The organism is Bacillus sp. 2D03 (assembly GCF_003946765.1).
Lineage (GTDB): Bacteria > Bacillota > Bacilli > Bacillales > Bacillaceae_G > Bacillus_A > Bacillus_A cereus.
The window spans coordinates 115,343-230,685 of the sequence record NZ_RPSJ01000008.1 but is presented as its reverse complement, the minus strand read 5'-3'; the positions used below and the strand labels follow the sequence as shown (position 1 = coordinate 230,685).

Genomic DNA, 115,343 nt, shown 5'->3' with positions numbered 1-115,343 from the left:
GGAAAGATAATCAAGTAAAAATACGTGGGTATCGAATTGAGCTTGATGAAATCGAAGGAACATTATTTAAACATCCAGAGGTGAGAGATGCTGTAGTATTCACTTATCAAAACGACAAAATCGTTAGTTTTTATTTATCAAAAGACAATACAGAACTAAAACAAGAGGCATTAAAAACATTCTTAAGTGAAAGTTTACCAGATTTTATGATGCCAAATTATGTATTCCACCTTGAAAGTTTTCCTGTATCACCAAGCGGGAAACTAGATAGAAAAAAATTAGAATTACAAATCCCATCTTTACTTGAAAACATGCAGAAGCAATATGTACCACCGATAAGTGAAACGGAAAAAAGATTGGCAAAAACATGGGCAGAGATTTTAAATTTAGGGAAATATAGAATCGGCAGAGATGATGACTTTTTTAAACTTGGGGGACATTCATTAATTGCTGTGCAAGTGTTAAATCAAATTCAAAAAGAGTTTCATCTAAAAATTGAAATTAGAGATATTTTTGAGCATACAACGATTGCTAGTCTATCAGCTTACATCGATAAATTAATGATAGTAAATCAAGATAGGGCAGAACAGGAGATGCAAGTATTAAAAGTTGCAGATAAGGAAAGTTATCAGTTATCAAGTGCTCAAAAAAGAATCTGGTTTTTAAATAAGTATAACGCCATTAATAGAGTATATGATACACCACTTCACATATATATTGAGCCGAGTTTGAAAAAAGATATCTTACAAGACACCATAAGATTTTTAGTTGAACGACACGAGATGCTACGAACAGTCTTTATTGAAAGAAATGGGGAGCCTAGACAGGTCATCTTAAACTCAATAGCGATTGACCTGATTCACGATGAGATTGAACACATGTCTAAAAAAGAACAACAAGAATATATACGTACAACAATAAATCAAACGGATCATACACCATTTGATTTAGAAAATGGCCCTCTTTTTAGGATTAGAATTTTTAATCTGAATAAGAAAAAGTCTTATTTATATATTAATTTACATCATATTATTACAGATGAATGGAGTGTAAGGAATTTATTAGATGAATTAATAAAGGTATATAGTGCCTTTGCTAAACGTAGAAATCCTGAGTTGCCAACTATATCTAATCGATATGTAGATTATGCAGAGTGGGAACAGGCGCAGTTAAATTTAGGTCGATGGAATACAGAAAAATCTTATTGGATGGACGAACTTGCAGCACCTCTTCCTATATTAAATCTTCCTTTAGATTTTAGTAGGAATCGTCAAAGTACAAATAAAGGTACAGTATTTGAAATGAAGTCAGATAATGAAATGAAAGAGTCTTTGAAACAAGTATGTGAGCAAGAGAATGTTTCTATGTATATGCTTTTTTTAGCAGCGTATATTCAATTGTTACATTATCTAACGGATCAAAAAGATATTATTGTAGGTACACCGGTTGTTGGAAGGAATCATCAAGAATTTGAACAAATACAAGGATTCTTTGTAAATACCCTAGCAATTAGAACACAATTAAATGATGTGAAAAATTTAACACAGCTATTACAAGTAGTGAGAGAGAAATGTTTGAATTCATTCCAAAACCAATCGTATCCATTTGATAAAGTAATTGAGCAAATAAATCCTGATAGAAGCTTTGGGAATAACCCGATTTTTTCTACTATGTTTAGTTATCAGAAAGATATTCTGCAGCAACATGATGCATACAAGCTTCAGTTGTTACCTAATAAACAAGATATTAGTAAGTTTGACATTTCTTTAGCTGTTGAAGAGGGATTGGATTATGTAGGCATTTCATTTGAGTATGATATTAATCTTTTCAAGGAAGAGTCAATTAAAAGGTTTACTCAAAATTTATTTACTATACTGGACGCATTTATTCATCAACGAACAGTAGCATATGAAAATCTTTCATTCCTATCACAGGAAGAAGAATCTTTATATAAAAAGGTAAATCATACAGAAAGACCCTATCCTTATTTTCAAAATATACAAGAGCAATTCTATATGCAAGTAGATAGACAATCCAATCGGATTGCTATAGCGACTGAAACGGAATCTTTAACATATGGACAATTAAATATGAGCTCTAATCAAGTAGCTCAACATTTACTCGAAAAAGGTATAAAAAGAGGTGATAAGGTAGCCATATTTTTAGATAGAAGTATGAATAGTATCATTTCTATGCTTGGAATATTAAAAGCCGGTGCTGCCTATATACCAATCGATGTAAAATACCCTGAGGATAGAATAAATTATATAGTTCGTGATAGTGAGGCATGTAGAATTATAACGAATATTAAATACAAAAGTCATTTGAATGTAAGTGATTATAAGGTTTCAATAATAGAGGATATATATCGTACGACTATAAATGATGATGTGAAAATTTTAAATAAATCAGATGACTTGGCATATGTAATTTATACTTCAGGATCAACAGGAAAACCAAAAGGTACATTATTAACGCATAAAGGAGTATTAAATTTAGTTGAATGGAGAAATGAAGTATTTCAGATTTCTCCAAATGATAAAGTAACACAGTTTTATTCCCATAGTTTTGATTCTTCTGTATCGGAAATTTTTTCTACCTTGTTAAATGGGGCAGAACTATATTTATTAAGTGATGAACAGCGCTATTCAACTGTCGCATATGCTCAAGCCATTCAAGAAACACAAGCAACTATTTCTGACTTACCAACAGTATTTTTCAATGAATTATCAACGTCATTAACGAAACTGGATAGCGAAAAGATATGTTCTTTAAGATTTATAATAATGGGAGGAGAAGCTGCATCAACAAATGCCATTAGAAGTTGGCAAAATACTTTTAAAAACCAAGTACAGCTGGTAAATGAGTATGGTCCTACTGAAGCAACTGTCTCAGCAATGTATTATTTCATACCAGTCTTAGAAGATGAAAATAATCTTTTAGGAAGCATACCGATAGGTATTCCAATTTCTAATACAAAGGTTCATATATTGAATTCATATATGCAACATTGTCCGGTAGGGGGCATTGGTGAATTATATATTGAAAGTTTAGGATTGGCCCAAGGGTATTGGAAGCAGGAAGAGAAAACAAAACAGGCATTTATTTCAAACCCATTTTCAGAAGACAATAGCAAAAGATTATACCGAACTGGTGATTTAGCAAGATGGTTACCAAATGGAAATATAGAATTTATGGGAAGAAAAGATAAGCAGGTTAAAATTAGAGGGCATAGAATTGAGTTAGGGGAAATAGAAGATGCAATGTTACAACTTGATGGGATAAGTCAGGCTGTGGTAACACAAACGAAAGATGGAATGTTACTGCAAGCTTATTATAAAACAGTGGACGGTATAGGGATAGAGAAAAATAAGTTAGCTTTACATTTATCAAATGTATTGCCAGAATATATGATCCCTAAATATTACTCTCATGTGCTAGAAATACCAATAACGGCGAATGGGAAAATTGATTTTGAAAAACTACCAGAAATAGAGTTTGATCATGAGCAAAAGGATGAGTGTATACTTAAGCCTCAAACTAAAGTACAAAAAAACATTGCAAAGGTATGGTCTGAAGTTCTAAACGTAAAATCTATAGGTTTAAAAGATGATTTCTTTAATTTGGGTGGACATTCTTTAAAAGTTATGCCGGCATTAGTCAAATTAAAACCGTTATATCCTAACTTGAAAATTCAAGATTTCTTTAAGTATAGAACTATAGAAAAATTAGCCTCTCATATTGAAGAGATGGAAGATATGTCGTTCAAGAAAGAGAAAAATATGAATGTAGCATGTAGGGAAAATGAAACGAAAACGACTCCTGTTTATGAAACAACTAAATTAGAAGAATGTGAGTTAGATATGGTGAATTATCCAAAAGCAGTTTTCCTTACAGGGGCAACAGGATATTTAGGAGCACATATTTTAGAACGATTATTACAGTTACCATCTACGACTATTTACTGTTTAGTAAGAAAAAATGAAGATCAAGTAATTGGTGCAAAGTTAAAAGAAAGAATGGAGTTTTATTTCGGTAAAGAAATTCTCCAAAAGTTGAAGGTGAGAGTAGAGTTAATTGAAGGAGATTTATCTCAGATGAATCTAGGTCTAGATTTAAAGCAGCTGGACCATTTAAAGAATAAGGTAGAGTCAATCATACATTGTGGTGGAGAAGTTAGACACTATGGAGAACGTGAGCATTTTCAAAAGGTAAATGTTCAGTCTACAAAATACTTATTGGAATTAGCTAAGAACACAAATGCACGTTTTCATTATATATCGACTTTAAGTGTAGTAGGTCAGGCTGAAAGCGATCCAAAAGAATTTGAATTTTTTGAGTCTAATTTTGATAGAGGACAAAATTTAGATAATCTGTACCTAGAAAGTAAGTTTCAAGGCGAGAAAATGGTCAGAGAAGCAATGGAAAAAGAAGTTCGTGCCACAATATACCGTGTAGGGAATTTAGTGGGTAACTCTAAAACAGGTAAATTTCAATACAATATTAATGAAAACGCATTTTATAGATTATTAAAAGGGATATGCCTATCTAGCATAGCTCCTGACGTCAATACGTATGTAGATTTAACGCCTGTAGACTATGGAAGTTTAGCTATTACTGAATTATCTTATAAGGCCAATACAGTAAATAAAACCATGCATATTTGTAATCCAATTCAGCTAAAATGGGAACAATTTATTAATAGTTTACAAGCTTTTGGATACGATATCCTGTTAATGAAACAAGAAAAATATATAGAGAAGTTTTTTAATACGAATTTAACTACTGATGAACAGAAAGCTTTAGAGCTCATAATGCCTTTATTAGAATCTGTAGAAGAGCTATCAGTAGCTATACCATCTTGTTTATACACGCAAGGATATTTGAAGAACATACATTGTTTAGAGCCAAATCAAGAGTATATTAATTTGTTATTAAATTATGCTATGAGTATAGAGTATTTACCATTAATTAAAGAACCAATACTGTTGTAGTATAATTTATCGATTTTGAACAAAAAAGAACCTGTTTTCCATTGAGAACAGGTTCTTTTTCTGGAAAGAGATCTACTTAGTGGTACGGAATAGATTTCTTTTCAATAGGGTTGGGAACGCACTATTGAAAATATGAATATACAATTATGCGTTTTTAAAGTAATAAATTTGATATTTAATTGAAAAGTTTTTGATAGATAGTTTTAAATTATTTTTAGAAATTTATTTATTAATATTAAAAATCGAAGGTGAAAGCTTGAAGTTAAATGACATTTAAAACATTGCTTAATTTATGCATTCTAGAAGGGGGAGTTAAGTTGATGGAAAATGAAAACATATCAATGAAAGAAAAGATTATGAATACAATATTGGAGTTAATTAAAGATGAACGTTTGTAAAAGGTATTCATTGAAAAAACGTTTATAAAATAAACTTAATCACCTTTATAAACTGGATATTTCAATGTTTCGTATATAAACCCTTTTTGTTTGTAAAGATATACCTTTATAAACAGATAGGTTGTAATAAAATTTTGGTGTATTAGAGTAGTACCACACATCCATCAACTTAAGATCTCATAATACCCTCAGAACGATAAAAATGAGCTGAATTCTTATAAATAACTGCAAAATAATAAAATTTTTGTTTTGGGGACACTTCAAATTACTAGATTGATGATAACGTGGCGGGACTCCTAAAATAGGATTATAATTAGCATTGCTTTTAACAATGTGACAATGATTATTGTCACACTTCCATTTCGGTTACGATATATTTTGTTATTTAAGGCGTTAAAAGAAAACTTCAGAATAAATAGGTAATTTATGTTAAAATATAAAGAAAAATGATAAATATTATTAATTATGAAAAGGGAAATATTATAAAATTAGAATTTAATTCGGAAGGATTGAGTTTATTTATATATTCTTAGGAGTGATGGAATGGATAATCCTTATAAAATAGCTGTAATTGGTGGCACTGGTAAGGTAGGTCGTTATATAGCTTCAGAATCGTTAAAAAATGGCTACCAAATTCGTATGCTTGTTCGGAATCCTAAAAAATTAAAGTATAACGATGATAAAATTGAGATTGTAACAGGTACTGCGGAGAATGTAGATGCAATAAGACAACTACTTGAAGGTTGTCATATTGTTATAAATTGCTTTGGTCAACCTATGAGAGATACACCTATATATAGCAAAGTTACCAGAGATATACTTGAAGTAATGAAAGAAAAGGATATTAAGAGATATATTGGCGTTACAGGAGGTTCTCTCAACATTATAGGAGATAAAAAAGGTCTTTTAAATAAGATTGGAGCAAAAATGTTTGAAGTGCTCTTTTCTAAAATGATGAAAGATAAAAGAGAAGAGCTGAATATTCTTTTGAAAAATAAAGACCTTGATTGGACACTAATAAGACTGCCTTTTGTAAAGGAGGGTGTTGAAGTAAGAGCAGTCAAAGAAAGTCTTATCGATATGCCTGGGGCAATGATTTCAAATAAAGAAATAGCAAATTTTATAATTAGCCAGATTGATAATAAAGAGTATATTCATAAAACACCTTTTATTGCGATTTAATATAAGGGTAGCGTCACATCGCCATCAAGCTAGAAAATTGTATCCATAAAACGAAAAAAACGCTATTCTTTTTGTAGAAATATACAGAAAGGGGGCGTTTTTGTTATGAATTTATCGATTTTAGATGAACTAGAATTGTTCTCTAAAGAACTACAACGATATATGTCACCGTATGCTTTGGAACAGTTAGCTAGAGAGATAGGATTTGTTCAACGAAAAAGTAAATATCGTGCACAAGACTTAGTGGCTTTATGTGTTTGGTTAAGCAAAAATATAGCTCATACTTCATTGACACAATTATGTAGTCGATTAGAAGCTAACACAGGCATTTCCATGAGTCCGGAAGGACTCAATCAACGCTTTAATTCTCGGGCTGTACAGTTTTTACAACAAATATTATCGTATTTACTTAACCAACAATTTCATTCCTCCAACTCAAACAAGATTCCAACTTTGTATACAAACTATTTTCGTAGTATTCGTGTATTGGATTCTACACATTTTCAGGTTCCAGATAAATTTGCTTCTACATATCAAGGTTCAGGAGGTAGTGGTCATAGCGCTGGTGTGAAAATTCAATTAGAGTACGATTTGCTTAGTGGTCAATTTTTACATGTTCATGTAGGTTCGGGAAAGCAAAATGATAAAATTTATGGTTCTACTTGCTTAACGTCTCTTCAACCGCACGATGTATGTATACGTGATCTAGGATATTTCGATTTAAGAGATCTACATACGATAGACGAGTGTGGTGCTTATTTTATTTCACGATTAAAGCTCAATACTCGTATATATCAGAAGAATAGAGAACCTGAATACTTTCAAAATGGAACAATAAAAAAGCAATCTGAATACATCCAACTAGATATGGAGCAATTCATTGACCAATTACAGTCAGGTGAAACATATGAAATTCCTGAGATTTATATTGGAATGTATCAAAAACTTCCTGCAAGACTAATTCTGTACAAATTAACTGAAACGCAAATGAAACGTAGACAAAAGGATTTAGCATCTAAAGAACATAAGAAGCAAATTACCTATAAAGAACGCAGTAAGCGACTTAGTGCAATTAACTTTTACATTACAAATATTCCTTTGGAATATCTACCAAAGGAACAAGTATACGATTTTTACTCCTTACGATGGCAAGTTGAACTTATCTTTAAAACATGGAAATCATTCTTTCGTATTCATCATTGTAATTCTGTAAAATTAGAACGACTAGAATGTCACTTATACGGACAATTAATTAGCATCTTTCTTTGTTCCTCCACTATGTTTCAAATGCGCCAATTACTCCTCAGCAAGAAGAAACGAGAATTAAGCGAATATAAAGCGATTTATATGATAAAAGATTATTTTCCACTTATTTATCACTCTCTACAAAAAGACACCCAAGAATTAACAAAGATATTGTCTCGGCTGTTTAATCTCTTACAGAAAAACGGACGAAAATCCCATAGGTATGAGAAGAAAACAGTCTTTGATATCATAGGCGTCGTATATAACTTTTCTATGTCTCACAATCATGTATCGTAATCAAAAAAATTGAAACCCGATAGGGTTTATTTGGTATGCAAATCTTTAAAGAACTTACACTAGATCTTTAGAAAAAAGAAAAAATCTCACATGAAATTAAACTTATATAAGCTTAGCTTGATGGGCATGGGGTACTTCAAAACCTTAGCTTGATGGCGATGTGGTCACCATATCAAAAAAAGAAAATTGTGCGTATAGTGTAGCCTTGGAATAAAGTTGGATTAAATTAACTTAATAAACCCTGATAAAAGATGCAAATAGAAAAAGTTTGATAATTTTTGCGATCCTTACTCAATTAATGCGCCCTTTGGCTGAAGAAGGGCACATCAGTTTATCACTGATTTTTCTTTTCTAATTTTAATTGATTAACAATGTAAGATACTAATGTAATTAACGGATTAATAATAGTCTTAGATGTTTTATACTCAACTTGCTGAGATGCATCAACCATAGATAATTGAGCAACGGAGATAACTTTCTTTGTATCTTTAATGATTTGATTTAAGAACTTTGCAATTTCTTGGTCGTATTCTTCTTTTAGTCCTTGCATTATCAATTCAAAAGTACTATTTATAACAATAACCTCTAAATCTAAAGATTTTTGATGATTATTAGCATGATGTTTAAGGCGTTCTACCGTACCTTCAACAGTTGCAGGATTTGTAAAAAGAATGGTCTGAGGCTGCTGTATATTGCAGAGGTAATCAAAGAATGGTTCATCAATTTTAATAATTGGCACTGAAATTGAGAGTTGGTCTTCCTGTAAAATTGCAATATAGTTTGTGCAAGTAATAAGGATAGCATCAACATTACATTGGGCAATCCATTCTATTTGCTCTTTAACTTTAAATTGAGCATCTGATTCTTGAAAATTTTCATTTAATGTAACTCGATACATTAAAGCTGGGTCAACAAAATGTATTAATTCAATGTTAAATAGGGAAAATGCGTTTTCTATATATTCTATATTTGAATAATGGGCGTGTAAGCACCCTAATCTTTTTCTCAATTCCATTCCACCTCTATTATATTTCTGCTTATTCTATCAGTATGCGCATCCAAATGTCTATCAAAATTGAGATTGAGACCTTTCCTCTTATTCCACAATATAGTCCTTTAGTGCAGGAACTTTATTGCTATTCAACGATTCCTTAATCCGCCTTTCAGTACAGATCTTCTATTCACTATAAAAACATCACAATTTTTTTATAAACGTCGCGATTTTATTCAAAACATCGCATCTTTTTTAAAAACATCGTGACTTTATTTACAAGCGACATATAGACATATTTTTCAACCGCTTCCTGTACGTTAAGGGACTCGTTATTCTTTTTACAGTTTTTTATTATGAAATTCTAAATAACTAATTATAATAGGTGAAAAAACGATCAATAGTTGGGTTACGGAAAGGATTCGAAATTACATTCTTTCTCAATACATATTATGGATAAATAAAGTAAAATATGGGTTGGGGTTATGTCTCATGTTGTGTTAATCCTAACAATAACTAAGGGTACATAATATGCTTTCATACCTTTGAATAATTTTGTTATAGGAGGGATGGAGATTTAAATGGCTCAAATTGTTGGTATTGATAGATACCTTTGTACTGGGGCTTTATCTATATGCGTGAGGGCCTTTCCCTAAGTCTTGTCAGGAAGTAAGGAACAGTAGGCAAACACTTATACAATATGAATAGAGGAGAGGAATGCCTTATGAAAATACGTAGTCAAATTACATGTGCAAGTCTGGCCCTTTTAATAGCTGGAAGTTCCCTGTTATATACAACACCAACCTCAATTGTAAAAGCAGAGCCCACGCAAAATGTATCTAGTTCGTTACAAACAAATACTCAACGAGATCGTAATTCCGTCAAGCAAGCAATGCGGGATACATTGCAACTTGGATACCCGGGGATACTTGCTAAAACTTCTGAGGGTGGAAAAACGTGGGGGTATGCCGCTGGAATAGCGGATCTGAGAACCAAGAAACCGATGAAAACAGATTTTCGCTTTCGCATTGGGAGTGTGACGAAGACGTTCACTGCAACAGTTGTACTTCAATTAGCTGGAGAGAATCGCCTGAATCTAAACGACTACATCGAAGACTGGTTGCCTGGTGTCATTCAAGGAAATGGATATGATGGTAACAAGATTACTATCCGGCATATATTGAACCATACAAGTGGTATCGCTGAATACTCAAGGTCAAAAGACGCTGATTTTACGGATACAAAAAAATCGTATACGGCTGAAGAGTTAGTGAAGATGGGGATTTCTCTACCCCCAGACTTTGAACCAGGAAAGGGCTGGTCTTATTCAAACACAGGATACGTATTACTGGGTATGCTTATTGAAAAAGTAACCAAAAACAGCTATGCGGAAGAGATTGAAAATCGGATTATTGAGCCACTTGAATTGTCGAATACATTCCTACCTGGGAATTCAAGTGTTATTCCAGGCACCAACCATGCCCGTGGATATGACCAACCAGACAGAGCAAGTGAGCTAAAAGACGTTACTTATTATAACCCAAGTGCAGGTAGCTCTGCTGGAGATATGATTTCTACTGCTGACGACTTAAACAAATTCTTCACTTACTTGCTCGGTGGCAAATTACTGAAAGAACAACAACTAAAACAAATGCTTACTACAGTTCCTACAGGAAGAGAAGGAATCGATGGATATGGTCTTGGAATCTATGAAACTAAGCTTCCGAACGGTGTCTCGATATGGGGACACACAGGTGGCATTCTAGGGTTTACTACTCTTGTTGGAGGTACACTTGGAGGCAAGCATACGTTGGTCGTCAATTGGAACAGTTTGGGTAGAGCTGACAGTCCTAATCCTTTTAAAAATATTTTACTTGCTGAATTTAGTAAGTAGGAAAAAGGAAAAATTTACCGTAGTTTTCATAGTTAAAAATATACTTTTCTGGTTCAAAAGCCCCACCTTATTTTCGAGAAAAATTTGGGGCTTTTTTGTTTTGGTGGCGTTTATTCTTCTTAAGTTGGTGGATGTGGGGTAGCACCACATCACCATCAAGCTAAGGTTTTGAAGTACACACTAAATGAAAATTCTCTTTCTCTTCAATTAGTTATTTTGAGAATTCAACTCATTTTTTCTTTTTGGGGGTATTTACCTTTCTTAAGTTGATGGGCATGTGGCGGACCCCCTTTTAAAACTTTATTTTTTCGCAACCAAAGGACAAATAAAAAAAGTCCTTAACAATTTGTTAAGGATTACGGAATAAAACCGCAATTTGGGTTAAAACCCAATCAGTTTGTAGAAAATAAATTGCAAGTATAGTAGCAATTGTATTCCCAAAAGCAATGTTTCAAATGAATTTTAACACACCTGTAACTGTAATAGTATCAACAAAATGTGGATTGAATTACAAATAGTGGTTGCGAATATTGGAAAAGTTCAAAAATTAATTACATCTCATGAAGAAAAAGCATTAAGAAGAACTTGTAGCGATAAATTTTTAGAGGAAGCACCGATAGCGGGCGCTTTTTTCTTTGCTATATAAAATTTATATAATAATTGAGAAATTTACTAAGCAAACAATTGAACACTGTAACTCATCATCCATATCTCACATATAGATTCATAACTAAAATATTTAAAACAAACGTTTGTTTAATTCTCCTACACCAAATTTCTTCATCACATAAATAAAAAAATAAGAATACTCCATTTACATATATTCAAGAATTACAGTTAGTTATAACGTAAAACTCATTTTCTTATAGTTAATTAATCTTGAATATTTTTATACATGTTTCTGTAAGAATCCTACATTCTTCTCTATTTACCTATACTTACATTTTTTATAATTTATTATGGTATAGATATTGATTCAAAACATTTTATACAAAATGCATAAGTGGTATTTTTAGGGATTAATAGCTCGCTATAACATCTCATTTATTTAATTCACAAAATTTTCAAAAATAAAATCTTAAAGAATTGCAATTTGCTGTATAATGGAATCAAACCATATATAAGATAGTTTCCCCGATATGAATAACCAGATATTTTATGTGTCCTGTGTATTGGCTGTAACCGCAAAAAGAACTTGTAGGATTCCTACAAGTTCTTTTTGCTTTTCTTATTGTATTTAGAGTAGGAACTTTTCAATATACCAGAAAAAATAATGAAGTATTTATCTCTAGTTTGCTAACTCAAGTTTGTATGTTTGAATTTTAATAGGTTTCATTAATAAAAATAGTTTAGACTATAGAATAAAACATTAGACTGTTAAAAAAATAAGCAAAAAGGGAAGAACCACCAATATTCTTCCCTTTTCGCCTTTAATTAGGGTTTCTATATTAATGAATATAGAAGATTATAAAATGTTGGATGCAACATTTTACTCTTGAAATTATAGCAAAATTGACAGGTGTTTTTTATGCAATATTGCATAAAAAGATTATTGTTTATCAAAGATACTGTCTCATGATAGACGATTCTGATGCAAAAACTTAAGGACCAGAATCTGGAGAAGTATTACAAAGGGAAAATAAATAAGCGGTATACTGCGATGCAAAAATTTCTAGGGTAAATCGTATTTTTGATAATTAGCATAAGTAATCCCTTAAATAAAAAAATTCAGGTATGAGGGGGTATTTTTTGAGCCTTTGCCATATCTCAATAGGAAAGTATCAGTATATCGAGTTTACATTAATTCACAAACAAACCATGTATTGATACTAAAGTGAACATTGCTTATTATAAAATACAAAAGGGGGCTACTATTATGTACAACTCAAAAAAAAGAATCGCCATTATTGGAGCTGGTCCAGGTGGATTAACTCTTGCACGTATTTTGCAGCAAGCAGGATTTGAACCTTTGATTTACGAACGTGAACCTTCGTCAACTGAACGATCTCAAGGAGGAACGCTTGACTTGGAATTTCATACAGGTCAAAAAGCTCTACGAGTGGCTGGACTGATGAAAGAATTTGAAAAAGTTTGCCGTTATGAAGGGCAGGAATTAAGGATTATGAATAAGAATGGTCACCTTCGCTATAAGAATGATTTCCAGGATAAAGAGGAAAATTCCAGACCCGAGATTGACCGAATGGATCTAAGAAATTTGCTATTAAATTCTCTACACCCCAATTCCGTTCAATGGGGCTATAAGTTAATTCAGGCTGTCCCTGTGGCAAATCATCAATATGAACTTCAATTCGAACATGGAGAAAAAGTTACTGTGGATCTTGTCATTGCAGCTGATGGTGCTTTCTCACGAATTAGACCTCTGGTAAGCAAGGCCAGTGCCAAATACTCTGGTATTAGCATGATTGAATTAAGTATAATGAATGTCGCTGACCAGCATCCAGACATTTTAAAATTTAATGGCAGTGGCTCTATGTTTGCAATGGGGGACAATAAAACACTTGTGGCTCAAGTAAACGGTGACGGTAGAATTCGCATCTATTTAGGGTTCCGAACGAGTTACAATTTTTTAGATGAATGTGGCATTCCCTTTCATGAACCAGAGAAGGCTAAAAAAGAATTGTTGGAATATTTCGATGATTGGTCGGGCGATTTAAAAAAATATATTTTATGTGCGAATGGAGAAATAATCCCTAGAAGAATCTATATGCTCCCTGTGCATCACCGATGGGAAAATAGATTTGGAGTTACGCTTATCGGTGATGCCGCTCATTTAATGTCTCCTTTTGCTGGTGCTGGAGCAAATTTGGCCATGCTGGATGGCGCAGAACTAGCGCTGTCCATCATTAATCATTCTAATTTGAATGATGCAATTAAAATCTATGAAGACAAAATGTTTGCATACGCTGGAGAAATGGCAGCCATTACTCAAGTTAACTTAGATATGTTTTTCTCAGACCGTGCAGATGAAAAATTGAAGGAGGTTTTTCGTGATATCCAGCATTGATACATTAAAATTTGCGCAGAAGAATTAGTAAAAATATTTTGTTAGTTGTAGAAAGTAGTATTTAGTAGAGAGACATAGCGTTTTATGTCACTCTACTTTTTTTAACATCTTTTGTAGATTTGAAATAAAGTTATGAAATTTCGTATATAAACGTAAAATTACCTTGTGATAAAGCAAAATAAAAAATACAAGGAAACCATCGTATTTTTTATTACGATGGTTTTCTAAACGGATGAAAGCCCTAGTTAATTAAGGATGAAGAGGATATTGTAAGATACATTTTGTATTACATAAAATATGCAAGTTTGATTAATAAAAATGGATGAGTTGATACTATTCAAATTGCCTTCTTTTTAAACGTTCAATCGCCTCACGTTTCTTCTCATTATTGATGTTCGTATAGATACTGGTCACCTCGACAGAAGTATGACCAAGTTGATCATGTAACAATACCAGATCCTTATTTTCTTTATAGTGATTTATAGCATAGGTATGGCGCATTTGATGAGGGCTATGCTTCTCATCAAATGCACTTAAATATTTATCACTTAACTTCTGTATAGCTCTAACAGTTAACTGCGTATATTTCCTTTTATAATTTGTTACGAAAAGTAAGTCTTCATCTTGAGGGCAGTTATATTGATTCTGGTGCAAAAACTTAAGGACCATTGCAATGAATCTATAAACCTTGGACATACTGATACTATTACTTTAGAAAGGGTGTGTGATTGGTGTGGAAAAGGAAAATGTATTCAAATGAAAGCATTCTCAGTCTTATTTTGTTAACGGTAAGATGGTACCTACGGTACAACCTCAGTTTTCGTGATTCAGTGGAAATAATGGAGGAACGGGGCTTATCTATTTCTTATATAACGATTATCCGTTGGATTCATCAGTACAGTTCTGAATTGGACAAACGAATCCGATATCACCTAAAAAAAATAAATGACTCCTGGAGAGTCGATGAAACCTATATCGAAGTAAAAGGTCAATGGAAGTATCTGTATTGTGCTGTTGATTTTAAAGAAAATACAATCGATTTTTACCTAAGCAAAACAAGAGACCTGAAGACTGCAAAGTGCTTTTAATCAAAATCAGATAATATTTAACAAACTTTGCAACAGAACCAAATTGTTTATTTATATAAAAAAATAGGAAATAATGATTCTAAATCATTGTTTCCATTTAAGAAGATTATTTGGCACTTTAAAATATGAATAGACAACATGTCAGCAACATAAAAAAACGATATAACAATACATGTAGTGGCCGACTTTTATTTCTTAGAAAGATTTTATAACGGTTTGGATAGATCCTGTTTCATGATTAAAACAAAATGAAATTTTAATACTAAATTATGTTTATAACAAGAAAGTGAGGGGATTTTTACTATGGCGGAGCAAAAAAGCAGAAGTAGACATTTGATTGATCCAGAAATTATCAGGGCAGTTGATTTAATACCAACAAACGCACTTACCCAATCTACGCTAATGGAATCACGTAAGAATCAATCACAAATGATGCCACAAATAGATATAACACAGATGTTCCCTGTCACATTTGAAGAAAAGGTTGTGCCAAGTTATTTTGGTGGTCCGGATATTCGAATAGAAATCATTAAACCAACTCAATCAAAGTATTATAGGATGCCCTTATTTTATTCGATCCATGGTGGCGGAATGGTTTTAGGAAGCCCAGCCGTTGACCGTTCAAGCAATGCATCATTGGCTGTACAGCATGGTTTTTGTTGTGTATCTGTGTATTATCGCCTGGCACCTGAGCATATTCAGCCAAGTCAACTCGAGGATTGCTATTCAGGGCTAAAATGGTGTATTGAACATGCGGAGGAATTAGGAATAGATACGCAGAAAGTTGCTCTTGCGGGTAGCAGCGCTGGCGGCGGATTGGCAGCTGGATTAGCCCTATACATTCGTGATCAGAAGGAATTCGAAATCCATCATCTAAGACTAATAAGGCCAATGCTAGATGACCGTACGAGTATTGCACCAGAGCATCCCTATGCAGGGGAATTTATTTGGACAAAACAAAGTAATTATTTTGGCTGGAAATCCGTATTAGGGCATGAACTAGGTCTGGAGGAAGTAAGTGAATATTACGTACCTGCACGTGCAAAGTCATTGGCTGGGTTACCACCGACTTATATGAATATAGGTACCATTGATTTATTTATAGACGAAGCCTTAATATTTGCGAAACAACTGATTTTTGATGGTGTTTTAGTGGAATTACATGTCTACCCTGGGTACCATCATTTGTCTTCTATGTTTCCAGAGGCACATTTTTCAAAAGAAGATGCCAAGTCAAGAGAACACGCCTTACTGAAAGCACTGAAGTTAATTTGATATTAATGGTGAAAGTGGGTGCGGTTAGAGGAAGTTTAACAACATAGTTATTAAAATAGTAAATGAAAAGAGCACACAGATAATTATGCTCTTTAAAAAATAAATTTTTATGAGGGAAGAGTGTAAATTAAATAATAGAAATTATTCATTGTTTTTATAAAGAGAAGAGTTCATAGCAAACTCTTCTCTTTATTACGTTTCAAAAGGTACACCCTTTGGTTCGCTTTTTATTATTACGTGTTCAAAGATATAGAGAGCATTTGATATGCCTATAAAAGTGTACCTTTATAAACAGTTTTGAGTTGTAGGTTAGTAACTAGAAACGAAATCAATTTTCTATTGACTTACAATTTGAATTTTCTTAAGGAATAAAAAGAGCCTATACTTCACTGAAGTATAGGGGGAGAGACAGAAATTAATCAGTTATTAATTTCGAATAGATACTTAAATCGATGAATTTTCCATTTGATTTTTCACTTTTTCTTAGCGTTCCTTCTAATGTAAATTTTAATTTTTTTAAAACACTTATGGAATTTAGATTTTCAGGTTCAACTTTTGCTTCAATGCGGTTTAGCTTTAAATTAGTAAATGCATAGTCTAATAAAGCGGAGATTGCTTCAGGTGCATATCCTTTGCCCCAAAATGCTTTTGAAATATCATAACCAATCTCAGTTTTAGAGTTTTCGAAATCTAAGAAATTATAACCACATGAACCAATGATTTGATTAGATTTTGCTTCGATAATAGTAAATCGGAGCGCTTTATTGCTTTGAGCCAGCTCGTTTAGAAATTTAATCATGTCTTTTGCTTGATCCTCAGTAGTGAAATTAATAATATTCATGAATTTCGTAACATCTGGATCAGACCATATTTTAAATAAGCTTAATGAATCGGATTCTTCTGTTTTTCTTAAATGTAATCTTTGTGTGTATAATTCTGTAATCAATACTTTTACCTCCATTATATTGGTGATGGGTAGATTAAAAATATTGATATCTGCGCATAATTCAGCCCTTTCTACTCTTAGTTATTTTTTATTATACATGAGAGAAATAGAGAGAGGGAATTATTTGATTTTTTATATCTACTTTGTTTCTTAATTGTTTTTTCCATTTAATAGCACAAGTGATTTCATTAAAATGAAAGGAGAAAATCTTTACCTTTACTTCAAATATCAGTACGTGATTGATATTAGTAATAATAGAATAGTTATTTAAACTTTAGGGGAGGAACAATAATATGGCAAAAGTTCTAATGTTTAATTTTCCAGGAGAAGGACATATTAATCCGACAATTGCACTTGTCGAAGAACTAATAAAAAGAGGCGAGGAAGTTATTTACTATTGCGTAGAAAAGTATAGAAGTAAAATAGAGAATACAGGAGCTTTGTTTCGACCATATGAAAATTTCATATCACAAATAGACATGGTAAAAAGAATGAGTGGGCAAATAGATTCTCAAGAACTATTATTACACATGGTAAAATCCATGGATAAAATAATAGAGATAATTTTAGAAGAAGTAAAAGAAGAAGAATACGATTATGTTATATATGATAATAATTTCGCTGTTGGATGGATCATAGCAGAAGTATTACAATTACCTAAAATTTCTTCATGTACAACATTTGCCATTACTAAAAAGATAGCTTCTACTCTTATGAAAAATCATGGAGAAGAAAATAAAAAATCCCCTTTATATCAGGAAGTCATGTGTATTTTGAAAAAATGGGAAGATATTTATGGAATTACTCTTAATGAAAAACAGAATGTGATGACATGCCCAGGGGATATTACAATTGTATATACATCAAAATTGTATCAACCAAATGTCGAAGAATTTGATGATTCTTATATATTTGTCGGGCCCTCTATTGCACAGCATAAATATGTAGATTCTTTTTCCTTAGAACAGGCAAAGGGAAACAAGCTGATTTTTATTTCTATGGGAACAGTATTTAACCAGCAACCCGATTTTTATTACACATGTTTTGAAGCATTTCGAGATAGCTCGGTTACTGTCATATTAGCTATAGGGGAACAAAATGATATTAGTCAATTAGATAATATTCCTTCTAATTTTAAGCTATATAATTACGTTCCTCAATTAGACATTCTACAACATACTGATCTATTTATTACACACGGGGGAATGAATAGTTCCAGTGAAAGCTTATATTTTGGTGTTCCTATGCTAGTTATTCCAGTTATGGGAGATCAGCCTATAGTTGCTCAAAGAATAGAAGAATTAGAAGCCGGAGTCCAGTTAGATCGTAATTTGCTTACTCCGGAAATATTACGTAATACAGCAATGCATGTGTTATCGAATGATATTTATATAAAAAATAGCCATAGAATTGGAGAATCTTTAAAAAATGCTGGAGGATATAACAAGGCAGCTGATGAAATTGAAACCTTTAAATTTAAAATGGGTATTAAGTAAAGCAAAACTACTGTGACTTTAAAAGTGAACTATGAAAATGATTTATATGGAGGGAACTAAAATGAAGATTTTAGAACAAAAATATCAAGAAACTAACTATCTACAATCTTATGAGAAAAGTCTAAAATTATGGCCAACTAGTTTTTTATCTTACTTTGTAGAAACATCTCAAGGGAAGACTCATATTATTGAAAGTGGTAATAAATTAGCACAACCTCTCGTATTACTCCATGGAGCAAAGATGAGTTCGACAATGTGGTATTCAAATATTTTACACTGGAGTAAACATTTTAGAATAATGTGTATTGATATTTTAGGAGATAAAAATAAAAGTGTTCCAAAAAAGGGCTTTACAGATCGCTTAAGTTACGCACTATGGTTAAAAGAAGTATTACATACATTAGAAATTAATAGCACCAACATTGTAGGATTGTCATATGGTGCTTTGCATACTGTTAACTTCTTGACATTTTTTCCAGATAAGGTAAATAAGGCCGTAATAATGAGTCCTGCAGCAACGTATATTCCTTTTTATCCTTTGTTTTTTTCCTATGCTTCAGGAATGATGAATAGTAGGGAAGGGGTCGAGAAATTTTTAGAGTGGATTTTTGATAATCGATACACTATTCATCCATTTATTCAAGAACAATTGGTAGCAGGAATGATGTGGAATAATTCAGTGAAAAATGAAACTCCAACAGAACAGGGATTTCCATATATTTTTACAAATCAAGAGTTAGCCAAAATTCAAACGCCTATGCTGTTAATGTTAGGAGAGAATGAAGTAATGTATAACCCAATAGAAGCTTTCAAATGTGCTGAAAATTCATCACCCAATCTAACTGTAGAATTGGTGAAAGATGTAGGACATTTAATGTCCATGGAGAATCCTCAATATATAAATAGCCGTATTTTGGAGTTTTTTAACAAATAAGGCATCTCTAGTATCACATTGCAGATGTAGAATCCATAAAGTTAGTATCTACAACTACTTGAACACCACGTGTATGGTAACTGTCCTTGATGTGTCATATCATGTAACTATGTCGTTTTTAACGTGGGAATTGGTTTGGATATAAACAGAAATATTGCGAGGATAGTAGTTAATGATTCAATGATTTTAAAAAAGGAATGAATCGACGAGTACTATTCATTTCTGTGGTCAAAGGTACCTGTAATACATTTCCTTCAAGAAGGGGTTTATTTGCTAAAAAATTGTGGCTGAGGAATTTGTGGAGTATGTGGTGATTGGTATAAAAATTCTATCTAATAACCTATCAGTTTTATGTTGTTTATTGTTATTCAGTTAGGTTTATATATCTTGCTTTTTACTTTATTCATTTTAAGCATTTTAATTTTTGAGATACTAGAAGTTGAATAATTACGAATAAATACGTTTGATTTATATTCTATTTTTTAGTTATTAAGTTAACTTATTATACAATAGTTCAATATTTTATTATGGACGGAACTCAAGTTAGGTTAGTCTAAATGAAACTGATGTTTGATTCTAAATTAAGTACATTTTGGGTACCGCCACATGCCCACCAAGCTAGTAAAATGAAACATTCCTCAAAAGAGAAAAATTGATATCTCTGGAGTAAAAATATACAATTTTTCTCTTTTGAGGAACATGATGAAAACATAGCTTGATGGCTATGGGAAGTATCCATATAGAAGGGCGTTTTAAAAAGGGTTAGCTAAATTTTATCCCCAAATTTAATTCTGAAATTGGTGATAAAACGTTGATTATTTAATATAGGGTAATCTTTACAAATAATAAAGTTGGGTTTAAAATCTCTTTTTGTCTTTCGTGTACAATTCCTAGAATCACATAGTACCCCTAATAAAAGGAGAAAAGAAAGTTGAAATCATCCTTAGATAATATTCAAGAGAGTGAAAAATCACAAAATCAAGGGCAAACAATATGGAAATCCATGTCTATGTTTTTAGTTCCCTTGCTTTTAAGTAATATATTACAATCAGTTGGACAATTGTTTGGTATGGTAGTGGTAGGGCGATGGCTTGGTGTGAATGATTTAGCTGCTATTTCAGCATTTTTCCCATTATTCTTTTTACTTGTATCATTTGTAATTGGGATTGGATCAGGTAGTTCGATTTTAATTGGTCAGGCATTTGGTGCCCGTAATGAAGATCGTTTAAAAGCTATCGTTGGTACGACGCTGACTTTTACCTTTATAATAGGAGCTATTTTGGCAGTGGTGGGAAGTATATTTGCCCTAAATATTATGCGCCTTATGGGCACGCCAGAAAATATAATTGATATGAGTGTGCATTATGCGCGTATTTTATTTATTTCTATGCCAGTTTTATTCTTATATTTTGCCTATACAACATTTATGCGAGGTACAGGAGATTCTAAAACACCATTTTATTTCTTAATTGTTAGTACAGCTTTAAATATGATTTTATTACCTATTCTAATTTTTGGCTGGCTAGGAATACCGAAGTTTGATGTGTATGGGGCCGCTTATGCTTCTGTTATCTCAACCATTGTAACATTTGTTGTTATGCTTATTTATTTAAAGAAGAAGAATCATCCACTGCAATTAGATGAGACAGTACGGAAATATCTTCGTATGGATTGGGATTTATTAAAACTATTATTACGCCTTGGGATTCCAGCGAGTATTAATATGATACTTATTTCGTTATCTGAGATTGCGGTAATCGCATTTGTGAATCGCTTCGGATCTGATGCGACTGCTGCATATGGGGTTGTGAACCAGGTTGCAAGTTATGTTCAGATGCCGGCAGTCAGTCTTGGAATTACAGTATCCATTTTCGCTGCACAATCCATTGGTGCGAATCAATTTAATCGATTACAGAAAGTTATTCGCGCTGGAATTGTTATGAACTATATAATTGGTGGAATATTAATCACTCTTATTTACTTGTTTTCAAGAGAAATCCTAGCGTTATTCTTAACGAGCCCAAATACAATCGAAATTGCACATAGTTTAGTGATGATTACACTTTGGAGTTACTTAATTTTTGGTCATGCTCAAATTATTGGTGCGACAATGCGAGCAAGTGGAACTGTACTATGGCCCACTGTTATCGGTGTCGTATCAATATGGCTTGTAGAAGTCCCAGTTGCTTATTACCTTTCTTATCATGCAAATTTTGGTATAAAAGGAATATGGATTGGATATCCAGCTGCATTTATTGTGAGTTTACTTTTGCAATACGGATACTATAAACTTTCATGGCAGAAGAAACGCATTTCGCGACTTGTTAGTTAGAAAAGAAGGTGAAAAATGAGGTTGTCCCATAAGTCAATTGTAGGGGTATGGAAACATCGCCATCAAGCTAACAAAACGGAGATACCCCAAAACGGGAATATCTCCGTTTTATATTTCCAACACAATTTTATCCTTTTAGAGAAGAATACATTTCTTAAATTGATGGTAATATGGTAAGTTGTATTTTAAAAATAATGTTACGATGTTTATAAACAAGGTGCGTTGAAAAATGAAATATGTTGATAGATTTCTTAATAATATTCATATAAAATACTATTTTGAATTTGATAAAACTGTGTTTCAAACTAACGATAGAATGTATTTTGAAGAAAGGAACATAGGATAACAAATGAAAGTAAACATTAACATCATTGAAAAACTTAAAGAAGAATCTTGTACTTTTTACGTTCATAAAGTTACATCTTTCATTCAAGATATGGTATCCACACTAGAGAATAGTTCTGATGATTATTTAATAGTAAATTCTATCCACAAAAATGAACAAGAAAAAATCTCTTGTTCAACTATTTATTATTTGGAATACCTTGAAAGAAAAGTGTTTATTTATACAAAAGAAAATATATTTGAGGTAAAAAGTCCTTTATATAAATTGCAATATACACTTCCAGATAACTTTATTAGAATTTCAAAGGCTACAATTGTCAATATCCATTTTTTAAATAAATTCTCGGCTAAGACGAGTGGAAATCTAGAAGCACTGCTTTCAAATGGCGAAAATTTAATTGTATCAAGAAAATATGTTTCTTCTTTAAAAAATAAGCTAAAACAGTATTCTAAATAACCACATATGTATTGATTTTTACCACTTATGTTTAAAAGTATTTCTTTATATCTCCTTTAATGTAAATATTAATAAAAACAAAGGAGGAGATACAATGATTAAAGAAGTGCTTATAAGAACTCCATTATGGGTATGGATATTATTAGTTATTTTAATAAAAAGAGGTATTGCTATTTCTCAAGAAAGACCGATTAATTTGTCTAAAATGTTTCTTGTTCCTGTGATTTTTATGATGTGGGGTTTGGAGAAAATTATTAATAAATTTTCTCACCTAGGGTATTGTTTAATAAGCTATACTATTTTCATTCTTCCAGGCATTTTAATTTGATATTTGTTATATAAAAAATATCAAATTTATTTTAAACAAGAAACAGTTATTTTTAGAAAGAAATGTTATTTGCCATTAATAATTATTTTGATTAACTTTTTTGTGAAATATCTTTTAAATGTAACTTTAGAAGTATCTTCATCATCTTATGATGATATTGCATTTAATGTAATGTATTCTGCTATAAGTGGATTGTCTGTAGGTTTATTTTTTGGAGGAATCTTATATACATTTTATATGCAATCAAAATTAAAGAATATTACCTTACAGTCATAAAAAAATACGAAAGGAAAAAAATATTGAAATTAAAAGAACGACTATATAAAGGCTTAGGAACGGGATCATTTATATATATGATAGTTTTACTATCGAGAAACAATAGCACCTTTATTACAAAAACTGAAATAATAAGTGTTCTGTTAATTTCTGCTTGTGCAGGTATTTTCACATTTATTTTTGATGTTGAAAGAATAAGCTATGTATTTGCTTTAGTAATTCATTTTTTCATAATGATTTTAGTTATTTTTCTTATATCTATATATAACCATTGGATAGCAACCTTTCCAACTGTTGATTTTTTCGAAAGTATAATTTTGATATATGCATTTTCTTGGCTTATATCCTATTTAAATACAAAAAAAGATGCTAAAGAATTAAATATGTTACTAAAAAACAATAAAAAGCAAAACGCATAAAATATCCGTTTTTAAGGTATTTGCTTTTCTTAACTCGATGGCTATGTGGCGAGACTATCCATTACAAGAATCTATTAAATTCATTTATAAAAAAGTACCCCTAGATTTATCTAGGGGTACTTTTTTATAAGGAATTACTTTCAATATAAACAGGAGGGGTATACCCATTAATTAGTATTGGAACAATTAATGAAGAAGCCCAAACCTCCCAGTAAATCTTTTTTCATAATTCTTCATCTCAAGCTTTATTAAACTATTTATTTACCACACTTGCATCAACTTTTACAATTAGTTTTCCTTTTTCAACAATTCCTGAAACTTTTTTAATTTTTAATGGAGCATTTCTTGGTAATATTAATTCCGCATATTCATTTCCCATATATACAGCATGTGTTCCTTTTGGAACTTCAATATCCATACGAATTGTTTTTGGCTTTTCTCCTAGATATTTATCAAGAATAGCTAGTGACGTACTTGTAAAACCTTTGTCTTTAACAGTTTTCCCTTCAAACTTTTTCTTGAATTTTTCAATTGATTCTTTATTAACTATAGTTTCTTTTGGGTTTTTTGGATCTTTGGGAAAAAATGTCCCCGGGGCAATTCCAAACTGTTGTTCATCTGTATATCTATATACCATAATTGTATCTGGTACACTAGCAGTATTTTGTTTAAATACTTTATCCATTTCTGCAGCGTATTCTTTTGCTACTTTTACATACTCTTTAGGATATCCATCTACTTTCCCTTCTCTTAAAGCTTGATTAATCCTTGTTCCATTTTGCTCATAGTTATTAAAAGCTTCTTTTGCTTTTGGTGTTACTACAATTTTATCTCTATGATTAGGAAGGTTCTTTCCATAATTTTTTGCTTCTTTTTCTTTGTCTTTAAAATCTATCAATTTATCTAAAAATGTATCAGTATTTTTTGTAGATTCAATAGAAGAAATAGGATAATCGAGAGTTGAACTTTGCTCCATTGCAGATGCTACATTAGCTGTTCCACTCATAAGAACTATAGTAGCTAGACTAAAAAAAGCAACTTTTTTACTTAACATGCGAATTTTCCCCTTTCAATGTCTTTAATATTTTTCAATTAGCTAAAACATTACAGTACTCAATTAATTGTGTAAACATTAAGAAATTTATAAATATTATTTTGAATTTTAAGTTTGTTTAAAATTCAAAATAATATTTACTAGTACTAACATTGTAGATATTGATTTAGTGGTAAATTAACAATTTTTTCGAAATAACTTTATTCAAAAAACTTCCCCTAAAAAACAAACTTCAAAAGGTACACCTTTTTGAACATATTTAAAGATTACAAAGAAAAAATAAGTTTTACAAAACATACAAAATGTTAAACTCAAAGAACCTAGTAATGTTAAGCAAACATACTAATATCACTGGATTTTTATTTGGTTATTTAATGACGGGTTTTACATATTAAAAAAATGTAAAAATAGTTTTACTGTTGTAGTTGAATTTTCCCAAAAAGTGATATTTTAAATTGGATACTTATTTCATAGTAAAGCAAAAAGCACCCACCATGGGTGCTTTTAAATTTATATATGTTTGTACTTGAACCGTTTTTAAATTCTTAACAATAAAAAAGAATTTAAAAAACGAAAATTATAAAATAAATCCAATCATTATATTAATGAATTGGCCAATCTTAGCTACAACTTGGGAGCCATGAGCCACTATTGAGTTAATATCAGTTAAAGCTGCTTGTGCTTATCTAAGAAGAGAGGGTCTTACAGCTGCACCTTGTTCCGCATTTTGTGCTATTTCTTCAACAAAATCCAAAGCATTCTCTTTAACATCTGAGTTCTCAATAGATATCTCTTTTAGTAATTCTATTTAGTAGAATATTCCCCTGTATAGCATCATTTTTGAGTCCTGATTCCATGAGATTGAAGTTAAGATATATTGAAAAGATCTTATTGAGATTTCTTGTCAATTTCTCATGAGTTTTCAGTTTATTCGGAAATTTAATGGTTTTAATTTTACAGTTTAGTGAAATAGTGGGTTTGAAGATAATATAAAGCGTCTACAGGACAATAGTTATGGATATAAGATGAAAATATCGTATGTGCATAGCAAAACATAACGGAAAATCAACAACATGAACGGAAGGGTAAACAGTACTGTAGCATATGAACTTATTTGGTCTGTCTTAGGAGTCGTACAATGCAAAATTGTAAGTCAGCAATCCTAGAAATAAATTTGCCTTTGGTAGTAAGCGCTCCACTAACGATGTTCATCCTCAATATTTTCTTAAAACGTTTCAAGGAATTTAGTTTATGTATATAACTTTATAAAGAATATTAAATCTGTAGCATATGTAATTCCTTTTGAATGAATTCACTTATAGATCCTCATCTAAACTAAAAAATTTCGCATATAACTTCATTTATGTTTAAAGTTTAAAAGCTCACCATAGATGATTTATAGAGAATGCAATTATAAATACAAGAAAATCTAATTTAAAATTGAAAATTCGTTCTATTTTGGTTAGATATGGAATAAATGAATTTTATTTCTCAATATTCACTGTATGTCACTTTTTTGTTTTTTTCTATATGATATTGGAAAAAGTATGCTTAATTTCATAACATAAAACCCCTACAAAATTATTACTCTACAAATTAATTTCTTAAAGAAAACTTCTTGTGAATATTTTACTAACTACATAAAGTGTAAAATTAACAGAATTATTACCAAAGTATTAGGTTTTTAGAATAAAAATGAGTGCTCAAAATATCATTGAAATCCATGAATAGAAATTGTAATTAAATTTTTTTGTTTTCTGTCAGGTATGTAAATCACTTTAGCTACTTTATGGGTAATTTCATGTGTTTTTTCTTTTGCTTAAGTTTATGAAATAGGAATATTAGCGCTAAATATTGTAGCTAAGAGTATGTAAAGCATAGAAAATCCGAATTAAACAAAATAGGAGGAAAGTGAAAATGAAGCATCAAGATGATAGTAAAACTGGTTTGGAAATAGCGATTATTGGAATGGCAGGTAAATTTCCAGGTGCAAATGAAATAAACCAATTCTGGGATAACCTAAAAAATGGTGTTGATTCAATTTCTACATTTACTGAAGACGAGTTAATTAAAGAAGGTGTTAATTTAGATGTTTTACAACATCCTAATTTTGTGAAAGCAAAAGGGTATTTGGAGGAAGTAGAATATTTTGATGAATCCTTTTTTGCTTATACACCTAGAGAAGCGAAAATAATGGATCCTCAGATCCGTATGTTACAGGAAACAACATGGGAAGCATTAGAGATGGCAGGCTATAATCCATTTGATTATGAAGGATTAATAGGGTTATACGTAGGAGCATCTACTAATTTTAATTGGATGAAGCACACGCCATTATTAAACAGTGATAGTGTGGTTGAGTTTTCAGAGGCGGGTACTCTTTCCTATAAAGATGCAATTTCAACGCTTACATCCTATAAGTTGGGACTTAAGGGACCGAGTTTTACATTGTATACAGCTTGCTCTACATCTCTTTTGAGCATTCATCTTGCATGTAGATCATTGTTAACTGGAGAATGCTCTATTGCAGCTGCAGGTGGAGTATCTATAACGTATCCTAAAAAGAATGGTTATAAATACCATGAAGGAATGACAAGTTCACCTGATGGCAAAGTGCGTACTTTTGATGCAGAAGCCCAGGGCGCAGTTTTTAGTGATGGTGTAGGTATGGTAATACTAAAGAGATTAGAAGATGCGATTGCTGATGGAGATACGATATATGGTGTAATTAAGGGATCAGCAGCAAATAATGATGGTGGTCGAAAAGTAGGCTATACTGCTCCGAGTGTTGAGGGACAGGCTGAAGTAATTCAAGCAGCACATAGTTTTGCTGAAGTTGATCCTTCTACAATTAGTTATATAGAAACGCATGGGACGGCAACGCCATTAGGGGATTCTATCGAAGTAGAGGCTCTAAAGAGAGCGTTTCAAGATGTGGACAAGAAATCTTTTTGTGCAATTGGTTCTGTTAAGAGTAATGTAGGTCATTTAGATACAGCTGCAGGGGTGACGGGACTTATAAAGACAGTTTTATCTATGAGGCATAAACAACTCCCGCCAACTTTAAATGTGAAGCGCCCTAACTCGAAAATTGATTTTATAGATAGCCCATTTTATATCAATACTGATTTGGTGAATTGGCAAAGTGAAGATAATGATCTTCTTCGAGCAGGTGTGAGTGCTTTCGGATATGGTGGAACTAACGTTCATATTGTATTAGAAGAAGCCCCTAAAGTTAAAAGTTCTGCTTCTACTAGAGAGAAAAAACTAATGGTTCTTTCTGCTAGATCAAAAGAAGCTTTAAATAATGCTACAGTAAATATGGTTGAATATCTGGAATCTAATAAAGATGTTGAATTAGCAGATGTAGCATACACATTGCAAACTGGCCGTCGATCATTTCCGTATAGAAGAGCGGTCTTATGTAAGGATATAGATAGCGCCATAGACAATTTAAAAACAGTTAAAGATTTTCACGTAAAAACGCAAGAAAATCCAGATTTGGTATTTGTGTTACCTAGCGAATACTCATCAATTATTGAGAATGTAAAAGAACTATACCAAAAGGAACCATTATTCTTAAAAGTATTTGAGCGTAATATGACTGATGCCCAAATGTATACTGGAAAAGCATTGAAAGAAGCATTCTTTAAAGGAACAGATGATAGCTTGGTTGAAGATTTAACCTTCTTCGTCTGCTTGCAATCGATTATTGATGTATTAATTGAATGTGATGTACGTCCTTCTAACATTATTGGTACAGGCTTAGCTGGAATGGTTTCAGATATTTATAATAAATCTCTTAAGCCAGAAGATGTCCTGAATCCATTAGTTGAGAACTATATAGAGTTACAGATAGAATGGACGCATGGAGAAAAAGTAGAACTTCTAACACAAGTTAAGGATGTAGATCCTAATTTTGTGATTGTACATATTGGAGAGTTATTAAATTCTGAAATTAATAATAATCAGATTATTTTACAGAACGACTTGTTAGAGGTATTGGGACAAGCGTGGGAGTTAGGGGTAGAAATTAATTGGAGTAAACTGTATGAAGAGGAATATAGATTACGTATTGCCTTACCAACTTATCCTTTTGAGAAAAAACGATATTGGATAGATCCAGCTGAACAGCAAAATATAACTAATAGTGAAGAAACATCGATAAAGAAACGTTCTAATATAGCTGAGTGGTTCTATACTCCAGGTTGGATGGAAAAAGAAATTGTAGATGTAACTAAAGAATCTACTAAAAGTTGGTTGTTATTTTTAGACAATGAGCATATAGGCTTAGCTCTTAAAGAAAAGCTTGAAAGAGATGGACATCGTGTTATAACAGTCGGTGTGGGTCCTTCATATAAAAAGATTAGTTTAAATGAATTTACAATATGCCCTACTAAACAAGAAGATTATTATCAGTTATTTAATGAGCTACAAAAACAAGAGTGTTTACCAGAGGAGATTGTTCACCTATGGAATGTGGATAATAAGGATTTAGGTATCGAGACCTTAGATACTGGATTCTATTCATTAATATCACTTGCAAAGACAATTAGTAAATTTAATTTACTTTATCCTATCAATATAAATGTTATGACGAATAATATGCAAAAGGTAGTAGGAGACGAGTCTATTATTGCAGAAAAATCTACTCTTTTGGCTCCTATAAAAGTATTTCCGCAAGAGTATCCAAATATTAGATGCCGTAGTGTAGATTTTATGTTGTCTGATAATGAAGAAGCATTAATATCAAACTTATATTCTGAGATTCAAACGGACATTATTGACACTGTAATAGCAATTCGAAATAACACTCGTTACATTCGAATCTATGAGCCTATACCTGATGAAAAAGTAAGTGAAATGCTAGTAATAAATGAAAATGAATTAGCTTCAAAAATTCCGAATATTCGATCGGAAGGGATTTATTTAATTACTGGTGGAATGGGAGGAGTAGGCCTTAAATTAGCAGAATATTTGGCGCGTACAGTAAAGGCTAAACTAATATTAGTTAGTAGAACAGCTCTTCCTGATCGTGAAGAATGGGATCAAATTCTTCAATCACAGATTGAAAATGAACAATTATGTCAACGTATTAACCATATTCAGAAGTTGGAGTCATTGGGAGCAAAAGTAATGACAGCTGTTGCAGATGTAGCTGATGAAGAGCAGATGAGAAACGTGATTCATCAGACCGAGGCTAATTTTGGTCACATAAATGGGGTAATTCATGCAGCAGGTGTCTTACGTGTTAAATCAGCTCAGTGTCCAATGGAAAAGATAAGTAGGATTGAATGCGAAGAGCAATTTCTTCCTAAAGTACATGGTGTGCTAGTTCTTGATAAGTTATTGAGTAATTATGATCTTGATTTTTGTTATCTTGTTTCATCACTTTCACCTATTTTGGGTGGATTAGGTTTTGTAGCCTATTCAGCAGCAAACCTTTACTTAGATAGTTTTTCAGACAAAGTCAGTAATACATCTAATAATCGATGGACCAGTATTAACTGGGGAGATTGGCAGTATACGGGAGCTCAACAGGTTAATAAAATATTCAATGCTCAAAGTATAGAAGCGCTTGAAATGACATCTGAGGAAGGACAAAAAACATTCCAATGTGTGCTTGGTTTAAGTGGTTTAAATCAGGTAATTATTTCTTCAGGAGATTTAAATAAACGTTTTGATCAATGGATTAATCTGAATTCTCGTAAACGAATTTCTGAATTGGAAACTCAAACGAAAACGGGAGATAAGTTCAGAAATCAAGATGAAGTAGAGGAAATAATTATAGGGATTTGGAAAGAGTTTTACAGTGTTGATACTGTAAATGTAAATGAAAATTTCTTTGATCTTGGTGCAACTTCACTTCATATAATTCAAATTCATGAGAGATTAATTAATAGATTAGAAAAACAGATTTCAATTGGAGTTATGTTTGAGTATCCAAGTATTCGTTCTTTAGCGAGATACTTAAGTGGAGATAAGCAAAAGAATCAAGTTAAACATACAAAACGTTTTAATCGAAAAACGAAAGAAGATAACGATATTGCAATTATAGGAATAGATGGACGTTTTCCTGGAGCACAGAATGTAAATGAATTCTGGAATAATATAAAGTCTGGAACAGAGTCTATTCAATTTTTTACAGATGAAGAGTTAATTGAATCTGGTGTGAATCCTATGGAAGTAAAAAGCCCTAATTATGTTAAAGCGAAAGGGTATTTAGAGGGAACTGATAATTTTGATGCTCCATTCTTTGATTATACACCTCAAGATGCATCGTTAATGGATCCGCAACTACGAGTATTTCATGAATGTGCGTGGTCTGCCCTTGAACATGCTGGATATAATATTGAGACATACCCGGGCCTAATTGGTGTATATAGTGGGGCATCTCCTAACTTATATTGGCAAGTGTTATCTACTCTTTCAGAGGCAAATGAACCAGCTGGACAATTCTTAATTTCATTACTTAACGACAAAGACTCGCTAAGCACTCAAATTTCTTACAAATTTAACCTAAAAGGACCAAGTATGAATATCTTTACAGGATGTTCAACATCATTGGTGGCTATTCATAATGCATGCCAAGCATTATTACAGGGGCATTGTGATATTGCTATAGCTGGAGGAATTACATTAACTCAACCTGAAAAAGCAGGTTATACCTACCAAGAAGGAATGCTATTTTCTTCAGATGGTCATTGTCGTCCTTTTGATGAAAATGCAAATGGAATGCTTTTTGGAGACGGTGTTGGGATTGTTGTTCTGAAGCCTTTACAGGAAGCTATAAATGATGGGGATACTATACATGCAGTAATAAAAGGAACGGCGATCAATAATGATGGGAATCGGAAAATTGGTTACACTGCACCTAGTGTAGAGGGCCAAGTAGAAGTTATTAAAATGGCGCAACATGAAGCAAATGTAGAACCTGAGTCCATTTCCTATATTGAAACACACGGAACTGCTACTAAACTAGGAGATACCATTGAGATCAAGGCGCTTAGTGAAGTGTTTAACTCTAATGAAAAACAATCTGTACCAATTGGATCTGTTAAAGCAAATGTAGGCCATCTAAATGCAGCGTCCGGTGTTGCTGGTCTAATTAAAACGGTCTTTGCGATGAAAGATCAGGTTCTTCCGCCAAGTGTGAATTTTACAAAACCAAACACGCAAATTGGATTTGAAAAGACACCTTTTTATGTAAATCAACAATTAAATGAGTGGAAAGAGGATAATAAACCATTACGTGCAGGTGTTAGTTCATTTGGTATTGGTGGTACAAATGCACATATTATTTTGGAGGAGGCACCAAAGCTTGAAGCAACATCAAATAGTAGACCATACCAGATGTTAATGATTTCGGCAAAATCGAAAGATGCTTTGGATCGTATGACTTTGAATTTAGGAAATCACCTTGAACAGAATCCTCATGTGAATTTGGCAGACGCTAGTTATACATTGCAAATTGGACGTAAGGAATTCAAGCATAGGAGAGCTTTAGTTTGTTCCAGTACTCAAGAAGGAATTGAACAATTAAACCAGCCAGACGGAAGAAGAGTACAATATGCAAATGTAAAAGAGGAACATCCTAAAATCCACTTCCTATTTTCTGGGAACGGATCGCAATATGTAAACATGGGGTTAGAATTATACGAACAAGAGGCAATTTTCCGTGAAGCTATGGATGAATGCTTTGCAATCCTTCAATCTGTTACGAATGTAAACATGAAAGAAGTGTTATACCCAACTACTTTCAGTATTAATGAGGCCACGGAAAAATTAAAAAGAATGGAATTTAGTCAACCAATTCTTTTCGCGTTTGAATACGCAGTTGCGAAACTATTAATGGGTTGGGGAATTAAACCTGAAGCAATGATTGGATATTCTTTTGGCGAATATGTGGCTGCTTGTTTAGCAGAAGTATTTACTTTGGAAGATGCACTTAAATTGGTTGTAAAAAGAGGTCAGCTAATGAGTAGTCTTCCTGCAGGGGTAATGCTTAGCGTTCCACTTCCAGAAGAGGAATTAATTCATTTGATTAATTCTTTTGAAAAAGAATATCAACATACCATTTCTTTAGCAGTAGTTAATGGTCCAGCTTGTATAGTTTCTGGGACAGAAGAAGCGATTGTAGATTTTGAGAATGAATTAAAGAAACAGCGTTTAATGTGTATGCGAGTAACAATAGAAGGAGCAGCACATTCACACGAACTGGATTCAATTCTGGACGAGTATGCTTCCTATGTGAGTACATTGACACTTAGAGAACCTAAAATACCTTATTTGTCAAACTTGACCGGTACTTGGATACGACCTGAAGAAGCAACAAACCCAGTTTATTGGGTAAAACATATGCGTGGAACTGTTCGATTCTCTGATGGAATTCAAGAGTTGAATAGGGACAATACAAGTCTATTCATAGAGATTGGTCCTGGAAATGACCTTAGTAGGCTTACTAGTCGCCTTTTAGACTATGAAAATGGTAATGAAAGAATATTTAATACGGTTCGATCTGTTCAACAAGATGTATCAGATATGTATTTCTTATTCAGTCACATCACTCGAATGTGGGTAACAGGTATTTCTGTAGATTGGGAACAATTTTATAAAGATGAGAAGAGAAGACGTATCCCATTACCAATGTATTCTTTCAATAAAATATCTTATAAATTACAAGGTAATCCGTATGATTTAGGTCAAAAGCTTAATAGTAAGCAATCTAAAATTAGTAAGAATAACAACATTTCTGAATGGTTCTATACGCCGCAATGGAAAAGTTCTACATTGTTTGAACCAAATCATGATGTGAATGAGACATGGATTGTTTTTGTAGATCAAGAAGGATTAGGTAATGAACTAGTTAAGGACTTATTAAATAAAGGGCAGAGAGTAGTTACAGTAGAACCTGGCTTTGCTTTTAATAAGGAGAATAACGATCGCTTCATTATAAATCCTGAAGAACGTACAGATTACGTTAAGTTATTGGATGAAGTACAAGAAATATATGGTTTACCTACAAGAATAATTCATATGTGGGGAATTACCAATGAGGAAAGACAAGCCTCAATTGAATATGTAAATTGTAAACAAAACTTAGGATTCTATTCAATGTTCTACTTAACTCAGGCACTAGGAGACAAGAATATCTCTGATTCAATCTCAATTCGAATCATTACAAATGGTGTTCAACAAGTGATTGGTGATGAAGAATTAATTCCAGAAAAATCAACTGTACTTGGAACGTCATTAGTTGTTCCGCAAGAGTATTCTTATCTTTCTTGTTCAAGTGTTGATGTTGTTTTACCTCTAAACAAAGAAGGGAAGAGTAGGTTAATAAATCAATTAATAGAAGAATGTCTTTCAAATACGAATGATAAGATGATTGCTTATCGAGGAAATAAAAGATTTGTTCAAACTTACGAGCCTTTACAACTAGAACAGCCAGCTAAAGAGAAACTGCCTTTACGAAAAAATGGAGTTTACCTTATTACAGGAGGACTCGGAGGTATTGGTACAATTCTTGCGAAACACTTGGCTCAAACTGTACAAGCCAACATAGTTCTTCTTACACGTACAGGTCTGCCAAATCGTGATGAGTGGGATATGCATTTGAAGGAAAATACGATGTATTCGGACAGAATTCGTAAAGTTTTAGAGATAGAAGAAACGGGATCTAAAGTTTATGTACTTGCTGCTGATGTTACAGATCAATCACAACTATACGAAGCAATTCATAAGGCAGAACAAAAATTTGGAAAGATTAATGGTGTAATTCATGGTGCAGGTATTCTTGGTGGAAAGACTTTTAATTTAATTCAGGAACTTGAAAAAGAGGACTGTGAGGAACAATTTTCTGCAAAAATTTATGGTCTTCTCAATTTAGAAGAGTGCTTACGAAATAAAGATTTAGATTTTTGTGTTCTAATGTCTTCAATTTCAGCGGTCTTAGGTGGATTAGGTTATGTATCATATGCTGCTTCAAATATATACATGGATGTTTTTGCACAATATATAAATCGTTATTCCAACCTGCCTTGGATAAGTGTCAATTGGAGTGATTGGAAATACTGGGAAGATGAAGAAAAAGATATGCAGATAGGTGCAAGTGTACATGAATTATCTATGACACCTGAAGAAGGAGTTCAGGCTTTTAATATAGCACTGTCATGGAAACAAGGGGAAGTACTGATTCATTCTCCAGGAGAACTGCAAGCGCGTATTGATCAATGGGTGTTATTAAATTCTTTCAATGATGAGAAGGAAGAAGAATTAGATTCTACGTTATACCATTCTAGACCACAACTCTTGACTGAATATGTAGCACCTCGTAATGAGGTAGAAGAAAAGCTTTCAAAAATTTGGAGAAATATATTTAAAGTTTCAGAAGTTGGTGTTCATGATGATCTTCTGGAACTAGGTGGAGATTCACTTAAGGCTATTACTATTGTTTCAAAAATTCATAAAGAGTTTAATGTTGAAGTTCCTATTAAAGAACTCTTTACTCTATCAAATATTGAGAAACTAGCAAATTATATTTCAAGGGCAGATAAGAGTGAATTTGATGTTATTGTTCCAGCTGAACCTAAATCTCATTATCAGCTTTCTTCAGCTCAGAAGAGATTTTATGTATTACACCGATTGTATCCAGAAAGTACAGCTTATAATGATACTTCCGTTATTCTTTTGAATGGAAAATTAAACATTGAACGTTTAGAAAAGGCGTTCACTCAATTAATTAAGCGTCATGAGATATTTAGAACTACTATTGAAATGAAAAATGATAAACCGGTACAAATTATTCATGATCATGCTGATTTCCATATTACTCAAATTGAGGGCTTTGAATCTGAAGTGGAACAAATAATTAATGAATTTATTCGCCCATTTAATTTTAATAATGCTCCATATTTCCGTGTAGGGTTAATTAGATTGGAAGAACAAAAACATATTTTAATTATTGATTTACATCATATAGTAACCGATGGAGTTTCCTATGATATTTTTGTTAGAGATCTATTTGCGCTTTACTCAGGAGAGAAATTACCAAACTTAAAAATACAGTATAAGGATTACTCAGAATGGCAGCAAAGTGAAAAAGAAAAAGAAATTGCTCTCAAACATGAACAGTATTGGCTAGAGCAATTTAAAGATGGTGTACCTGTCTTGAATATGCCTACTGATTATACAAGACCTGAAATAATAGATCTGAAAGGTAGTAAAATATCCTTTACTATTGATTCAAATGTTACCAAGAAAATTAAGCGTTTATTAGCAAAAGAAGAAACTACATTATATACGCTAATGCTCTCTGTATATAATATTTTGCTAGGTAAATATACTGGCCAAGAGGATGTTGTTATTGGTTCACCAATTACTGGTCGCCCACATGCGGATTTACAAGATATTATAGGAGTATTTGTAAACATGTTAGGGATAAGGAATTATCCAAGAGCTGAACAAAGGTTTACTCAATTCCTATTTGAAGTAAAAGAACAGGTCTTACAAGCGTTTGAACATCAAAAATGTCAATATGAGGACCTGGTTAATCAATTAGGACTTCAAGGAACGTATAATAGGAACCCACTTTTCGATGTTTCATTTGTTATGCAAAATATGGATGCAGATCATATGTTTATCGATGGTTTAGAACTAAGGACATATGATCACGACTTTAAGCGCGCACAAATGGATTTATTGCTAAGAGTGGTTGAATTGGAAGATACAATTGAACTGACTATGGAATATGCAACCTCTTTATATACTAGGGACACGGTTCAAAAGTTATGTGAGCGTTATGTTGAGATTTTTGAACAAATTGTAGATCATCCTGAAATTTTATTAAAAGATATTTCATTTAAACAAGAAATTCAAGAACTGCAACCAGTTAAGGTATCAGTAGATTTTGGGGATTTTAACTTTTAATTGATTATTGTCAGGAGTGAGTAACTATGGTTGAACGAATAGCAAATAAAGATAAAGTAATTGCCGCAAATGAACGAATAAAGGAAAGAGAATTTTGGTTAGAAAACTTATCAGGGGAACTGGCTGACTGCCATTTCCCTTATGATTACCGGACATCAAACAAACAGGTGAATTTATCAAATGTTAACATAAAACTAAAAGAGGAATTGTCCGAGAAGATTTTAAAGTTAGCAAATGGATCAGATCTTCAGTTGCACATGATTCTTACTGCTGGACTTACCTTGCTGTTAAATAAATATACTAGATTGCAAGATATATGCATTGGTACACCTGTTTTAAAACAAGACAGTGATACTAACCTTATTAATACTTTGTTAGTTTTAAGACATGGTCTTGAGGAACATATGACATTTAGACAAATTCTCCAGCATGTTAGTACAGTAATGGTTAATGCTTTAGAACATCAAAATTTCCCATTGGAAAGTTTACAACCGGTTTTGAGTAACTACCTTCCAGAGGGGCGTAATTATCCGTTCCGTACTGCAATTTTGCTAGAGGAAATTCAAGATTTAAATTATTTAAGTGAGAGCAATGCTGAGATTATATTCTCTTTCCGTCAAGTAAATGGGTGTATAGAAGTTGATATGTATTTTAATGAGCATCTATACAAAACATCTACTGTTATGCGATTTGGTCATCATTTTATAGACTTGTTAGAGCAAGGTTTACTACAACCGAATACACCGCATATAGAGTTAGATTGGGTTAGTGATAATGATGTAAGAGAGTTAATTACATTTAATCAAACTGAGTTAGATTACCCGCATCATTTAACGGTGATACAGTTATTTGAAGAACAAGTCATGCATAATCCAAATAAGCTTGCTGTTTCTGATGACAAAAGAGAAATAACATACGATCAATTAAAAGAAAAGGTAGATCTGGTTGCCAGTTCTCTACATAAAAAAGGAATTGGAAAAGGACACATTGTTGGCCTTATGATGGATCGATCAATTGATGCAGTAATTGCATTGCTAGGTATTTTAAAAAGTGGGGCTGCTTATTTACCTATTAACATATATTTGCCGTATAAAAGGATAGAGGCAATGCTAAAAGAATGTAAATCTCCACTTTGTATAGTAAAACCAGAAGTTATTAGTGAAGATTTTACAAGGGAAATCCAGGATTGTAGTATGGTAAGTTTTAATGAACTACTTGAAACAGAATTGGTTAGTTTCCCTTCAGTAAGTACACCTTACGATTTGGCATATGTTATTTTTACCTCTGGAACAACAGGTAATCCTAAAGGAATTATGGTTGAAAATCGTAGTGTTGTAAATTTAATATTCGGGTTAAAAAATGAAATATATGATAAATATAGTTCCTCTATGCGAATCGGGTTAGTTTCACCTTTTGAGTTTGACGCTTCAGTACAAAACATGTTTGGTGCGCTTTTATTAGGAAATAGTTTATTTATAGTACCAGAGGAAGCAAGAACTGATGGGCAGAAGCTAATGAATTTTTATCAAGAAAAGCAAATAAATATTGCTGATGGAACGCCGATGCATCTTCGATTATTAACTAATTTTATAGATGAAGAGGTAGAATATTCATTTAAACATTTTATTATTGCTGGAGAGGAATTACCACCGATATTAGCACGGAAGTTCCTTGGTTTATTTAATGAAAACTGCCGACCAAATTTAACAAATGCTTATGGACCTACAGAGACAACTGTAGATTCTACATGTTATCATGTTCAGCACGCTGAGTTAGAATTTATGAATCAATTACCAATAGGACGACCTCTAGCCAATCAAAAAGTTTATATTATGGGTGATAATCAACAATTACAACCCGTTGGAATTCCTGGAGAGTTGTGTATTTCAGGAGAAGGGCTAGCAAGGGGGTATTTAAATCAACCTAAGTTAACTATGGACAAATTTGTTCCTATACAAATCACCAAAACAGGTTCTTCTATTATAGATGACAAGGTATATCGTACTGGAGACTTGGCTCGCTGGTTACCAGATGGAAATCTTGAATATTTAGGCCGTATGGATGATCAAGTCAAAATTCGTGGATTACGAATTGAATTAGGAGAAATAGAAAAGCAACTATTACGATATCCTGAAATTGGTGAAGCTATTGTAATTACACGTAAAAAAGAGGGAGAAGATGCTCCGGTTTTATGTGCATATGTTGTTATGAATTCTTCAGCTAAAGTAGAAGAGGTACGCCAATTCCTTAGAGAGTATTTACCTTTTTATATGATTCCTGCATACATCATCCCAATTGAGCAGTTTCCAATCTCATCAAACGGTAAAATAGATCGGAAAGCTCTTCCAGATCCAGTTTGGGAGCAATCCACAGCTTTATTTATTGAACCACGTAATGAAATTGAACAAATGCTCTCTGAGATATGGAAAGTAGTACTTGGAATAGAGAAAATAGGTGTGAATGATAACTTTTTTGAATTAGGAGGTAATTCATTACAAATTACTTCTGTTGTTTCACACATATATATACGTTTAGGTGTAGATGTACCTATACGTGAAATGTTTCAAAGGCCTACAATTATGCTATTAGCGGAGTATATAGAGAAATATGAAGGGAAGAAAAATTATTCTCAAATTGAGATCGTACCTGATAGAGAATTTTATCAAGCTTCTTCTTCACAAAAAAGATTATATATATTAAACCGTTTTGCTGGAATAGGAACTGCCTACAATATACCAGGTGCAATGTTAATAGAAGGTGAGTTTGATTTTATAAAGGCAGAACAATGTGTCAAAGAATTAGTGGAACGTCATGAATCATTAAGAACTTCATTCCAATTTATTAAAGGTGAACCAGTTCAATTTATTCATGATAGTTTAGATATTAGAATTGAACATTTATATAAATCTGATAGATCAACAATTGAAGAGTTAATACAGGAATTTGTTCGTCCTTTTCAGTTAGATAGGGCTCCACTTATGCGCGTCGGTTTAATGAAATTAGAATTCAATCAATACCTGTTACTTTTTGATCTTCATCACATAATAGCAGATGGAGTATCTTTAGCGAAGTTAGAAAAAGAGTTTATAGATTTATATTCAGGCAAAGCCTTAGAGCCTATTAAAATACAATACAAAGATTATGCCAATTGGCAAACCAATCGTTTACATGATGAAGGGCTGAAAGAAATTGAAGAGTATTGGGTAGATAAGTTTAAAGGTGAGTTACCAATTCTTATGTTCCCAACCGATAAGCCACGTGGGCTAAATCAAACTTTTGAAGGTGATAGATTAGTATTCCATCTAACACCTGAACTTTCTAATAAATTAAAATCCTTTGCGGATGAAAGAGAAGCTACTTTATATATGGTACTTCTTTCGTCACTAAATATAGTATTGCATGTGTATACGCAACAGGAAGATATTATAGTAGGTTCTCCAATTGCAGGAAGAATTCATCATGACCTTGAGCCTATCATAGGTATGTTTGTAAATACTCTACCTATGAGAAATCATCCTAAAGCGGAAAAGACGATAATTCAATTCTTAAATGAAGTAAAAGAAAATGCGCTAGAAGCATTTCAATATCAAGAATACCCATTTGATGAGTTAGTAAATAAGTTAGACATGGCTTATCATACTAATCGAAATCCTGTATTTGATGTCATGTTAGTAATGCAGAATATCGGAAGAACATCAGAAAAAATAAAAGATATTACATTTAAATCATACGAAATTAAGCATCAAGCTTCAAAGGTAGATATGAGTATAGAAGTATTTCCGGAAGAAGAGGGTCTGCGATTAGAATTGGAATACGCGACAGGACTATATTATCCACAAACTATAGAGCGGTTTATGATGCATTTTATAAATACGCTAGAGTGGATGGTAGCTAATCCTGAAGCGAAAATTGAAGAGGTTAATGTTTTAAGTAAAAGTGAATCCACAAGGATGTTAAATGAACTTAATAATACAAAATTAGATTTTACTCAGGGTAAATTAGTTCATCAATTTTTTGAGGATCAGGTTGAAAATAAACCAGAAGAAATCGCAGTTATTTCAAATGATATACCGTACAGTTATTCGTATATCAATAATCGAGCAAACCAGCTTGCTCGTATTCTTAGACAAAAAGGTGTAGATCAGGAAACTAAAATTGGTATCGTTGTGGAAAGATCCGTAGAAATGATTATAGCTATATTTGCTGCGCTAAAATCTGGAGCTGCATATGTACCAATTGATCCTGAATATCCAAAGCGTCGAATGGAACATATTTTAGAGGATTGTAATCCTCAATTTGTACTTACAGAATCTAAATACGTAGGTGAAATTCCATTTGTAGGAGAGATTATTGATTTAAAGCAAGAAAATTTGTACGTTGGTGATACAAGCAACCTGGAGGTTACTGGAAAACCAAATAACTTAGCTTATATTTTATACACCTCCGGTTCTACAGGTAGACCAAAAGGAGTCATGATTGAACATTGTAGTATTGTGAATTTCTTATTTTCAATGTCTCATTTATATCCTATGGATGAATCAGATACGTATTTACTGAAGACACCTTATATATTTGATGTATCTGTTCTAGAGTTGTTTGGGTGGACCATAGTAGGTAGTAAATTAGTAATAATGGACAATGGGGAACATCGAAACCCAAGAGCAATTTTAAGAACTATAGATAAATATGATGTGAAATTATTAAATTTTGTACCGTCTATGTTTAGAGCTTTCGTAAATACACTTAATAATGAAAATTGCCAGGTTTTAAATAAAGTGAAGTATATATTACTTGCGGGTGAAGCTTTGACACATGAGGTGGTTAATAAGTTTAAAAAGCATCGACTATCGACTCAAATAGAAAATATGTATGGTCCTACTGAGGCGACAGTTATCGCAAGTACGTTTTCACTTCAAGAAAGTGAAAACTATAATACTATTCCTATTGGAAAGCCTATTCCGAATGTAAGGCTTTATATACTTAATCAAAAACAGAGACTTCAGCCTATTGGCGCGGTAGGAGAGCTGTATATTGCGGGAGAAGGGCTTGCAAGAGGATATGTAAATCAAATGAGATTAACTGAAGAAAAGTTTTTACCAGACCCATTTGTAAAAGGGGAGAAAATGTACAGGACAGGAGATCTTTCACGCTGGTTACCTGATGGGAATATAGAATTCCTCGGTAGAAATGATGAACAATTAAAAATTAGAGGATATCGAATTGAGCCAGGGGAAATTTTAGATGCTTTATCTTCACATCATGCAATTAAAGAAGCAGTGATAGTAGACATTCAAGATGAAGATGGGCAGAAAAAACTTGTAGCTTATTTCCTAGCAAAATCACTTGTATCCATTTCTGATTTGAAATTGCATCTTGCGAAATTAGTTCCGAGTTATATGATACCTACTTTCTTTGTTGAAGTTGAAAGCATACCATTAACACCAAGTGGAAAGGTTGATCGACATTCCTTACCTTCACCTAGATCTTTACCTAAGAATGAGGAGGAGAGTATGATGTCTCCTAGTAATGAGTTAGAATCTCTTTTGGTTGAAATATGGAAAAGTATATTGAAGATTGAAGCTGTCGGTGTAGAGGATGATTTCTTTGACTTAGGAGGAAATTCTCTACTAGCTATTGAGCTTGATCTTGCTTTAGAAAACGAGAATCTTAATACGGACGACTTAGTCGCATATACAAAACGCAATATTAAACAACTAGCTGCTTATATAGCAGAAAAGAAAAATAATTAGTATTACTTCATATTGTAAACACGACTTTTAAGAGTTTAAATTTACACTTGCTATACTGTGGGATTAAAGGAGCTTTCCCTCTTAGCTTTCTAGAATGTTAGTGTTTATTCTGGTGACTATGAGTTAGGGAATTCTCCTCCCTATTATAGAATGATTAAAATAAAAAAGTGATTCGAGAAATAAGATTCTTTATATGAAATGCGTTAATAATAATGGATAGCTTTTTAAAGAAGATATACATATCTCTGTCAACTTAGTATAGAGAAATAACCAAATTACAATAGTTTTTCCTGTTGGTAAAAATATAGAGGTGAGTAAATGGGAAATTATACTTCTTCAATCTTATATGATGTAGAGCCTTGTAAAAGTTCTGAACAGAATTGTATTGATGATGTAATTGCTACGTTAGCTAATTGGTTTAAGCGTAAACATTATTTAATGTACGCTAGATTATGGGATTTTGGTTTTTCTTCTGTCGATAATGGAAATCTAGGGGATGGTTTATATACAGAGTCTGGTTATTTTGTAAGTGATTTAGAAAAATATCATGGTATAAAAAGTACTATATTTGATACAGATTCATCCGATGAAGGATTTGAAATTATATTAGAACAATTATACTCTGGATTTCCTGTGGTGGTAACCATGAATGCATACTGGCTTCCTTGGGATGAGAATTATCTAAAAAATCATATTGTTCATTCATTTGTTATTGTAGGATATGAGCCGGAAGAAGACTGTTTAATTATTACCGATCCATATTTTATGGTTAAAAATGCACAACTTTCAACAGAACTTTTTCATAAGGGTTATCAAAAAGTAAGTACTTTAAAAGTTACTGAAGATGAAATCACAGACATACAATCGATTACAACCGATTTGTCAAATTGGATAAAACATATAAAAGATGAAAAACATATTTTTTCACAAATGCACCTTTTTGCCACGAAACTAATAAGTAGGTTTGATTTAAATAAAGAGACAGATGGATATTTAGACTTTAATGATGTTCCGTTATTCTCACATTTAGGTCAAGTTGTAGATGGCCGAGTGAAGTTTTCAAAAATGCTTTCGTTTCTTGGTGAGCGTTATCACTCGGACTTCCAAACTATCGCTGAATCTATGAAGACAGCAGCTGCCAATTGGGGAGTAATTCGTGGATCATTGATAAAAATGCACTTAACAAAATCAGTAACTAAAGAAGGAATAGTAAACATTTCAGATAAAATTCACCATGCTGCAGAATACGAGCAAAATTTAGCTGAACAAATAATGATATTTCTTTTTTCTGTTATAGAAGGTAATACAAAGAATGTAATTATAGATTCTTCTCCATCGATGGAGACTACTAATTATGTAAAACCACTCGATGATATGGAGAGAAAGCTAGTTGATATATGGAAAGAAGTTATAGGTAATCCTTGTATTGGTGTGGAAGATAATTTTTTCGCACTTGGTGGTCATTCCCTTCATGCTACTGTAATCAACGCTAAAATATGGAAAGAATTTAACGTGCAATTATCATTGGCAAATCTTTTTGAGTATCCAACAATAAGCACTTTAAGTCATTTTATTAAAAATTCAAAAGAAAATAGGTTGCAAGATATAGAAATAGTACCGGAATCTGAGGTATACCCGGTTTCATCGACTCAAAAAAGAATGATGTTATTACAAGAGATGGATGGGGCACAGATGACATACAATGTACCAAGTTGTTTTATTCTTAAAGGAACGGTGGACCGGAAAAGGATAGAATTAGTCTTTGAAAAGCTTATTAAACGCCATGAAATACTCAGAACACAGTTTGAGTGGCAGGGAGATCAGTTAGTACAGAGAGTATTAGAACAGGTAACATTTGAGCTAGAAATGATAAAGGGAGAGTATAAAGAATGGTTGCAACCATTTAATCTTTCTAAGGTTCCGTTAATGCGGGCTGGACTAAAGGAGTTAAAAGATAATAGTTATTTACTTGTAATTGACCTTCATCACATCATAACAGATGGCGTGTCTTTAAGTATCTTTATGCATGATTTTAAGGCCCTATATGCTGGGGAAACATTGCCGGAAAATCGTTTGCAATATAAAGATTATGCTGTGTGGGAACAAAAATTATTATCTTCTAAAGAATTTGATATCCATGAGAAATACTGGGAAGAATTATTCTCAGGGGATATACCAGTTCTTGAATTACCATATGATCGAGGTCGACCACCTGTAAAGAGTTTTGAGGGTGAACAATATAATTTCCAAGTAAACAAGGAAATTACTCGAAAAATAAAAAAAATAGCACTAGAAACTGATACGACACCTTTTATGTTACTTATGGCTACCTTCACTATTTTTCTGTACAAGCATGGGGAACAAAAGGATGTCATTATAGGATCACCAGTTGCAGGTAGGCCGCATGCTGATCTGTTACCTCTTATGGGGCTGTTTGTAAATACAATTGCATTACGTTATCAAATAAATCCAGATCAATCTTTTATTAATCACTTGAAAAAAGTGAAAAACGATACGTTAGAAGCTTTCGAACATCAGGTGTATCCATTTGATCAGTTAGTGGAAAAATTAGATCTTTCTAGAGACTTAAGCCGAAGTGCTTTATTTGATGTCATGTTTGTATTACAAAATTCTGATGAAAAACATACAGTTGTGGATGGATTAGAAATTAGCACGGAAACAAACACAGATACACTAACAAGTAAGTTTGATTTAACTCTTATTGCTGAAGAAAATAAAGATATATTTGAATTCACTTTTGAATATGCTACATCTTTATTTGATAAATCAACAATAGTAGAATTTGGACGGCGATTTAACCTTCTATTAGAAGAAATAACAACTCATCCTAATGTTAGTCTAAAAGATATTCAAATGTTAACAAGTGAGGAAAAAGAACTTGTTTTATCTGCGACTCAGGAGAAAGAAAAAATAAAAATAGAGACTGATTTTAATTGGGATATAGGTTAATTGATTTCCCAGGTCTCAGAAGGAGTAATTACATGGATAATCATGAAAAAATACGTCAATACATTAAAAAAAATCTTATTATTTTTAATGCAGAGGAAACTATTGTTGCTAATGATGACAACATATTTGAAAAAGGTTATGTAAATTCGCTCTTTGCTATGCAAATGTTAAATTTCATAGAAACGGAGTTTGATATAGTAGTAGATAATGATGAACTTGATATTATTAACTTTTCTACTATTAATAATATGGTTGATCTAATTAACAAAAAGAAGAATGGGAATTTCACAGTATGAGTAATGCAGAAGAGATTCTGGGAGTAGTTGATGAGTTTGCGGAAAAGAAGCTTCGGCCTCGAGCAAGTGAGTTTGAAAGTAATGAAGAGCTTCCCTATGATGTGATACAAGAAATCTCAAGTTATGGTGTATTGGGTGCAACGATACCAAAAGAATATGGTGGGCTTTCTCTTGATTCTTTAGATTATGGTCGTCTTACTGAAATCATTGGTAAAGCTTGTAATTCGGTTCGTGAATTACTTACAGTTCATGTATCTTTAGTAGGGGAGTCAATTAAAAGGTGGGGGACTGAAGAGCAAAAGAGAAAATGGTTACCTGAGATGGCAAAGGGGAACCTATTATTTTCATTTGCCCTAACTGAGCCAGAGGTTGGTTCTGATGCAAAAGCTGTTGGAACTTCCTATAAACAAGTTAATGATCATTTTATTCTTAATGGGCACAAAAAATGGATTTCTTTTGCTGACATTGCGGATTGTTTTTTAGTTTTTGCGTCTAGTGAGGGAAAAGTTAGCGCTTTTATTGTTGAACGGTCAATGAAGGGTGTTTCTACAAATAAAATGAGTAAACTGTTAGCAAGTAATTCCTCGCATATAGCTGAGATTCATTTGCAAGATGTAAAGGTACCAGCTGAAAATTTGTTAGGACCAATTGGGGGTGGATGGAGTTATGTAGTTAACACAGCTCTTGATCATGGTAGATATAGTATTGCCTGGGCGGGAGTAGCCATTGCTCAAGAAGCACTAGAAGCAATGGTAGCTTATTCAAGAAGAAGAAAACAAGGAAATAGATATATATGTGAATATGAAGCAATTCAAACAATTTTAGCAGAAGCAAGTGTAAATATAAAAGCAGCTCGTTCGTTATGCCAAGAGGCTGGGAAAAAGCGTCAGGATAGACATACTGATGCTGTAATTGAAACAACCATTGCAAAATATTTTGCCTCAAAGATGGCTATGAAGGTAGCCACAGACGCTGTCCAAGTGTTTGGTGGAAACGGGTTTTCAAGAGAATATCCTGTTGAGCGTTTATTTAGGGAAGCAAAGGTTTTAGAAATTATTGAAGGTACCTCGCAGGTACTTCAGCCAATTATTGCGCAGCATGCACTTCACACTTGTTCTCAAAAGGGAGGACTTTTAAGAATATGATTTATGAATTGGTAAAAGAAAAGGATGAATTCAAACAAATATCACCACTTCTCGTTGATTATAAGAACCATCCAATACTTAATGGTATAGCTCATGGTTACAATAAGGGACATATTTATGTGGATAATCCTAATAACCCTAGATGTGCACTTGTATGGGCAGAACAAGAAATTTTTTATTTATTAGGTGATCCTACAAGTAATTTTGTTTCAAGTCTACCAACTTTTATTAAAGAAGTAATTGCACCTGAGGCTCAGCAGATAGGGGATGACTTTTTTCAGGTTGAATTATTACCCGAATCAAAATGGAAACAGGTTGTCGAGGAACAATTGCAAATGTTTATTCCTAAACCTTACACTCGAGTAACATTTACTTTTGATCAGGAGTCTTATAATAAGTTATCTAAACCTAATATGCCTGATGAGGTAACGGTGGAACGTATTACAATCGACATGTTATCAGATAAAAAGTTCGCAATGGTACGGGATGATATTGTTGATTTTTGGGAGTCAACTCAGGATTTCATTCGAAATGGATTTGGTTATGTAGTAATGGTACATGAACAAGTTGTAACTAGTTGCTTATCGGTTTTTGCGACAGATACTGATGTGGAAATTGGAATTAACACTTATGATTTATTCCAGCGAGGTAAAGGGTATGCTTGGTTGGCTGCAAGAGCATTCTTGGATCACTGTTTAAAACAAGGAAGAACACCACATTGGAAGACAGAGGATTTTCGTATTCCATCTATTAAACTAGCGGGAAAAGTTGGATTCACAAATCTTCAAACCTATACAGCTTATGTGTTTCCTTATAACGAATTAGATAATTTCGTTTTTACCGCATACCATCAACTAAGATACTATTCAGATTTTAATAAAGCTAGTGAGTTTGTACAAAAAGCTCGGACTGTAGGAGATTTAAATGCATGGCATCACTTTTTACTTTCATGTGGTTATTCATTAATTGATAGAATCGATCTTTCGTTAAAGCATATGAATCTTGCACTGGATTTAGGATGGAATGATGTATCAGATATTCGCTATGTAGTTGATTTAGTGAATTTAAGAAAAACTGAAGAGGGACGAGCTTTATTAGATAGAGTTGAAGATAGCTTAAGATGAAAAAAAGGGAGATAAAAAGATGAATATTGTATTTATGTTTCCTGGCGTAGGATCCCATTATTCTGGAATGGGTAAGTACCTTTATGAAAACTTCCCTGTAGCACGTGAGATATTTGAAGAAGCAAGTGACACTCTAAAAATAGACATGGCTTCCCTTTGTATGGAGAAGATATACAAAGCTGACCTTGAAAAGTTACAAAATTCACAAACTGCTTTAGTAACAACTAGCATGGCAGCTTTTCGAGTTTTTGAACAGGAAATAGGCAATAAACCAGAGGCAATGATTGGATATTCTTTGGGAGAATATACAGCTCTATGTGCTTCTGGAGCAATTGCATTTTCAGATACCTTAAAATTAGTACAAGAACGTAGTACGATTTTGAGTAGCTATGCATTGACTATAGATGGAACTATGGCATGGGTTAACAATCTTGCTCCAGAAATTGTTGAAGGTATTTGTTCAGAATTGTTAACCAAGGGACAGGAAGTATATATATCGGCTTATGACACTCCAAATAAAACATCAATTTCTGGTACAAACTCTGCGGTTCAGTTAGCTTGTGAAATGGTAGTAGGGCATGGGGGAATTGCAATCCCCCTTAAATTAAGTGGGCCATTTCATTCTCCTATGATGCAACCTGCTGCTGAAAAATATAAGAGTGTACTAGAAAATATAGATATGAAACAGCCATTAGTACCTGTCATAGCGAATCATGATAGTTCAATGTATAAAGGTGTAGAAAATATAAGAGAAAACCTTTACTTACAATTAATAAAGCCTGTGAAATGGTTGGACATGATTCACTATCTAATGAATCAAGGGTCTATTAAAGCTATTGAAATGGGACCAAAGGAAGTCTTGAAGTATCTTCTGCAAGCTATTAACCCTGCTATATCGACATTTAATTATGAAAGGGAGAAAGATATCCTAAATACAAAAAATTCTTTTACATTACAAGAATCTGATTATGAAGAAGTTATATCAGGGTGTTTAACTGTAGTTGTAAGTACAAAAAATTATAATACAGATTTAAGTGATTATCAGAAAAAGGTAGTACTCCCATTTCAAAAGGTCCAAAGTCAATTGGAAGAAAAAATTAATTCGGGGTATTCAGTGGAGAAAAGTGATGTAGAAGAAGCAATCCAAATGATGAAAACAGCACTTACTGAAAAACAGATTAAAGAGAGAGAACAAAAACGTTACCTGAAAAGAGTTCTTCAATGTAAAAGTTTTTAGATATAAATTATAAATATATTAAGGGAGCGATGATGGATAAATGTTCAAGAAAATTGGTATTGTAGGTGCTGGAACAATGGGGATCGGCATGGCAGTAGATTTAGTGCTGCATGGTCTAGAAACGGTATTAATTGATGTTACAGAAGAGCAGTTAGAAATAGCGGAAGAGAAAATATTAGAGACAGTTCGCTTTGCTCCTCTAATTAATAAAGCATTTCCTAGAATGCATAAGGAAGAAGTACTTTCGTTAATAAGTAGCTCTACTAATCTTGATGAAGTGGCTGAATGTGATTATATAGTAGAAAATGTTCCAGAAAACTGGCAAATTAAAGAGCCGATCTATAGAAGATTAGATGAGATATGTAAAAAGGATACAATTTTTGGAGTCAATACGTCTTGTATCTCAATAACAAAAGTAGGAGGAGTAACAAAGCGTCCAGATAAAATAATAGGAATGCATTTTATGAATCCGGTATATATGAAACCATCTATAGAAGTTATTAGAGGGTATTTAACTTCAGATGAAACGGTCGAAAAAGCTCAATCTTTCCTCAAACAATTAGATAAAGATGCAATTGTGGTTAATGATCAGACTGGGTTTGTTTCTAACCGTATCTCCCACTTATTCATGAATGAATCGGCTTGGGTTGTAATGGATGGTGTAGCAACGCCTAAACAGGTAGATGATATATTTAAAAAATGCTTTGGACATACAATGGGTCCATTAGAAACAGCAGATTTAATTGGGTTAGATACAGTATTACATTCTTTGAATGTACTTTATGAGGAATATCAAGATCCAAAGTTTAGATGTTGTCCATTACTTAAAAAGATGGTGGATGCAGGTGAATGTGGTAGAAAGAGTGGTAAAGGTTTTTACGCTTATTAAAATTAAAAAATACAAATAGGGGTGTATAAAATGCAAGATAAAAATTTAGAACAAATTATTCATATGTATATTCAAGATCATGTAGGTATTGAATTTAATGATGATACTGAGATTTTTGAAGAAGGATTAGTTAATTCTTTATTTGCAATCCAATTGATGACTTTTCTTGAAAAAGAATTTGCCATAAAGGTAACTATGGATGACTTAGATATGGATAACTATAAATCTGTAAATTCTATTGGTAATTTTATAAGAAATAAGCAAATGGTTCGGTAATGGACATGAAACAATACTTAGAGCCATCTCAATATAAAATGTATCAGAATTTTTTGGATTTTGTTTATGAAAATATAGAACCTTACGCTAATAGTTGGGAGATTGAACAGGGCATTCCATCAGACATAATAAAGACTTGTGCTAAAAATGGTTATTTAGGTGGAACAATTCCAGCAGAGTATGGTGGATTAGAATGGGATTATGTAACGTATGGGTTATTTACTGAAGCAATAGCAAGAGGTAGTGTCTCTCTTTCGGGATTATTTAATGTCCATACGATGGTAACAGAAACGATTTTAAAATGGGGAACAGAAAATCAAAAAAATCAGTGGTTACCATTACTTGCATCTGGTAATCAAATAGCTGCATTAGCCCTTACTGAACCTGGAGCAGGATCAGATTTAAATATGATTAAAACGAACTTCGATCAACACGGGGATAAATTAATACTTAATGGAGTGAAGAAGTGGATCACTTTTGGTGCAGCTGCTGATGTGTTTTTGGTATTTGGAAAACTAAATGGTGAACAACCAGTTGCCTGTTTAGTACCAAAAGATAGTGCGGGTGTAAATGTTACTCATATAAGAGATATGCTTGGATTTAAAGCTGCATATTTGGCAGAAATTGAATTCAATAATGTAGGAATACCTTTAGAAAATATCATTGGTAGACCAGGATTTGCTTTTACTTACCTTGCACCGTATGCTTTAGAATTTGGGCGTATTTCAATTGCCTTTGCTGCTCTTGGTGTATTACGTACTTGTTTAGAAATCTGTGGGAATCATGTATTACATAGAAGTGCATTTGGTAACTCTCTAATTGATCATGGCATGATTTCACATATGGTTACGGATATGGGAGTAGATTTAGAAGCTTCTATACTCCTTAGTTTAGAAGCTTGTAAGGCCAAAAATGAACATCGAGCTGATGCTACTGAAAAGATTATGATTGCAAAATATTTTGCATCGCGCTCAGGTACAAGGCATTCTACGAATGCTGTACAGATTATGGGAGCACTTGGTTGTAATGATAATTATTCAATATCAAGGTGTTTTAGAGATTCTAAAACAATGGAGATCGTTGAGGGGAGTAATCAGATTCATCAGCTATTACTTGGTAAGGGATTTGCTAAAAAAGCAAAACGCGCCATTGAAAAAATACCTGTAACTAAAGGAGTGATACAACCCGGATGAGTACATGTATACAGAAGCTGTTTGAAGAACAAGTAGTCCGTACGCCAGATGAGGTTGCTGTTATTTTTAAAAAGGAAACATTAACCTATAAGGAATTAAATGAAAAAAGTAACCAATTGGCTCGTCTTTTACGTGAAGGTGGAGTTGGACCAGATACAGTTGTAGGTATTATGGTAGAGCGATCTATCGAAATGGTTGTCGGAATTTTCGGGATATTAAAAGCGGGCGGAGCATATCTGCCGCTTTCCCCGAATCATCCATCATCACGATTACAATTCATTATAGAAGATAGCGGTGCTAAATTAATACTGACGCAAAAGCAAATCCTACATCGTTTTCAAGATAGTTTGAAAGCTGATATGTTGGCTTTAGATTCGATTTCCTATGAAGGAAAGAGTGAAAATCTAGAGTGTATTAACAAACCCTCTGATCTTGTGTATGTAATATACACTTCCGGTTCAACCGGGAAACCTAAGGGTGTTATGATTGAGCATTTAGCCTTAATAAATCGAATTGAGTGGATGCAAGAGGCTTATCCAATTAGTTCAAAGGATACTATATTACAAAAGACCCCTTATACATTTGATGTATCCGTATGGGAGATGTTCTGGTGGGCCATAGTTGGAGCCAGAGTATGTATTCTTGCGCCAGGGATGGAGAAGTTTCCACAGGCCATTATTGAGACAACTGAAAGTAATGACGTGACAATTATGCATTTTGTACCATCTATGTTAAGTGCATTTTTACATTATCTTGATGTGACAGGTGAAACTAACCGAATAAAATCGTTGAAACAAGTATTTGTTAGTGGTGAGGCATTACTGTCTCAACATGTAAACCGTTTTAACAAGCTACTAAATTTCTCTAATGGTACACTTCTCACTAATCTGTACGGACCTACTGAAGCAACCATTGATGTGACTGCTTATGATTGTCCGACACATGAGATTACAGAAGGGAGCGTTCCAATAGGGCGACCAATTAGGAATATTGAGATGTTTGTTGTTGATAAATATGGTAATAAACTTCCGGAAGGCCATATAGGAGAATTATGTATCTCAGGTATAGGATTAGCACGTGGATATGTAAATAGGCCGCAATTAACGGCAGAAAAGTTTGTACAATATTCCCTTGATACCCGTATATATAAAACTGGTGACTTAGCTTTAATAAGATCGGATGGGAATATTGAGTTTCATGGAAGAATTGATTTTCAAGTTAAAGTTAATGGGCTTCGTATTGAGTTAGGGGAAATAGAATCGTGTTTAATGTCTTGTGAAGGAGTTTTACAATGTGCGGTAATTGTAAGACAAGAATCAGAGATGGTAGTTAAGTTAATAGCTTTCTATGAGTCAGAAAATGATATTGAGTTAGAAAGGTTAAAAAAATATCTTCGCTTATTTTTACCAGATTATATGATACCTAACCGTTTTGTACGTGTAAATGAAATGCCATTAACGGATAGCGGAAAGATAGATAGAAAAGCACTTGCCTTATTAGGTTCCGATAAATATTCACACCATACCACACTTGTAGGAGGTTCTGTTAATGAGGAAAGCAGTAAAGATTCATAAAGAAGATATTGAAGATGTAATCGCCCTTACACCAGTGCAGGAAGGTATTCTTTATCATTATTTGAAAGAACCCGAAGGAAAGCTATATCATGAAGAACTTCGACTTTGCTTAACTGGAAAAATTAATATTCCAAAGTTTGAAGAGGCGTGGAATTATGTAACGCGGGAAAATGAAATGCTGCGTACAATTTTTCGATGGGAAAAAGTTAAACAACCTGTACAACTTATACTAAAAGAGCATACTCCGAACATTATTTATAGTGATGGCAAAGTATCTAATGATACAGAAAGCTTTGATTTACAAACAGTTCCCTTTTCTATCGAACTGTGCCATTTGAACGAAGGCGAATATGAAATGGTTTTACGTCATCATCATATTTTGTTTGATGGTTGGAGTAATAGTATTATTTTACAAGAGTTTATTAAGGTATATCGAGAGTTAATAAAGGGAGATGTACCATCATCTATAAATAAAAAGAAATTTAAAGAATATATACTATGGCAACAAAAACAAGATAAATCAAAACAAAAGCTTTTTTGGGAACAATATTTAAATGAATTAACTGAACAAATAAATTTATCCAATAAAAATTCTAATCAACTAAAAAAAGCAAAAACATATGTAAAAGAGATAGATAAAGAGCAAAGTGATAGATTTCGAAGTTTTGCAAGTAATCAAGGTGTAACATTGGCTACATTATTCTATACAGCCTGGGGTCTATTATTACAAAGGTACAAAAATTCAGAGGACGTAATATTCGGTACAACAGTATCCGGGCGTTCAATTCCAATGCACGGTCTGAGTGAAATGGTAGGTTTATTTATAAATACACCACCACTTCGTGTAAGTGCTGATGGGAGAATGACTGTTTCAGATCTTTTACAAAGAATTCAAAGTGATGTCCAAAGAAGAACTGAATATGAAACGACTCCAATTGTTGATTTAAACGTGTCATTTGACACTATTATGGTAGTTGAGAATTATCCTCTTGATATAGAACAGCTGAAAGAAATTGATGAAAGTGTAAGAATTTCAGGTTATGAAGTAAATGAAATGACCAACTATGATTTAACCGTCTCAATAGAGTGTTTCGATTCTATTAAACTTGCAATGATGTGGCCTGAAGATCTATTTGATGAATCCATTATTACCAGTATAACTAACCATTTTATACAACTATTAGATTCAATGCTTTTAGATGAAGGACAACCAATACAAACTCTTAAGATGTTAGATGAGGCAGAAGAAAAGTTTTTGCTTCAAGGTGGTCAAAATCAAAGTGCTACATTCCCACACACAACACTTCATCAATTAATTGAGATGCAAGCTGAAAAGCATCCTGAGAGAGTGGCACTTACATTTGAGAATAGTGAGATGACTTATGGAGAATTGAATGAGCGTGCGGATAAAGTGGCATTTGCTCTTCTAAAAGAAGGTGTAACTTTAGATTCTCCAGTAGCTGTAATGTTGGATTACTCATTTAATATGATTATCTCTCTACTTGGTATTTTAAAAGCAGGTGGGGCTTATGTTCCAATCGATCCTGATTATCCGCAGGAACGAATTGATTTTATTCTTCAAGATAGTGGTTCAAATGTAATAATAACCTCAAATTTATTTGAGGATAAAGTTAAATTTGATAGCACAATACTTTTTATTGAAGAACTTAATAAGACACCGATGCAAGATTTCGAGAGAGTAGATGTTGCTCCAAATAATTTAGCATATGTCATTTATACTTCTGGAACAACAGGACGTCCTAAAGGGGTTATGATTGAACATCGTAATGTAATACAACTTGTCATGCATCAACCAAATAGTTTTAAATTCTCTAGTAATGATGTGTGGTTACTATTTCATTCTTTCTGTTTTGATATGTCAGTTTGGGAGATATTTGGATCACTTACTTATGGTGGACGTCTTGTCCTTGCAACAAAAGAAACAATCCGTGATACGTATAAACTTGCTCAGTTGATTGCAGATGAGGGAGTAACGGTATTGAATCAAACTCCATCTGCATTCTATGTTTTTCAACAAGTAGTTGAAGAGATGCCTAAACTTGCTTTTAAAATTAGGTTAATTACATTTGGAGGAGAAATGTTGAAGCCAGGTTTACTGCAAAGTTGGTTTAAGCGTTCACCTAATACGGTCATAGTAAATATGTATGGAATAACTGAGACGACAGTACATGTTACTTATAAGGAAATTGGAGAAAAAGAAATGCACAGTAATCTTAGTGCTATAGGCGTGCCTCTTCCTACGTATTCGTGCTATGTATTTGACAAACATATGAATCCTACACCTAAGGGAATGCAAGGGGAACTTTATGTTGGAGGACATGGAGTTGCGCGGGGATATCTAAAGCGTCCTGAACTAAACAGTGAACGTTTTATACAGAATCCTTATAATCCAAGTGAAAGATTATATAGATCAGGAGATTTAGTTCGTATTCTTGAAAATGGTGAGATGGAGTATATAGGTCGTAGTGATCATCAAGTGAAGATACGTGGTTATCGAATCGAAACAGGAGAAATAGAACATCATTTACAACAGCATGCGGATGTGAAGGAAGCGGTAGTTTTATCTATTGCTTTTGGAGAGGAGCAAGAACTGTGTGCTTATATACTAACTGATCAAGATATATCTCAAAATGAATTACGTTATTATCTTACTGACAAAATACCTTCGTATATGATACCTATGTATTTTGTGCTTTTAAGTGAAATGCCATTAACTACGAATGGAAAAGTTAATCGTCGTGCTTTACCTAAGCCTACTAAGTTAGTACAACCAAATGATTTGCTAGATGAGCTTGAAACAACAGTAGCTGATGTTTGGAAGGAAGTTTTGGGGTTAGAAAAAGTAGGATTGTATGATAATTTCTTTGATGTTGGAGGGAACTCCTTAAAAATGGTTCGATTGTTCTCTCGTTTACGAAGCAAGTTTGAAAAAGAACTTACAATGCCTATGTTATTCCGATACCCAACGGTTCATGATCAAGCTTCCTACTTTAGAAGTGATAATGATATGGACCGCCAACCTGAAGAAGTTAAGAAAGAAAATCTTTTATCTATGAATAAAAATGATGTAGCAGTGGTTGGTATGGCGGTTCGTATGCCAGGCGCTTCTAATCTTAAGCAATTCTGGTCAAATTTAGAACAAGGGATAGAATCCATTCGAACATTTACAGATGAAGAGCTTAGTGAGATGGGCATACCAAAAGAAGTGATTCAAAAGCCTAATTATATAAAATCTAAAGGGTATTTAGAAGATGTAGATGCATTTGATAATGAATTTTTTGATTACAGTCTAAAAGAAGCTGAAATGATGGATCCACAACTGCGTATACTTCATGAATGCGCATGGGAAGCACTAGAACAAGCAGGTGAGGTTAATTCTTCTCATATGAATACAGGAGTTTATGTTGGAGGATCACCAAATTTCCACTGGCTTCGTTCTATTGCTAGTGAATCTTCTAATACATTAGATGATTTCCAAGCAATGTTGTTAAACGAAAAAGATTTCTTTGCTACTCGATTGGCTTATAAATTAAATCTAAAAGGACCAGCGATTACAGTACAAACTGCTTGTTCTACCTCCTTAGTTGCTATTCAAAACGCATGGGCAGATCTTATCGATGGACGATGCGACATAGCCTTGGCCGGGGGAGTAAGTATAACTTATCCAACAAAAACAGGATATTTATATGAAGATGGTATGATTTTCTCACCAGATGGTCATTGTCGAGCTTTTGATAAGGATGCTCAAGGAACAGTGGGTGGAAATGGTGCTGGCATTGTAGTACTGAAAAGGTTAGAGGACGCTCTTCGAGATGGGAATTTAATATATGGAGTTATTAAAGGAGCTGCAGTAAACAATGATGGGTCCAATAAGGCTGGATTTACAGCGCCAGGGGTTGATGGACAAGCTGCTGTTATAAAATCGGCTCATGAAATAGCTGGTGTTAAGCCTGAAGAAATCTCATATATAGAAACTCATGGTACTGGTACGCAACTAGGTGATCCTATAGAAGTAGAAGCATTGAAGTTAGCTTTTGGTAAGCAAGAACCAGGTAGAGTTTTAATTGGATCAGTGAAGACGAACATTGGACATTTAGATGCTGCAGCAGGAGTTGGAGGATTTATAAAGACGGTCTTAGCTTTGAAAAACAAGAAAATTCCGCCGAGCCTTCATTATAATAACCCAAACCCTAGCATTGATTTTGGAAAAAATCCGTTTCGTGTAAATACGGAACTTATCCCATGGAAAGAAGAAGTAAGAAGAGCGGGTGTTAGTTCGTTTGGGATGGGTGGAACTAATGCACATATAGTGTTAGAGTCTGTTCCTGACAATGCTAAGAATTTTGAAAAACAATCTTGGAACTTATTAACTGTTTCAGCAAAAACAGAGGAATCCTTAGATAAAGCTACTAACGATCTATTATTGCATTTGAAGGAGAATCCAGAGATATCACCATCTGAGACAGCTTATACATTACAAAAAGGTCGTCGTGAATTTCCATACAGAACTGCTGTAGTTGCTAATGGAATAGAGGATGCCATAGAAAAACTTGGTGATACGGGACTAGAGAAAACAAACGCAATGGAGAGTAGACCTTTAGCCTTTCTTTTTTCAGGTCAAGGATCACAGTATATCAATATGGGTAGAGATTTATATGAAAATGAACCTGTATTTCGTGAACACGTTGATCAAGGTTTAGCCTTACTCTCAAATTGGTTAGATATAGACATGAAAAATATTTTGTATCCTACAAAGGAGACAGAGGATAAAGCAACTGAACAGTTAAATAGAACTTCAATGACGCAACCTCTACTATTCACTATTGAATATGCATTAGCCAAGCTTCTAATGAATTGGGGAGTTTATCCAAGGGTCATGTTTGGCCATAGTATTGGTGAGTTTGTAGCAGCTTGTTTAGCAGAAGTAATGTCTTATGAAGATGCATTACATTTAGTAATGATTAGAGGGAAGTTAATGAATAGCGTACCAGAAGGCGCTATGCTAAGTGTAAATTTATCTGTTGAAGAATTAAAAACCTATATAACAGATGATGTAGATATAGCAGCTGTAAATTCCTCTCAACATTCAGTAATTTCTGGTACTGTACTTTCAATCAATAAGATTGAGGAATTACTTTTAAATAATGGAGTAAAGACAACGCGTCTATTTACTTCGCATGCTTTCCATTCTCGAATGATGGATGAAGTTCTAGATGCATTTGAGCAAGCTGTAGGAAATATAAAACTATCAAGTCCTAAAATACCTTATATATCTAATGTTACAGGTGAAATGATTACAGCAAATCAAGCCACATCACCTTCTTATTGGGCACAGCATCTACGAAGTACTGTTCAATTTTCAAAGGGATTATCTGAAATTTTTCATTTGAAAAATGTAATTTGCCTTGAGATTGGCCCAGGTAATGCATTATCAACTTTTGTATTAAAACATTTAAATAGAAGTAAAGATCAATTGGCTTTAAACATGTTACGTCATCCTCTGGATAAATCAAATGACTTCGAGCATTTATGCAAGCAAATGGGACGGTTATGGATGCAAGGTGGAACTATAAATTGGAATACTTTTAATAACAGTGAGAATAAAAGGTTATTAGATTTACCAACGTATCCTTTCATGAAAAAACGATTTAAAGCTGATCCATTTTTTAATACTCAATCTCAGAGTTTAACTCAGGAAACAAGAGGCCATAATAAACAGGCTAATATTAAAGACTGGTTTTATTTGCCTTCTTGGGAACGCAAAACATTAAAATCTATACAAATAAAGAAAGAACAAAAATATAAATGGCTTATTTTCAATGATCATCTAAATCGATTCAATCGACTGATAGAAAAATTAAAAAGAGAAGGTCATGATGTAATTGAAGTTAAAACAGGTGGTATTTTCTCTGAAAAATCCGACGGTTTATATACGATATGTCCATCTCAAAAAATGCATTATGAAATGCTATTTTCAGAATTAGAACAAAAAGATTTATTACCAAATAAGATTATACATGCTTGGAGCTTTAATCCAGTTAATGAGGTTATTCTCGATCAAGAGAGAATTGAACGATCAATGGATGAAGGATATTATTCGTTACTTTATATTGCACAAGCAATTGGGAAAATTAATTATGAGGGAGCATTACAGTTAAACATTTTTACTGACCGTATGTTTGAAGTTACAGGTACAGAGCTGAACTTAAAGCCAGAGCAAGCTACAATTCTAGGCTTTTCAAAAATATGCAATCTTGAGTTTCAAAATATAAAATGTCGTACCATTGATATGGATACAGATTCTCAACAAATGTTTGAAGAAGCGGGTTTAATGGAGAGTTTTGTGGATTCTACTGATATAGTTGTAGCTTATCGAGGACGTCATCGATGGGCGCAAACGATTATTCAAAGTCCTTTTGAGGAAGAAGATGTAGAAATTGATAGATTACGAGAGGGTGGCGTTTATTTAATTACTGGTGGACTTGGTGGAATTGGATTTGAAATTGCAAAAGATTTAGCTAATAGAGTACCAAATGTCAAACTTATATTGATTGGCCGCTCAGAGTTCCCACCTCGTAATCAATGGGAACAGTACTTAGAAAATAAAGACGAGCGTGTAAGCCGAGTTATTTCTGATTTGTTGACAATGGAGTCTCAAGGTGCAGAATACATGATCCTAAGTTCTGATGTTTCCAATCAAGATGATATGAAACAGGCAATTGATAAGGCTAAATCTCGTTTTGGTTCTATTAATGGCGTAATTCATGCAGCAGGTGTCGCTGATTATCTAGGTATTATGATGAATCGTGAAAAAGAGTCTAATAATAAAATTTTAGCTCCGAAAATTAAAGGTACACTAGTACTCGATGCTTTATTAAAAGATGAACCAATTGATTTCTTCGTATTATGTTCATCAATTGGTAATGTGGCGTATCATATGAAATTTGGTCAGAGTGGTTATAATGCAGCGAATGAATTTTTAGATGCATTTGCGTTTTATAAGCGGGCTCATGATGGAGTGTTCACTGTAGCTATTAATTGGCCAGATTGGCAAGAGGTGGGTATGTCACTTAAGTCGGCTGAAATATGGGCAAAGCAATTTAATATGGATATGGAAAGTGTATTACATGATGGTGTAACTGTAGAAGAGGGTTTAAAAGTATTCCGTAGTATCATCAATAGAAATCAACAACAAGTCGTGGTTTCTCCAATAGATTTACATTGGAAACTTTTAAATGGTGCCAACTATTATAATGAACTATTGGAAAAAGGAAGTAAGAATAGATTAAAGCAGAATCGTTCAGATGTTTCCACAACGTATAGACCACCAACTAATGAAATTGAACAACAATTATACGAATTATTAAAAGATATGTTTGGAATCGAAGAAATAGGAATTTACGATAATTTCTTCGATCTAGGAATGAGTTCTTTAGATCTTGTTCGTATTAATGTGAAATTAAAAGAGGCCTTTAAACGAGACTTACCTATAGTTGTTCTTTATGAGCATACGTCAATTAAATCTCTTGCTAAATATTTAAGTAATCAAGAAGTAAATAACAATTTAACAAATAAAAAAGAGTTATTGAAAGCGAAATCGGTTATGAAAAATACATTATCTGCTTTAAAAAGTAGAAAGTAGTAAAGGAAGGGGAACAACATGATTAATAAAGAAGTAGTTCCGTCAAAAGTTGAGTTTTGCTGGGGATTACCTGTTATTCCAACACCACAAACAAAAGAACTTCTAGAGGAATATGTTAATCAAGCTAAAAGAGCTGAGAAGAATAACTTTGACTCGGTATTGGTTTCCATTGCACCAACATCTGTTGATCCAATGATAGCAGCGTCTATGATTGGAATGAATACGGAGTTTGTAAAGATTTTGGTTGCGCAAAATACAAACCAGATGCTTCCTACCGTAACAGCAAAAGCATTGAATACTTTAAATAGTTTAATTGGTAATCGTGCAGATATTAACATTGTAACTGGAAGTGCCTCGCTTGTCCTTGCGCGTGATGGTTTACCAGAACCGCACCATGTTCGATATGCTAGGACAAAAGAATATATTGAGCTGTTACAACAATTAAGACGAGGAGTAACTAGCTATAAAGGTGAGTTTTATCAAGTAGAAAATAGTGATATTTATCCAAAGGAAGATCTCTCTCGAAGTGCCCGCTACTTTGTAGCGGGGTCCTCCGAGGAGGCAATGAGAGTAGCTGCAGAGTATGGTGATGCTTATATACTTTATGCAACAGACCGCAAAAGTCTTAGAGAACACTATCAAACAGTTAATAATTACGCTAAGCAATATGGGCGCGAGAAAATTCCAGGTGCTATTTTAGTAGACATCATTGCTCGTGAGACTTCGGAAGAAGCATATAAAGAAGCATATGAATTACTTGAGAGAACACCAGCAGCCTTAAAGCGGATGACTAAGCTATTTTTAGATAATGCAGATTCTGTTGGACTTCGCCGATACAAAGATTTAATTACAAAAGATAGTATGTGGATAGATGATCATCTTTGGGGAGGTCTAAGTTTAGTTAACCCATCTAATTCAATTTCTATTGTTGGTAGCTATGAGGAAGTTATCTCGACGTTAACTGATTTTTGGGAAATAGGGGCAAATTATTTTCTTATTACTTCTCAGATTAGTGAGCATGAAATTGAACGTATTGGTCAAAATGTTGTGCAACCATTTAAAAAGAAAATTGAAAAGTTAATCCAAGTTAACTAAAAGAGGGCTAAAAATATGAAGTTAAACATATGGTTGAAGTTTATCATTTTAATGACTTTAATAGTACTCCCTTATCGACAGGTGGAAGCACAGGAAACGGTACAGTTTAATGAGAAGAAAATACAGAAGCATATAGAAGAACAAATATCTCAAGCGGGTATTCCTGGACTTTCAGTAGTAATTGTAAAAGGAAACGAAACGATTTATAAGAAGAATTATGGCTATGCCAATACAGACAAAAAACGTCAAGTTACGAATGAGACGCTTTTCGAGCTAGGTTCTACTTCAAAAGCTTTTACGGCATTAGCTGTATTGCAGCTAGAAAAAGAAGGGAAAATTAAACTTAGTGATTCTTTAACTAAATATGTTTCATGGTTTGAAATGGAGTATAAAGGAAAACCTTATGAAATTACACTTTATGACTTATTACACCATACTAGTGGAATACCGGAAAAGGCCATAGGATATATTCCTATAACCAATGGCAAAGATTCTATTGAGAAAACGATTAGAAATGTTATGCCAATAGGACTAAACCGAGAGCCGGGTAGCAGTTTTGAATATTCTACGGTTAACTACGATCTATTAGGCTTAGTAATCGAGAAGGCAACTAATCAATCATTTGAAAGATATGTTCAAGATCATGTGCTATCAAAGTTGGATTTATTGAGTACATACGCTGGACGTGAGATGGCCCCATTAGATAACATGGCCCAAGGTTACAAGCGTAATTTCTTACAATCATTACCCTATGACGCTCCTAATTATAGGGGGAATACACCGGCTGGATATTTTATTTCAAATATAAATGATATGGAAAGATGGTTAAAATTACAGCTTGGGGTTGAAAAGCCTAGGATGTTTCCGGAGGAATTGATTAACGATTCTCATAAAGCGAATAGAAAGGTTGCCCCAGATAGCAATGGAGCTTCATATGCAGCTGGATGGGAGGTCTATCAAAGTGGTGGAGGGGAAATTTCACATGGTGGAAGTAACCCAAATTATTCATCGTATATTGGTTTCCGTGATGAGGAACAGATAGGGGTCGTAGTACTAGCAAATCTGAATAGTAATTACACTTACTATATCGGTAGCAGTCTTTTAAATATGATGATAGATAAAGAAGTTAAACCGTTACTCTATGATGAATATAAGAAAACGGATCAAATAGGAACAGCCTTATTTGTGATCTCATCTTTGTGTTTACTAACGTTATTGGTCATGTTATTTCATTTAATTAGGGAGATTATTTTTAGAAAAAGAAAGTTTATATTACCAACGGGAAAAACATGGTTACATATGGTATTAGTTGTTGCGATATATGGGCTAATGATTTATGCACTTTATCAACTACCAAATCTCTTGTTTGGAGGGCTTCCGTGGGCATTTATAAAAGTTTGGGCTCCTTCAACTGTTGTACTTGCAATATATGCAATTGCTGGGGTGGGTTTGGCCTATGTTATCCATACATTCTTAAATCTTTGTTTTCCAAGACAAAAGGGAAAGTCGCTTTTGACTTTAATTGTTTTGGGATTAATATCAGGATTTGGTAATGCCTTTCTCATTTTTGTGATTAATGAAACGTTTGTTAGATCAAATAATTTGGAAAATGGCTTGTTGTTTTACTTTGTACTTGGAATCGTTATGTATGTCTTTTCACAACGTATTATTAGAACTAGCATTGTATCGTATACAAACGAGCTAGTTTATGAAAAAAGGATGGAATTAACAGATAAGTTGTTACAGACTCCTTATTACAAATTGGAGTTGATTGAGAAGGGCCGAATAGAGGCGACATTAAATAACGATACGGAAGTTATCTCTCGTTCTCTCAATCTATTAGTTACTGCTGGAACAAGTTTATTAACGTTACTATTTTGTTTTCTTTATCTTGGTGTAATGAATATGTATGCCTTTTTACTATCCTTGTGTATCATCTTTATTACTGCAGGGGTATATTCTTTGATCGGACGACAAGCAGATAAAGTTTGGAATGAAACAAGAGATATTCAGAATGTATATTTTCGTTTGATTGGTGATCTAAGGCATGGTTTCAAAGAGCTTAGGCTTCATACTGGAAAACGAAACGATTTTCGAGAAGTTATGAATGAAAGCTGTAATAACTATCGTGTTAAACGAACGATAGGAGATATTAAATTTGCAAATGTGTTTGTTCTGGGAGAACTATTATTCATTTTTGTTATTGGTATTGTAGTTTTCGTATTTCCAGAAATTTTTGTTAATATGCCGAAAGAGACGATAAGTAACTATGTAATCGTTTTTCTGTATATGACAGGTCCAGTTAATGAAATACTGGGCGGTATCCCTCAGCTCGTAAATGTACGTATTTCTTGGCAACGTATTCAACAAATGGTGAAGAGTGTAGATCATATAAAGGCAAATGAGCAAATCGCGACAACAAAAGAGTACTTAGATGTGCCAATTTGTTTGCAGCTACAAAATGTAAGTTATAAGTATAAGAATAAAGATGGAGATTTTACTGGTTTTGGTATTGGTCCAATAGACATGGAGTTTAATTCTGGAGAAATAGTCTTTATTGCTGGTGGTAATGGGAGTGGAAAATCTACTTTATCAAAACTGATTACTGGGTTATATGAACCTAATGAAGGTAACATTTTATTAAATGGAAAAGAAATAGCTCCAGAGGAATTGAATCAATACTATTCAGCTATCCTGAGTGATTTTCATGTTTTTGATAGGCTATATGGAATTAATACAGAAGGAATGAAAGCAGAAATCGATCATTATTTAGAACTTCTCCAACTGAGTGACAAGGTTGGCATTGAGAATGGGCGCTTTACTACTACGCAACTATCAACTGGACAAAAGAAAAGGTTGGCATTGCTGGTTACGTATTTGGAAGATCGACCTATACTTTTATTTGATGAATGGGCAGCGGATCAAGATCCTGGTTATAGACGCTTCTTTTATGAAGAATTGTTACCTCAAATGCGAGCGAAGGGTAAATGTATTATTGCTATTACTCACGACGATCAATATTTTCATTTGGCAGATAAGCTTATAGTGATGGAGATGGGAACTGTGAAAATGAATAAAACAAAGGAGGCATTATCATGAGTAAGGAAATTAAATGTGTTGTTTGGGACTTAGATTGTACAATTTGGGATGGTGTTTTATTAGAGAGTGGTACAGTTACTTTAAAACCTGGAATTTATGAAATTATATGTGAATTAGATCGACGTGGAATACTGCAATCAGTTGCTAGTAAAAATAACTACGAAGATGCAATAGCTAAATTACGGGAATTTGGAATAGAAGAGTATTTTTTATATCCGGAGATTCATTGGAACTCTAAATCTAGTTCCATTGAGAAAATTAGAAAAAATTTAAACATAGGTATTGATACTTTTGCGTTCATTGATGACCAACCTTTTGAATTAGAAGAAGTACAGAGTGTTCATAATGATATTCTGTGTATACATGTAAATGAATATAAGGCGTTATTAGACTTGCCACGACTACAACCAAAAAGAATTACAGAAGATTCACGTCGTCGAAGACTGATGTATTTAGAAAATCTTAAGAGAACGAAGGATGAAGAAGAATATGAAGGCCCAAAAGAAGAATTTTTAGCTTCACTTGGGATGAATTTTGTGATTAGTGAGGCTCGTGAGGAAGATTTGCAGCGTGCAGAGGAGTTAACAGTACGTACGAATCAATTAAATTCGACTGGTATTACCTATGATTATGATGAATTAAACTATTATCGTAATCATCCAGATTATTTATTATTAGTTTGTGAGTTATCAGACAAATATGGCTCCTATGGGAAGATTGGTTTAACACTTTTAAAAAGGACGGAGGAAGCCGACTGCCTAAAACTTCTTCTCATGTCTTGTCGTGTAATGTCCCGTGGCGTTGGTACTATACTCCTCACATATCTAATGGAAAGGACAAAACAGGCAGGTAAACGCTTTTTGGCTGAGTTTCGACAGACTGACCGTAACCGTATGATGTTTGTTACGTACCGATTAGCTGGATTTAAGGAAACTAGCAACGAAAATGGAATATTAATTTTAGAACATAATCTTGAGAATATAAATCCTTATCCTCACTATATTAATATACAATTTCCGGAAACACCAACGGATGTGGATAGAGGGGAAGTGGAAATATGCAACAAACAATTGTAAAGCATTCTCTTACGCATCCACAAAAAAGAGTTTGGTATAATGAACAAATTTATCCAAACACATCTATGTATAACATCGGAGGGATGGTTCTTATTAATGGGGAAATTAATTTTACAATTTTAGAAAAAGCAATTCAATTATTCATTAAGAAAAATGATGGTTTACGTCTACGGATTTTTCAACAACATAGAGAACCCCACCAATATATATCACCATTTGAACCTACACCAATACGTTTAATTGATTTTTCTAATCATCATAATCCAAGTTTAGAAGCTAGAAAATGGGCCCAGGATGAATTTCAAAAACAAATTCCACTTGAAGGAGGCCCTCTGTTTGAATTTGTGCTCTTGAAAATAAGTGATGTAGAAAGCTCCTATTTTGTTAAGTTTCATCATATTATAGCTGATGGTTGGACAATCCAACTTATGACGAGTCAAATTATCGATTTTTACACTAAGTTAAAGAATGATGAGCATATAAATGATACGGTTGAATCTACTTATCTATCTTATTTACAAGCAGAGGAGAAATATCTGGAATCCCCTCGATACGTAAAAAATAAGAATTATTGGAATGAGAAATTTATGAATCTGCCAGATTTCTTTTTATCAAAAACATCTCATTCTCTAGAAGGGAAACGAAAGATATTTTTAATTGAAAAAGAAAAATCGGTTGCTCTACAGTCTTTTATACAAAAACATAGAATATCTATGAATACATTATTTTCAACCTTTATGCTTATTTATATTCATAAAATGTATGATCAATCAGACATAATCATTGGATCTCCTGTACTAAATCGTTCCGGTGTACTAGAAAAGAAAATAGTAGGTATGTTTACTAGCACAATGCCGTTACGGTTAAATGTGGATGAAGATGAGAGTGTTCTATCTTTCATTAAAAGAGTAAATCATGAAATAAAACAATGTCTATTTCACCAGCGTTATCCTTATAACTTATTGGTAAAAGACTTGCAATTGACTAGTAAAGGATACGATGGTTTATTTCAATATAGTGTGAATTACTATAATACAAAACTTAAAAATACTATTGATGGATTTTCTTTAGAAAACGTGGAGTTTTACAGTGGTTACCAAGCCTATTCATTGCAGTTAGTTATTAAGGAATGGGCAAATGAAGGTTTAGAAATTCAATATGATTATAAAGTCGCGGATTTTGAAGAAGATCAAATCAATTGTATGCATGAAAGGTTTTTAGCTTTAATAGAACAAGTTTTACGTAATGAAGATCAATCGATAAAAGAATTATCTTTGTTATCGGATGATGAGCAAAAGTTTATGTTAGAGAAATTTAACAATACAGCTGTTGTGTATCCGAAAGAAAAAACTATTCAAGAATTATTTGAAGAACAAGTAAAACAGACACCAGAAAAAATAGCAATTCAACATGCTGATAGATCAATGACTTATCTTGAATTAAATAAGAAATCTAATCAGTTAGCAAGAAAGTTACGAGAAAAAGGAGTCAAAAATGGTCAAGTCGTGGGTATACTAGCTAAACATTCACTTGAGATAGTAATTGCAATTTGGGGAGTTATTAAGGCTGGAGGTACATATTTGCCTATAGATCCTTCCTACCCAGAGGACCGAATTCGTTATATTTTGAATGATAGCGGCACAACATTACTTTTAACTGACTATACAAATGAGGGTAATTTAGAATATTTAGGTGAGAAAATTAATATATGTGATCAGAAACTTTATGAAGGAGATAATGCCAATCTAAACCTAGTAAATGCACCAAATGATCCAATATATATAATTTATACCTCTGGAACCACGGGGAATCCTAAAGGAACTGTAATCACTCAATGTGGATTGGTTAACTATATTTCCTGGGCTAAAAAGAACTATATTAGTAGTGAAAATGATGTTTTTGCATTATATTCATCCGTTTCTTTTGATTTAACAGTAACTTCAATATTCACTCCTTTAATAAGTGGTTTATTGTTAGTAATATATCATGATAATGAAGATGAGTTTATTTTGTCAAAAATACTCAAGGAAAATGTAGTAACAGTGTTGAAAGTTACGCCTTCACATTTAGCATTGTTAAATAACTATTCACCCCCAAGAGTTTCATCTCTTCGCAGATTGATTGTGGGTGGAGAGGATTTGAAAACCTCAGTAGCCGAAAAGATATATGATCTTTTTAGCGGTAAAGTTGAAATAATTAATGAATATGGACCAACTGAAACTGTGGTTGGATGTATGATTCATCGTTATGATCCAGATCTAGATCGAAGAGCATCCGTACCAATTGGTACACCAGCTGATAATGTTCAAATATATTTATTGGATAAGAATCTTCAGCCGGTTCCTATTGGTGTAAAAGGAGAAATTTATATATCGGGTGATGGGGTAGCTAAAGGTTATTTAAATCGTCCGGATTTAACAGCGCAACGTTTTTTATCCAATCCATTTATTTCGAGTGAGAAGATGTATCGAAGTGGTGACTTAGCTGTCATGTTGCCAAATGGATTAATTGAGTATCAAGGACGGATGGATTCTCAAGTGAAAGTTAAAGGATATCGTATTGAAATAGGGGAAGTTGAGAATGCACTGTTACAACACAAGTCTGTTAAAGATGTAGTAGTGGTGAATTGGCAAGGTGAGGATAATTCAAATCATCTAGTTGCATACATTGTTTTGAAAGACAGTGTTCAAAATATAGAAATACGCAGTTTTATTTCGCATATGCTACCAAGTTATATGATTCCTTCATTTTTTATCTATATGGATCAGCTACCGCTTACTATCAATGGAAAGGTAGATCGTCAAGCGTTGCCAGATCCGATGTTAAATAACGGTTCTAATCATACTCATTTAGAAGAAGTAGATGAAGATGTTACTGGAATGGTTAGTGAAGTTCTCAAGGAAATATTACAGACTGATAGAATCGAATTGCATAGTAATTTTTATCATTTAGGTGGAGATTCTATTAAAGCGATCCAAGTGAGCGCTAGATTACAAGAACTGGGATGGAAAGTTAGAGTTAAAGATGTACTAAATTATCCAGTTGTAAGTGAATTGGCAGCAATGTTAGTTAAACAAAAAGATGTTACAGTCTCACAAACATTGGTAACAGGAAAGGTAGAGCCTACTCCTATTATGCGTTGGTTCCTTGATCAACAGTTTAAGAACCCGCATCATTGGAATCAATCGGTATTACTGTCTTTGAAGAAGCCGGTTAAAGAAGAATATGTTAATAAGATGTTAAATACGATCATGCATCATCATGATTTGTTACGGTTAAGGTATGAGGATAAGCAGGATTACTTCTATTATGACGAAGATATGTCCATTGTTGATTCTAAGGTTACCATGTTTGATTTGTCTGAAATTCCAATTGAAATGGCTTTGAATCAGGTTCATATAAAAGGTGAAGAGTTAAAAGGAAGTTTAAATTTGAATGTAGGACCATTATTTAAAGGGGCCTTATTCCAGCTTTCAAATGATCAACAGTTGTTATTATTAACTGCACACCACCTTATTGTTGATGCTGTGTCCTGGCGTATTTTAATTGAAGATGCAAACCGATGTTTGAATAGCTTGTATTTAGGAGAAGTTCCATCGCTACCATTAAAAACTAACTCTTTCCAAGATTGGTCTGAAGCTTTAAATAGTCGAGGAGTTAATTTAGTACATGCTGAATTAGATTATTGGGAATCCATAGATAACACGCTAGATAATAATTTTCAAATTAATAAAGAAAAAGAAAATAGTACTGTTGAAAGTTGTACGACTCTTACCTTTACATTGAATGCAGATGATACAAGAAAACTATTAACTACTGCAAATGTGCCTTACAATACACAACCAATGGAGTTGTTACTTGCTGTATTGACAGAAAATTTAGGTAAATATACAAACCAAGATCAAATTAAATTTGAGTTAGAAGGTCATGGTCGAGAGGAATTATTTGAGCATCTTGATATTTCACGTACAGTAGGGTGGTTTACAACGATGTATCCTATTGTATTAAAAGTTTCGCATAATATTGCTAATCAAATAAAGAGTGTTAAAGAAGAGGTTCGTAAAAGACCTAATAAGGGAATTGGATATGGAATTCTTAAAGAGAAGTTTCCTTCTTGCAAAGATTTAACTCAAAATATAATTCGTTTTAACTATTTAGGAGAGATAGATAATTCTCTCGGGGATGGATGGTTGACTATTGTTGATTATCAAAGTGGCAGTGAACAATCAAAAGATAATCATATTACTGCATTATTGGATATTGTGGCCATGGTTAAGAATAAAAGCTTAGAAATTCATGTGACATTTAGTACAAGTCATTTTCAAAAGAATTTTGTAGAAAATTTATTTTCAGATTATCTAGAACGACTACAGACATATATCCAATCCTGTTGTCAAATGCAAACAAAAGAATTTACTTCATCAGATTTTGAAACCTTAAACCTTAGTGATGAAGAAATTGATAATTTGTTTGATTAAACAACTATTTGATGAAAATTTTATTTAATAAAGGAGAAGTCACTTGAGAAAATTAATGAAAGATTTATCGCCAGGATTGAATAGTAACAAATATTTGGTTTGTGTTCCTTATGCTGGGGGCTATTCGAATTCTTTTTTACCTTTAAAGAATTATTTACCGAAAGATATAAAACTTATTTCATTTGATCCTCCAGGCCATGGTCCTAATCTTTCTCCACTAGTTGATAACATAGATGATCTTGTTAATTTATATTTAATGGAGATGCAACCAATTTTAGAGGGAGAGGTTACATTATTTGGCCATAGCATGGGAGGAATTATAGTTCACCGTATGGCTCAAATTTTAGAAAGTAAGGGCATAAATCCTAAAAATGTTATTATCTCTGCTATGAATCCACCGGAAATAAGAAGAAAAACAAATCATTTAGATGATAAAGACTTTATAGATTATATAAAGTCTTTGGGAGGATTACCGGATGAAGTATTACAACATCAGGAGCTTTTAAACTATATCCTTCCAGTTATTCGATCAGACTTTCGTGCCATTGAGAATTATATAAATGATGACACAACATTGTTGAAAGCGCCCCTATATATTATTAGTGGAACAACAGACTCTAATTATACAGTAAAAGGGGCTAAGAAGTGGGTAGAATGGGGCAATGAGGTTCATTTTCTAACAGTTAATGGTGGTCATATGTTTTTACTACATCAAGCTGACATCGTGGGCGAGTTAATTATGAAAATACTAGATAGGGTAAAATCTGTGAAGTGAAAAAATTAAGAGATGTATCTGAGTAAGAGAAAAGTGCATTTCTATGCTTTATGTGAAACTTCTATCGTTAAAGTAGCAATCTAATTGGTCGTCATTGGGAGTTTTATTACTGAGGAAGAAAACTCCCAATGACGAGTATGATTGTGCCCCCTCATGATAAAACGGATAGGTCTATGGGGAACATAACCACTAAATATGTAGTATTTAGTATCAATATCATAGAGAATGGTGGGAAGAAAAAATGCTTGATAAATTTACCCAGCAGGTTTTATTATCTAGTGAAAAATTTAAAAAAGAAAAAGAATATTGGTTAGACAAGTTATCAGGTGATGTTGAGTTAAGTAGATTTCCTTGTGATTGTCTGTCTTTAAATAATATTCAGGCTTCTAAAGAAAGTTATTATTGTCAATTCCCATCGGATATTGCGAAGAGAGCTGTAGCAATTAGCAATAATTCTGATATGTTACTGTACACTATTTTATTATCAGGCGTGAAATATCTCTTAAGTAGATATACCGATAAGGATGATGTAGTAATTGGAATGCCAGTTTTTAAACAAGGTCAAGAAGAGACGGTTTTTCAAAACAACTTTTTATTATTACGTACTCAAATAAATCAAGAAGATAATTTTAAAGAAATAATATATAAAATTAAAGAAACAATTTTAGAGTCAAATGAACATTGTCATTTTCCTTTTAATAAACTTACTCAATTATTAAGTCTAGATGGAGAGAGTAATAATCTTCCCTTATTAAATACAATAGTAATGTTAGATGATATTCATTGTTATGAGAGTACAGATAAAATAAACTCTGATATGGTTATTAGGTTTATGAAAAATGAAGAACAGTTAAAGGTTCAAGTGGATTACAATTCTACTTTATATAGTGAAGGATTAGTTAGTAGAATAGTTAATCATTTATATAATATTTTAGATATATTAATGAAAGATCCAAATAAATCTGCAATGGATCTAGATGTAATGCCTAAAACAGAAAAGAATCAAATATTATTTGATTTCAATCATACGACTAGAGTTCATAAAACATTACTTTGTGAGACTGTAACAGCTCCTCAATTATTTGAAGAGCAGGTAAAACAGAATCCTAATCAAATAGCGATTGTATGTAATGGAAAAGAAATTACATATAAACAATTAAATATAAAAGCTAATCAGTTGGCGAGAAGGTTATTAGACCAGGGAGTTAAAAGAGAATCCATTGTTGGTGTGATGATGGAACGCTCTATTGAGATGATTGTAGGCATATTAGGTATCTTAAAAGCGGGTGGGGCGTATTTACCGATTGATACCGAGTTACCAAAACAAAGAGTGGAATATATGCTGACAGACAGCGGGTGTTCACATGTACTAACATATCAAAACTCTATTATAAAGGGAGTAGCATTTCAAGGTAGTGTAATAAATCTAATGGATATTCCTTTTGAAGAAGAACAATTAGAAGATTTGCAGATAACGATGGAACCTCAAAATTTGGCATATGTTATTTATACATCAGGTTCTACAGGCCAGCCCAAAGGGGTAATGATTGAACATCGTTCCTTAACTAATTTTTTGTGTGCAATGTATGAGGACTTCTCTCAAGATATAGGGATAACTGATAATGTACTATTCTCAAGTAGTATTTCTTTTGATGTTACCATATTTGAAATATTTGTCCCATTGGTATATGGAGCAAGAATGACTATTTATCAAGGTGAGAAGTTTGATGTACCAAAACTTGTACAAGTCATTCTTGAGGAACAGGTCACGTTAGCATATATTCCACCTACCTTATTAAATGAAATATATGATTATTTTGTAAGGGCGAATCAGAAGATATCGTTAAATAAACTTTTCGTGGGAGTAGAACCAATTAAAACAGAATTACTCGCAAAATACGATCATCTATTTAGGGGGAACCTCCAAATATTAAATTTATACGGACCTACAGAGGCTACAGTCTGTTGTACATCTTATCAATATGAGAGGGATAAAGAAATTACAACACAAAACGTACCAATAGGTTCGCCATTGTTAAATACTAAAATTTATATATTGGATTCATTTCACAGGCTACAACCTATAGGTGTTCCAGGAGAAATATGTATTTCTGGCATAGGGTTAGCTAGGGGATACATCAATCGAAAAGAATTAACAGCAGATAAATTTATTGATCATCCATTTGAACATGGTGAGAAATTATATAAAACAGGAGATATAGCGAGATGGCTACCTGATGGTAACATAGAATACTTGGGACGAGTTGATCATCAAGTGAAAATAAGGGGATATCGAATAGAACTAGGTGAGATAGAAGCAAGTTTGTTAAAATATGAGACAATCAAAACCGCCGTAGTAATACAGCGAGAAGATGAAAGTGGAGAAAAGTATTTATGTGCGTATGTAGTTACAGAAAAAGATATTCCTATTCCAGAGGTAAGAGCATATTTAGCAACAAAGTTACCATATTATATGATACCTCAACAGATCATACCCATTCAAAACATACCGTTAACACAAAACGGAAAAATAGATAGAAAAAAATTACCTCAACCTATTTATAATATAAAATCTAGTCATATAGAGCCGACAACTTCTACAGAAAGAAAATTAGTTGAAATTTGGAAAGATGTTTTAGGAATTCCAAGGGTAGGAATACAGGATAACTTTTTTGAGATAGGTGGTCATTCATTAAAGGCTGCTAGGCTAATTTCTATCGTTAATAAAGAATTTAATGTGCAATTATCTATTAAATCCCTATTTAAGTTTCCTGTTTTGGTTGATTTTTCAAAATGTATATTAGAAATGGAAAAAAGTAATTATATTTCCATAGAACCTGTAAAACAACAAGAGTATTATTTAGCTTCTACGTCACAAAAGAGAATGTTTATAGTAGATCAATTAGAAGATGGTACAAATACAACTTATAATATGCCCACAATACTTAAAGTAGAAGGGGATATTTGTAAAGATAAGTTTGAAAATATATTTCAATCTTTAATTGAGAGACATGAAATATTAAGAACTTCTTTTCAAATTTTAGATGGGGAATTAGTGCAGAAAATTGAGCCTAATGTAGATTTCAATATTGAATACGTTCATGTAAATGAAAAAGATGCGGATTATTTAATACATGAGTTTATAAGTCCATTTGATTTATCAAAACCTCCATTATTAAGGGTGTTGCTTTTAAGGATAGCAGAAGAAAGACATATCCTTGTAGTAGATATGCATCATATAATATCTGATGGTTTATCAATGGGGATATTAATAAAAGAGTTTGTAGAATTGTATAAAGGAAATGAGCTTCCAAAATTGAGAGTGCAGTACAAAGACTATGTGATGTGGCAAAATGGACCTTACTATAAGAATCTAATTAGTGAACAAAAGAATTATTGGTTAACAACTTTAAAAGGAGAACTCCCGGTTTTAAATTTTCCAACCGATTTTCAAAGACCGACTATACAAAGCTTTAAAGGTAATGTTTGTTCTTTTAATTTGGGAACAGATTTAACTTTTAAAGTAAATAAGCTAGCAACTGAAACTGGTACCACGCCATATATGATTTTATTGGCCATTTATAACATACTTTTATCTAGATACACAGGTCAAGAAGACATTATTGTAGGTTCGCCTATTGCTGGAAGGTCTCATTCTGATATTAATCATATGATTGGTATGTTTATTAATACTTTGGTAATGAGAAATTATCTAGAAAATGACGATGAGTTTATTGAGTTTTTGAGTAGATTAAAACTCAATACATTAGAAGCTTATGAAAATCAAGACTATCCTTTTGAAGAACTATTAGAAGGTTTAGACTTGCATAGGGATACAAGTAGAAATCCATTATTTGATACCATGTTTGTTTTTCAAAACATGGATATGAATCCAATATCTATTGGTGAATTAGAATTTACACCGTATCCGTTTAAGCAGTCAGTTTCAAAATTTGATTTGTCATTAGTAGCAACGGAAATAGATAATAACATTCATTTAAAAGTAGAATATAGTACTAAGTTATTTAAAGCGGAGACAATAGAAAGGTTAATGGTACATTTTACAAATATAGTTGAGGAAGTAACTAATAACCCTAGAGTACGATTGCGCAATATTAATATGTTATCTATAGAAGAAGAACATTGTATTATGAATGAATTTAACAAAAAAGAGAATTCAAATTCTAAGCATTTATTAGTGCATAAAATGTTTGAAGAACAAGTAAAACGGAACCCTAATCAAATAGCCGTTGTATGTAATGAAAAAGGAATTACATATAATGAATTAAATATAAAAGCTAATCAGTTGGCGAGAAGGTTATTAGACCAAGGAGTTAAAAGAGAATCCATTGTTGGTGTGATGATGGAACGGTCCATCGAGATGGTTATAGGTATATTAGGTGTCTTAAAAGCAGGTGGGGCGTATTTACCAATTGATACCGACTTACCAAAACAAAGAGTGGAATATATGCTGACAGACAGTGGGTGTTCACATGTATTAGTACATCAAAACTCTATTATAAAGGGGATAGAATTCCAAGGTAATGTAATAGATCTAATGGATATGTCTTTTGAAGAAGAACCAGGAGAAGACATGCAAATGATGATAGAATCTCACAACTTAGCGTATGTTATTTATACATCAGGTTCTACAGGACAACCTAAAGGAGTAATGATTGAACATCGATCCTTGACTAATTTTTTGTGTGCAATGTATGAAGATTTCTCTAAAGATATAGGGATAACTGATAACGTTCTATTCTCAAGTAGTATTTCTTTTGATGTTACTATTTTTGAGATATTTGTCCCATTAATATATGGCGCAAGAATGACTATTTATCAAGGTGAGAAGTTTGATGTATCAAAACTTGTACAAGTCATTCTTGAAGAACAGGTTACATTATCATATATTCCACCTACTTTATTAAATGAAATATATGATTATTTTGTTAGAGATAACCAGAAGATAGTGTTAAATAAGCTACTTGTGGGAGTAGAACCCATTAAAACAGAATTACTCGCAAAATACGATCATCTATTTAGGGGGAACCTCCAAATATTAAATGGATACGGACCTACAGAGGCTACAGTTTGTTGTACATCTTATCGATATGAGAGTAATAAAGAAATTACAACACAAAACGTACCGATAGGTTCACCATTGTTAAATACTAAAATTTATATATTGGATTCATTTCATAGGATACAACCTATAGGTGTTCCAGGTGAAATATGTATCTCTGGCATAGGGTTAGCTAGAGGATACATCAATCGAAAAGAATTAACAGGAGATAAATTTATTGATCATCCATTTGAACGAGGTGAGAAACTATATAAAACAGGGGATATAGCAAGGTGGCTACCTGATGGTAACATTGAATACTTGGGCCGAGTCGATCATCAAGTAAAAATAAGGGGATATCGAATAGAACTAGGTGAGATAGAAGCGAGTTTGTTAAAATATGAGACAATCAAAACGGCCGTAGTAATAGATCAAGAAGATGAAGATGGAGAAAAGTATTTATGTGCATACGTAGTTACCGAAAAAGATATTAGTATTCCAGAGGTAAGAGCATATTTGGCAACAAAGTTACCACATTATATGATACCTCAACAACTCATACCAATTCACAATATACCATTAACACAAAATGGGAAAATAGATAGAAGCAAGTTACCAAAGCTAAATACAATGAGCAATAGTAATTATGTACCACCAAGAAATGAAATAGATAGTAGTTTAATTGATATTTGGAGTAGTATATTAGGCGTAAATAATATTGGTATAAATGATAATTTCTTTGAATTAGGTGGTCATTCTCTTAAGGGATTAAAGTTATTCGAAAATATCAAGAGAATGTTTAATGTGCAACTGCCATTAAGTTTATTATTTCAAAAGGCTACTATTGAACAATTAAGTGATGTAATAAGTAGGAATAAAGGAATAGACAGTGAGTGTTTAATTCCAATTCAAAATGGAACAAACAAGGATAGTCAATGGTTCATTGTTCATGGGCAAGGCGGGGGTATATTAAACTATTATGATTTGGCTAGAGAATTAGGAGAGAATAAGACTGTATATGGGTTACAATCTATAGGATATGATGATTGTAGATTTCCAAACTTATCTGTAGAGGAAATGGCGGTAAGATATATAGAAGAGATTAAACAAGTAAAAAAGGAAGGGCCATATACTTTATTAGGATGGTCTTTTGGAGGGATAGTTGCATTTGAAATGGCTAGAAAATTAGAAGAACTAGGTGATAAAGTTAGTTTTCTAGGTTTACTTGATGTTCATCCTATTGAACAAGGTAAGGAGATTCTTAGTTTAAATATTAGGAATGCATTTGAAGAATTGGAAAAATTCAATGATCAGTTAGGGATTGAGAAAAATAGTTTTGAGCAAATGAGTGAAGAACAATTAATAGAATCTTTACTGAAAAAATTTACATTGAATGCAAATAGTTGTCAGCAAAATTTTGAAGATCCAATGATGAATAAGTTAAAAGTAATGATAGCTAATAGATATGCATACCTAAAATATAATTGTAAACAAAAAATAAAAGCAGATATCTTTCTATTTAATGCATCTATTAATGACATTCACCCACTAGTAGATTATAACAGATGGAATGAATATACATCAGGGGAAGTATACGCTTTGCAAGTGCCAGGTTCCCATCTGAGTATGTTAGAGAAACCGCATATTCATGAATTGGTAAAGAGTATAAAAATGAATTTTAAACAAATGCTCTTATTAGCACATGTAAATAAGTGAAATATTATTTAAAATTGTACACTATTAGTTTTCTAAAAGTCTCATAAATTCGTGTATAACATATTATGAGACTTTTTTCTTTGAGCCCATTCAATAATAAATATAAAGAGATTGGAAAATAAGTGGAAAATATGAATGTGAAATAGAATATTATCCTCTGAAAATGTTTTTTATTATCAAAAATAAATAGGAATTGTTCATTGAGAGTTTTTAAATTTATATAAGATGTTAGGTGGGAAGGAAATAATGAATATATATAAGGTACGTGTGCCAGGAAATATAGAACATAATATTATGCAGAAACTTATGCATTTGGTCTCAAAAGAAAAGCAGATGAAAATACAGAAATATAAAAGAAAGACCGACCAATATAGCGCCTTAATTGGAGATATTATAATAAGATATTTAATTACTACAAATTTCTCAAAAGAAAATAAAGATATTAAATATAAATACAATGAATATGGAAAGCCTTATGTTGATGAGTTAAATAATTTTCATTTTAATATATCACATTCCGAAAGTTGGGTTGTTGGAGCTATTCATGAGGAAGAAGTAGGAATAGATGTAGAAAAAGTCCGGCCCATAGATACTACAATGATTAAAAATATTTTTACTGAGGAAGAATTTAATTATTTAAATTCATTAAATGTAGAACAACAATTAGATGTGTTTTATGAATTATGGACTATAAAAGAAAGCTTTGTTAAATGGATAGGGAAAGGACTAACTATACCTTTAAACTCTTTTGTTATTAAAAAAAATACAATATTTTATGGTGACATGCTATCTAATGAGGTTTATTATAAAAAGTTTACTATTGGTAAAGATTATAAGCTTTCTTGTTGTGCTTCTTTAGATAGTTTTCCAGAATCAATAATTGAAATTGACTTTGTTGATTTGTGTAATTACTTTATAGAAGATAAGCATTCTTACATAGTTTAAAATGATCGATATTTCCTTAAGGAAAGAAAATTTTCGGAAATTTAATTTTGAAAATTATAAAAGCAAAAATCTGAATAAGTAATTAAACTTGCTGGAGATGCAATCATTTTACGCTTAATAGATTACTTTGTGTATATATTAGTATGTCATTCATTGTTTGTTTACTTAGATCAATGGTTGCAATAACAATTGTTAGCGTTATAGCTGTAACAATTAAGAGGTTATCATAACTAAAAATAGCGAGCCAGTAGAAGGAGTATATCTCTTTTAAAGAGGGCTCTTTAATGACTGCAGCAGTAATTTGTATCTTAACTGACAATCCGGAAAACGATATTTTTGAATGGGTGGATTTTTTAGAAGTGGGCTATAAAAGAAACAGCCAACATTGTATGTATATTATTAGTAAAAAAGATAATTTGAGTATGAATTGACAGAAAATTGATAAAAGAATTGAGAAAGCTGAAAATTCTGTATTTTGAGTATATTTTTGGTGTTGTAGTGTGTAATATATTCAGCAGAGCTATATCATAAAAAATAGGAATATAGACTAATAATAGAATTATATATAAGTATTTCTGAGTAAAAATAGTATTCGAGTTCATATAGGCTATATATCAACTGCTATACATTAGTTTAAAAACAAATATAGAAAAGTGTGGTAATGGATCCACATGAATTATATTTCCAATCTATTATTTTTACTTTAGCAGTTTAGTAGTTTGTATTTACATACATATGTAAATACATTTTTGTTACATGCAATTATTCAAAAGGGAGGTAATATAATAATGGCTATTCGAAAACATTTAATTACTCTTGAGGATCTTACTGATAGTGATATTAACCAAATTGTAACTCGTGGGGTAGATTTTGCCACAGGTAAATCGCAACCTAATCAAATATTAGCGGGAAATATAATTGGGATTTACTTCCGTAAAACATCGACTAGAACTCGATCGGCATTTTCTGTTGCAGCATTAAAGATGGGTGCACAAATTGTAACGTATGGTCCAAATGATTTGCAAGAAAATACAGGGGAGTCTATAGAAGACACTACTCAAGTACTTTCGCGAATGCTGGATGGACTAGTGGCAAGAACTGCAGATAGTCAAAAGGAAATGGAAAAGCTGGCATCTCAAAGTCGTATGGCAGTCATTAATGCCATGAGTACGGAAGAACATCCAACACAAGCGCTAACAGACTTAACAACAATGAAACAAAAATTTGGTGAAATAGCTGGATTACGGGTTTTATATATGGGAGAAGGTAATAACAGTGCTGCAGCTCTAGCTCTTTCTTTATCTCGTTTTCCAGGTACAGAGTTATATCTTTTTACACCTGCTGGTTATGGAGTGTCTCCAAGTGTGCTTGAAAAATCAAAAGAATATGCACGATTATCTGGTGCTAAAGTTATTGAATGTCATGATATAAAAATGTTACCTAGTGAAGTGGATGTTGTATATACAACAAGGTGGCAAACAACAGGGACAAGCAAAATAGATCCTTTATGGAAAGATGCATTTAATCCATTTGCAGTGACAGAGAGAATTTTGACTTTATATCCGGAAGCTACTTTCATGCATGACCTCCCAGCACACCGGGGGGAAGAAGTAGCAGCAACAGTTATTGATGGACCGAAAAGTATTGTATTTACCCAGGCCGAAAACAAGCTAAATAGTGCTATGGCAGTACTTGAATGGTGCTTAGCTTATCGATACTAAAGAATCTAGCATTTATTGTCTTTCAGGTATAAGTTCTATTTGAAATACATTCGAAAGAACATTTACAACTATTTATCTTTAATTATTTTTTTAGATTTTAACCAAGAAAGGAAGCAAATTATGCTCAAGAAATTAGAGAGTTTAGAAAGGGTAATCGGCAACACACCTATGATTAAATTAGAGCATGAAAAGATTAATCTGTATGCAAAACTAGAATATCACAATTTAATGAATAGTGTTAAAGTGCGTGCTGCTCACCATATTTTAAAATCAGCAATAAGTCGCGGTGAAGTGACTGAAAATTCTACAATTATCGAATCTTCATCTGGTAACTTTGCGGTTGCTCTTGCTACTCTTTGTAGGTATATCGGCCTGAAATTCATACCAGTTATTGATCCAAATATTAATGATAGTTATGAGAATTTTTTGAGAGCAACTTCCTATCAAGTAGCTAAAGTGGATGAACGAGATGAAACAGGTGGCTATTTATTAACGCGTTTAAATAAGGTGGAAGAACTTTTAAATACTATTCCTAATGCATACTGGACAAATCAATATAATAATGCTGATAACTTTGAAGCCCATTATCAAGGAATTGGTGAAGAAATATCTAATGATTTTAAACAGTTAGATTATGCCTTCATTGGAGTGAGTACTGGAGGAACTATCGCTGGGGTATCTACACGATTAAAAGAAAAATTCCCTAATATTAAAATTATTGCGGTAGATAGTCAAGGGTCCATTATTTTTGGTGATAAGCCTCGTAAACGGTACATACCAGGAATTGGTGCCAGTATGGTGCCTGGTATGGTTAAAAAAGCATTGATTGATGATGTAATGATTGTACCGGAGGTTCATACTGTTGCAGGTTGTTATGAGCTATTTAATAAACATGCAATATTTGCTGGTGGATCATCAGGGACTTCATATTATGCAATCCAAAAGTATTTTGAAAATAAGGATGTTCAAAATACACCTAATGTTGTTTTCTTGTGTCCTGATAATGGACAAGCTTACACATCAACTATTTACAACGTAGAATGGGTAGAATGGCTTAATACACAAAAATCAGTAGAAGACCAATTAGTTTCTTTATAAAAATGATATAGAAATGAGGAAGCAATTATGATGTATTTAAATACCAAACATATCAATGAAATGGGTGTTAATTGGGAAGAAACAATAAATGTCATTTCAAAGGCAGTAAAAAGTCTTGATTCAGAAGATTTTTCTCAGCCAATTAAGCCATACTTACGTTTCGATGATCCGGCTAATAGAATTATTGCTATGCCAGCTTATATTGGAGGAGAATTTAAGGTTTCAGGAATCAAATGGATAGCTAGTTTTCCGAAGAATATTGAGAAAGGTATTCAACGTGCCCATTCAGTTACTATATTAAATGATGCTATGACTGGAAAACCATTTGCGACGCTTAATACAGCAATGGTCAGTGTAATACGAACAGCTTCTGTTACAGGGTTAATGATTCGAGAGTTTGCCAAGTTAAGAGATTTAAATAATGTTAAAGTTGGAATTATTGGATTTGGACCTATTGGTCAGATGCATTTAAAGATGGTAACTGCCCTATTAGGCGATAAAATCGAAAGTGTTTACCTATATGATATTAATGTAATTAAAGACGAATTAATTCCTGAGGAAATTTATTCTAAAACTCAAAAGGTTAATGCATATGAAGAAGCCTATAATGATGCTGATATTTTTATTACTTGTACTGTTTCTGCAGAAGGTTATATTGATAAGAAACCTAAAGATGGGGCGCTACTACTCAATGTTTCTCTTCGTGACTTTAAGCCTGATATCTTAGAATATACAAAATCCCTAGTTGTTGATAATTGGGAAGAAGTCTGTCGTGAAAAAACTGATGTTGAAAGGATGCACCTTGAAAGAGGTTTACAAAAAGAAGATACAGTATCAATTGCTGACGTTGTAATCCGAGGAGCACTGCAAAACTTCCCTTATGACAAAGCAATATTATTTAATCCAATGGGTATGGCCATTTTTGATGTAGCCATTGCTGCTTATTACTATCAAAGGGCTAGGGAAAAGGAAATTGGTGTTTTATTAGAAGACTAGTAAAATTATTAAAGCGTAGTTTGAAATAATTGTCTAATAGCTGCTATATATCGGTAACACGACTAATCATTATAGAAAATTAGTTATTTGATAAGCTTAGAATTTATGTAATTATTTGAGGAGCTGTTTTTATGAGTGAAATTATTTCGGCCTTAGATCTCTTACATCCCAAGCAAATTCGCTTTCATGAATCATATGAACACAAACGATTGGAACAAATTTGTCGTGTAATGGAAAGTGAAGGTGTTTTACGGAATCCTCCCTTAGTATCTGAGCTTAGTGATGGTAATTATCTGTTACTTGATGGTGCCCATCGTATGAAGGCTATGATGGCATTAGGTTGTAAACGCGTTGCTGTACAGGTAGTACCTGATGAAAAAATAAAAATTCGTGCTTGGAATCATTTATTACCAATGGGGGAATGGGTAAATAATTTAAAGAAAGAACCTACAATAATTTGGTCAGGTAAGATTATTGCTAATAAACGTTTGCTTGCAAAAATTACAGAAGCAAATAAACAAGTACATTTTTTATATGCAAGGGATTTAAATAGCGATTTATTTAATCATTTAGAGATATGGCATCGTATTGTCGGCTTATATCAACATGAGTATACGGTACGCCGTCATTCAAATGATACTGAGGTCTGGCCTCATTCAAATGAAATATTGATGAGTTATCCAGAATACTCGTTGATGGAACTGAAAAAGGTAATTGAAGCAAAGTTTTTAATGCCAGCGGGAGTTACCCGTACGACGCTTAGTGGTCGGTTATTGAATTTACGTATACCACTTCATATATTGCGTACGGAAGTATATCCTGCTGGTGAATGGGAAACGTTATGTGGAAATTGGTCAAAATGTTTACGCCTTTATGACGAGCCAATATATGTTTATGATGCATAATACATTGTTTAATGATTATAATGTATATTTTTTATTTATTTGTAAAAATTTCATTATATGACTTATATTAATTCCAAAATATTCTTATTATGTTATAAAAACGGTTTGAATTAGTATTTAAGACTAATCTAAGAGAGGTTTGTTATCGGATGGGGTAAATATTACCAAAAAAGATAAAGTGGAGATCTCTAAAAAATTAAAAACTTTCTTGGGTGATCAATATTCACTTGAATTAGGAGATTACATAAGTTTTGAGATACTTGAATTTATAATAAAAGAATTAAATCCACATTTTAATCTAGCTACAAAAAATAGGTTGGAAAATCTCTTGAAAAATATAGAGAAAGAGATATATAGTGAATTAGTTTCACATGAAAATAACAAGATATAGGTAATATTATATGTATTTAAATGTAGAATAGTATAAATCTATACCTACATAAGGTGTTGCTATTAATTTGGTAGAATAGTGAGGAACAAGAGAATTGGTAATATACAATTTTTAGAAGAGATGGAATTGAGAAGTGAACATACTTACAATTTCATCTTTTTATTTTTGACACGCTTTTTGCAATTAAAGTATGAAAAAGGTAGCTGTATAAAAGTACAGCTACCTTTTTTAAAAAATTTCGTATACAAGAACAACTTTAGCGTAAACTTGCGCTTAATGGTACTTGAGAATAAACTGTGAAATTGTTACCATAAGTACCATGTTTAGAAAATGAGGAAGAAATTGAACTGTTCCAATTCTTGTAGATAGATCCAGATATATCTGCTCTTAGAAGTACGTTTGAAAGCTAGCTTGGCTAAATGAATTACGTCCAGTATCTTCAACGCCCTGAACCATTTTTACTGGTTCGTATTGAGAAAATGAGCCATATACAGGCTGATTTGTATATCTAGGGATTCCATTTACATACATAGTAACCGTATCATTGCCGTTATTAATTATTTTAAGGTTTACTCGATCACCATCTTTAATTGATGTATCATATTGTGTGTTCCAATACTTATTGTTTTGACCTGATTCATTATATCCTGAATTAAGAAATACTTTATATCCACTTGGTGTTTTTGAAATACCACCTTCAACTTTAGATGCTCCAATACCTAAATACCAATTCACATATCCATCCTTAACAACAACTGATTTTGGTAGGTTTATATCAGCTGCAATTCCAGTATAATTACTATTTGTAACACTTTTTACAGCACCTTCTGTAGCTGCAAAACTTGTAGTTGAAAACATTGATAGAGAAATTAGAAGTGAACCGACTAGATACATCATTTTTTTCTTACTTTTCCTTAATACTTGATTCATTTTTAAATCCCCCTTATTTTTAATTATTAAATTGTATTAAAAGTTGGCCAACTAACTAAGACTTACAAACCAAAGATACATTAGGTTTAATTAAATGTATATATTTTCCTGTCATAAGTCATTGAAATGTCAAGTAAATTAGATGTTTCACATTTATCAATATAGGGGGAGTTGACAGCATGAAGTGTTATGTCTATTTAAAATTATGAAGGTTTTGTTAAAAATAAGATTAAAGCTTATAAATTTGTTGGGTATAATATGTATTACGATTTATTTAGGAGAGATAAATATGAATGGAATACCAGGAGTTTTTCAAAAGATATATTTGAAATTCTGAGAAATAAAATAAAAACAAATGAAATAAATGAATTGCTTGTGTTAAAGAATTTATTGGAATAGTTAGTAGGTAAAGGGAAATATATGATTTAAAAGGCGTGGAATTCTCATATAAAAAGAAGAAAGGTGGGCAGTTATGGAAAAGACAAGATCAAAGTTAAATAATGCAACTATTGAAGGGGGTATAGAGACATTAAAAGATGAAAATGAATGTTTACGTATGGAAATCGATTATTTAAAAAAGTTAAAGGCCTTACTTCAAAAAGAGAAGAAATTACAGAACAAGACTAAGTGGAAGTTTTAGTCTATCATTCTACGTACAATTATAGTAACGTGAATAGTCCGAAACAAATTTGTTTCGGACTAAGGGTTCAATATTCAATCCGGTGTATTCACCATTTTTATAAAAAGTTGAATTTTCTGATTTTATAACTAAGAAAAATGTATTACATTAATTAATAGATACTTCTACAGAGACACTAGGAATTGTTGGTGCTGGTGTATCTCTACCATTAGAAGAAGATTGTTGAGGTGCATGTAAACTATTCGTGCTATATGCTAATGCACTTATTACTACCATTTTTTCGTTAATAATAAGAATATAATGAATATTTAAAGTGTCCTTATTCTGTTGATATAGTCAATTTGTTTTAAAACAGACCGTCTGTAATAGACGGTCTGTTGTTTGTTATGGTTGGCGACTGCTATTCTTTTACTCAACTCATATTATATTTAATTGAAGTATTGAGAATAGAAGAATAGGAGTAGAAAAATTAATGTTTTTCCAAATAATTTATTGAATAGACTTAAAGGGATAAACAGCTCTCCTATGGTAAGGCTTTTGAGTTTATTCCTGTTTGGGTTTTTTAAAAATTCTTTAAATGTTTGAAAGTTTATTTTATTAATGAAAGACCAACTTGGCATAGCTTTTATGTCTGAATCTATTTTGAAAATGATATGAATACTATGTGTATGAAAGCTGCCTATACTTAAAATAAGCATAAATCCTAAAATAATGAACCAAGTCATTTTTTAGCACCTCCTTTCAGTATTTAATATTAAGATATTAATAACGGTGAGGAAGTGTGCTATTGTCCATGAAAAATATTGAGAAATTGTTGAGGAAACGTTGAGACTGTTGCAATGCAATTGATCGTGGGATAGTTAACTATGCTTGTCCTGTTATATTTGTTAAAAAAGGAAAGAGAACAGTTGCGTAGACTGTTCTCTTAAGGAGCGGAAGTGCTGAACATAAGTGCTGAACATTTTTCAATGACAATGATTCAAGCCTTCCAATTATAGTGTGTACAAATAATTACAATTCATACAAAGAGGCAGGTGTAAATTATTCATACATTAAAATTACTTTATTATAGATTGAGTGTATTACAAAGTACAAAGAGCACTTTTCAAAAGTGCTCTTTGTAAGGTGTACATTAAGGACTTGAAAGAGGCATCATTGTCAATTCGAAAGGAGATATCTATATACAACATATGAAGATGATTTGAAAGGGTGACGATAAAAACAAAAAGACCAGTAAGGATGTACCGATTGCTCAGATTCAAGGAATTGGAGAGGGGGATTTATATTGTTAGGGAATTTTTTGAATGCTATTCCATGATGATAAACTATGCAGATGAATAATAAGAGTGAAGTTGTAAATTTATCATCTATAGTGTAATCTTCACCATTTGAAATAGGAACTCTTAAAATCTTATCCTGAGAAACTAGATGCCATCAATCATGTTGATAATCAAGTGCTTCGTCCTTTGTAGAACCTGGGGAGGCATATGCCGCTGTAATTCTTCAGTAAACGTAAGCATTTAAAGATTCATAAAGAAATGCTATCCCTTCCTATAATTCTACAGAAAGGATAACATTTTTTTGCTTTATGGGTGGTATAAAACTTTAGCTTGATTGCACTGTGATAATGACCCATTTAAACAAATTTCCCTTTTCCATACTGATAATGCCCCTTTTTTAGAGTCATCCTATCAGCATGTCGAAGATTAGGAGATTACTTGCAAGAGTCTTGGAATTATTGCAACCGTGCTGTGTTATAATTCTAAAGTACTGACATTTCATGTAGGACTTATAGATGTCGGTTTGACATATGAAATGTAAAATCAATCCGTCATTTTGAAGGTTCAGGCTACCATTATTTAAACTAACACTCACACTAAAAGAAGTACAAGGAGGAAGGTATATCTATTAAAATAGTGAGGTATACCAAATTAGAAATGAACATTAAATTTAATAAAAAAGTAGTAGCATTCACGGCAGGATTAACGGTATTATCTTCACCATTGGTATCGTTTGCAGAGGAACAACAATCAGTAAACAATAAGCAATCTACAAGCCTTCAAGTGCAAGAGAACACAGACCAAATTCAAACAACAGATGAACAGGCTTTAAAAAGTATTGAAGCTAGTTTTGAAGAGGTAGACGGACGTGGTGGAGGTACTGTCGACAATAAGAAAGCAGATAGTCTTCAACGCTCAGAGGGTATTCATGAAGAAACAGGCACATTAATTGTTCCTAACAATTCAAACAGAACAAAACGTAGTCTGTCTCCCATATCACCTAGCACCTCTAGTACAATAAACGGTGTTCCATTCACTGAATGGATTGTTCCAGCAGGTAACGATAATATTCGTCCTCAAAACTACATGAGTCCAAAGTATATTACAATTCATGAGACTGATAATACAAGTGTAGGAGCAGGTGCTAGAAACCATGCTCAATACCTATATAACCAAGCAGTAGGTAACACGGACCGAGCTGCATCGTGGCATTTTACAGTAGACGATAAAGAGATTTATCAACATCTACCATTAAACGAGAACGGATGGCACGCAGGAGACGGTGATGGTCCAGGTAATAGAGAATCTATTGCAATTGAAATCGCAGTTAACAGTGACGGAAACTACAGTAAAGCAGTAGATAACGCTAAGAAACTTGTAGCTTATTTAATGAAAGAAACTGGTGTACCGTTAAATAACATTGTAAAACACCAAAAATGGAGCGGTAAAATCTGCCCTGCTAACATGATTAATAATGGACAATGGGATGTATTCGTAAATAGCGTTGAGGGATATTATAATAATCTTTATCAACCAAAAGATGACATTACAGGAGGTTGGTATGAAGAAGCTATTCGAGAGTTAAATAGAAGGGGTATTATGATAGGGGAAGGAAACGGAGTTTTCGCACCCAATAGAGCGATAACAAGAGCCGAATTTGCTCAATTAATCTCTAAATCTCTAAACCTGCCAGCTGGAGATGCTTCATTTAAAGACCTAAACGATGCAAATTCAACTTTACGAGATGGTATTAAACGTACTGCAAGTGCAGGTATCATTCAAGGTAGAGGAGATGGTTATTTTGACCCAAACACACCTATTACAAGAGAAGAATCAGCAATTATTGTAAACAAGGCTTTACAGTATAAAGGTATATGGGGACCAGTTGTAAACCTACCATTCTCAGACAAAGACCAAATTAGCTATAAAGAAGATGTACAAAGATTGTATGGCTTAGGTATTGTCAAAGGTAAGGGTGAAAATCAATACGACCCAAAAGGAACAACAACTCGTGGTGAAACAGCAACATTCATTCTAAATATGCTACAAGTAATTGAAAATGGCAGTGTTGAAAAGGTAGTTGGAACGGCTCAAATTAATGGTATTGGGGTAAATGTTCGAAGCGGGTCAGGTACAAATTATTCTATTGTTAGAAAGACAAGTAAAGGCGAAAAAGTTACAGTATATGAAGAAAAGAATGGTTGGCTAAGAATTGGAACAGGTCAGTGGATTTATTATGACTCTAGTTATATCGATTATAACAGATTATAAAAGACTAAATACTTAAAAGAACAGGTCATATTTGGATATATAACTTACTCTCAGGTTGTGAAGAAGACTTTCTTCACAACCTGTTTTTGTGACTGGCCCCTCTATTACCTATCAATACTGATGAAAAGAGGAGAAGGAGAGATTCATTATGGTGCTGGAATTGGGAAATCATCGTAATTAGCGTGTATGCAATTAGAGGCTAAGGTTTTTCTGATAATTAAGTGGAGGTCACTATACGTACCCATCCAGCCCATATTTTGAAATATTTTAAAACGAAAAAATGAGCTGGATGGGTAAAAGTTAGCACAAAATTTCGTTCTGAGGGTACTATAAAACCTTCGCTTGATAGAAAAGAGATAACATTAACTTTGTTGCCTAGAATTGCTCGTGCTAGATGTGGGTAGATTCAAAATTTATAGGCTTTATTAATCATCATTTGATTCACCTTCATTTTGGTAGGTGTCTCCTTGGTTAAAATGATAAAGAATGCAAAAAGAACTTGTAGGCATCACTACAAGTTCTTTTTTAGATAATATAAAAAGGTGAAACAAACTATCTCATTACTCGTAACAGGGAAACTATCTTACTTAAGGCTTGGTTTCATTATATAACAAATATTAACATGTAGTGTTTTAATGTGTGAAAATTACGTGAATTAGCAAACGAAATTTCATCTCTATTCGTTAAGAATTCCACTTATTCGTTTTTTAACACCTATAAATCAACGTTGAATGGATTAACAATATTTGCTAAAATAACATTATAATAATGCGATATACAGCAATTTATATAATAGAAAGATAAAAAATTTACATATCACTAATTGAACGCTTAGCCGTTGATTAATGGAGTAAGGTAAATAACGAAGTACATTTAATATACAATTCTTTCCGCAGCATAAGATACGTAATTAAGACATTTGATAGAAATAGAGTGCGAATAATGAGAAAGATGCTGACTTGTGGGTTACACTGATCAACTTGAAATGTTATAGGGGTGTACAAGTACTACAGCCAAAAAGTGATCTGTAATGAATATCGAAGAGGCTTACGCAAAGTTATATGTGAGTCTATGTGCGAAGGAAAAGGATAACGTTTATAGGAGGAAGCATGAGGGGGCAATTTAATATATGTAACGGGGGAATAATATTATGAAATTTAATACGAAATTATTAAAGAAATTACTTGTATTAAGTGCAACGTCTGTATCAATTTTCAGTGCCTGCTCTGCAAAGGAAGATGGGGATTACAAGCCAATTAAGGAACAAGACTCTATAGAAGTCGCAAAGGTCGAAGAGGAGAAGTCTAATCCCCCTAAGATTGTAGAGAAGAAGTCCACTCTGCCTAAGGTCAAAGAGGATACAGAAGAACCTAAGAAGAAAAAAAGGCTACAACAAGTGGAGGAATCTAAGAATAAAGATGAGGAAATTAATGAAAAATATCCGCATTATAAAGATGTACATGAGGACGCATCAACAGTATCACTAGAACAGTATAATCAAATCAAGGTTGGAATGCCTGCGGACAAAGTCATAGAGATAGCAGGAAAGCCTGGATCCAGCGAAACAACTAAATTGTTCTCTATCTATATATATTTAGGTCACGGTGGACACGGTTCGATGACTATAAAGTTTGATTCTAATAGAAATGTAACGAACAAAGAGCAAGATGGTCTTAGCAATACTGCAGTTAAAGATGAGAAGGCTAGCAAAGAACATGAAGACCCTAATCCTGAATCTGTTAAGAAATCTAGTGCTATAATTCCAAACGATTTTTGCGGACATGGACATGACGAAACGAAGGAGCTAGCACACGACTGTGAAAAAATTACTGATAAGAAGGCATATAGAAGATATCAACTACAACAAAAGAGAGAAGAGCGAAAAAGACAAATTAGGGGCGAAGAACAGGAATTAATTGATTACGATCAGGGGGATGCAGCTTACAAGGAGCAACAGCATATTTACGAAGAAATACAACGTAGAACAGAAGAAAGGGGATCGGTTGATTACGATTACGATCAAGTTAGAGCTCTTAACAAAGAAAGACAGCGTATGTACGAAGAAATACAAGAGTGAGATGAAGAAAAAGAGTGTAAAGTGTAAACTAAAAAAGCTAAATGGTACGAGGAGTATATTTCATAGATAGGAATTTGAATTATTGAAAAATCAAAATATGGAAGAGTAAATAAAAGACGCTAGTTGGCGTCTTTTATTTATCATTATTAGTAAAACTTCACTGGTGATTACTATTAATATTATAATATTTGATCTTGGAATTAACTTATTAGATAATGCTATTGATTGTATAACATCTGACAAATGACTAAAGATAATAAAAAAATTCTTGATACAAAAATCTAAATTGTATAATATATAGGTATATTGTTATTTGTTGAATTCCGTTTATTCCCACGCCTTATGTGTTGTGGTTGAGTTGCAGAAGCAAGTTGTGTTCTTGTTTCAATTTTGAAAGGGCTTCTTTGAGCCGATTAGTGCATATATAGCTTATTTTGTTATGCACATTTTTAATCGACTTGAAGAAGTCCTTTTTATGTTGTTTTCAAGTTGCAGGTGGGATTATTTATGATTCATAACATAACAAAAAGATATAAAATAATGTTTGAATAGTATTAGTTGATCTAAAAGAGTAATCTAAAGAGCCCGATGATATATTGATTGATATAGATAAGTTATTAGGGAGTACAAATGAAGAACTACGATATAAATCATGTGATGGTAGTTTATACAGGGGAAAAGGAAGAACTAAGTGATATGAATACTTGGAGCTTCCTTTTTTATTGCAATTAGAAATCTGGTAGATGATTATGCATATAAAAATGATTTAGCGGAAAAATTTTATTTAATTTCAATACATAGAAGAAAAAGAAAAAAACAAATTCGTAAAGGGCTAGTTTAAGTACGATTCATTTGAATAATTGAGAGGGGAAATGTATTGGTGAAACGTCTTGTTTCTTGCTGACCAAGGGAATGCAGGATGATTAGTAAGGAGTAAGAGCGTATTACTACTCTCACAAAGGAAATTACATTAGAAAAGGGTCTGTCAGTGTTTACAATTTATTTGTTACATCGGTCTAAAAGAATTTGGATGGAGAAGTAAATGCTAAGTGAGAACATGAATGACATTTCTAGAACTTGAACAATTGTGCTTTTTGTTAATAGTGAAAATCAGAAATAGAAGAGGCACAAGCGTTAAAGTGGACTGCAAAAGTGACAGAAAGAGAACAAGGATTAACATTATTTATAAAGATATCTAATAAGAAGTGCTATCGGATTTATACAGAAGGAGGGATAATACCAGAAAATATATGAATGTATATAAAATTTGAGGTGAATCCACCTATTTTCTATACATTAGTTGAATCAAACAATAGATGACTAGGGAGTGTATAACATCCATTTCCCAGTTAAATTTTCTTAGATAAATAGCATGAAATACAGTATGTTCTCACTCATTTGTATAAGGATAAAATAGCCTTTTATTTTTATGCAAATGAGTGAAACAGAACGATTCACCATATAAGAATATTCGACTATAATGAAACACTGTACGTCATTGTAATATTAAGATGTTTTAAGATTAAAGTGATTATTAGTCATAAAATATGAGTTTCGAGACCTCAGCAAAATATTGCAATGCTTTATATACATGAGATTGTAAAAATTATTTTATTAAAATTACTGGAGGCTGATGAAATATGATAATAGATCATATAAGCAACAATGTAGTAAAAAAATTGGAACAAACGGTGCGCTATGAAAAGAAACAGGTACAGGTATTACGTGTAAGTAAAAGTAGTTCTAATATGCACGCTTACATGATTTTCCCAGAATTCTCAGAGGTTAAAATTTCAAATACTGAACTGGATGAATATATAGAAAATCTATCAACAAGTCTGAAATATGTCATTGATCGCAAGTTAAGTCTACAAGAAATTGAAAAACAAAATCATTCTTTCATTATGACATGCGCAGTCGAGGAAGATGGTGTTATAGATGATGAAACGATTCATTTTAATACGACGTATGTTAAGCCACCTACACTTGCGAGTAAGGTATTTAAGCTAGTGTGTGGTTTAGGAAATCGTTTGAATAGCTTAAAAGAGTTACATATAACAGTATTAAATAATAATATTAATCGAATTGAAATAGAGTTTTATAATGAAAATGAAACATATGTAGCAGTAGAAAAAGAAGAAATTGCAAATGCGATTATGGGGGCATATACAAAAGCCAATATCTATTATTCCGCAGATCTCCGTTATGTTGCAGAAGGAAATGAAATCAAATTAAAGAGCATTAAGCCAAAATTAGCGGGTGATGTGTTGTGAAGCGAGAAAAAGGGATGATTGGAGTTTTATGTACATTTGTTTTTATGATCCTAGTACTCATACCTTTACATACAGCTCATGCATCTGTAAAAATGGATTTTAATGAATTGAAAGGAAATGATGTTTCTTCATCTTTTAACGAAGGATTAAACAATCGAACAAAAACGACAGAGAAAGACGATTCATTTGGGTCATCAATTATACAAAAAGTTGAGGGTATGTATGCACCAGCTTTTAAAGTAGGGGTAAATATCTTTTCTATCTCTTTCATATTAGGTGTTATTGTCATGGTTATGGCGTTAATTACAAAGAATGGTCAATGGATGAAATGGGCAACAGGGAGTATGATTTTCTCGTTCGTTAGTATGATGGCAATGAGATTAAGTGTATATTTCTTATTTAGTTCGGATGTATTTTCGTTTATGAACATTTTTACGGATTTTTTAGACCTGTTTAAAGCAACAGCACTTATTTTTACACCCTTTATGTTAATTGCAGGGATTCGTTTACGAAGAATTCATGAGAGTACAAAACAACCTGAGTATTATCGTTGGTCTAATCGCGTTATAACGGGATCTTGTTTACTATGTATGTTAGCCGTACTGGCTCCATGGTTATTTGCGAATATGTAAAGAAATATATATAGATGCAAAAGGTACTGAATGTTCATTCAGTACCTTTTATCTACCCATTAGGTTCCTTCTTTCATATTCTTCAAATACTTCTTCTGAAATTGGCGATAGTATGCCGCTCAAATAAAAAGCGGTATATAAAAAGTATTGCTCATCCCTTGTTTTAATTGTATGAGTACCGTGTTCCTCATTGTTTGGAATAATTCGTTCAATTTTGAGTTGTTTTTTATCACAAATGATCTCTTGTACTCTATATAAATTATGTATCGGTAAACGATCAATATACAAACAAAGGTACTCTAGTAGAAGTAGAATAACAGTCATTTGTAGAATGAAAGCAATTTTTAATAGAGTTGGTATGGATGCAAATAATACTAGCAATATAGAGACCAAGAAGATATTTAACTTTGAAAACCATTTTTCGTGTTGATTTAAAGAAATAATACTTTTCTTATTCTGAAATACCTGGAACCTCGTTATAAGAAAAATAATTACAAAGATTCCTTCATAACTAAACCAGGTTTTCCACTCCGTATCAGTAAGTTCTAGCAATATATATATGATACCGGTAGATATGATCAGTGGTACCAGCTGTACCAAACTAAATAGTATGGTATGTTCTAACATTCTTTTCTTGTAGATACGATTAGTAATTGAATCCAAGTTTCTTAACTCCTTCTGCAATTTTCATGATGATACCGCCAATAAGTATATGGTATTCGCCTATTCCTTTTTCGTTTACATACCAGCACATATAGTGCCTAATACCTTCTTTTGCTCCATGGTCATGTAAAGGAAAAGGAGATGCGTATTTTTCAGATGACATATTATTATCACCGAAAGGAACCTGTTCTGCAAGTGCAAAACGTTTTTTCGAATCATTTATAATCCAACAACCATAGTTTACTGATCCATACCATATTGCGTCTTTATGAATGGGATCAATAGAAGGTTGTGCTGGATAGCTTTCAGCTAGTATTTGCGCTTTTTCTTCACGAAGTTGCTGATGTATGTGTGAATTCAATGGATCTTCCGTTCCGATTTCATAGGTTTCCTCAAAAATTCCCACACTCATAAGGAATAAGGGGACTATTTGAATCAGCTGCTAATTGTAAACTGCAAGAATCTGATTTTGAAAGATAATATACACAGTCTTTGCAGGTGAAATAGTTTGAAGAAGCTGAATCACTTTCTGGTTCTGTTCCAGTATTATTTACTACAAGTTTTAACATGTCTATCACAATCCTTTTTAGGCTAATTCTTAAATTAATATAGACGTATCATATCATGCTTATCATTAAATGTAAATATTTTCCAATATAAAATAACCTTATTAATTTTGAAAGGACTGTTTGTATTGAATATAAATCGAGAATATATTGCTTTGCGAAATTCTATATTAATAGGCTGGTTACTGACATGCTTCGTAATAGGCCTATCTATCTATTTTTCTTCTGTTGTTTATTTATTAATCGGATGTTTCATTCTATCGTTAAAATACGGATTAATGGGTACCGTGAAAAATGTGGAAAAACGTTTGCCTACCTGGGCCAACTTTGGCGTCATTGAAAAACCAGTAAATCGAAGAGTGACTAGACCTTTTCAGTTTCGAGGTGGACTCCTTGTTTCATTAGCATTAGGATTCGTAGAGATGGTGATAAAAGGCTTATGTATCTCATATTTTATTTTAGGATTAGAAACGCATGTATACCGTTTAATGCGCAGAAACGCAAGGATATAAAAAGGGGGCTTCTATTATGAAAGTGTTGATATTTGAATTAATTCTCATTGCGGTTCTGATTCCGTTGAATATTGTTGTGAAAAAACATGTACCGAAATGGAAAGGGAAAGTCGGAGAAAAATTAGTGAAGCGTATATTGAGCAAATTGGATTCGGAAAAGTATTACGTGTTACATAATGTTACGATTCATACGGAGTATGGTGATACAACGCAAATTGACCATATTGTTACCGCGGAAACCGGTGTTTTTGTTATAGAGACGAAAAACTACGAGGGATGGATATATGGAAATGAGAAATCTGCAAGGTGGACACAGAATATTTTTAGAAAAAAATCCTCTTTTCAAAATCCATTTCGACAAAACTATAAACATATAAAAGCAATCGAATGGGTACTGGAACAACAGCTGCCGTGTATCTCTATTGCAGCGTTCCATCCAAAATGCAGTCTAAAAAGAGTAAATGTTCAATCTAAAGATAAACATGTCCTGTATTATAACAATCTACAAAAATGTATTGAATCATATACTGAAGCGCAACTAACAAATGATGAGGTCCAGCACATCTACCAAACAATATTAAGAGCGAACATTATGGATAAGGATATTAAAAAGAAACATGTGAAGTATTTACATAATAAGTTCGCTAAACAATAAGAAATGGGGAAAGAGAGACATGTTATATGTAATAGGGTTCTTAGTAATCTCCATAGTAGCTATTCGTCTTAACATGAAGTATTACAAGCTAAAAGGCAAATCAAACGATTTTGTGATGAAAATGAATAAATAAAACTGACTATGATAAATTTTATAATGAAATCAAAATAGAAAATCTAATTAAACGTTTTAGGGAATCAGAAGAGTATGAGTTAGTTAGATACAGTATTTAATCTAGGCGCTCGATAGCTGGTTCTTCTTTAATATCATTTACTATAAATAAGTTACCATTTCCATCCTTTGGTAGCCGAATTATAGAACTAAAGAGTACAGGAATAAAAAGCGAATGTGATTAAAAAATCACCATATGTATGTTTAGAAAAAACACCTTATTTATCAGGTTGATTTATAATTTGAACAGTACAAACATAATCATCTTAGATTTCTCTTAAGAAATGCAATCTTGATTAAGAATTTATGAATGGTAAGTTTTTTGAGAAATTTATTTTTCGGCATGTATTTTGAGTAGAAATATAAAAATATAAAAAGGACTACCACTTTAATCATGTAGTCCTTTTTATATTTTAATGCTTAATTAGTTACTATATTTATCAATCTATGTTAATAGGGGGAGAAAAGATGAAGAGGCATTCAAAAATCATATCATTAAAGAAATGGAAAGAAAAAGAGAGAATAAAATTATTAACTTCATATGAAATAGCATTGCTTATAAAAAAGGCATTACGAAAAGAAAAATTAATTAAGAAAGGTGAACTACTTAATAATATTGTTGTAATTGTTGTGGTGAGTATTTTAATCTTTGCACTTCTTTTAGGATTAGTTTCGTGTATTTTATAGGCGAATAATAAAGAGCGTATATATACTTATAGAAAATCTAAAGAAGATTCTTTAATTAAGCAGGTATAGATAAAGCTATAAAAATTTTATAACTTAGACGTATCTAAAAAGTTAAAGTAAACCTTGGAATATTTATTTCTAAAAAGTTAAAAAATTAATGAACAAAATGTGAATAATCAAAAAATGTAAAATTAGATATTGAAATACCACTAATTAAATGATAATATTTTCCATGTAATAATTTTCCTTAAAGGTGGTGGTTAAATGATAAGAAAGATATTAAAAACAGAATTACAGGCATATTTTGAGATAATTAAAGATGCATATCCAGGAGTTGATTATGAAGGAGAATATGGAGAAGAGTTTAAAAATCAAATCAACTATATATACGATAATCCTGATTATGCGGAACTATTTGGGTATTTTATCAAAAATAAACTAGTAGGGGGAATGATATTATACAAATTTGATATGAATTATTTATTTTCGGAAATTAAGGCGTTAGGACTAGGGACATTAGCTATTGATTTGCTTTATCGGAAGAGAGGGATTGCAAGGGAATTAATTACCTTTTTTCTAGAAAGGTCCAAAGAAGAATCGGCTATGGCTCTACTATACCCTTTTAACTATAGCTATTATAAAAGAATAGGATTTGGATTAGGGGCTAAGATTCATCAATATGAAGTTTTATCTAAAAGCTTACCAAGTGTAAATTTAAAAAGTGAAAATTTAACTTACTTAAAGGAAGAGGAAAAGCAATTATTTATTGAGTGTTACAATCGTTTTTATTCAAAGAAACATGGTATGTTAAAAAGAAATAAACAAGACTTTAAGTGTCTAGTTAGTTCCTCTAATGAGAAAGTTTTAGTATATAAAAAAGATAATAAAATTTTAGGTTATGCAATTTTTTCATTTGAGAGAGCCCATAAAAACAATATTTTAATAAATAATATTGTAGTAAAAGAATTAGTGTACGAAACTCCAATTGTTTTAAAAGAACTATTAGCGTTTTTTAGAAGTTTATCTGATCAAATATATATGGTTATCCTCAACATCTCAGATGATAATTTCCATCATTTACTTGAAACACCTGAGAATTCCACAAAAAATTTACTACCTTTTGTATATCATGAAAGTTACAGTACTGGATTAGGTATAATGTATCGAATAATAGATTACAAAAAAATCCTTCAAACTATATTATATAAAAACTACAAAGTATACACTCAATCTTTCAAAGTTAGTTTAAGAATTTTAGATATTTTCCTAGAGAATGAATGCAAACATTATTTGATAAATTTAAAAAATGAAGAAATTAGTATTGAATCTTATATTGGCACTCCAGATTATGATGTTGAAATAGAAATAGATACAGCTAATTTAGCATCTGTGGCTATGGGTGAAGTTTCATTAGAAAATTTAATAGATTATGGATTAGTGTCTATCTCCGATAACAATTATAAACAAGAAGTATGTAGCTTGCTATCAAACAATATTAAAACTGTATGTTTAGTTGGTTTTTAGTCAGTACTATAAATATACATACAATATTTAGGGGGAGGAAAATGTTCAAGTATATAACCAATAAAAAAGCAATACTAAGTGGAAAAAAAGAAATTAATTTTATTGATAAGAAAATAGATACAGAAGAACATGGATTTGTTGTAGAAATTCAGGCAATAGGAGTTTGTACATCAGATTGTTTTAATTATCTTTATAATAATACTGGATATTTTGGGCATGAAATGGTTGGCAAAGTATTGACACCATACCAAAATTTTAAGAAAGGAGATTTAGTCTTATTACTACATAGGTATGGATGCGATAATTGTAATCAATGTAAACTAGGTTTCAGTCATTTATGTGAAAAACCAATTAAAACTCCAATAGGTTTTTCTAAATATGTTGTAATTGATGAAAATGCTATAAAAAAAAGTGTGTTTAAACTACCTAATGACTCGAAAATAGAAGAAATGGCTTTTTTAGATTCGGTTTCTTGTGCCTTACATTGTATTGAAAGGCTATCGTTAAAAGAAAAGGAAAAAGATATTCTAATTCTAGGAAATGGGTTCATGGCTATCATATTTTATTTGATTTTAAAAAAGATGAATAAGAGGGTAACAATAGTGGGTAGCGATGAACAAAAAAATAACCTCATACGTTCAAAAAATGTTATAGAAGAGCATAATATACTTAGTTCTTTAAAATTCGACGTGGGTATTATTACAGGAACTAATGAACAATTCCTAGCTAAGTATATTAATAAATTAAAACCGAATTCTAAACTAATGTTTTTTAATAAATATAGGGAATATAACTTTTTAGATTTTGAGTATATCAGAAACAATGAGATTAATATTTATTTCAGTAAACATACAACTAGAGAATGTATAGAAAGAGCTATAGTTTTATTGCATAAAAATAAGATAAACCTTAGTCAATTCATTAATCAATTTAATTCATTAGATGATTTAGAAAAAGTAATTAACAAAACTTTAAATAAGGAAATAATACGAGGAGTGTTGATTGCTAAATGACTATATTAAGGAATGCTTTTACTAGTACATTAATAGATGAAGTTAGTCATGAGGGAAATAACCCCTTAAGAAAAGTAAGGTTGTATGAAAAGAATGATTTTAAAACACCTCTTGATTTTATTGATTATGTGATGGTTCCACCGAATACAACGATTGGCATACACACTCATGATAATAATGAGGAAATCTATTTTATTTTGGAAGGAACAGGTGAGATGCTGATTGGTAATGATAAAGTTAATATAAAAGAGGGGGATGTCATTGTAAATCCTGCTTATGGGACACATGGGTTGATTAATAATTCGGATGATCATATTAAAATTTTTATATTCCAAGTAAATGCTGATTGAGAGGGGATAGGAGAATGAGTTTAAGTGTATTGAATACTAAAAGTAATTCCATTGTAGGTGGGCAAGATGGTATTAGCGTTCAAAATGCATACGATTTTAAATTTGATGTAATTTTAGAAAAAGACATCTTTAATCCAACTAATATGACTATTTTTAAAGCATGTAAAAATAGAAAGTGTTTAGTAGTGATTAGTGAAACAATCTCAAAAATTTATGGACACAATATTATAGAGTATTTCACTACAAACTTCCAACCAGACATGTGTAAAATAATCACAATTAAAACGACGGAAAAAAATAAAAATATAGATAATATTATGCATATTTGTAGTGAAGCCAAAAAATTCAGCATGGATCGTAAGTCTCTAATGGTGGCAATTGGTGGCGGTATTTTAATGGATATGGTGGGGTTTGCGGCGTCTATGTATAAACGAAAGATTGATTATATTAGAATACCGACTACCTTAGTAGGACAAATTGATGCAGGAATTGGGATTAAAACCGGTATTAATTTCAAAGATTCTAAGAACTTTTTAGGTGCTTTTTATCCTCCTTCAAAAGTTATTAATGATATTATTTTGTTAAAAACATTAGATAGAGTGGAAATTTCATGTGGTTTAGCAGAAATTATTAAAATGGCAATTATTGTTGATGCTTATTTATTTGAGTTAATAGAAAGAAACTGGAAGGGTATATTTGAGATTAAAGAATTAGATGCTAATAGCGTTGAGTGGGAAATTAATAAGATTGCAATTGTGAGAATGTTAGAACAATTAGATGTTAATTTTTATGAAAAAGAACTAGAAAGATTAGTTGATTTTGGACACACCTTTAGTCCATTTATTGAAGAATACTCTGATTACACTATTAATCATGGACTTGCTGTTGCAATGGATATTGCTATTTCTACTGAAATTGCATTTTTAATGAATAAAATATCATTGAAATCCAAAAAACGAATATTAGATTTGTTATTAAATCTAAATTTGAATATTTATAATGAACGTACATATAATGATAAATTAATGTGGAAATCGTTAAAAAATATATTATTACATCGTGGAAACAAACTTAATTTAGTAATTCCGCATGAAATTGGAGATGCGAGGTTTGTAAGAGATCTTAATGAGATAAGTGAAGATTTATTAAAAGAAGCTTTATCTAATTTAAAGGAATACCAAGAAATATATAAGGAGGATAAACATGGATCACGTATTGGTGTTTGACATAGGTGGAACATCTATTAGATCAGCTATTTATAACAATAAAGAGGGATTAAAAGATATAAGGAAAGAGGAGTCATGTAACTTTATTAATAATGCGGGGAAAAACATTAATCAACTACAAAATGAACTAGAGAGTAAAATTTTATTTTTAAAAAAAATATATGATAACAAATACGGTCATATTAAAAAAGTAGGTATTTCCTTTCCAGGTCCTATTAATGAGAATAATGAAATTATAAGTGCACCTACCTTGTGGGGGAATTTAATGAATCAGCCATACTCCTTAACTCAATCATTAGAACAAAAAGAGTTAGGTGTAGAATTCTATATACAAAATGATATTACTGCAGCTGGTTATCGCTATATAAATAAGAATCTGAAGAATTTTTGTATTCTGACGGTAAGTTCGGGTGTAGGGAATAAAATTTTTTGGGATGGAGAAGTGTTACTAAATAGCAATGGATATGGTGGAGAAATTGGTCATTTAACTTATCATGGTATACCTGAAAGTATGATTTGTGATTGTGGAGAAAAAGGTCATATAGGTGCCATGTCTTCAGGAAGAGGAGTTGAAAGACTAGCTGAATTTTTAAAATTCAAAAAGATAGATTTATACAACAAATCTGTTTTAAAGAAAGAAAATAAAATAACCACATATGATTTGGTTGATGCAGTACATCAAGAAGATGCTTATGCTCTCTATGTATTGAGACAAAGTATTAAACCTATAGCTCATATAGTTGCTACAGTTTACAATCTCATAGGGATAGATCGATTTATTATTATAGGTGGTTTTTCGATAGCTATAGGGGATAAGTATGTGGATTTATTAAAAGAAGAAATTTCTAAATTGACACTCTATGGAGGGGGTGATTATGAACTAGAAAAAATGATTTATTTAGGAGTTAAAGATGATAATCATGGGTTGATAGGTATAGGGAAATATGTATTAGCTAATCAAAAGGTGCTTCAAAATATTTAATTACAAGGAGGAGAAGGATATGAAAAAGAAAGAGTTTCTTACTAATAATACACTGCCAGAAAAGGGAGTACTTCCTGCCGAGAAAGGAAAAGGAGTTTACTTTTGGGATATAAGTGGAAAGAAATACTTAGATTTTTCAAGTCAAACTCTTAATCTTTTACTAGGACAATGTCATCCTAAGATAGTGGAGGCAATCCAAACGCAAGCGGAGACTTTAACGTATGCTTCAAGTAGATTTGCAACAAGTTCATATTTAAGGGCCGCTGAACGGTTGGCTGAGGTTGCACCTGCTCATCTCACGCGAGTTAATATAAAGATGTGTGATGGATCTGATGCAAATGAAACAGCAGTAAAAATTGCTAGAAAATATACTGGTAGAACAGGGATTATATCATTTAATAAAGGACATACTGGGCAAACGACACAAACTATTCAACTGAGGGGATATGGTAGAGACCCTAAACTATTAGCTGGAAATCAAGAAGATATTGTTTTTGTAAATCCACCAAATATTAAAGAAAAAGGTGCTTATCATATTACTATTAAACAAATTAGGGATGTTATTCTTGAGCATGGAAATATTGCTGCCATTCTTATTGATCCTGTAATGGTAAATGCAGGGCTTTTAGTAACACAGGAGACTAAGGATTATTTACAGTCGCTAGAAGCGTTATGTAAAGAGCATGATATTATTTTTATTTTAGATGAAAACCAGAGTTTTGGATGGGTAGAGGGTATGTTCGTTTCTAGGCTATTTGACTTAAAACCAGACATTATTACTATGGGTAAAGGATTATCTGGAGGTCATCCTTTAGCAGGCGTTGTCGTAACCGAAGTATTAAGTACTGTCTTAGATTATAATGAAGCCGATTTTACGCATGGGGGCCACGCACTCACTTGTGCAGCCGCTGATGCATGTTTATCTGTACTACAGGAAGAAGATTTTGAAATTAGTAGGAAATCTGAAATTATCAAAAGTAGACTATCTGAAATTATGGAAGAGGGAAATATTCCTATGATATATCGTGGGATTGGTTTAATACATGCATTAGAAGTAGATACAAATGATTTTGACCAAAGCTCAAACATAGCTCGTAATATATTTGAAAACGCTTTAAATAACGGCCTCTTTTTAAGAAGGTATAATAATCACATTATAGTTAAACCACCAATTATTATTACAGAGAAAGAAATTAATGAGGGTATGGACATACTTTTAAAAACTATTAAAAAGGAGGCGGCAGTATGGAATTAGGATTGTTTTCAAGAGCATATCAACATATGGAAAAAGACAAAGCGTTTCAAAATATTCATAGGCATTCAATACGAAATGTGGAGTTAACAGCCAATAGAGGTAGTTTGCATATTGATTTGGATAAAGCGTTAGATAGGGAGTATAGAAAAGAATTTGAAAGAAATCTCTCCTTATATGAATTAAATATTACATGCCTTTCGTTACATAGGGACACTCAATTAGTTTTAGGTCCACATGGAGCAGCAACACAACATTTTTTCTCTGGATCAGTTGAGGAGCAAATCAACTATGGTATCAATAGAACAAAATTAGCGGCTGATATTGCATGTGAATACAATATTCCATTGGTTGTTGGCTACTTAGGGTGTGGGGATTTCTCACAATGGTATCCATGGCCTTATAAAGAGGGATGGAAAAAGCAATACGAAATCGCATATGAAAGATGGATGCCGATATTGGAACATTATGAGGCTCGAGGCGTTAAATTTGCCCATGAAGTTGGTCCACAGCAGATAGCATATAATTTAGAGTCAGCATTAGAAGTATGTGAATTATTATCTTCTGATAGCTTTGGAATTTGTTTTGATCCTTCTAATTTAATTTTAGTAGGTGTTGATCCAGTTTGTTTTATTGAAAAACTAGGAGGGAAAATATTACATGTGCATGGAAAAGATGGCGAAGTAACAAATCACTTAAGTGTATCAGGATGGATGGCACATGGAGATTTAAATAGAGAGGATAGAGGATTTAGGTTCAGAGTACCTGGTTGGGGAGATGTAAAATGGAAAAAAGTCCTAACAGCGCTGAAATTAAATGGTTATAATGGTGTAATCTCAATAGAGGTAGAAGATCCTACCATGGAAAGAGAAGAAGCAATTTGGAAAGCAAAAGATTACCTGTCTCCATTACTTTTTCATGGTAAATAAGCGTATAATAGGAGGATACTATGTATAGTTGTGTTATTTTTGATGTTGATGGAACAATTATAGATACTGAAGTAGCTGTATTAAGTTCATTACAAAAATTATTGCAGATTGAAAAAAGAAAAACATATTCCTTTGAGGAACTTGCTTTTGTACTAGGAATTCCAGGAGAAGTAGCCTTAAAACATTTTAATATATCTGATATTAAAAAGGCTAATAATGAATGGAATAAGTATTTAAGAGAATTCGAGCATCATATAAACATTTTTCCAGATTTACAAGATACGCTTATTACTCTTTGGAAAGCAGGAATAAAAACTGGTATAGTAACATCAAAAACTAAACAAGAATTAATAGATGATTTCTATCCTTTTAATTTACAAAATTATCTTTCATATATTGTTTGTGCGGATGACACGGTAAAGCATAAACCACACCCCGAACCGTTACTGAAATTTTTGGATATTTCTAAATGTGATCCTGCTGATGCTATATATATTGGTGATACTAAGTATGATTCCCAATGTGCGAAAGAGGCTAATGTATCATTTGGTCTAGCGCTGTGGGGAGCTAAGAATTCAGATAGTATTGATGCAGAGTTCTTATTGAAATCACCCAAAGATATTTTAGAAATAGTAAAATATCCGTGTGAACAATAATTTGTGTTAAAGTAAATTAATAAGATAATATAAAAAACATCTTTCACATTGAAGTTTTATACAATGTGAAAGATGTTTTTTTTAGAAAGATTTAGTAAGGAAAAGGCAAGCATTAAAAATTATTATAGCAGTTTAAAAAAGAAAAAATTTTTAGATACGTATGTCAGTTTGGAATTTATATATTCATGTTATTATGACGAACTAATTAAAAATAGCTTCCTTCTTTGGATTTTCATTAAATTCGAATAACATTTTAAGTTGTGATTCTGTATTTCTATTAGTTGATAACTGAGGTAAATTATCTTTTTGGAAAAAACGGACATCTTTTGTTTCAATACCAGTTGTTGCTTGTCCGCCACATATTTCACATTGAATGAATATTTTATAATAGTGATAAGGTTGTGGAGGATGAGGATGATAATTCATATCCAAAACAGCAAGTAGTTTTATAGGAATAACACTATATCCAGACTCTTCTTGTATTTCCTTTACGGCATTTTCGGAAGGGGATAAGCCTACTTCACAAAATCCACCTGGTAATGCCCATTTGTCATCACTTTTCTCACGTACCATCAAAATTCCGTTATTTTGAAATACTATACCACGTACATCAATTTTAGGTGTTGGATAGCCGGATTCATTTGAAAATAAATCTTCAATCTTTGCTAGATTTAAATTAGTATATTCAGCCATAATTTCATTACTAATTTTATGGAGTTCTTGATAGCGCTCTATGTCATATATATCTTTTGAAAAGGTTAAACCTGCTTGAGATAAGGAGTGGATTCTTTTAGCCCACTCTAACCATTTATGTTGCATTTAATCCCTCTTTTCGACAAATTCTTTTAATTGATTTGTAGTAGTACATATATAGTCTGGTTGTACATTGAATTTAATAGGTACATAATTTGGTAACCATCGTACACCTATGGTATAAACTTTTGCTTGTTTACTCGCATAGAAATCTGCATCACTATCTCCAATGAATACTGCGTCTTCGTGAGAAATACCTAAGTTTTTTAATGCCTTAATAATTCCTTCTGAATGAGGTTTAGGTCTACTCACATCATCACCAGTTATAACTATCTCGAAATATTCGTTCATATTTAGGGCTTTCAATGATATATCTAAGCTTCTACGAGCTTTACCCGTTACAATTCCTAATCTAATTCCTTTGTTTTTTAAAAAAATAAGAAGGTCATTTATTTTATGATTTGATTGTACTAAAGTCATATGATTACTTTCATATTTTTTATAGTATAGTTCAATAGCTTCTTCTATGTTTGTATGGTTAAGATTCTCTTTGATAATGCCAGTTTCAGAAGGTCCAAACATCTTGGTAATTTGATCCGTTGATAATTCTTTTTTGTCGAACTTTTCAAAAACAGATTGAAAAGCATAAAAGCAGATTGGTAGAGTATCTGCTAAAGTTCCATCAAAGTCAAATAAAATTGCTTTCATAGTATAGTCTCCTAAAAAGATATTTTAATATTTAAGTTAAAAAAGAATCTTAATGAATAATTTTCTTATTAATATAGTAAATCGTAAAGGAAGGTGAAAAAAGGGCAAGCGCTTAATGGCAGAAAACAGTTCAAGTAAATTAAGCTAATTAAACTAATTAAACCTAAATTATGAACTCATAGCATAAGAATTTGTATGGTTTTTAACATAAACCTTTAAAAATCTTTTAAGTTTATTCATAGCCCATGCTTAAAAAAGGTAGTATGGGCTATGAATAAACAATTTGGATAAAATAACAATATTGCCGATTAAGGTTAGTATTTTATCCAAATTGAATTAGAAATAGTAAGGTTTTTTTCTGATTTTCACGATGTATCTTAATGTTTGATATTATAGATTTCAATCTAATTAAAATGTTTTTGAGAAAAAATATTTTAATATCTAAAGTTTATAGTCAAATTAAATCCAAAATATCGCTAGGCCTTTTTAACACATAGTCAGCTTCTTCAAATCCCTTACTTGTTTTTGAGCCCCATAAAGCAAGTGCGAATTTTACACCAGCACTTTTCGCACATTGCATATCGTATATAGAATCTCCAATGTATATGGCCTCATTATTAGGAACATCTAATCTCTTCAAACAAGTTAATAGTGGTTCGGGATGAGGTTTGTGTTTTTCGGTATCACATGCACAAATTGTGTGTTCAAAGTAGGCACTTAAACCAAATGGGTCAAATTCTTCTATTAATTCTTGTCTAGTTTTAGATGTAACAATACTAAGTTTTAAATTATTTATGGATAATTTTTTGATAACATCTTCAAGTTCTTCAAATACAGAAACTTCATGAGAAAAATCTAGTACAGACTTAGACCATTTAGGATGAATTTCATCTACATTTGCTACATTTAACCTTCTTAGGGTCTCTTTTCCTGGAATTCCTAAGGCAAATCTTAAGTCTTGTAAAGCGTATTCTCTCTTTAGTTCTTCTTTTAAAACCTTTTGTAAAGATTTTAATATTGCATGCTCTGTATCTAGAATAGTACCATCGACATCAAAAATAATAGATGTAAACAAAATAACCCCTCCTAATTACTTATTCTCTCCATGCGCAATTAATATTTCAATACCATGCTCCTTCATAACATTGTATAAATCACTAGGTATGACTTGATTTGTAATAAAAGTATCAATGGATTCGAAGGTTAAAGCCTTATAATTTTGTCGTTGATTATATTTAGTGTGATCTGCCAATAAAATAACCTGATCAGCATGCTTTATTAATTCACGCTTAAAATGAATGTCTTCTTCAAAACCGTAGTATATGCCATCGTTTGTAATACCAGCAGCACCAATAAACACCTTGTTGAAGTGATAATCTTTTAGTTTAGCAGTTGTTGAATGTCCAGTGACATGTCGAGATGATTTATTTAATGTTCCACCTAGAAAATGAATAGTTGTATCCTTAGATTGCGTTAAAATATAAGCACTATCAATTGAATTTGTCACAATAGTAACGTGTTGTGGTAAATACTGAGTTATAAAGTTAACTGTGGTTGAAACATCTAAGTAAATCATCTCATTATTAGTTATCATACTTGCAGCTTTCATACCGATGAATCTTTTGGTTTCTAATTCAGTTTTTGATCGATCTTGATAATTGTCAAATCTCTTATGAAAAGATGCTAAAGCAACTCCGCCATAAGTTCTAACAACTTCTTTTTCTTGTGTAATTTTTACTATATCTCTTCTTGCAGTATCACGCGAAATATTAAACATTTCACACATTTGTTTTATATTCATTGTTTTATAGTCTTCTAAGTAATTGAGTATTCGTATCAAACGCTCTTTTTGATTCATAAATGCCCTCCTTAATTATATTATAAGGTAATTTAAGTGATTTTTAAAGTTATAATAAGTTAAAGTGAGGTGAAAAGATAGGATTTTAATTCATATTAAGTAATAATGTTTGAGTTAATTTAATAAGCGTTATGATTATTACTGTTTAAATGGAAGGAAGTTCTGAAAATAATAGGATTGGTATATTAATTTAAAGGTAAAAAGATAGAATGCTGGGAAATTCGACTGAGCATTTTCCACCATTTGTATATAAATAGAGTGAATGTTATTATATTAGTAATTTAATACTAAAAAATCATATTGCAAAATGATTCTAACTTTTAAAAGGAACAGACACCCTAAGATACCTGTTTACCCTGTAACAAATATAAATACATAGTACATGAAAAATAATAGAGATAGACTTGCAATTCTGCCAGCAATCGACTCTTTCATAAATTTCATAAGTATAACTTTGACAATTAATGCTAGGAATAACGGTATAAATAGTACCATGGCAAGTTTGATTGCTATGTCATTCATAACTGGACTTAATGGCTCGAAATTAATTATGATATTCATCCGATTACTTATAATTACTATATATTTATAATATGATTTATATTGCTTTGTCCATAAGAAAAGGCACTCAAATGAGTGCCTTTCTTCGACTTGATAACCACTTTAAATTTAATAAGATGTATACGAGCTACCATCCAAATATAATCATATCATATTTTCTGAAAAATGAAAGCGGATTCCTTAACTTACTTAATTATTTTGTCCATTACTTCTTTATATTTGTTAAATTGGGCATCTTCCATGTCACCATTCATTTGTAAAAGAAAATTATCTTTTGCATAAGTATGAGAGAATAACATTTGATTACCGTTACCTAAATCGTCATAGTACTTTTTCGCTTGTTCAAGATCCTCTTTGTTTTTAAACTCAAATATTCTACCGCCACTATCTTCTCCTAGTGCTGGAACAAGAATGCGTTTCGCATCTTTTCTAGTATTCCCAAATTCTTTTTCCGGCAGATCACTAGGCTGTTCTGCTTCAAGCCCTGCAGCCTTAAATTCTTCAATTACTTTTCCTACTGTAACATTGCTAGTTACCGATTTTATGCTATCACAGGCTGATAAACCAAATAATAGCAGAGTACCAATAAGAAATACTGATGATTTTTTAAACATATCTATACGTTCCTCCTACTGTAAATAAATCCTTCGATATCATAACACAATATTAATTCGAAAATTGTTATATATTGTCTAATTAATATTTATATGGCATTTTTTTTCGAATTAGAAGAATGTCCTTACATTTATGATAAACAATCGTTTTTTTTTAATATTAGAACATTAGTTCAATTTGAATTAATCCTCATTGCCATTCTATTTCTGCTGAATATTGCTGTGAAAAAACATGTACCAAAATGGAAAGGTAAAGCTGTAGAGAAATTAGTGAAACGTATATTAAGTAAATTAGATTCGAAAAGTTACTAAGTGTTACATAATGTGACGGTTTATACGGAGTTCGGTGATACAACGCAAATTGACCATATTGTTATCGCTGAAACAGGTGTATTTGTTGTAGAGACAAAGAACTATGAAGGATGGATCTATGCAAGTGAGAAAGCGGCAAGGTGGACACAGGGTATTTTTAGAAAGAAATTCTCTTTTCAAAATCCATTTCGACAAAACTATAAGCATATAAAAGCAATTGAATGGGCGATGGAACAACAGCTGTCGTGCATCTCTATAGCAGCATTTCATTCAAAATGCAGCCTAAAAAGAGTAAATGTTCATTCTAAAGATAAATATGTCCTATATTATAACGATCTAAAAAAATGTATCGAATCCTATATTGATGTGAAATTAACAAAAGACGAGGTCGAGCATATTTACCAGACTATTTTGCAAGCAAATATTACTGATAAGGATACTGAAAATAAACATGTGAAGTATTTACAGAATAAGTTCGCTAAACAATAAGAAACGGAGAAAGGAACAATGTTATATATAATAGGATTTTTGGTAATCATCGTAGTAGTTATTCGTCTTAACGTGAAGTATTACCAGTTAAAAGGTAACCCAAAAGATTTTGTGATGAAAAAGAAGGATTAAAGATTTATTTTAGAAATAGAGGTAATAGAATACATATATTATTTTAGCCATCACCAAAGGTCATAAGAACCGTTTTACGATCGATAAATACATACATTACTATATTTTATTAATGAATTTAAGTGATAAAATAAATAAAAATAAACAGGAGGTTTAGTTGTGAAAGAAGTGTTAGATGTAGAAACGTATTTAAAGAAAATGAAGAATCAGAAAATAAATTATGATAAGGTATTAAGAAAAATGATTAATGATTGGGAAGCAAGGAACGAAAGACCAAAGGTGTTACTTCATTCATGCTGTGCTCCTTGTAGTACTGCTTCATTGGAATTTCTTGCAGAACATGCAGATATTACGATTTTTTTCTCGAATTCGAATATCCATCCGAAAAGTGAGTACATGCGACGCTCTAATGAACAAAAGATCTTTGTAGAAAAGTTCAATGATCGTACTGGGCACACAGTAGGATTTCTTGAGGATGACTATCGTTCAAATGTATTTTTTAAAATGGTAAAAGAAAAAGGTTTGGCAGAAGAGCCAGAAGGCGGGCTTCGTTGTTCAGCTTGTTTTGATATGAGATTGGATCGTTCAGCTGAGGTAGCACAAGAAAAAGGTTTTGATTACTTTGGGAGTGCCATTACTCTTTCTAAAAATAAAAATAGTCAATTAATAAATGAACTTGGAATCGGTGTGCAAAAAAATTATGATTCGCGTTATTTACCAAGTGATTTCAAAAAAAGTAATGGATATCAACGTTCAATTGAAATGTGTAATGAATATGATGTTTTCCGTCAGTGTTATTGTGGATGTTCATTTGCAGCAGAGAAACAAGGTATAGATTTAAGATCGGTGAACAAAGATGCAATACATTATCTGAAAGAAAATAATCTTAGTTTAAAAAAATAGATTTAATGGAGAGAAATTCGATGTAAGATTAACCTATGATTTACAAGCGAAACACATTATGTTTCTAAAGGAAAAACGTAAAAAGCTAAAATAGTTCGGGAATAACTCCTTACTGGTTAAAGTTCTAGAGAAGAAAAAACCAATAAGGAGTGTTTTCTTAATCTCGCATTGCCCCTGCCTCTCGGGAAGTCATTGCTCCTTGTCCTGCTCTTACATCATTTTGAATTTCTTGTTTCACTTTTTGTGCATCTGTTTCAGCAAAATCTGGTTTCATAACAGAACCAGGACTTTTTATAGATTTTTTACGATCTTGCATACAAACCCTCCTCGATTTAATATTTAACAATCTTATTATTTACAAAAATACACTCGGTATACTCCGAGTAGTATAATGTTTATTGAAGAAAAAATTGATTACTATAAGGTGGTAGAGGAACATAGGGAATAACAATCTCGCATTAACATCTCTCTCAAAAGTTTAGAGAAATATCTGCCGGAAAAACGCCCTTCTCTCTGTAGAAATATAAAGGAAGAATAGTGTTTATTTTATTTTGGATACAATAGTCTAATTATGCAAATAACCACTTGTTAAGGTTATTAGTAAAAGTGGGATCCAAGAATGACTAAATAGGGCATCTAATATATGAAAGTTTTAATAGAATTGAGTTTTATGTTTGGTTGTATTTTCATTACATCAGGAAATGCTGAAGCTGCATCGGGAGGATGGTATAAAGTTACAGATGCAGGTAACAATTGTAAAGCTAGGATAAATACTGATCAAACTGAATATAAGTCCAATAATAAAACCGTAGGTATGCAATTAGAGGCAGAAGGAAATTGTAATAACATGTATTATGATGCGGCTTTATCAAATAGAGGCCTAGAGTCTGTAGCACATGATACAACTGTTGGAAGTTTTTCTTCGAAAATTCCAATAAAACAACTAAAAATAGGTAATGTTCGCGAAAAAGAAACTACAGTTATTATAGTTCAATTATACAAAGATGCCGCTCATACACAGCCAGCCTATAGGAAAACTAAATTCAAATAATATTATAATTTATCCTAGGTAACCTATAAATATACTATATAAATTGGCTACTTGGAATTTGAAAATAGATAACTATATAATCAAAACAAAGGAATACCTTATAATAAAGGATACCTTTGTTTTGATTATAATATTAAATTTAATAGGGCTTCTTTACCCATCGGCATTTAACTAAAGCGAAATTGTAAACCTAAAATAAAATAACATTATCCTTTACTATAATTCTACAGAAAGAAAAGTGTATTTTTTACAAAATGTATGTGATGTCACCAATAATTAAAAAGTTATTCAATAAAAAAGCTAACTGCCGCATTTAAACATATTGAAAGTAACTAATTTAGTTATATATCAATCAACCACGTCCAGCTTGGAAAGATGGATATAGCGACATACCACCATCAGCAAACAGTGTAATACCTGTTACATAGCTCGCTTGTGAAGAAGCAAGCCATGCTGCTACCGCTGCAATTTCTTTCGGTTCTCCAATATATCCCATAGGAACCATACTTTCAACATCGGCACGTTTTTCTGGATCCGCAAATTTTTCAGCATTAATCGGCGTATTCATAGCACCAGGCCCAATATTATTTACACGGATTCCTTTTGGTGCATATTCTAGTGCTAATGTTTCTGTCATTAGCTTAACGCCACCTTTACTTGCTGCATAGTGTACAAATAATGGCCATGGAATTTGCTCGTGAACGCTTGACATATTAATAACACTACCTTTAATATCATGCTCAACAAAATATTTAATTGCTTCCCGGCTCCCTAAGAAAGCCCCTGTTAAATTCGTAGCAATTACCTTATTCCAATCACTTAATGGCATTTCATATGAAGGTACTGAATTTTCAATACCCGCATTATTAATCATGACATCCAGTGTACCAAATTCTTTCACAGCAGATTTAACGAGATTGATAACATCTGATTCAACTGTTACATCTCCTTTTACCGCAATCGCTTCTCCACCTGCTTGTTTAACTACTTGTACTACCTCATTTGCTTCTGATTCGTTTGAATAATAATTAATTACAACTTTGGCTTGTTCTTCTCCAAAACGAATTGCCATCGCTCTTCCTAATCCTGTGGATGCACCCGTAATAACAACAACTTTCCCTTTTAAATCTGTATACATAATTTTTTCCTCCTTTTTATCCTTTAGCAATTCCTAACATAATGCCAGCTGCAATAATGAAGATAATTCCAATGACAATCGCAATAAATTGTCGTTTTGTTTTCTTTTCACCTAATATAAAAATTCCACCTAAAGTTGAGATCACGATCCCCATTTGGGAAAGGGAAAAACTTGTTGCCACCCCTACACGCGGCTGGGAAATAAATAAAAACATATTTCCTGCTGCCCAAATTAAACCAGGAATAATATTGCGAATCGCATATTTATTAAATGGTTGATGCTTAAAGGTTAGTAGAATTCCACCTAACACCATACCAATGGCTTGTGGTAATAACGCTGACCATCCGTCTATACCGAATAGGCGGATAATTACCACATATACTAAGTAACCAAGAGTTGAAATTAATAACATCACAATCCCTTTTTTGAAATTTCCTTTTTGTTCATCGTTTTTCTCCTCTTTGCTTTGGAGGGATGTGAGAACGATTCCGATTATGATACAAAGAAGTGCCAGAACACCTAATACAACAGATGTTGTTGTTGACCATTCATGAAATACAATGACCCCAAATAAAGTAGTCGAAACTAATTGCATCCCTGTTGAAATAGGCATTGTTTTAGAAACCCCAATTAAATCAATACTTTTCAATTGATTGGCTTGTCCTAATGCCCAAAATAGGCCAGATATAATCCCGATAATTATCACCACGGGCGTCAAAACGGGTTTTATAAAAATATAAACACCGATAGAAAAAACTAGAGCGCCAAGGGTAGTTCCAAGTATTTGACTGTAAGGACCGCCTCCTAGTTTAACGTTGAAGAGTACAATACTTCCCCAAAATAAGGCTGGTAAAATCGCTAATAAAATATCCATTTTTCTAACCTTCCTAAAACATATTTATTAAGTTGAATGCTTGTACGAGATAGTATCTTTGTGTCGAGGGAATTATTTTAGAATAAGAGAAGTTTTTCTACCCGTAATATTTGTTTACCCAAAATAAAAGATAAATAACATCATGTTGAAAAAGAAAATAACTAGCACGAAATAAAAAAGGTTATTAGAAAGAATATGACCAATACAATTTCAAGTTTTGAAAATAGGAATAATGGAGAAAAATTTGATGCAAAATTAAGGTATGTTATACAAAAACAACGCA

General features: G+C 32.4%; 71 protein-coding genes and 6 pseudogenes (1 of these 77 cut by a window edge). 58 read left to right on the top strand and 19 right to left on the bottom strand.

Annotated features, from left to right (window positions below; all coding sequences use genetic code 11):
• The 3 genes from EBQ15_RS19305 to EBQ15_RS19295 all read left to right on the top strand — a co-directional run.
• A protein-coding gene (locus EBQ15_RS19305) for a non-ribosomal peptide synthetase (RefSeq protein ID WP_000659064.1) crosses the window boundary here: on the top strand, positions 1 to 4,994 show its 3' portion. Its footprint begins 2,617 nt before the window's first position; the window shows 4,994 of its 7,611 coding nt (coding positions 2,618–7,611); the start codon falls outside the window, past its left edge; it ends in the stop codon at positions 4,992 to 4,994.
• A 941-nt stretch (positions 4,995 to 5,935) separates the two neighbouring features.
• Complete coding sequence (locus tag EBQ15_RS19300; protein WP_000369879.1) at positions 5,936 to 6,574, top strand: NAD(P)-dependent oxidoreductase; 639 nt, start codon at positions 5,936 to 5,938, stop codon at positions 6,572 to 6,574.
• Positions 6,575 to 6,679: 105 nt separating this feature from the next.
• Positions 6,680 to 8,116: an IS4 family transposase gene (locus EBQ15_RS19295; RefSeq protein WP_001053914.1), complete on the top strand. Its 1,437-nt coding sequence runs from the start codon at positions 6,680 to 6,682 to the stop codon at positions 8,114 to 8,116.
• A 334-nt stretch (positions 8,117 to 8,450) separates the two neighbouring features.
• On the opposite strand, the gene EBQ15_RS19290 is transcribed toward EBQ15_RS19295, so the two are convergent.
• The gene (locus EBQ15_RS19290; protein WP_002001615.1) at positions 8,451 to 9,131 is read right to left on the bottom strand and encodes a hypothetical protein; all 681 of its coding nucleotides are present in this window, start codon (positions 9,129 to 9,131) and stop codon (positions 8,451 to 8,453) included.
• Between the two features lie 700 nt (positions 9,132 to 9,831).
• Here EBQ15_RS19290 and EBQ15_RS19285 point away from each other — a divergent pair.
• The 3 genes from EBQ15_RS19285 (at position 9,832) to EBQ15_RS19280 (ending at position 14,026) form a co-directional block, all read left to right on the top strand.
• Positions 9,832 to 11,001, top strand: a complete 1,170-nt coding sequence (locus EBQ15_RS19285; RefSeq protein ID WP_000702507.1) for a serine hydrolase domain-containing protein — start codon at positions 9,832 to 9,834, stop codon at positions 10,999 to 11,001.
• Between the two features lie 496 nt (positions 11,002 to 11,497).
• Entirely contained in the window at positions 11,498 to 11,647 is a 150-nt protein-coding gene (locus EBQ15_RS31250) for a hypothetical protein (protein ID WP_002001149.1), read from the top strand.
• 1,230 nt (positions 11,648 to 12,877) lie between these two features.
• Positions 12,878 to 14,026 (top strand): FAD-dependent oxidoreductase, encoded by a 1,149-nt coding sequence (locus EBQ15_RS19280; RefSeq protein ID WP_000282782.1) that lies wholly within the window; start codon positions 12,878 to 12,880, stop codon positions 14,024 to 14,026.
• A gap of 333 nt (positions 14,027 to 14,359) precedes the next feature.
• On the opposite strand, the pseudogene EBQ15_RS19275 reads toward EBQ15_RS19280, so the two are convergent.
• A pseudogene (locus EBQ15_RS19275) lies at positions 14,360 to 14,671 on the bottom strand (tyrosine-type recombinase/integrase); the annotation flags it as partial.
• 88 nt (positions 14,672 to 14,759) lie between these two features.
• On the opposite strand from EBQ15_RS19275, the pseudogene EBQ15_RS19270 reads away from it, so the two are divergent.
• Both EBQ15_RS19270 and EBQ15_RS19265 read left to right on the top strand, forming a co-directional pair.
• Positions 14,760 to 15,111, top strand: a pseudogene (locus EBQ15_RS19270) (IS6 family transposase); the annotation flags it as partial.
• Positions 15,112 to 15,417: 306 nt separating this feature from the next.
• Positions 15,418 to 16,389 carry an alpha/beta hydrolase fold domain-containing protein gene (locus EBQ15_RS19265; protein ID WP_000840477.1) on the top strand — a complete coding sequence of 324 codons (972 nt, stop codon included), beginning with the start codon at positions 15,418 to 15,420 and terminating at the stop codon, positions 16,387 to 16,389.
• 415 nt (positions 16,390 to 16,804) lie between these two features.
• On the opposite strand, the gene EBQ15_RS19260 is transcribed toward EBQ15_RS19265, so the two are convergent.
• Positions 16,805 to 17,335, bottom strand: coding sequence for a GNAT family N-acetyltransferase (locus EBQ15_RS19260; protein WP_000627284.1), 531 nt, complete (start codon positions 17,333 to 17,335; stop codon positions 16,805 to 16,807).
• Positions 17,336 to 17,628: 293 nt separating this feature from the next.
• On the opposite strand from EBQ15_RS19260, the gene EBQ15_RS19255 reads away from it, so the two are divergent.
• From EBQ15_RS19255 to EBQ15_RS19230, 6 genes are all read left to right on the top strand, one after another.
• On the top strand, positions 17,629 to 18,831 hold the full coding sequence (locus EBQ15_RS19255) for a macrolide family glycosyltransferase (RefSeq protein ID WP_001151404.1): 1,203 nt from the start codon (positions 17,629 to 17,631) through the stop codon (positions 18,829 to 18,831).
• A 61-nt stretch (positions 18,832 to 18,892) separates the two neighbouring features.
• Positions 18,893 to 19,765 carry an alpha/beta fold hydrolase gene (locus tag EBQ15_RS19250; RefSeq protein ID WP_000697151.1) on the top strand — a complete coding sequence of 291 codons (873 nt, stop codon included), beginning with the start codon at positions 18,893 to 18,895 and terminating at the stop codon, positions 19,763 to 19,765.
• A gap of 931 nt (positions 19,766 to 20,696) precedes the next feature.
• Positions 20,697 to 22,097: an MATE family efflux transporter gene (locus tag EBQ15_RS19245; RefSeq protein WP_000842627.1), complete on the top strand. Its 1,401-nt coding sequence runs from the start codon at positions 20,697 to 20,699 to the stop codon at positions 22,095 to 22,097.
• 349 nt (positions 22,098 to 22,446) lie between these two features.
• Positions 22,447 to 22,899, top strand: a complete 453-nt coding sequence (locus EBQ15_RS19240; protein ID WP_000867348.1) for a LytTR family DNA-binding domain-containing protein — start codon at positions 22,447 to 22,449, stop codon at positions 22,897 to 22,899.
• Between the two features lie 94 nt (positions 22,900 to 22,993).
• Positions 22,994 to 23,227 carry a hypothetical protein gene (locus EBQ15_RS31675; protein ID WP_000589026.1) on the top strand — a complete coding sequence of 78 codons (234 nt, stop codon included), beginning with the start codon at positions 22,994 to 22,996 and terminating at the stop codon, positions 23,225 to 23,227.
• 299 nt (positions 23,228 to 23,526) lie between these two features.
• On the top strand, positions 23,527 to 23,922 hold the full coding sequence (locus EBQ15_RS19230) for a DUF3021 domain-containing protein (protein WP_000768136.1): 396 nt from the start codon (positions 23,527 to 23,529) through the stop codon (positions 23,920 to 23,922).
• A gap of 253 nt (positions 23,923 to 24,175) precedes the next feature.
• Here EBQ15_RS19230 and EBQ15_RS19225 read toward each other — a convergent pair whose 3' ends face one another.
• Positions 24,176 to 24,976, bottom strand: coding sequence for an ADP-ribosyltransferase (locus tag EBQ15_RS19225; protein ID WP_000949431.1), 801 nt, complete (start codon positions 24,974 to 24,976; stop codon positions 24,176 to 24,178).
• 1,917 nt (positions 24,977 to 26,893) lie between these two features.
• Between EBQ15_RS19225 and EBQ15_RS19220 the strand changes: the two genes are divergently transcribed.
• The 25 genes from EBQ15_RS19220 to EBQ15_RS19100 all read left to right on the top strand — a co-directional run bounded on the left by EBQ15_RS19220 (position 26,894) and on the right by EBQ15_RS19100 (position 84,378).
• Positions 26,894 to 36,904 (top strand): type I polyketide synthase, encoded by a 10,011-nt coding sequence (locus tag EBQ15_RS19220; protein ID WP_000682570.1) that lies wholly within the window; start codon positions 26,894 to 26,896, stop codon positions 36,902 to 36,904.
• A gap of 26 nt (positions 36,905 to 36,930) precedes the next feature.
• Positions 36,931 to 42,654, top strand: a complete 5,724-nt coding sequence (locus EBQ15_RS19215) for a non-ribosomal peptide synthetase (protein ID WP_002001163.1) — start codon at positions 36,931 to 36,933, stop codon at positions 42,652 to 42,654.
• 318 nt (positions 42,655 to 42,972) lie between these two features.
• A complete protein-coding gene (locus EBQ15_RS19210; RefSeq protein WP_002001164.1) occupies positions 42,973 to 45,624 on the top strand; it encodes a condensation domain-containing protein in 2,652 nt (883 codons plus the stop codon).
• 32 nt (positions 45,625 to 45,656) lie between these two features.
• Positions 45,657 to 45,920, top strand: coding sequence for an acyl carrier protein (locus EBQ15_RS19205; RefSeq protein ID WP_000368639.1), 264 nt, complete (start codon positions 45,657 to 45,659; stop codon positions 45,918 to 45,920).
• Positions 45,917 to 47,065 (top strand): acyl-CoA dehydrogenase family protein, encoded by a 1,149-nt coding sequence (locus EBQ15_RS19200; protein WP_000063353.1) that lies wholly within the window; start codon positions 45,917 to 45,919, stop codon positions 47,063 to 47,065. The genes EBQ15_RS19205 and EBQ15_RS19200 overlap by 4 nt, the downstream gene beginning before the upstream one ends.
• A complete protein-coding gene (locus tag EBQ15_RS19195) occupies positions 47,062 to 48,189 on the top strand; it encodes a GNAT family N-acetyltransferase (protein WP_000638856.1) in 1,128 nt (375 codons plus the stop codon). Before EBQ15_RS19200 ends, EBQ15_RS19195 begins: the two co-directional genes overlap by 4 nt.
• 19 nt (positions 48,190 to 48,208) lie before the next feature.
• The gene (locus tag EBQ15_RS19190; protein ID WP_001028179.1) at positions 48,209 to 49,426 is read left to right on the top strand and encodes an ACP S-malonyltransferase; all 1,218 of its coding nucleotides are present in this window, start codon (positions 48,209 to 48,211) and stop codon (positions 49,424 to 49,426) included.
• 40 nt (positions 49,427 to 49,466) lie between these two features.
• A complete protein-coding gene (locus EBQ15_RS19185; protein WP_000473347.1) occupies positions 49,467 to 50,315 on the top strand; it encodes a 3-hydroxyacyl-CoA dehydrogenase family protein in 849 nt (282 codons plus the stop codon).
• 30 nt (positions 50,316 to 50,345) lie between these two features.
• Positions 50,346 to 50,591: an acyl carrier protein gene (locus tag EBQ15_RS19180; RefSeq protein WP_001152970.1), complete on the top strand. Its 246-nt coding sequence runs from the start codon at positions 50,346 to 50,348 to the stop codon at positions 50,589 to 50,591.
• Entirely contained in the window at positions 50,591 to 51,784 is a 1,194-nt protein-coding gene (locus EBQ15_RS19175; RefSeq protein WP_000367335.1) for an acyl-CoA dehydrogenase family protein, read from the top strand. The genes EBQ15_RS19180 and EBQ15_RS19175 overlap by 1 nt, the downstream gene beginning before the upstream one ends.
• Positions 51,781 to 53,358 carry a zwittermicin A synthase ZmaJ gene (gene zmaJ / locus EBQ15_RS19170; RefSeq protein WP_033683428.1) on the top strand — a complete coding sequence of 526 codons (1,578 nt, stop codon included), beginning with the start codon at positions 51,781 to 51,783 and terminating at the stop codon, positions 53,356 to 53,358. The genes EBQ15_RS19175 and zmaJ overlap by 4 nt, the downstream gene beginning before the upstream one ends.
• The gene (locus EBQ15_RS19165) at positions 53,333 to 61,021 is read left to right on the top strand and encodes a hybrid non-ribosomal peptide synthetase/type I polyketide synthase (RefSeq protein WP_001224104.1); all 7,689 of its coding nucleotides are present in this window, start codon (positions 53,333 to 53,335) and stop codon (positions 61,019 to 61,021) included. Before zmaJ ends, EBQ15_RS19165 begins: the two co-directional genes overlap by 26 nt.
• Before the next feature lie 18 nt (positions 61,022 to 61,039).
• Positions 61,040 to 62,116, top strand: a complete 1,077-nt coding sequence (locus tag EBQ15_RS19160) for an LLM class flavin-dependent oxidoreductase (RefSeq protein ID WP_000608549.1) — start codon at positions 61,040 to 61,042, stop codon at positions 62,114 to 62,116.
• A gap of 15 nt (positions 62,117 to 62,131) precedes the next feature.
• Positions 62,132 to 65,215 (top strand): cyclic peptide export ABC transporter, encoded by a 3,084-nt coding sequence (locus tag EBQ15_RS19155; protein ID WP_000773403.1) that lies wholly within the window; start codon positions 62,132 to 62,134, stop codon positions 65,213 to 65,215.
• Complete coding sequence (locus EBQ15_RS19150; protein WP_000031541.1) at positions 65,212 to 66,291, top strand: HAD-IIIC family phosphatase; 1,080 nt, start codon at positions 65,212 to 65,214, stop codon at positions 66,289 to 66,291. Before EBQ15_RS19155 ends, EBQ15_RS19150 begins: the two co-directional genes overlap by 4 nt.
• On the top strand, positions 66,273 to 70,769 hold the full coding sequence (locus EBQ15_RS19145) for a non-ribosomal peptide synthetase (RefSeq protein WP_001187891.1): 4,497 nt from the start codon (positions 66,273 to 66,275) through the stop codon (positions 70,767 to 70,769). Before EBQ15_RS19150 ends, EBQ15_RS19145 begins: the two co-directional genes overlap by 19 nt.
• 43 nt (positions 70,770 to 70,812) lie before the next feature.
• Positions 70,813 to 71,544, top strand: coding sequence for a thioesterase II family protein (locus EBQ15_RS19140; RefSeq protein WP_001228849.1), 732 nt, complete (start codon positions 70,813 to 70,815; stop codon positions 71,542 to 71,544).
• Between the two features lie 241 nt (positions 71,545 to 71,785).
• On the top strand, positions 71,786 to 78,322 hold the full coding sequence (locus EBQ15_RS19135; protein ID WP_000884570.1) for an amino acid adenylation domain-containing protein: 6,537 nt from the start codon (positions 71,786 to 71,788) through the stop codon (positions 78,320 to 78,322).
• Between the two features lie 246 nt (positions 78,323 to 78,568).
• Positions 78,569 to 79,267 (top strand): 4'-phosphopantetheinyl transferase family protein, encoded by a 699-nt coding sequence (locus EBQ15_RS19125; RefSeq protein WP_001028931.1) that lies wholly within the window; start codon positions 78,569 to 78,571, stop codon positions 79,265 to 79,267.
• Between the two features lie 284 nt (positions 79,268 to 79,551).
• Positions 79,552 to 79,698 carry a hypothetical protein gene (locus EBQ15_RS31245; protein WP_000123019.1) on the top strand — a complete coding sequence of 49 codons (147 nt, stop codon included), beginning with the start codon at positions 79,552 to 79,554 and terminating at the stop codon, positions 79,696 to 79,698.
• Positions 79,699 to 80,055: 357 nt separating this feature from the next.
• Positions 80,056 to 80,988, top strand: a complete 933-nt coding sequence (locus EBQ15_RS19120; RefSeq protein ID WP_001007704.1) for an ornithine carbamoyltransferase — start codon at positions 80,056 to 80,058, stop codon at positions 80,986 to 80,988.
• A 120-nt stretch (positions 80,989 to 81,108) separates the two neighbouring features.
• On the top strand, positions 81,109 to 82,086 hold the full coding sequence (gene sbnA, locus EBQ15_RS19115; protein ID WP_000914208.1) for a 2,3-diaminopropionate biosynthesis protein SbnA: 978 nt from the start codon (positions 81,109 to 81,111) through the stop codon (positions 82,084 to 82,086).
• Positions 82,087 to 82,113: 27 nt separating this feature from the next.
• Complete coding sequence (gene sbnB, locus EBQ15_RS19110) at positions 82,114 to 83,082, top strand: 2,3-diaminopropionate biosynthesis protein SbnB (protein WP_033683438.1); 969 nt, start codon at positions 82,114 to 82,116, stop codon at positions 83,080 to 83,082.
• A 131-nt stretch (positions 83,083 to 83,213) separates the two neighbouring features.
• On the top strand, positions 83,214 to 83,987 hold the full coding sequence (locus EBQ15_RS19105) for a ParB N-terminal domain-containing protein (RefSeq protein WP_001289607.1): 774 nt from the start codon (positions 83,214 to 83,216) through the stop codon (positions 83,985 to 83,987).
• Positions 83,988 to 84,126: 139 nt separating this feature from the next.
• Positions 84,127 to 84,378, top strand: coding sequence for a DUF2164 family protein (locus EBQ15_RS19100; protein WP_000947506.1), 252 nt, complete (start codon positions 84,127 to 84,129; stop codon positions 84,376 to 84,378).
• Between the two features lie 256 nt (positions 84,379 to 84,634).
• Here the strand turns inward: EBQ15_RS19100 and EBQ15_RS19090 are convergent.
• Positions 84,635 to 85,308 (bottom strand): annotated as a pseudogene (locus EBQ15_RS19090) (hypothetical protein).
• A 472-nt stretch (positions 85,309 to 85,780) separates the two neighbouring features.
• Between EBQ15_RS19090 and EBQ15_RS31240 the strand changes: the two are divergent.
• Entirely contained in the window at positions 85,781 to 85,948 is a 168-nt protein-coding gene (locus tag EBQ15_RS31240; protein WP_000416174.1) for a hypothetical protein, read from the top strand.
• 147 nt (positions 85,949 to 86,095) lie between these two features.
• Here the strand turns inward: EBQ15_RS31240 and EBQ15_RS31670 are convergent, their stop codons facing one another.
• The 3 genes and pseudogenes from EBQ15_RS31670 to EBQ15_RS31665 form a co-directional block, all read right to left on the bottom strand.
• Positions 86,096 to 86,224, bottom strand: coding sequence for a hypothetical protein (locus tag EBQ15_RS31670; RefSeq protein WP_001988227.1), 129 nt, complete (start codon positions 86,222 to 86,224; stop codon positions 86,096 to 86,098).
• Between the two features lie 152 nt (positions 86,225 to 86,376).
• On the bottom strand, positions 86,377 to 86,673 hold the full coding sequence (locus tag EBQ15_RS19080; protein ID WP_000219741.1) for a hypothetical protein: 297 nt from the start codon (positions 86,671 to 86,673) through the stop codon (positions 86,377 to 86,379).
• Between the two features lie 634 nt (positions 86,674 to 87,307).
• Positions 87,308 to 87,421, bottom strand: a pseudogene (locus EBQ15_RS31665) (DUF3221 domain-containing protein); the annotation flags it as partial.
• Positions 87,422 to 87,885: 464 nt separating this feature from the next.
• Between EBQ15_RS31665 and EBQ15_RS19070 the strand changes: the two are divergent.
• From EBQ15_RS19070 to EBQ15_RS19050, 4 genes are all read left to right on the top strand, one after another.
• The gene (locus EBQ15_RS19070) at positions 87,886 to 89,499 is read left to right on the top strand and encodes an S-layer homology domain-containing protein (RefSeq protein WP_002001188.1); all 1,614 of its coding nucleotides are present in this window, start codon (positions 87,886 to 87,888) and stop codon (positions 89,497 to 89,499) included.
• Positions 89,500 to 90,649: 1,150 nt separating this feature from the next.
• Positions 90,650 to 91,576, top strand: a complete 927-nt coding sequence (locus EBQ15_RS19060) for a hypothetical protein (protein ID WP_000671507.1) — start codon at positions 90,650 to 90,652, stop codon at positions 91,574 to 91,576.
• A gap of 1,640 nt (positions 91,577 to 93,216) precedes the next feature.
• Positions 93,217 to 93,849, top strand: a complete 633-nt coding sequence (locus EBQ15_RS19055) for a hypothetical protein (RefSeq protein ID WP_000582601.1) — start codon at positions 93,217 to 93,219, stop codon at positions 93,847 to 93,849.
• On the top strand, positions 93,846 to 94,481 hold the full coding sequence (locus tag EBQ15_RS19050; protein ID WP_000817897.1) for a hypothetical protein: 636 nt from the start codon (positions 93,846 to 93,848) through the stop codon (positions 94,479 to 94,481). Before EBQ15_RS19055 ends, EBQ15_RS19050 begins: the two co-directional genes overlap by 4 nt.
• A 48-nt stretch (positions 94,482 to 94,529) precedes the next feature.
• Here the strand turns inward: EBQ15_RS19050 and EBQ15_RS19045 are convergent, their stop codons facing one another.
• Positions 94,530 to 95,108 (bottom strand): hypothetical protein, encoded by a 579-nt coding sequence (locus EBQ15_RS19045; RefSeq protein WP_002001190.1) that lies wholly within the window; start codon positions 95,106 to 95,108, stop codon positions 94,530 to 94,532.
• A gap of 19 nt (positions 95,109 to 95,127) precedes the next feature.
• Positions 95,128 to 95,713: pseudogene (locus EBQ15_RS19040) on the bottom strand (hypothetical protein).
• A 125-nt stretch (positions 95,714 to 95,838) separates the two neighbouring features.
• Here EBQ15_RS19040 and EBQ15_RS19035 point away from each other — a divergent pair.
• From EBQ15_RS19035 to EBQ15_RS18985, 11 genes are all read left to right on the top strand, one after another.
• Entirely contained in the window at positions 95,839 to 96,222 is a 384-nt protein-coding gene (locus EBQ15_RS19035) for a hypothetical protein (RefSeq protein ID WP_085966823.1), read from the top strand.
• 16 nt (positions 96,223 to 96,238) lie between these two features.
• Complete coding sequence (locus tag EBQ15_RS19030; RefSeq protein WP_000866004.1) at positions 96,239 to 96,877, top strand: nuclease-related domain-containing protein; 639 nt, start codon at positions 96,239 to 96,241, stop codon at positions 96,875 to 96,877.
• Positions 96,878 to 97,516: 639 nt separating this feature from the next.
• A complete protein-coding gene (locus EBQ15_RS19025) occupies positions 97,517 to 97,735 on the top strand; it encodes a hypothetical protein (protein ID WP_000820637.1) in 219 nt (72 codons plus the stop codon).
• A 264-nt stretch (positions 97,736 to 97,999) separates the two neighbouring features.
• Positions 98,000 to 99,259, top strand: a complete 1,260-nt coding sequence (locus EBQ15_RS19020; RefSeq protein WP_000619703.1) for a GNAT family N-acetyltransferase — start codon at positions 98,000 to 98,002, stop codon at positions 99,257 to 99,259.
• A gap of 41 nt (positions 99,260 to 99,300) precedes the next feature.
• A complete protein-coding gene (locus tag EBQ15_RS19015; RefSeq protein ID WP_000477635.1) occupies positions 99,301 to 100,272 on the top strand; it encodes an alcohol dehydrogenase catalytic domain-containing protein in 972 nt (323 codons plus the stop codon).
• Complete coding sequence (locus tag EBQ15_RS19010; RefSeq protein WP_000154110.1) at positions 100,269 to 100,622, top strand: cupin domain-containing protein; 354 nt, start codon at positions 100,269 to 100,271, stop codon at positions 100,620 to 100,622. Before EBQ15_RS19015 ends, EBQ15_RS19010 begins: the two co-directional genes overlap by 4 nt.
• Positions 100,623 to 100,636: 14 nt before the next feature.
• The gene (locus tag EBQ15_RS19005; RefSeq protein ID WP_000059485.1) at positions 100,637 to 101,848 is read left to right on the top strand and encodes a sedoheptulose 7-phosphate cyclase; all 1,212 of its coding nucleotides are present in this window, start codon (positions 100,637 to 100,639) and stop codon (positions 101,846 to 101,848) included.
• Positions 101,826 to 102,830 (top strand): ROK family protein, encoded by a 1,005-nt coding sequence (locus tag EBQ15_RS19000; protein ID WP_000350136.1) that lies wholly within the window; start codon positions 101,826 to 101,828, stop codon positions 102,828 to 102,830. The genes EBQ15_RS19005 and EBQ15_RS19000 overlap by 23 nt, the downstream gene beginning before the upstream one ends.
• A 19-nt stretch (positions 102,831 to 102,849) precedes the next feature.
• Entirely contained in the window at positions 102,850 to 104,085 is a 1,236-nt protein-coding gene (locus EBQ15_RS18995) for an aminotransferase class III-fold pyridoxal phosphate-dependent enzyme (RefSeq protein ID WP_000726015.1), read from the top strand.
• Positions 104,076 to 105,011 carry a sugar phosphate isomerase/epimerase family protein gene (locus EBQ15_RS18990; RefSeq protein ID WP_000418851.1) on the top strand — a complete coding sequence of 312 codons (936 nt, stop codon included), beginning with the start codon at positions 104,076 to 104,078 and terminating at the stop codon, positions 105,009 to 105,011. The genes EBQ15_RS18995 and EBQ15_RS18990 overlap by 10 nt, the downstream gene beginning before the upstream one ends.
• A gap of 20 nt (positions 105,012 to 105,031) precedes the next feature.
• On the top strand, positions 105,032 to 105,667 hold the full coding sequence (locus tag EBQ15_RS18985; RefSeq protein ID WP_000286646.1) for an HAD family hydrolase: 636 nt from the start codon (positions 105,032 to 105,034) through the stop codon (positions 105,665 to 105,667).
• Between the two features lie 201 nt (positions 105,668 to 105,868).
• On the opposite strand, the gene EBQ15_RS18980 is transcribed toward EBQ15_RS18985, so the two are convergent.
• The 6 genes from EBQ15_RS18980 to EBQ15_RS18955 all read right to left on the bottom strand — a co-directional run bounded on the left by EBQ15_RS18980 (position 105,869) and on the right by EBQ15_RS18955 (position 110,161).
• Positions 105,869 to 106,486 (bottom strand): NUDIX hydrolase, encoded by a 618-nt coding sequence (locus EBQ15_RS18980; RefSeq protein WP_001164060.1) that lies wholly within the window; start codon positions 106,484 to 106,486, stop codon positions 105,869 to 105,871.
• Positions 106,487 to 107,128: an HAD family hydrolase gene (locus EBQ15_RS18975; RefSeq protein WP_000644308.1), complete on the bottom strand. Its 642-nt coding sequence runs from the start codon at positions 107,126 to 107,128 to the stop codon at positions 106,487 to 106,489.
• 454 nt (positions 107,129 to 107,582) lie between these two features.
• Positions 107,583 to 108,203 carry an HAD family hydrolase gene (locus EBQ15_RS18970; protein WP_000495161.1) on the bottom strand — a complete coding sequence of 207 codons (621 nt, stop codon included), beginning with the start codon at positions 108,201 to 108,203 and terminating at the stop codon, positions 107,583 to 107,585.
• Positions 108,204 to 108,218: 15 nt separating this feature from the next.
• Positions 108,219 to 108,986 (bottom strand): DeoR/GlpR family DNA-binding transcription regulator, encoded by a 768-nt coding sequence (locus EBQ15_RS18965; protein WP_001072116.1) that lies wholly within the window; start codon positions 108,984 to 108,986, stop codon positions 108,219 to 108,221.
• 351 nt (positions 108,987 to 109,337) lie between these two features.
• On the bottom strand, positions 109,338 to 109,547 hold the full coding sequence (locus EBQ15_RS31455) for a hypothetical protein (RefSeq protein WP_082186609.1): 210 nt from the start codon (positions 109,545 to 109,547) through the stop codon (positions 109,338 to 109,340).
• Between the two features lie 185 nt (positions 109,548 to 109,732).
• On the bottom strand, positions 109,733 to 110,161 hold the full coding sequence (locus tag EBQ15_RS18955; protein WP_000474068.1) for a hypothetical protein: 429 nt from the start codon (positions 110,159 to 110,161) through the stop codon (positions 109,733 to 109,735).
• 159 nt (positions 110,162 to 110,320) lie between these two features.
• Here EBQ15_RS18955 and EBQ15_RS18950 point away from each other — a divergent pair.
• Together EBQ15_RS18950 and EBQ15_RS18945 are read left to right on the top strand one after the other, a co-directional pair.
• Positions 110,321 to 110,962: pseudogene (locus tag EBQ15_RS18950) on the top strand (nuclease-related domain-containing protein).
• A 300-nt stretch (positions 110,963 to 111,262) separates the two neighbouring features.
• Positions 111,263 to 111,997, top strand: coding sequence for an epoxyqueuosine reductase QueH (locus EBQ15_RS18945; protein WP_033683979.1), 735 nt, complete (start codon positions 111,263 to 111,265; stop codon positions 111,995 to 111,997).
• Between the two features lie 157 nt (positions 111,998 to 112,154).
• Here EBQ15_RS18945 and EBQ15_RS31235 read toward each other — a convergent pair whose 3' ends face one another.
• The gene (locus EBQ15_RS31235; protein ID WP_001154000.1) at positions 112,155 to 112,313 is read right to left on the bottom strand and encodes a hypothetical protein; all 159 of its coding nucleotides are present in this window, start codon (positions 112,311 to 112,313) and stop codon (positions 112,155 to 112,157) included.
• Between the two features lie 327 nt (positions 112,314 to 112,640).
• Here EBQ15_RS31235 and EBQ15_RS18935 point away from each other — a divergent pair, with 327 nt between their 5' ends.
• Positions 112,641 to 113,048: a hypothetical protein gene (locus EBQ15_RS18935; protein ID WP_000865995.1), complete on the top strand. Its 408-nt coding sequence runs from the start codon at positions 112,641 to 112,643 to the stop codon at positions 113,046 to 113,048.
• A gap of 352 nt (positions 113,049 to 113,400) precedes the next feature.
• Here EBQ15_RS18935 and gdh read toward each other — a convergent pair whose 3' ends face one another.
• A complete protein-coding gene (gene gdh / locus EBQ15_RS18930) occupies positions 113,401 to 114,186 on the bottom strand; it encodes a glucose 1-dehydrogenase (protein ID WP_000287799.1) in 786 nt (261 codons plus the stop codon).
• Between the two features lie 16 nt (positions 114,187 to 114,202).
• On the bottom strand, positions 114,203 to 115,060 hold the full coding sequence (locus tag EBQ15_RS18925) for a RhaT/GlcU family sugar-proton symporter (RefSeq protein ID WP_000353534.1): 858 nt from the start codon (positions 115,058 to 115,060) through the stop codon (positions 114,203 to 114,205).
• Between the last annotated feature and the right edge of the window lie 283 nt (positions 115,061 to 115,343).

What these genes read in the sequence shown, in the direction of transcription:
- EBQ15_RS31670 (WP_001988227.1), bottom strand. Translation starts at nt 86,224, where the DNA reads ATGGTAGTAATAAGTGCATTAGCATATAGCACGAATAGTTTACATGCA.
- sbnB (WP_033683438.1), top strand. Translation starts at nt 82,114, where the DNA reads ATGATGTATTTAAATACCAAACATATCAATGAAATGGGTGTTAATTGG.
- EBQ15_RS19070 (WP_002001188.1), top strand. Translation starts at nt 87,886, where the DNA reads ATGAACATTAAATTTAATAAAAAAGTAGTAGCATTCACGGCAGGATTA.
- EBQ15_RS31245 (WP_000123019.1), top strand. Translation starts at nt 79,552, where the DNA reads ATGACTGCAGCAGTAATTTGTATCTTAACTGACAATCCGGAAAACGAT.
- EBQ15_RS31235 (WP_001154000.1), bottom strand. Translation starts at nt 112,313, where the DNA reads ATGCAAGATCGTAAAAAATCTATAAAAAGTCCTGGTTCTGTTATGAAA.
- EBQ15_RS19215 (WP_002001163.1), top strand. Translation starts at nt 36,931, where the DNA reads ATGGTTGAACGAATAGCAAATAAAGATAAAGTAATTGCCGCAAATGAA.
- EBQ15_RS18925 (WP_000353534.1), bottom strand. Translation starts at nt 115,060, where the DNA reads ATGGATATTTTATTAGCGATTTTACCAGCCTTATTTTGGGGAAGTATT.
- EBQ15_RS19025 (WP_000820637.1), top strand. Translation starts at nt 97,517, where the DNA reads ATGAAGAGGCATTCAAAAATCATATCATTAAAGAAATGGAAAGAAAAA.
- EBQ15_RS19020 (WP_000619703.1), top strand. Translation starts at nt 98,000, where the DNA reads ATGATAAGAAAGATATTAAAAACAGAATTACAGGCATATTTTGAGATA.
- EBQ15_RS19105 (WP_001289607.1), top strand. Translation starts at nt 83,214, where the DNA reads ATGAGTGAAATTATTTCGGCCTTAGATCTCTTACATCCCAAGCAAATT.
- EBQ15_RS19190 (WP_001028179.1), top strand. Translation starts at nt 48,209, where the DNA reads ATGAATATTGTATTTATGTTTCCTGGCGTAGGATCCCATTATTCTGGA.
- EBQ15_RS19080 (WP_000219741.1), bottom strand. Translation starts at nt 86,673, where the DNA reads ATGACTTGGTTCATTATTTTAGGATTTATGCTTATTTTAAGTATAGGC.
- EBQ15_RS19280 (WP_000282782.1), top strand. Translation starts at nt 12,878, where the DNA reads ATGTACAACTCAAAAAAAAGAATCGCCATTATTGGAGCTGGTCCAGGT.
- EBQ15_RS19015 (WP_000477635.1), top strand. Translation starts at nt 99,301, where the DNA reads ATGTTCAAGTATATAACCAATAAAAAAGCAATACTAAGTGGAAAAAAA.
- EBQ15_RS19195 (WP_000638856.1), top strand. Translation starts at nt 47,062, where the DNA reads ATGATTTATGAATTGGTAAAAGAAAAGGATGAATTCAAACAAATATCA.
- EBQ15_RS19200 (WP_000063353.1), top strand. Translation starts at nt 45,917, where the DNA reads ATGAGTAATGCAGAAGAGATTCTGGGAGTAGTTGATGAGTTTGCGGAA.
- EBQ15_RS19175 (WP_000367335.1), top strand. Translation starts at nt 50,591, where the DNA reads ATGGACATGAAACAATACTTAGAGCCATCTCAATATAAAATGTATCAG.
- EBQ15_RS31240 (WP_000416174.1), top strand. Translation starts at nt 85,781, where the DNA reads ATGGAAAAGACAAGATCAAAGTTAAATAATGCAACTATTGAAGGGGGT.
- EBQ15_RS19205 (WP_000368639.1), top strand. Translation starts at nt 45,657, where the DNA reads ATGGATAATCATGAAAAAATACGTCAATACATTAAAAAAAATCTTATT.
- EBQ15_RS19220 (WP_000682570.1), top strand. Translation starts at nt 26,894, where the DNA reads ATGAAGCATCAAGATGATAGTAAAACTGGTTTGGAAATAGCGATTATT.
- EBQ15_RS19055 (WP_000582601.1), top strand. Translation starts at nt 93,217, where the DNA reads ATGATAATAGATCATATAAGCAACAATGTAGTAAAAAAATTGGAACAA.
- EBQ15_RS19145 (WP_001187891.1), top strand. Translation starts at nt 66,273, where the DNA reads ATGCAACAAACAATTGTAAAGCATTCTCTTACGCATCCACAAAAAAGA.
- EBQ15_RS19255 (WP_001151404.1), top strand. Translation starts at nt 17,629, where the DNA reads ATGGCAAAAGTTCTAATGTTTAATTTTCCAGGAGAAGGACATATTAAT.
- EBQ15_RS19005 (WP_000059485.1), top strand. Translation starts at nt 100,637, where the DNA reads ATGAGTTTAAGTGTATTGAATACTAAAAGTAATTCCATTGTAGGTGGG.
- EBQ15_RS18985 (WP_000286646.1), top strand. Translation starts at nt 105,032, where the DNA reads ATGTATAGTTGTGTTATTTTTGATGTTGATGGAACAATTATAGATACT.
- EBQ15_RS19120 (WP_001007704.1), top strand. Translation starts at nt 80,056, where the DNA reads ATGGCTATTCGAAAACATTTAATTACTCTTGAGGATCTTACTGATAGT.
- gdh (WP_000287799.1), bottom strand. Translation starts at nt 114,186, where the DNA reads ATGTATACAGATTTAAAAGGGAAAGTTGTTGTTATTACGGGTGCATCC.
- EBQ15_RS31455 (WP_082186609.1), bottom strand. Translation starts at nt 109,547, where the DNA reads ATGAATATCATAATTAATTTCGAGCCATTAAGTCCAGTTATGAATGAC.
- EBQ15_RS19125 (WP_001028931.1), top strand. Translation starts at nt 78,569, where the DNA reads ATGAATATATATAAGGTACGTGTGCCAGGAAATATAGAACATAATATT.
- EBQ15_RS19265 (WP_000840477.1), top strand. Translation starts at nt 15,418, where the DNA reads ATGGCGGAGCAAAAAAGCAGAAGTAGACATTTGATTGATCCAGAAATT.
- EBQ15_RS19165 (WP_001224104.1), top strand. Translation starts at nt 53,333, where the DNA reads ATGAGGAAAGCAGTAAAGATTCATAAAGAAGATATTGAAGATGTAATC.
- EBQ15_RS19135 (WP_000884570.1), top strand. Translation starts at nt 71,786, where the DNA reads ATGCTTGATAAATTTACCCAGCAGGTTTTATTATCTAGTGAAAAATTT.
- EBQ15_RS19010 (WP_000154110.1), top strand. Translation starts at nt 100,269, where the DNA reads ATGACTATATTAAGGAATGCTTTTACTAGTACATTAATAGATGAAGTT.
- EBQ15_RS19210 (WP_002001164.1), top strand. Translation starts at nt 42,973, where the DNA reads ATGGGAAATTATACTTCTTCAATCTTATATGATGTAGAGCCTTGTAAA.
- EBQ15_RS19240 (WP_000867348.1), top strand. Translation starts at nt 22,447, where the DNA reads ATGAAAGTAAACATTAACATCATTGAAAAACTTAAAGAAGAATCTTGT.
- EBQ15_RS18965 (WP_001072116.1), bottom strand. Translation starts at nt 108,986, where the DNA reads ATGAATCAAAAAGAGCGTTTGATACGAATACTCAATTACTTAGAAGAC.
- EBQ15_RS31675 (WP_000589026.1), top strand. Translation starts at nt 22,994, where the DNA reads ATGATTAAAGAAGTGCTTATAAGAACTCCATTATGGGTATGGATATTA.
- EBQ15_RS18975 (WP_000644308.1), bottom strand. Translation starts at nt 107,128, where the DNA reads ATGAAAGCAATTTTATTTGACTTTGATGGAACTTTAGCAGATACTCTA.
- EBQ15_RS18995 (WP_000726015.1), top strand. Translation starts at nt 102,850, where the DNA reads ATGAAAAAGAAAGAGTTTCTTACTAATAATACACTGCCAGAAAAGGGA.
- EBQ15_RS18955 (WP_000474068.1), bottom strand. Translation starts at nt 110,161, where the DNA reads ATGTTTAAAAAATCATCAGTATTTCTTATTGGTACTCTGCTATTATTT.
- EBQ15_RS19000 (WP_000350136.1), top strand. Translation starts at nt 101,826, where the DNA reads ATGGATCACGTATTGGTGTTTGACATAGGTGGAACATCTATTAGATCA.
- EBQ15_RS19060 (WP_000671507.1), top strand. Translation starts at nt 90,650, where the DNA reads ATGAAATTTAATACGAAATTATTAAAGAAATTACTTGTATTAAGTGCA.
- EBQ15_RS18980 (WP_001164060.1), bottom strand. Translation starts at nt 106,486, where the DNA reads ATGCAACATAAATGGTTAGAGTGGGCTAAAAGAATCCACTCCTTATCT.
- EBQ15_RS19250 (WP_000697151.1), top strand. Translation starts at nt 18,893, where the DNA reads ATGAAGATTTTAGAACAAAAATATCAAGAAACTAACTATCTACAATCT.
- EBQ15_RS19300 (WP_000369879.1), top strand. Translation starts at nt 5,936, where the DNA reads ATGGATAATCCTTATAAAATAGCTGTAATTGGTGGCACTGGTAAGGTA.
- EBQ15_RS19285 (WP_000702507.1), top strand. Translation starts at nt 9,832, where the DNA reads ATGAAAATACGTAGTCAAATTACATGTGCAAGTCTGGCCCTTTTAATA.
- EBQ15_RS19155 (WP_000773403.1), top strand. Translation starts at nt 62,132, where the DNA reads ATGAAGTTAAACATATGGTTGAAGTTTATCATTTTAATGACTTTAATA.
- EBQ15_RS19185 (WP_000473347.1), top strand. Translation starts at nt 49,467, where the DNA reads ATGTTCAAGAAAATTGGTATTGTAGGTGCTGGAACAATGGGGATCGGC.
- EBQ15_RS19290 (WP_002001615.1), bottom strand. Translation starts at nt 9,131, where the DNA reads ATGGAATTGAGAAAAAGATTAGGGTGCTTACACGCCCATTATTCAAAT.
- EBQ15_RS19225 (WP_000949431.1), bottom strand. Translation starts at nt 24,976, where the DNA reads ATGTTAAGTAAAAAAGTTGCTTTTTTTAGTCTAGCTACTATAGTTCTT.
- EBQ15_RS19295 (WP_001053914.1), top strand. Translation starts at nt 6,680, where the DNA reads ATGAATTTATCGATTTTAGATGAACTAGAATTGTTCTCTAAAGAACTA.
- EBQ15_RS19160 (WP_000608549.1), top strand. Translation starts at nt 61,040, where the DNA reads ATGATTAATAAAGAAGTAGTTCCGTCAAAAGTTGAGTTTTGCTGGGGA.
- EBQ15_RS19045 (WP_002001190.1), bottom strand. Translation starts at nt 95,108, where the DNA reads ATGTTAGAACATACCATACTATTTAGTTTGGTACAGCTGGTACCACTG.
- EBQ15_RS18935 (WP_000865995.1), top strand. Translation starts at nt 112,641, where the DNA reads ATGAAAGTTTTAATAGAATTGAGTTTTATGTTTGGTTGTATTTTCATT.
- EBQ15_RS18990 (WP_000418851.1), top strand. Translation starts at nt 104,076, where the DNA reads ATGGAATTAGGATTGTTTTCAAGAGCATATCAACATATGGAAAAAGAC.
- zmaJ (WP_033683428.1), top strand. Translation starts at nt 51,781, where the DNA reads ATGAGTACATGTATACAGAAGCTGTTTGAAGAACAAGTAGTCCGTACG.
- sbnA (WP_000914208.1), top strand. Translation starts at nt 81,109, where the DNA reads ATGCTCAAGAAATTAGAGAGTTTAGAAAGGGTAATCGGCAACACACCT.
- EBQ15_RS31250 (WP_002001149.1), top strand. Translation starts at nt 11,498, where the DNA reads ATGTGGATTGAATTACAAATAGTGGTTGCGAATATTGGAAAAGTTCAA.
- EBQ15_RS19150 (WP_000031541.1), top strand. Translation starts at nt 65,212, where the DNA reads ATGAGTAAGGAAATTAAATGTGTTGTTTGGGACTTAGATTGTACAATT.
- EBQ15_RS19180 (WP_001152970.1), top strand. Translation starts at nt 50,346, where the DNA reads ATGCAAGATAAAAATTTAGAACAAATTATTCATATGTATATTCAAGAT.
- EBQ15_RS19030 (WP_000866004.1), top strand. Translation starts at nt 96,239, where the DNA reads ATGAAAGTGTTGATATTTGAATTAATTCTCATTGCGGTTCTGATTCCG.